At 42.0% G+C, this 115,343-nt stretch carries 109 protein-coding genes (2 of these 109 only partly in view); 68 read left to right on the top strand and 41 right to left on the bottom strand.

All coding sequences use genetic code 11. The features are described from left to right. The 19 genes from nth to A11Q_RS10450 all read left to right on the top strand — a co-directional run. On the top strand, nt 1-34 hold the end of the coding sequence (gene nth, locus A11Q_RS10545; protein ID WP_015470798.1) for an endonuclease III. It extends 650 nt beyond the left edge of the window; the window shows 34 of its 684 coding nt (coding positions 651-684); its start codon lies beyond the left edge, outside the window; the stop codon is at nt 32-34. 12 nt (nt 35-46) lie between these two features. After that, nucleotides 47-529, top strand: a complete 483-nt coding sequence (locus A11Q_RS10540) for a hypothetical protein (protein WP_015470797.1) — start codon at nt 47-49, stop codon at nt 527-529. A gap of 3 nt (nt 530-532) precedes the next feature. Further along, nucleotides 533-1,567, top strand: coding sequence for a thiamine ABC transporter substrate-binding protein (locus A11Q_RS10535; RefSeq protein ID WP_015470796.1), 1,035 nt, complete (start codon nt 533-535; stop codon nt 1,565-1,567). A gap of 70 nt (nt 1,568-1,637) precedes the next feature. After that, nucleotides 1,638-3,035 (top strand): ABC transporter permease family protein, encoded by a 1,398-nt coding sequence (locus tag A11Q_RS10530; protein WP_148284988.1) that lies wholly within the window; start codon nt 1,638-1,640, stop codon nt 3,033-3,035. Then, nucleotides 3,007-3,672, top strand: a complete 666-nt coding sequence (locus A11Q_RS10525) for an ATP-binding cassette domain-containing protein (protein ID WP_015470794.1) — start codon at nt 3,007-3,009, stop codon at nt 3,670-3,672. Before A11Q_RS10530 ends, A11Q_RS10525 begins: the two co-directional genes overlap by 29 nt. A gap of 400 nt (nt 3,673-4,072) precedes the next feature. Then, nucleotides 4,073-4,900 (top strand): flagellin N-terminal helical domain-containing protein, encoded by an 828-nt coding sequence (locus tag A11Q_RS10520; RefSeq protein ID WP_015470793.1) that lies wholly within the window; start codon nt 4,073-4,075, stop codon nt 4,898-4,900. A 263-nt stretch (nt 4,901-5,163) separates the two neighbouring features. Continuing rightward, nucleotides 5,164-5,559 (top strand): hypothetical protein, encoded by a 396-nt coding sequence (locus tag A11Q_RS10515; protein WP_015470792.1) that lies wholly within the window; start codon nt 5,164-5,166, stop codon nt 5,557-5,559. A gap of 242 nt (nt 5,560-5,801) precedes the next feature. Further along, nucleotides 5,802-6,194 carry a hypothetical protein gene (locus A11Q_RS10510; protein WP_015470791.1) on the top strand — a complete coding sequence of 131 codons (393 nt, stop codon included), beginning with the start codon at nt 5,802-5,804 and terminating at the stop codon, nt 6,192-6,194. A gap of 501 nt (nt 6,195-6,695) precedes the next feature. After that, nucleotides 6,696-7,529 (top strand): flagellin N-terminal helical domain-containing protein, encoded by an 834-nt coding sequence (locus tag A11Q_RS10500; protein ID WP_015470790.1) that lies wholly within the window; start codon nt 6,696-6,698, stop codon nt 7,527-7,529. Between the two features lie 182 nt (nt 7,530-7,711). Next, entirely contained in the window at nt 7,712-8,104 is a 393-nt protein-coding gene (locus A11Q_RS10495; protein ID WP_015470789.1) for a hypothetical protein, read from the top strand. A 192-nt stretch (nt 8,105-8,296) separates the two neighbouring features. After that, complete coding sequence (gene fliD, locus A11Q_RS10490) at nt 8,297-9,652, top strand: flagellar filament capping protein FliD (RefSeq protein ID WP_015470788.1); 1,356 nt, start codon at nt 8,297-8,299, stop codon at nt 9,650-9,652. A 4-nt stretch (nt 9,653-9,656) separates the two neighbouring features. After that, on the top strand, nt 9,657-10,058 hold the full coding sequence (gene fliS, locus A11Q_RS10485) for a flagellar export chaperone FliS (protein ID WP_015470787.1): 402 nt from the start codon (nt 9,657-9,659) through the stop codon (nt 10,056-10,058). Next, nucleotides 10,055-10,459 carry a hypothetical protein gene (locus A11Q_RS10480; RefSeq protein WP_015470786.1) on the top strand — a complete coding sequence of 135 codons (405 nt, stop codon included), beginning with the start codon at nt 10,055-10,057 and terminating at the stop codon, nt 10,457-10,459. The genes fliS and A11Q_RS10480 overlap by 4 nt, the downstream gene beginning before the upstream one ends. A 201-nt stretch (nt 10,460-10,660) precedes the next feature. Next, complete coding sequence (locus A11Q_RS10475) at nt 10,661-11,542, top strand: tetratricopeptide repeat protein (RefSeq protein WP_235044602.1); 882 nt, start codon at nt 10,661-10,663, stop codon at nt 11,540-11,542. Between the two features lie 13 nt (nt 11,543-11,555). Beyond that, nucleotides 11,556-13,427, top strand: a complete 1,872-nt coding sequence (locus tag A11Q_RS10470; protein ID WP_015470784.1) for a sensor histidine kinase — start codon at nt 11,556-11,558, stop codon at nt 13,425-13,427. After that, the gene (locus A11Q_RS10465; protein ID WP_015470783.1) at nt 13,424-13,774 is read left to right on the top strand and encodes a response regulator; all 351 of its coding nucleotides are present in this window, start codon (nt 13,424-13,426) and stop codon (nt 13,772-13,774) included. Before A11Q_RS10470 ends, A11Q_RS10465 begins: the two co-directional genes overlap by 4 nt. Next, nucleotides 13,771-14,328, top strand: a complete 558-nt coding sequence (rsmD, locus tag A11Q_RS10460) for a 16S rRNA (guanine(966)-N(2))-methyltransferase RsmD (RefSeq protein ID WP_015470782.1) — start codon at nt 13,771-13,773, stop codon at nt 14,326-14,328. The genes A11Q_RS10465 and rsmD overlap by 4 nt, the downstream gene beginning before the upstream one ends. Nucleotides 14,329-14,331: 3 nt before the next feature. Continuing rightward, a complete protein-coding gene (gene coaD / locus A11Q_RS10455; protein WP_015470781.1) occupies nt 14,332-14,814 on the top strand; it encodes a pantetheine-phosphate adenylyltransferase in 483 nt (160 codons plus the stop codon). A 3-nt stretch (nt 14,815-14,817) separates the two neighbouring features. Then, nucleotides 14,818-16,014 carry a pyridoxal phosphate-dependent aminotransferase gene (locus A11Q_RS10450; RefSeq protein WP_015470780.1) on the top strand — a complete coding sequence of 399 codons (1,197 nt, stop codon included), beginning with the start codon at nt 14,818-14,820 and terminating at the stop codon, nt 16,012-16,014. 47 nt (nt 16,015-16,061) lie between these two features. Here the strand turns inward: A11Q_RS10450 and A11Q_RS10445 are convergent, their stop codons facing one another. Continuing rightward, on the bottom strand, nt 16,062-16,958 hold the full coding sequence (locus tag A11Q_RS10445) for a DUF2802 domain-containing protein (protein ID WP_015470779.1): 897 nt from the start codon (nt 16,956-16,958) through the stop codon (nt 16,062-16,064). Between the two features lie 149 nt (nt 16,959-17,107). Between A11Q_RS10445 and A11Q_RS13615 the strand changes: the two genes are divergently transcribed. After that, nucleotides 17,108-19,423, top strand: a complete 2,316-nt coding sequence (locus A11Q_RS13615; protein WP_015470778.1) for a hypothetical protein — start codon at nt 17,108-17,110, stop codon at nt 19,421-19,423. 188 nt (nt 19,424-19,611) lie between these two features. Here A11Q_RS13615 and A11Q_RS10435 read toward each other — a convergent pair whose 3' ends face one another. Continuing rightward, on the bottom strand, nt 19,612-20,133 hold the full coding sequence (locus A11Q_RS10435) for a hypothetical protein (RefSeq protein ID WP_235044601.1): 522 nt from the start codon (nt 20,131-20,133) through the stop codon (nt 19,612-19,614). A 49-nt stretch (nt 20,134-20,182) separates the two neighbouring features. Further along, complete coding sequence (locus tag A11Q_RS10430; RefSeq protein WP_015470776.1) at nt 20,183-23,038, bottom strand: TolB family protein; 2,856 nt, start codon at nt 23,036-23,038, stop codon at nt 20,183-20,185. A 94-nt stretch (nt 23,039-23,132) separates the two neighbouring features. Here A11Q_RS10430 and A11Q_RS10425 point away from each other — a divergent pair, with 94 nt between their 5' ends. Genes A11Q_RS10425 through A11Q_RS10395 form a run of 7 tightly spaced genes read left to right on the top strand, consistent with a single transcriptional unit; the run spans nt 23,133 to nt 27,695 of the window. Then, nucleotides 23,133-23,636: an OmpA family protein gene (locus tag A11Q_RS10425; protein ID WP_015470775.1), complete on the top strand. Its 504-nt coding sequence runs from the start codon at nt 23,133-23,135 to the stop codon at nt 23,634-23,636. Nucleotides 23,637-23,652: 16 nt separating this feature from the next. Then, a complete protein-coding gene (locus A11Q_RS10420; protein ID WP_015470774.1) occupies nt 23,653-23,961 on the top strand; it encodes a DUF4398 domain-containing protein in 309 nt (102 codons plus the stop codon). Continuing rightward, a complete protein-coding gene (locus A11Q_RS10415; RefSeq protein WP_015470773.1) occupies nt 23,958-24,686 on the top strand; it encodes a tetratricopeptide repeat protein in 729 nt (242 codons plus the stop codon). The genes A11Q_RS10420 and A11Q_RS10415 overlap by 4 nt, the downstream gene beginning before the upstream one ends. Nucleotides 24,687-24,690: 4 nt before the next feature. Beyond that, complete coding sequence (tsaD, locus tag A11Q_RS10410) at nt 24,691-25,740, top strand: tRNA (adenosine(37)-N6)-threonylcarbamoyltransferase complex transferase subunit TsaD (RefSeq protein WP_015470772.1); 1,050 nt, start codon at nt 24,691-24,693, stop codon at nt 25,738-25,740. A 9-nt stretch (nt 25,741-25,749) separates the two neighbouring features. Continuing rightward, nucleotides 25,750-26,556: a 16S rRNA (adenine(1518)-N(6)/adenine(1519)-N(6))-dimethyltransferase RsmA gene (gene rsmA, locus A11Q_RS10405; RefSeq protein ID WP_015470771.1), complete on the top strand. Its 807-nt coding sequence runs from the start codon at nt 25,750-25,752 to the stop codon at nt 26,554-26,556. Between the two features lie 13 nt (nt 26,557-26,569). Beyond that, entirely contained in the window at nt 26,570-27,022 is a 453-nt protein-coding gene (gene smpB / locus A11Q_RS10400; protein ID WP_015470770.1) for an SsrA-binding protein SmpB, read from the top strand. Nucleotides 27,023-27,059: 37 nt separating this feature from the next. Further along, complete coding sequence (locus A11Q_RS10395) at nt 27,060-27,695, top strand: hypothetical protein (RefSeq protein ID WP_015470769.1); 636 nt, start codon at nt 27,060-27,062, stop codon at nt 27,693-27,695. 21 nt (nt 27,696-27,716) lie between these two features. Here A11Q_RS10395 and A11Q_RS10390 read toward each other — a convergent pair whose 3' ends face one another. The 4 genes from A11Q_RS10390 to A11Q_RS10375 all read right to left on the bottom strand — a co-directional run bounded on the left by A11Q_RS10390 (nt 27,717) and on the right by A11Q_RS10375 (nt 31,832). Further along, a complete protein-coding gene (locus A11Q_RS10390) occupies nt 27,717-28,394 on the bottom strand; it encodes a flagellar brake protein (RefSeq protein WP_015470768.1) in 678 nt (225 codons plus the stop codon). Next, nucleotides 28,391-29,251, bottom strand: a complete 861-nt coding sequence (locus A11Q_RS10385; protein WP_158320371.1) for an SAM-dependent methyltransferase — start codon at nt 29,249-29,251, stop codon at nt 28,391-28,393. The genes A11Q_RS10390 and A11Q_RS10385 overlap by 4 nt, the downstream gene beginning before the upstream one ends. A 58-nt stretch (nt 29,252-29,309) precedes the next feature. Further along, nucleotides 29,310-29,606 carry a hypothetical protein gene (locus tag A11Q_RS10380; protein ID WP_015470766.1) on the bottom strand — a complete coding sequence of 99 codons (297 nt, stop codon included), beginning with the start codon at nt 29,604-29,606 and terminating at the stop codon, nt 29,310-29,312. Between the two features lie 183 nt (nt 29,607-29,789). Next, the gene (locus A11Q_RS10375) at nt 29,790-31,832 is read right to left on the bottom strand and encodes a hypothetical protein (RefSeq protein WP_015470765.1); all 2,043 of its coding nucleotides are present in this window, start codon (nt 31,830-31,832) and stop codon (nt 29,790-29,792) included. A 180-nt stretch (nt 31,833-32,012) separates the two neighbouring features. On the opposite strand from A11Q_RS10375, the gene A11Q_RS10370 reads away from it, so the two are divergent. Both A11Q_RS10370 and A11Q_RS10365 read left to right on the top strand, forming a co-directional pair. Beyond that, nucleotides 32,013-32,390, top strand: a complete 378-nt coding sequence (locus tag A11Q_RS10370) for a YkgJ family cysteine cluster protein (protein WP_015470764.1) — start codon at nt 32,013-32,015, stop codon at nt 32,388-32,390. 144 nt (nt 32,391-32,534) lie between these two features. Beyond that, on the top strand, nt 32,535-33,680 hold the full coding sequence (locus A11Q_RS10365; RefSeq protein WP_015470763.1) for a hypothetical protein: 1,146 nt from the start codon (nt 32,535-32,537) through the stop codon (nt 33,678-33,680). Here the strand turns inward: A11Q_RS10365 and rfaE2 are convergent. The 5 genes from rfaE2 to A11Q_RS10340 all read right to left on the bottom strand — a co-directional run bounded on the left by rfaE2 (nt 33,677) and on the right by A11Q_RS10340 (nt 37,397). Then, the gene (gene rfaE2 / locus A11Q_RS10360; protein WP_015470762.1) at nt 33,677-34,153 is read right to left on the bottom strand and encodes a D-glycero-beta-D-manno-heptose 1-phosphate adenylyltransferase; all 477 of its coding nucleotides are present in this window, start codon (nt 34,151-34,153) and stop codon (nt 33,677-33,679) included. The two genes, A11Q_RS10365 and rfaE2, sit on opposite strands and share 4 nt — an antisense overlap. After that, nucleotides 34,146-34,973 (bottom strand): RDD family protein, encoded by an 828-nt coding sequence (locus A11Q_RS10355; protein WP_015470761.1) that lies wholly within the window; start codon nt 34,971-34,973, stop codon nt 34,146-34,148. Before A11Q_RS10355 ends, rfaE2 begins: the two co-directional genes overlap by 8 nt. A 51-nt stretch (nt 34,974-35,024) precedes the next feature. Next, nucleotides 35,025-35,798 (bottom strand): RsmE family RNA methyltransferase, encoded by a 774-nt coding sequence (locus tag A11Q_RS10350; RefSeq protein ID WP_015470760.1) that lies wholly within the window; start codon nt 35,796-35,798, stop codon nt 35,025-35,027. Next, a complete protein-coding gene (locus A11Q_RS10345; RefSeq protein WP_015470759.1) occupies nt 35,798-36,700 on the bottom strand; it encodes a 50S ribosomal protein L11 methyltransferase in 903 nt (300 codons plus the stop codon). Before A11Q_RS10345 ends, A11Q_RS10350 begins: the two co-directional genes overlap by 1 nt. Nucleotides 36,701-36,785: 85 nt before the next feature. Beyond that, complete coding sequence (locus A11Q_RS10340; RefSeq protein ID WP_015470758.1) at nt 36,786-37,397, bottom strand: hypothetical protein; 612 nt, start codon at nt 37,395-37,397, stop codon at nt 36,786-36,788. Nucleotides 37,398-37,560: 163 nt separating this feature from the next. Here A11Q_RS10340 and A11Q_RS10335 point away from each other — a divergent pair, with 163 nt between their 5' ends. Next, nucleotides 37,561-38,991 (top strand): hypothetical protein, encoded by a 1,431-nt coding sequence (locus tag A11Q_RS10335; protein ID WP_015470757.1) that lies wholly within the window; start codon nt 37,561-37,563, stop codon nt 38,989-38,991. Nucleotides 38,992-38,994: 3 nt separating this feature from the next. Beyond that, the gene (locus A11Q_RS10330) at nt 38,995-40,446 is read left to right on the top strand and encodes an adenylate/guanylate cyclase domain-containing protein (RefSeq protein WP_015470756.1); all 1,452 of its coding nucleotides are present in this window, start codon (nt 38,995-38,997) and stop codon (nt 40,444-40,446) included. Between the two features lie 6 nt (nt 40,447-40,452). Here A11Q_RS10330 and A11Q_RS10325 read toward each other — a convergent pair whose 3' ends face one another. From A11Q_RS10325 to A11Q_RS10315, 3 genes are all read right to left on the bottom strand, one after another. After that, nucleotides 40,453-41,517 carry a hypothetical protein gene (locus A11Q_RS10325; RefSeq protein ID WP_015470755.1) on the bottom strand — a complete coding sequence of 355 codons (1,065 nt, stop codon included), beginning with the start codon at nt 41,515-41,517 and terminating at the stop codon, nt 40,453-40,455. 124 nt (nt 41,518-41,641) lie between these two features. Then, complete coding sequence (locus tag A11Q_RS10320) at nt 41,642-42,541, bottom strand: pseudouridine synthase (protein ID WP_015470754.1); 900 nt, start codon at nt 42,539-42,541, stop codon at nt 41,642-41,644. Further along, nucleotides 42,538-44,295, bottom strand: coding sequence for a protein-disulfide reductase DsbD family protein (locus A11Q_RS10315; RefSeq protein ID WP_015470753.1), 1,758 nt, complete (start codon nt 44,293-44,295; stop codon nt 42,538-42,540). The genes A11Q_RS10320 and A11Q_RS10315 overlap by 4 nt, the downstream gene beginning before the upstream one ends. A 119-nt stretch (nt 44,296-44,414) precedes the next feature. Between A11Q_RS10315 and motA the strand changes: the two genes are divergently transcribed. Beyond that, a complete protein-coding gene (gene motA / locus A11Q_RS10310) occupies nt 44,415-45,284 on the top strand; it encodes a flagellar motor stator protein MotA (protein ID WP_015470752.1) in 870 nt (289 codons plus the stop codon). 32 nt (nt 45,285-45,316) lie between these two features. Next, nucleotides 45,317-46,294, top strand: coding sequence for a flagellar motor protein MotB (locus A11Q_RS10305; protein ID WP_015470751.1), 978 nt, complete (start codon nt 45,317-45,319; stop codon nt 46,292-46,294). 4 nt (nt 46,295-46,298) lie between these two features. Here A11Q_RS10305 and A11Q_RS10300 read toward each other — a convergent pair whose 3' ends face one another. Continuing rightward, nucleotides 46,299-46,994, bottom strand: coding sequence for a hypothetical protein (locus A11Q_RS10300; RefSeq protein WP_015470750.1), 696 nt, complete (start codon nt 46,992-46,994; stop codon nt 46,299-46,301). Between the two features lie 76 nt (nt 46,995-47,070). Between A11Q_RS10300 and A11Q_RS10295 the strand changes: the two genes are divergently transcribed. After that, nucleotides 47,071-47,898, top strand: a complete 828-nt coding sequence (locus A11Q_RS10295) for an exonuclease domain-containing protein (RefSeq protein WP_015470749.1) — start codon at nt 47,071-47,073, stop codon at nt 47,896-47,898. Here A11Q_RS10295 and A11Q_RS10290 read toward each other — a convergent pair. Continuing rightward, the gene (locus tag A11Q_RS10290; protein WP_015470748.1) at nt 47,895-48,839 is read right to left on the bottom strand and encodes a signal peptidase II; all 945 of its coding nucleotides are present in this window, start codon (nt 48,837-48,839) and stop codon (nt 47,895-47,897) included. The genes A11Q_RS10295 and A11Q_RS10290 overlap by 4 nt on opposite strands. Before the next feature lie 29 nt (nt 48,840-48,868). Here A11Q_RS10290 and dacB point away from each other — a divergent pair, with 29 nt between their 5' ends. Beyond that, complete coding sequence (gene dacB / locus A11Q_RS10285; protein ID WP_015470747.1) at nt 48,869-50,275, top strand: D-alanyl-D-alanine carboxypeptidase/D-alanyl-D-alanine endopeptidase; 1,407 nt, start codon at nt 48,869-48,871, stop codon at nt 50,273-50,275. Between the two features lie 4 nt (nt 50,276-50,279). Further along, nucleotides 50,280-51,350: a lytic transglycosylase domain-containing protein gene (locus A11Q_RS10280; RefSeq protein ID WP_148284986.1), complete on the top strand. Its 1,071-nt coding sequence runs from the start codon at nt 50,280-50,282 to the stop codon at nt 51,348-51,350. An 18-nt stretch (nt 51,351-51,368) separates the two neighbouring features. Here the strand turns inward: A11Q_RS10280 and A11Q_RS10275 are convergent, their stop codons facing one another. From A11Q_RS10275 to A11Q_RS10245, 7 genes are all read right to left on the bottom strand, one after another. Next, nucleotides 51,369-51,869, bottom strand: a complete 501-nt coding sequence (locus A11Q_RS10275) for a hypothetical protein (protein ID WP_041575233.1) — start codon at nt 51,867-51,869, stop codon at nt 51,369-51,371. A gap of 105 nt (nt 51,870-51,974) precedes the next feature. Then, nucleotides 51,975-53,243, bottom strand: a complete 1,269-nt coding sequence (locus A11Q_RS10270; protein ID WP_015470744.1) for a M14 family metallopeptidase — start codon at nt 53,241-53,243, stop codon at nt 51,975-51,977. Nucleotides 53,244-53,337: 94 nt separating this feature from the next. Beyond that, nucleotides 53,338-53,640, bottom strand: a complete 303-nt coding sequence (locus tag A11Q_RS10265; protein WP_015470743.1) for a PilZ domain-containing protein — start codon at nt 53,638-53,640, stop codon at nt 53,338-53,340. Nucleotides 53,641-53,682: 42 nt separating this feature from the next. Further along, nucleotides 53,683-54,192, bottom strand: a complete 510-nt coding sequence (locus A11Q_RS10260; protein ID WP_015470742.1) for a dihydrofolate reductase — start codon at nt 54,190-54,192, stop codon at nt 53,683-53,685. After that, nucleotides 54,189-54,983, bottom strand: coding sequence for a thymidylate synthase (locus tag A11Q_RS10255; RefSeq protein ID WP_015470741.1), 795 nt, complete (start codon nt 54,981-54,983; stop codon nt 54,189-54,191). The genes A11Q_RS10260 and A11Q_RS10255 overlap by 4 nt, the downstream gene beginning before the upstream one ends. 239 nt (nt 54,984-55,222) lie before the next feature. Then, the gene (gene hpt / locus A11Q_RS10250; protein ID WP_015470740.1) at nt 55,223-55,759 is read right to left on the bottom strand and encodes a hypoxanthine phosphoribosyltransferase; all 537 of its coding nucleotides are present in this window, start codon (nt 55,757-55,759) and stop codon (nt 55,223-55,225) included. Nucleotides 55,760-55,883: 124 nt separating this feature from the next. Next, on the bottom strand, nt 55,884-56,945 hold the full coding sequence (locus A11Q_RS10245; RefSeq protein WP_015470739.1) for a hypothetical protein: 1,062 nt from the start codon (nt 56,943-56,945) through the stop codon (nt 55,884-55,886). A 90-nt stretch (nt 56,946-57,035) separates the two neighbouring features. Here A11Q_RS10245 and rsmH point away from each other — a divergent pair, with 90 nt between their 5' ends. The 7 genes from rsmH to A11Q_RS10210 all read left to right on the top strand — a co-directional run bounded on the left by rsmH (nt 57,036) and on the right by A11Q_RS10210 (nt 64,376). Next, a complete protein-coding gene (gene rsmH, locus A11Q_RS10240; RefSeq protein ID WP_015470738.1) occupies nt 57,036-57,977 on the top strand; it encodes a 16S rRNA (cytosine(1402)-N(4))-methyltransferase RsmH in 942 nt (313 codons plus the stop codon). A gap of 38 nt (nt 57,978-58,015) precedes the next feature. Further along, nucleotides 58,016-58,339, top strand: coding sequence for a hypothetical protein (locus tag A11Q_RS10235; RefSeq protein ID WP_015470737.1), 324 nt, complete (start codon nt 58,016-58,018; stop codon nt 58,337-58,339). Next, on the top strand, nt 58,336-60,309 hold the full coding sequence (locus tag A11Q_RS10230) for a penicillin-binding transpeptidase domain-containing protein (RefSeq protein ID WP_015470736.1): 1,974 nt from the start codon (nt 58,336-58,338) through the stop codon (nt 60,307-60,309). Before A11Q_RS10235 ends, A11Q_RS10230 begins: the two co-directional genes overlap by 4 nt. A gap of 173 nt (nt 60,310-60,482) precedes the next feature. Beyond that, a complete protein-coding gene (locus A11Q_RS10225) occupies nt 60,483-62,093 on the top strand; it encodes a hypothetical protein (protein WP_015470735.1) in 1,611 nt (536 codons plus the stop codon). A gap of 8 nt (nt 62,094-62,101) precedes the next feature. After that, nucleotides 62,102-63,265 (top strand): hypothetical protein, encoded by a 1,164-nt coding sequence (locus A11Q_RS10220; RefSeq protein ID WP_015470734.1) that lies wholly within the window; start codon nt 62,102-62,104, stop codon nt 63,263-63,265. Further along, a complete protein-coding gene (locus A11Q_RS10215; RefSeq protein ID WP_015470733.1) occupies nt 63,262-64,092 on the top strand; it encodes a hypothetical protein in 831 nt (276 codons plus the stop codon). Before A11Q_RS10220 ends, A11Q_RS10215 begins: the two co-directional genes overlap by 4 nt. Then, complete coding sequence (locus tag A11Q_RS10210) at nt 64,089-64,376, top strand: hypothetical protein (protein WP_015470732.1); 288 nt, start codon at nt 64,089-64,091, stop codon at nt 64,374-64,376. The genes A11Q_RS10215 and A11Q_RS10210 overlap by 4 nt, the downstream gene beginning before the upstream one ends. On the opposite strand, the gene A11Q_RS10205 is transcribed toward A11Q_RS10210, so the two are convergent. Genes A11Q_RS10205 through A11Q_RS10190 form a run of 4 tightly spaced genes read right to left on the bottom strand, consistent with a single transcriptional unit; the run spans nt 64,373 to nt 67,554 of the window. Then, nucleotides 64,373-65,176 carry an ABC transporter permease gene (locus tag A11Q_RS10205; RefSeq protein WP_015470731.1) on the bottom strand — a complete coding sequence of 268 codons (804 nt, stop codon included), beginning with the start codon at nt 65,174-65,176 and terminating at the stop codon, nt 64,373-64,375. The two genes, A11Q_RS10210 and A11Q_RS10205, sit on opposite strands and share 4 nt — an antisense overlap. A 3-nt stretch (nt 65,177-65,179) precedes the next feature. Beyond that, nucleotides 65,180-65,995, bottom strand: a complete 816-nt coding sequence (locus A11Q_RS10200; RefSeq protein ID WP_015470730.1) for an ABC transporter permease — start codon at nt 65,993-65,995, stop codon at nt 65,180-65,182. Continuing rightward, nucleotides 65,952-66,893, bottom strand: a complete 942-nt coding sequence (locus tag A11Q_RS10195; protein WP_015470729.1) for an ABC transporter ATP-binding protein — start codon at nt 66,891-66,893, stop codon at nt 65,952-65,954. The genes A11Q_RS10200 and A11Q_RS10195 overlap by 44 nt, the downstream gene beginning before the upstream one ends. A 4-nt stretch (nt 66,894-66,897) precedes the next feature. Further along, a complete protein-coding gene (locus A11Q_RS10190; RefSeq protein ID WP_015470728.1) occupies nt 66,898-67,554 on the bottom strand; it encodes an alpha/beta hydrolase in 657 nt (218 codons plus the stop codon). A 70-nt stretch (nt 67,555-67,624) separates the two neighbouring features. Between A11Q_RS10190 and A11Q_RS10185 the strand changes: the two genes are divergently transcribed. The 3 genes from A11Q_RS10185 (at nt 67,625) to A11Q_RS10175 (ending at nt 71,441) form a co-directional block, all read left to right on the top strand. Beyond that, nucleotides 67,625-69,121, top strand: coding sequence for a UDP-N-acetylmuramoyl-L-alanyl-D-glutamate--2,6-diaminopimelate ligase (locus tag A11Q_RS10185; protein ID WP_015470727.1), 1,497 nt, complete (start codon nt 67,625-67,627; stop codon nt 69,119-69,121). 20 nt (nt 69,122-69,141) lie between these two features. Beyond that, nucleotides 69,142-70,560 carry a UDP-N-acetylmuramoyl-tripeptide--D-alanyl-D-alanine ligase gene (locus tag A11Q_RS10180; RefSeq protein ID WP_015470726.1) on the top strand — a complete coding sequence of 473 codons (1,419 nt, stop codon included), beginning with the start codon at nt 69,142-69,144 and terminating at the stop codon, nt 70,558-70,560. Nucleotides 70,561-70,640: 80 nt separating this feature from the next. Further along, nucleotides 70,641-71,441: an immune inhibitor A domain-containing protein gene (locus A11Q_RS10175; RefSeq protein WP_015470725.1), complete on the top strand. Its 801-nt coding sequence runs from the start codon at nt 70,641-70,643 to the stop codon at nt 71,439-71,441. A 7-nt stretch (nt 71,442-71,448) separates the two neighbouring features. Here A11Q_RS10175 and queF read toward each other — a convergent pair whose 3' ends face one another. After that, entirely contained in the window at nt 71,449-71,988 is a 540-nt protein-coding gene (gene queF / locus A11Q_RS10170; protein WP_015470724.1) for a preQ(1) synthase, read from the bottom strand. A gap of 113 nt (nt 71,989-72,101) precedes the next feature. Here queF and mraY point away from each other — a divergent pair, with 113 nt between their 5' ends. The 12 genes from mraY (at nt 72,102) to A11Q_RS10110 (ending at nt 84,999) form a co-directional block, all read left to right on the top strand. Further along, a complete protein-coding gene (gene mraY / locus A11Q_RS10165) occupies nt 72,102-73,172 on the top strand; it encodes a phospho-N-acetylmuramoyl-pentapeptide-transferase (protein WP_015470723.1) in 1,071 nt (356 codons plus the stop codon). 36 nt (nt 73,173-73,208) lie between these two features. After that, entirely contained in the window at nt 73,209-74,600 is a 1,392-nt protein-coding gene (gene murD / locus A11Q_RS10160) for a UDP-N-acetylmuramoyl-L-alanine--D-glutamate ligase (RefSeq protein ID WP_015470722.1), read from the top strand. Nucleotides 74,601-74,619: 19 nt separating this feature from the next. Further along, the gene (gene ftsW / locus A11Q_RS10155) at nt 74,620-75,744 is read left to right on the top strand and encodes a putative lipid II flippase FtsW (protein WP_015470721.1); all 1,125 of its coding nucleotides are present in this window, start codon (nt 74,620-74,622) and stop codon (nt 75,742-75,744) included. Between the two features lie 23 nt (nt 75,745-75,767). Beyond that, a complete protein-coding gene (locus A11Q_RS10150; RefSeq protein WP_015470720.1) occupies nt 75,768-76,865 on the top strand; it encodes a UDP-N-acetylglucosamine--N-acetylmuramyl-(pentapeptide) pyrophosphoryl-undecaprenol N-acetylglucosamine transferase in 1,098 nt (365 codons plus the stop codon). A gap of 222 nt (nt 76,866-77,087) precedes the next feature. Then, nucleotides 77,088-77,426 carry a hypothetical protein gene (locus tag A11Q_RS10145; RefSeq protein WP_015470719.1) on the top strand — a complete coding sequence of 113 codons (339 nt, stop codon included), beginning with the start codon at nt 77,088-77,090 and terminating at the stop codon, nt 77,424-77,426. 34 nt (nt 77,427-77,460) lie between these two features. Then, a complete protein-coding gene (gene murC, locus A11Q_RS10140; protein WP_015470718.1) occupies nt 77,461-78,834 on the top strand; it encodes a UDP-N-acetylmuramate--L-alanine ligase in 1,374 nt (457 codons plus the stop codon). Then, nucleotides 78,806-79,696, top strand: a complete 891-nt coding sequence (gene murB / locus A11Q_RS10135; RefSeq protein ID WP_015470717.1) for a UDP-N-acetylmuramate dehydrogenase — start codon at nt 78,806-78,808, stop codon at nt 79,694-79,696. The genes murC and murB overlap by 29 nt, the downstream gene beginning before the upstream one ends. 134 nt (nt 79,697-79,830) lie before the next feature. Then, entirely contained in the window at nt 79,831-80,364 is a 534-nt protein-coding gene (locus tag A11Q_RS10130; protein WP_015470716.1) for a hypothetical protein, read from the top strand. Nucleotides 80,365-80,461: 97 nt separating this feature from the next. After that, on the top strand, nt 80,462-81,220 hold the full coding sequence (locus A11Q_RS10125; protein WP_041575231.1) for a cell division protein FtsQ/DivIB: 759 nt from the start codon (nt 80,462-80,464) through the stop codon (nt 81,218-81,220). Between the two features lie 173 nt (nt 81,221-81,393). Continuing rightward, on the top strand, nt 81,394-82,701 hold the full coding sequence (ftsA, locus tag A11Q_RS10120) for a cell division protein FtsA (protein WP_015470714.1): 1,308 nt from the start codon (nt 81,394-81,396) through the stop codon (nt 82,699-82,701). A gap of 42 nt (nt 82,702-82,743) precedes the next feature. After that, nucleotides 82,744-84,246, top strand: a complete 1,503-nt coding sequence (gene ftsZ / locus A11Q_RS10115; protein WP_015470713.1) for a cell division protein FtsZ — start codon at nt 82,744-82,746, stop codon at nt 84,244-84,246. A 3-nt stretch (nt 84,247-84,249) separates the two neighbouring features. Beyond that, entirely contained in the window at nt 84,250-84,999 is a 750-nt protein-coding gene (locus A11Q_RS10110) for a UDP-2,3-diacylglucosamine diphosphatase (RefSeq protein ID WP_015470712.1), read from the top strand. On the opposite strand, the gene A11Q_RS10105 is transcribed toward A11Q_RS10110, so the two are convergent. Continuing rightward, on the bottom strand, nt 84,996-85,871 hold the full coding sequence (locus tag A11Q_RS10105; protein WP_015470711.1) for a LysR family transcriptional regulator: 876 nt from the start codon (nt 85,869-85,871) through the stop codon (nt 84,996-84,998). The two genes, A11Q_RS10110 and A11Q_RS10105, sit on opposite strands and share 4 nt — an antisense overlap. Nucleotides 85,872-86,024: 153 nt before the next feature. On the opposite strand from A11Q_RS10105, the gene A11Q_RS10100 reads away from it, so the two are divergent. Beyond that, nucleotides 86,025-86,999: a TerC/Alx family metal homeostasis membrane protein gene (locus A11Q_RS10100; RefSeq protein WP_015470710.1), complete on the top strand. Its 975-nt coding sequence runs from the start codon at nt 86,025-86,027 to the stop codon at nt 86,997-86,999. 52 nt (nt 87,000-87,051) lie between these two features. Here the strand turns inward: A11Q_RS10100 and recN are convergent, their stop codons facing one another. The 6 genes from recN to A11Q_RS10070 form a co-directional block, all read right to left on the bottom strand. Next, the gene (gene recN, locus A11Q_RS10095) at nt 87,052-88,746 is read right to left on the bottom strand and encodes a DNA repair protein RecN (RefSeq protein WP_015470709.1); all 1,695 of its coding nucleotides are present in this window, start codon (nt 88,744-88,746) and stop codon (nt 87,052-87,054) included. Beyond that, on the bottom strand, nt 88,730-89,626 hold the full coding sequence (locus tag A11Q_RS10090) for an NAD(+)/NADH kinase (RefSeq protein WP_015470708.1): 897 nt from the start codon (nt 89,624-89,626) through the stop codon (nt 88,730-88,732). The genes recN and A11Q_RS10090 overlap by 17 nt, the downstream gene beginning before the upstream one ends. 7 nt (nt 89,627-89,633) lie before the next feature. Then, nucleotides 89,634-91,673, bottom strand: coding sequence for a M3 family metallopeptidase (locus A11Q_RS10085; protein WP_015470707.1), 2,040 nt, complete (start codon nt 91,671-91,673; stop codon nt 89,634-89,636). Nucleotides 91,674-91,774: 101 nt separating this feature from the next. Beyond that, entirely contained in the window at nt 91,775-92,320 is a 546-nt protein-coding gene (locus tag A11Q_RS10080; protein WP_015470706.1) for a hypothetical protein, read from the bottom strand. A gap of 196 nt (nt 92,321-92,516) precedes the next feature. Beyond that, nucleotides 92,517-94,241 (bottom strand): AMP-dependent synthetase/ligase, encoded by a 1,725-nt coding sequence (locus A11Q_RS10075; RefSeq protein WP_015470705.1) that lies wholly within the window; start codon nt 94,239-94,241, stop codon nt 92,517-92,519. A gap of 3 nt (nt 94,242-94,244) precedes the next feature. Continuing rightward, entirely contained in the window at nt 94,245-96,191 is a 1,947-nt protein-coding gene (locus A11Q_RS10070; protein ID WP_015470704.1) for a serine/threonine protein kinase, read from the bottom strand. Between the two features lie 65 nt (nt 96,192-96,256). On the opposite strand from A11Q_RS10070, the gene coaE reads away from it, so the two are divergent. The 4 genes from coaE (at nt 96,257) to A11Q_RS10050 (ending at nt 99,643) form a co-directional block, all read left to right on the top strand. Further along, nucleotides 96,257-96,856, top strand: a complete 600-nt coding sequence (gene coaE / locus A11Q_RS10065) for a dephospho-CoA kinase (RefSeq protein ID WP_015470703.1) — start codon at nt 96,257-96,259, stop codon at nt 96,854-96,856. A 106-nt stretch (nt 96,857-96,962) separates the two neighbouring features. Then, a complete protein-coding gene (locus tag A11Q_RS10060; RefSeq protein ID WP_015470702.1) occupies nt 96,963-98,324 on the top strand; it encodes a PKD domain-containing protein in 1,362 nt (453 codons plus the stop codon). A gap of 8 nt (nt 98,325-98,332) precedes the next feature. Further along, nucleotides 98,333-98,977, top strand: coding sequence for a hypothetical protein (locus tag A11Q_RS10055; RefSeq protein WP_015470701.1), 645 nt, complete (start codon nt 98,333-98,335; stop codon nt 98,975-98,977). Nucleotides 98,978-99,010: 33 nt separating this feature from the next. Continuing rightward, nucleotides 99,011-99,643, top strand: coding sequence for a hypothetical protein (locus tag A11Q_RS10050; RefSeq protein ID WP_148284983.1), 633 nt, complete (start codon nt 99,011-99,013; stop codon nt 99,641-99,643). Between the two features lie 4 nt (nt 99,644-99,647). Here A11Q_RS10050 and A11Q_RS10045 read toward each other — a convergent pair whose 3' ends face one another. Next, a complete protein-coding gene (locus tag A11Q_RS10045) occupies nt 99,648-100,547 on the bottom strand; it encodes a hypothetical protein (RefSeq protein ID WP_015470699.1) in 900 nt (299 codons plus the stop codon). A 2-nt stretch (nt 100,548-100,549) separates the two neighbouring features. Next, complete coding sequence (locus A11Q_RS10040; RefSeq protein ID WP_015470698.1) at nt 100,550-101,371, bottom strand: hypothetical protein; 822 nt, start codon at nt 101,369-101,371, stop codon at nt 100,550-100,552. 223 nt (nt 101,372-101,594) lie between these two features. Between A11Q_RS10040 and A11Q_RS10035 the strand changes: the two genes are divergently transcribed. From A11Q_RS10035 to A11Q_RS10015, 5 genes are read left to right on the top strand one after another with little or no spacing between them, the layout of a single operon-like run. Further along, a complete protein-coding gene (locus A11Q_RS10035) occupies nt 101,595-102,692 on the top strand; it encodes a PorV/PorQ family protein (protein WP_235044600.1) in 1,098 nt (365 codons plus the stop codon). Between the two features lie 3 nt (nt 102,693-102,695). Continuing rightward, nucleotides 102,696-103,547, top strand: coding sequence for a hypothetical protein (locus A11Q_RS10030; RefSeq protein WP_015470696.1), 852 nt, complete (start codon nt 102,696-102,698; stop codon nt 103,545-103,547). After that, nucleotides 103,544-104,662 (top strand): hypothetical protein, encoded by a 1,119-nt coding sequence (locus A11Q_RS10025; protein ID WP_015470695.1) that lies wholly within the window; start codon nt 103,544-103,546, stop codon nt 104,660-104,662. Before A11Q_RS10030 ends, A11Q_RS10025 begins: the two co-directional genes overlap by 4 nt. Nucleotides 104,663-104,677: 15 nt before the next feature. Continuing rightward, entirely contained in the window at nt 104,678-107,416 is a 2,739-nt protein-coding gene (locus A11Q_RS10020) for a PD-(D/E)XK nuclease family protein (protein WP_015470694.1), read from the top strand. Beyond that, nucleotides 107,392-110,436: a UvrD-helicase domain-containing protein gene (locus A11Q_RS10015; RefSeq protein ID WP_015470693.1), complete on the top strand. Its 3,045-nt coding sequence runs from the start codon at nt 107,392-107,394 to the stop codon at nt 110,434-110,436. Before A11Q_RS10020 ends, A11Q_RS10015 begins: the two co-directional genes overlap by 25 nt. Here the strand turns inward: A11Q_RS10015 and A11Q_RS10010 are convergent. From A11Q_RS10010 to A11Q_RS10000, 3 genes are all read right to left on the bottom strand, one after another. Beyond that, the gene (locus tag A11Q_RS10010; protein ID WP_015470692.1) at nt 110,433-111,257 is read right to left on the bottom strand and encodes a hypothetical protein; all 825 of its coding nucleotides are present in this window, start codon (nt 111,255-111,257) and stop codon (nt 110,433-110,435) included. The genes A11Q_RS10015 and A11Q_RS10010 overlap by 4 nt on opposite strands. Beyond that, nucleotides 111,254-111,802 (bottom strand): ATP-binding cassette domain-containing protein, encoded by a 549-nt coding sequence (locus A11Q_RS13610; protein WP_015470691.1) that lies wholly within the window; start codon nt 111,800-111,802, stop codon nt 111,254-111,256. Before A11Q_RS13610 ends, A11Q_RS10010 begins: the two co-directional genes overlap by 4 nt. Before the next feature lie 91 nt (nt 111,803-111,893). Beyond that, nucleotides 111,894-115,343: the 3' portion of a zinc-dependent metalloprotease gene (locus A11Q_RS10000; RefSeq protein WP_015470690.1), read on the bottom strand. Its footprint extends 1,671 nt past the window's final position; the window shows 3,450 of its 5,121 coding nt (coding positions 1,672-5,121); its start codon lies off the right edge, out of view — the gene reads right to left on this strand; it ends in the stop codon at nt 111,894-111,896.

The raw sequence follows: 115,343 nt of genomic DNA, 5'->3' as shown, positions 1-115,343 counted from the left end.
TCTTCAGGAAGCTTGTCCTAAGCGTGGAGTTTAGGTAGGCTTAGTCATGCTTCAAGCCTACTTCGAGAGTATCAAATATGTCGGGCATTTACTGCCTATGTCTTTTCTTCGCATCTTCTTGGGATACTATTATCTCGATTTAGTTGTTCAAGATTGGCCTAAGTTTGTGATGAAAGTCGGCGGATACTCCGATGTCTTTGTGGCGGCGTTAAACAAAGCTCAAATTCCTGCATGGTATCGCTTACTTTTAAGCGAGCAAATTGTGCCGAACTGGCAGATTTATGCATTTATTATCATTGCTCTGCAACTTGTTGTGGGTGTGTCTTATATCATTGGCTATGTGGTTCGCCCAGTTTCTGCTTTAGCGATTCTGCTTTGCTTAAACTACATGACATTCTATTCCGTTGATCAGGAAATTTTCTTTAAGCTTTTAATCGCCTGCCACATTATGTTGGCATGGGTGGGTGCGGGACGCTGTCTTGGCGTCGATTACTATTTTTATAAACGTCGTCGTGGTCTTTGGTGGTAGTGAATGAAGCACTTTGTTGGTTTTATAGTTTTTGTTTTTGTCGCTTTATTGGGTATTTATTTTTATAGCGAAAATAGTGCTAATAAAAGTGAAGATAAAAAAATATACGTGTATGCGTCTTCTTCCTTTGTTGCGAAGTGGGGTGCGGGCCCAGCTCTGAAAGAAGCTTTCGAAAAACAAAATATTTTCAAAGTTGAGTTTATTGAAATTTCAGATTTGGCAATGGCTCTACAAAAAATCAGTTTTGAAAACGAGAGCTCTTTAGCTGATGTGGTTTTAGGGATTGATCAGTTTGATGCTATTCGTGCTGCAAGTAAAATACAGTGGCGGGACATTCCTCGTAATCAGAATATTAAGTTTGCCAGCAGTATTGCGGCTGTAGCCAACGATAAAAACTTCATTCCCTATGACTGGGCGCCGATGAGCTTTATCGCTCGCAAAGATTTTACTTACGAAGTTTCGAGCATATCGGATTTACTGCATTCCCAATTCAGCAGACGAATTGCTTTACAGGACCCTCGCACCAGTTCTCCGGGATTACAGTTTTTATCGTGGGTTTTCTTAAGTAAATCACCAGATGAGGCTTTGCAGTACCTAAAAGGAATGGCGAAGCAGGCTCATAGTTTTTCCCCAAGCTGGTCAGCTTCTTATGGACTGTTCACTAACAAACAAGTGGATTTAGTTTTTTCGTATGTGACGTCGCCGATTTACCATCAAGTAGAAGAGTCTGATGCGGGCTATTTTAGTATTGAAACGACAGAGCCTCTTCCACTGCAAGTGGAGTTCGCAGGAATTCCAGCTACATGTAAAAACTGTGAAGCGGCCGAGATGTTTGTGAATTTTTTATTATCGGCTGAGGCTCAAAAAATTATCATGAGCAAAAACTATATGTTGCCAGTTATCGAACACGCAAAAGAGGGAACCCTATTTGATGCGATTAAGATCTATAGAACTCTTCCTGCAAAGTTCTATGAACCGGCTGAAATAGAAAAGTGGGTAGCCACTTGGTCTGAGATTCGAAAGAATGAAGGGCTCTAAAAACTTTTTCGCGAATTTTTCATTTCTAAGTTTTGGGCTGTTTGTCTGCTTTTTGGCACCCTATTTTATTTTGTTTAAGTATTTTTCTCCGAAGTTTACGATTTCAACGGAAGAGATCTTTTTCGCGTTAAAGAATTCAACGTGGCAGGCGGGAACCGCCGCTTTTATTGTGACTGTCTTAAGTATTCCGATGAGCCAAGGCCTTATGGCTCTAGGTTCAAAGACACGGTCTTGGGTTGAAAAGCTCTTAATGCTGCCTCAAATTTTTCCGGCTCTTTATTCCATATTAATTATCTTTTCATTGGTGAATCCGTTTCCGATGGGCACCTATGGAATCATTCTTGTCTTTTGTGTGATTAACTTGGGGTTTGCAACCTTGCTGACATTGTGGTCGACAGAAAACAAAATGGGCCGCATGGCTTTGATCAGCGAAGTCTATGGCATAGGAAGATTGAGGTTTTTAAGCCGTATTTATTTTCCTGCATTGAAGGCAGATCTTTGGGTGAATTTCTTTATTATTTTTATTTTCTGTTTTTCGAGCTTTTCCGTGCCGTTGATGGTGGGTGGTGGTCGTGGTCTTAATTTGGAAGTGCTTATCTACGAAAAGATTTTTGTGGAGCATAACTGGAATATGGCCGTCACTTTAGGTTTCTTGCAGACATTACTTATTTTCTTTCTGAGTGTGCTGATTTTTCGCGAGCAGCGCCGCCCGAAAGAGGTCTTTGTTAAAGGTCGCTATTTAGTCTCTTTCACAGGTTTAGTTTTTGTTTTGGTTTACTTGCTTCTTTATATTGGTGGCTATTTACGAGGTGTTACGACTTCGTTAGCGCAAGTCCCATTTCTTTTTATGTACATATGGGATTTAGCTGCAGCCACATCGTTCACTTTAAAAACAGTGCTGCTATTTTTGCTGATGAATGGGGTGCTGCTGATCCTGTGGCTTTTGGATTTTATTCAGCGTGGTCGTTTTAACTCAGCTGTGCACATGATCTCGGTGTCCACTGTGGTGACAGGGTTTGCTTTCTATTTGATTTTTCCGGTCAGTGCTGACTTTGACCAGACAAAAATAATTTTTGGCATGAGCGTTTTGTTATTCCCAGCGCTCTTTAAATTATTTTTGCAAAAACCGATTGAAAACTTAAGCCACCAGATAAATATCGCTAAAGCTTTAGGGATTTCCAAACGAGTGATTATTTCTGAAATTATTTTTCGTCAGCTCAAAACACGTCTGCTGGCATGGGCCTCTTTTTTGGTTTTATGGCTAAGCAGTGATTATGCTATTGTGAAGTCTTTAGGAATACAGACGCAAACACTGGGAATGATTTCGGCGGGTTTTTTAAGTAGCTATCGCTTGGCTCTGTCTTACCTCATTAGCTTTTACATTTTAGTATTTTGGGTCTTAGTGATGGTTCTTGTTTACACTGCGGTGAAGGTGATCTATGTCGTCTATAAAAAATTTGCGTTATAAGACAGAGGATTTTGTTTTAGATATTCCCGAATTACAGCTTCCTGAATCCGGTGTGACAGCTATTGTCGGGCATTCCGGAGCTGGAAAAACCACATTGCTGAATATTCTGGTGGGACTGCTAAAGCCCGATACAGATTGGCAATGGACTTTTAAAGGTGAAGACTTGAATAAAATGCGTATGGAAGATCGCCGCATCGGAGTTGTTTTTCAGTCTTACGATTTATTTCCCCACTTGAGTGCAGAAGAAAATGTTTTATTGGTTTTGCGCTCACGTCACAGAGGGAATCACTATTCCGAAGCGATGCAAAAGTTAGAGGTATTGAAAAAAACTTTATCTGTCGAATCCTGTTGGCAAACTCGGGCACAAAATCTTTCTGGCGGAGAGAAACAAAGAATCGCTTTACTCAGAGCTTTGATGTCGAATCCGCGACTGTTGATTTTAGACGAGCCGTTTTCAGCATTAGATCCAGAGCTGCGCGCCGAGGCGCGCTCTCTCGTAAAAAATGTGATTTCACAGTTGGAAATTCCAGTCTATTTGATCACGCACGATCAAGACGACGTGCTTTCCATGTCGCAGCAGCGAGTGATTTTATCTGCGGGTAAAGTCAGTGCGATCGAGCCTTTAAAAACACGATAAAATCTGATTTTTCAGTAGATTCAACTGTCGCAAAAAAGATCTGAACTGGACCTAAGTCGCTTTAAAGCTAGACCTTGGGCTGGCTTTTTCAAAAATAAATCATCAATAAAATCATATACTTATTAAAATTCATAAAAAAAACTAGACCAAAGGCTAAAGTTACCTAGACCTAGGTCCGAAGAGATATCCGTACACGTTGGCGGAACTAATAAGTGACCTCGGATCTCTTTCCACGGCAGAAGATTTCTCTGAAGCTGTGATAAGACCCCAAATCCCTTCTTAGGCGTACCTACGAACTTCACAGGTCAGTCACCCTGAGTTTTTCGTAGGTCCTTCGCCAATAATTTTAAAGTTTTTAACAAAAGAAAGAGTAACAACAAATTATCCAAGGGGGACGTATATGGGTTTAAGGGTGACAACGAATATGGCTTCGATAGCCGCGCAAAGATCGTTAGCGGCGCAATCGAAAAAGCTAGAACATGCCTCGCAGGCACTATCCACAGGTTCGCGTATCGTAAGGGCTGCTGATGACTCGGCCGGTTTAGCGATCTCGGAAAATATGAAATCCGAGATTCGAGCGACAGCGCAAGCCAGAAGTAATGCCTTCAATGCGATCTCAGCGACTCAGGTCGGTGAGGGTGGATTGTCCGAGGTTTCTAACTTGATCACGCGTTTACGTGAATTAGGAGTGCAAGCGGCTTCCGATTCCGTGGGACAGAAAGAGCGCCAATACTTACAGTTAGAGGCGAAGAGTTTGTCCGACGAGATTGATCGTATTGCGAAAACAACAAAATTTGGCGAAAAGATGTTACTGGACGGATCAAATGCTGCATTTGACTTCCATGTGGGATCTGACTCTGGAAAAGAAAATATTATTACTTACAGGATTGAAGGGAATGCGACCTCTTCCGAATTGAATTTAGATTCTGTGGACATTACAAGTAAGTCCGGAGCTAGGGATTTATTAAGTAATGCCGAACAGGCCCTCGAAAAAGTTTCCACCATGCGTGCGAGTTTTGGTGCGATTCAGTCGCGCTTAGAATCGACCGTGAATGGGTTGGATGTGAAGTACGAAAACATGAGTGCGGCCCGCTCGCGTATCGCGGATGCGGATATTGCGAAAGAGTCTTCGGACTTGGCATCGGCGACGATGTTACAATCTGCGGGTCTATCAGTATTGGCTCAGGCCAACCAGCAGCCTTATGCTGTGATGAAGTTGCTGGGTTAATGTGCTTTGGTGATCCTTTGAGGTTGTCACCCTAATAAGATAACTTCAGAACCCCGCCCTGATGGTGACTGCCATCAGGGCTTTTTTATTCAGAGCACTTTAAAAGGCTCTGATCCTTCGTTGCCTTCGTCTGAGAGCCTTTTAAAGCGCTCGAATAGTAAGCAAAATTTCTAGAGTTTTCGCTCTATGTCAAGACTTAAGTCCCTTTACAGGCTTTTCAAAGTCAGTGTAGTAATAATGCCACATTACATAAAGGGGTACACATGAAGTCATTATTGATGTCTTTAGTTTTAGCCGCAGCTTTTCAAGCTAACGCAGCAACAGTTGAATTAGGAAAATACAGAGCAGTAGATGCAGATACGAAAAGTATCATCGCTGACTTTCAATTAAGAGCAAACGGAACTGTTCACTTCACAGTGAAATCTCCGGACTTCACAATGCCAGCTCCGGGTTGCGAAGGTAAATACAGTGTAAAAGGTAACACTTTCACTGCTAACGTAAACTGCCCAACTCCGCTTTTGCCTACAGCGAGCGTACAAATCGACATCACGAATGTGACTCCTGAAGGCTTAAGAAGCAAAGATGGCGTACGTGTAAACGTGGTTATCGATGCCTTAGGTGACGAAGCGACTCCGTTCTTGTTGAAAAAGAACGACTAAGCCTTCAAGGCTTGAAAGGCTTAAAAGGGCTTAAATCAATATAAAGCTTTTGAAGGGGTACCTAGGTGCCCCTTTCTTTTTGTTAATATGTAAACAAATTTTAGATTGTTTGGCGTAGAGTGTCTCAGCTTAGGAAAATTATACAGCGAAATGGTCACAGAAGCATTTTAGACACCTTTGGGGCTGGAATAGCATTGGCATATAGTTTACCGAAACCAAAAACCAAAAGGAGAGAGGGCCTTATGAAATCAATTTTAGTATCTTTATTATTAGTCGCTTCAGGATCTGCATTCGCAAGTAATGTGGAATTAGGAAAGTATAAAGCTGTAGATGCAGACACGGGTACGATTCAAGCTAGTTTTGAATTAAAAGCCGGTGGCGATGTGGATTTTAAAGTGAGCACATCTGAGTTACCACAGCCAATCGCATGTAAAGGTAAGTACAGTGTTGCGGGAAATAAGTTTTCTGCAGATATGAAATGTCAGTCTGATTTATTAAGTGAAGTGAAAGTAAATATTGATGTAACGACTGTGAATGCAGAGAGCTTAAGATCTGCAAAAGGTGCAGAAGTGAATGTTGTGATCGACGCTTTAGGTGATGAAGCAACAAAGTTCTTACTTAAAAAAGCTGACTAATACGTCGCTGTTGAAACTTAAGTTTCATTCGTAAAAGGGTTGCTCACGCAACCCTTTTTTATTTCTGAAAAATGTGAATTTTCCCTCTGAAAACACTCTGCTTACAGAGTGAAAAATCCAGAATCACGACTAGACATCTACTAAAGGTCGCAAAGACTGAGGTCTGACAGCGAAAGGTCCTATACAGACTGGTTGGGACCAAGGCCTTTTAGGCCCTAAATCGTGCAAAAACCCTATAAAATGGTCTATTTTTCAAAACTTTAGTCCAGTTTCCGTTGGACGAAGGTCTAGTTTTGCAGGACGAGACTAAAGCGCCATACAGACTAGCCGAAAGGTACATCAACAACAACGACCCAGACTCGACGGGCTTGGTACCGAGAAGGCTTAAAGGTGTGACTGCCAATAAGTTTTCGATTGTAGGAATCACGCATGACGAGAGCAAGTCACCAACGTGTACAAAGCACTTTGCAAAGACAAAGGCTTTAAAGAAAGAGGTCTAAAATGGGAATGAGAATTTCAACAAACGTAGCGTCGATTAATGCACAAAGAGTTATGAACACTAACTCTAAAGAGATGCAAAAAAGTATGGCGCAATTGTCAACTGGTTCAAGAATCACTAAAGCCGGTGACGATGCTGCAGGTTTGGCTATCAGTGAAGGATTAAAATCAACAATCCGTTCATTCGGTCAAGCATCTCGTAATGCTAACGACGGTATCTCAATGTTACAAACTGCTGAGCAAAGTATGGGTGAGGTTTCAAACCTTGTAACTCGTCTTCGCGAACTAGGTGTTCAAGCTGCTTCTGACTCTATCGGTGATAAAGAGCGTGGATTCATCCAAAAAGAAGTAGATGCTTTAAAATCGGAAATTCAACGTGTTGCTGAATCTACATCATTCGGTGATCGTAAATTGTTAAATGGTTCTGGTGGTGTATATGATATCCACGTAGGTACTGGTGCTAACGAAGCTACTGACTGGATTTCTTATGACTCTTCACAAACAGATGTAACTGTTGCTAAATTGGGTATCAATGACATCGACTTCTCTTCTAAAGAGGGTGCAAGAGCTGGTTTAACAGCTTTAGATTCTGCTCAATCAACAGTGAATGGTTCACGTGCTAACTTGGGTGCTTTACAAAACAGATTGTCATCAACTGTTGACGTATTAGGTACTATGTCTGAGAACTTGAGCGCAGCTAACTCTCGTATCCGTGATACTGACGTAGCTCAATCAACTTCTGACTTAGCTCGTAACAACATCTTGTTGCAAGGTACTTCAGCGACATTGGTTCAAGCTAACCAAATGCCATCAATGGCTCTGAAATTAATTGGATAATAATTTAGTAATCTAAGTTTTTTGGGCGGGGCGATGACCTCCGCCCTGTCCAAAATAATACTTGTCGAGGGTTTGGGTCACCAAACCTTCGTTTTTCCGTTTCTGGACTAGTCTTTCTGGCAGTCTTTTCTTTAGAAAAATCTCAGTTTAAGTCTTCTTTAAAATCTGCCGATAAATACAGTATGAATATCAAGAATCTTCTTGGAAATACTGCTACTTCTTCTGTGACAACGGCGACAGTTAAAAACGTTGCGCAAGTGGATAAGCCTATTCAAGCGGATAATACTCATGATCGTGATGCCAATGGACAGCAGTCCTATCAAAAAGAAAAACCAAAAGAAAGAATGTCACGCGAGCAATTTGAAAAAGCTTTGGCTCTGTTACGAGAGAAAAGTTTTATCAAAGATATGCAGTGGGTGGTATTAGCGGTTTACGAAAATGACGTGAAATACGCTTTGGTACAGGATTCTACAGGACAACTGATCCGCAAAATTGCGGAATATGATCTATGGGACATCTTTGAAGAGCCTGCTCAGGCGGGGACAAAGGGCCAGCTTTTAAAGCGTACAGCTTAAGAGTGTCGAAAGACAGATCTAAAGACTCTAAAAATCATCAAAACTTAAGACCAAGGGCTGAATTTCCTAGGGAAAACAGGTCGTTTTTGCCTACTCGTATTTCGTCTAAGCCAATCAATTGACTCACGGTTTTTCTATATTATCTGGAATAATAATAGAAGGTAATACTCTTCAATTCATGGAGGAACTGAAGTGTCTGTAAGAATTAATGGCTTAGCAAGCGGGTTACCACCCAATCTGGTCGATCAAGTGATCGAAGCAGAACGCATGCCTATTAAGCAGATGCAAGGTCAGAAAAATACAATTGAAGATAAAGTAAAATTAGTTACCGATCTTGAAACTAAAATTAACGACATCTCAAAAAATTTAACATCGATTGTCGGAGCCAGAGGTTTCGTCGACAGAAAGTTTGAATCAAGTTTCCCAGATATCATAACGGGAACTTTAGATCCTAACGTGGCCGAAAAAGGCGAGTGGACGTTAGAGGTTGTACAGTTGGCGGGAAAACCATCTGCTGTAACAAATGGCTTCCCTGATAAAGATAAAACCACTTTGGGAGTAGGATATATTAAATTCCAAACGGAAGAGGGCGAAAAAGAAGTTTACATCACTGAGGGCGACTCAACTCTTGAAAAGATAGCTGCGGCGATTAATCGTTCAGGTGCGGGAGTGCGAGCGATGGTCGTGAATGATCGCAGTGATAAAGAAGACAGTTTTAAATTAGAAATATCGGGCTTGAAAACGGGTGATGACAATGAAGTTAAATTCCCGACAGTCTATTTATTAGATGGTCGTCGCGATTTACAATTTGTAGCGACGAATAAAGCGCAAAATGCCAAATACAAAATTGATGGTCACGAGTTTGAAGCAACAGAAAATAAAATCACCGATTTGATCCCAGGGGTCGTATTAGATCTTAAAAAGGCTAAACCTAATGAAGTCGTGAATTTAAAAGTGACTGAGAACTACGAAGTCATCGCGGACAAACTCAAGACATTTGTGGATTCCTACAATGGAGCATTAGCTTTTATTCAAAATCAGAATAAGTTAACACCCGATCGTGATGGGAATCAGCGTTTGGGTCCTTTGGGTGGTGATAGCATGGTTCGTATGACGGAAAGCCGTCTGCGCAGCATGATTCAAGATCCTCAGCAGACGAATAGTAAATTTAAAAGAATACTAGAGCTGGGTGTCGAGTTTAATCGTAATGGTACATTGAATTTGAATCAGGATAAATTTAATAAAATCGTATCGGAAAACCCAGAAGATGTAGTGGAGTTTTTACGTGGCGATTTTGTGACCAACGGATTCGTTACGACAATGAAAAATAGACTTGGCAGCATTGTAGATGCGCAAAGTGGACCAGTGACAACACGTAAAAAATCTATGCAAGAGCGAATGTCACAAATTGATCGTCGTATCGATGCAAAAGAAAGAATGCTCAGCAAACGTGAAGAGCAGCTCAGAAGACAATTTGCGAAAATGGAAGAATCAATGTCGAAATTACAAACCCAAGGTGCTTCGGCAGCAATTGGCGGGGGGGGATAACTAAGTGGCGAATCCGTATCAAAAATACAAACAGACATCTGTACTGAGTGCAAGCCGTGAGCAGATATTGCTTATGCTTTACGAAGGAGCAATCAAGTTCACTAAACTTGCCATTCAAGGTGCAGAACAGAAAAAAGTAGCAGATCGTTCTCATAATTTAATGAGGGCTTTTGACATTATTGCCGAGCTGAATGCAACGCTGGACCACAAAGTTGGAGGCGAATTGGCTCAACAGTTAGAACAACTGTATGTGTATATGATGGAACGCTATACACAGGCGAACTTGAAGGGTGATCCGGAACCTCTCAGAGAAAATCTGAAGATTCTAGAGAACCTTTATGATGGCTGGAAACTGGCCGTCGAGAAGTTGAAAAAGGAAAGTGAACAAAAAGGGGGGGCAGCATGATTCGCTTAATACAATTTTTGAACGAGAAAAACCATTTTCTAGAGAAGTTTTTCTCTTTGAATGAGTCCGAGATCACTCGATTGCAAGCTGGAGGGTTTGATCAGCTTGAGACATTTTATCATCAACGGGAAGATCTACTTAAAATTATTAAGTACATTGATAATGAAATCCACAGATCGCACCAATTACATAAAGATGTAAGTGGGCAATACACGGAAGAGCAAAAAGCACAAATCCGTGATATGTTGCGCACGAAAGAAGCTTATGTAAAACGCATCTTAGAGCAAGATTTAGTTATCTTGGGATTGATTGACAGCGCGAAGTCGCAAATCATCCAAGAACTACAAGGTGTGAAAAAAGCGCGCAAAGCTTTAGGTGGATATAAGATCACAGCTGCTTAAGTCGCAAGCGTCAGCATGACCATTGGTCACGGCGCTATTTGATTTTAGTCTAGATTTGATGAAGAGCCAGTCAGAGTTTTGACTGGCTGTCAGAGATCTTGGTTGAAAAAAGAATCAAACTTCATAAATAAGTTTTGGGCATGGCACCATCATTGCTTTCGAAATATATGCGACATATGATGTGTCGCTTTTTCGGAGGGCATGATGCCGCAAACTCAAGTCTTTGGTCAGATCGAGGGTGATCTGCAATCTCAACGCTATTCTTCCGCTATGCGAAAGCTAGTCGAAGTTTCAAATGAATACAGTCACAATTTGTATTTCTTAGGTTTGTTAGCGCAGACGCAAACGGCGCTGGCTGACTATGCAGGGCTGGTAAAAACATTAACGGCCACTGCTAAAATTTCAGATTCTTCCGCAGCCTATTTGGATTTGATGTATGTGCTTTATACGCAAGGGCGTTTGAATGAAGCTTTGGATATAGGCTTATTTTTGCAAGAGCGTGATTTGACTCATGTACAGCAACGCTCATTAACACACTGTTTGGTGCGTGTTTATATTGAGTTTTCAGATCACGAGGGCATTCGCGAGTTGGCAGAACAAAGCAAAGGCCATGAAGAAGATGCGCTTCTTGTTTGGGCGATGGGACTCGTCGCTTTGGCCGAAGATGATAAAAATATGGCGTTAGATAAGTTTCGTCGCTCAGTTGAACTCAATGCACAAAATGATCGTGCATGGGTGAGCCTAGCTATTTTACATGACGAAATGGGTGACCGAGAATTAGCACTAGCAAATTTAGAGCGTGCTTTGGATGTTAACCCTGAAAATGCGACGGGATTGAAGTTATTGGCTCAGTGGTGCGGTCGCAGTGTGGAAAAAGTCGATGAGGTTATTGGTAAAATTCAGTACTACCTTGATCGCCATGACTTTGATGAAGAAATGAGCTCTTGTTACATACGAGTTTTAAGAGATCAGCGATTGTATGGTCCTGCTTTTTTTGAAGTGAACAAGTTGATTTTGGAAAATCCAACGCAAGGTCACTTTCAGCAGGTCAAAAAAAATTTAGAAGATCATGCTGGAATGTGATATCTTCTGAGGAGTGTTAGTTCAGGTTCAACCTCAGTATCAAAATCATGTTAAAACTATATTAAGTAATATAGCTGGATTGAATAGTTTTTTCGAACTGAACGCCTCTTCAACTGAAGGGGCGATTTTTATTGGAGATCTGGATTATTTAGAAGGATTTTCATTTGAGCCTTCGCAAATTCGAGTTTTAGTTTCTGCTGATAAAAATGTACAAGTAGATCGACTACAGAATATTGCCGAAGTATCCCGCCTCTATGTTATTGAACCGGAAGACGGGCAGTTAGAAGATATTTTACTGACAATTAAATCTAAGACTGAAAAGAAATCCCAGATCAGTCAAGTTAAGTCCGAGATTCAGAAAAAGCGAAAAGAGCTAGAGGAACTCAATAGCCAGCTTTCGAATGAAAACGAAAAAAAAATTCAAAGTCTTGAAAAATCCCATGTTGAAGAAAGTGAAAAGAACAGAAATGAAAAGAGTCTTTTACACTTTTTAGATTTTATTCAATCTGAATCTGTCAGTTACGATTTCCTAGAAAAACTCTTTAGGTTTATCTGGAAAGACCTGAAAAAAATGGGGCGAGTTCATCTGATTGGTTTAGGAATGACAACGCAATCAGGTAAATCGAAGATATTGTTTTTCGATGGATCTTCTGAGTCGACGACATTAGCTCCGTATTTGGACTTTAAATCCGAGAAAATATCGAATCAGTTAGCCAGTGTGTGGGGACGCCCCGTCGGCAAGGTGGCCGCATGGCAATTGCCTGAAATTTCACGCGAGTCCTTTGTTTTTATCGAAACAGTAGATCAACAGACGAACTGGCAAAGAATTAAAGATTATTTTGCTGAACGGTTGGCGATCACCAGCATGTACATTGATCGCTGGATGATTGAAAAAGAAACAGAAGTTGTTGTCGATCGTTGGAAGAATACATTTAAGTCTTTTCCTGGGTTTACGCATGTTGTGGATGAAGATTTCCGCATTTATCAAGCCAACTATCCATTTGAAGAAAAAAGCTACTGCTATAAATTATTAGCAGGCCGCGAAACTCCCTGTGAGAGCTGTCCGATCATTAAGAACAAAAACACCACGTTAGTTCTTAAAAATGAACTGACCATGAAGACCTACTTTTCCCAGTTCAGATTTCAACATAAGAAATTCTTCTTTGTTATTTACGAAGACATTACAAAAATGAACTTGCTGCATATGCAGATTATTCAAACAGAAAAAATGTCGACGCTAGGGCGTTTAGGGAATCATTTGGCCCATGAACTGAATAATCCTTTAACTGGGGTGAAGTCCTACGTGCAAACCTTGCTGGAAGACAAAGCTGTGGTGGAGTCGTTACCTAACACCGCCACATCGGACTTAAATGAAATTCTAAAAGCGACTGTGCGCTGTCAAAAAATCATTAAGAACTTTATCGATTTCAGTCAGAAGAAAGAACCTTCTTTAGAAGAAGTGAGCTTTGATGAAATTCTTCAGAACACAATAGTTTTATTAAAAACCGCATTGCGATCACATCGTCTATTTATTGATTTAAAGGATGATCGCGTTCGCGCCAATGCCCATGATTTACAGCAGGTACTTTTTAATTTGATTAAGAACTCATGTCAGGCCATGAAAGATGCCGGTACCATTAAAGTTTATAGTGAAGTTGAAGGGGATAAGATTTTATTCCACGTAGAAGACAGTGGTGATGGTTTTGACGAGGCGATCTTAAAAAACATCTTTCAGCCTTTTATGACGACAAAAGCTCAGGGTGAAGGAACTGGTTTAGGACTATATCTTTCTAAAAAACTAATGAATAATATGGGAGCCGATTTAAGAGTCTCTTCGGCAAAAGAAAAGGGCGCCAAGATTTCATTGGTGTTTGATAAGTTATGAAGTTTTTAATTGTAGATGATGAAGCGCTTATTCGAAAGTCCCTAGTTAGGGCATTTGCAGCCGCAGGCTTTCAGTGTGATGAAGCTGAAAATGGTAAACAAGCTCTAGAAAAAATTAATACCAATAATTACCGCGCTGTTTTATTAGATGTCATTATGCCAGAAAAAAATGGCTATGAAGTTTTGTTAGAGATGAAAAAGAACACTCCGGTTTTTGTGATCTCGGCTTTTACAGGTGATGATACCAATATCGGATTTATTCAAAAGGACCCAAGAGTTATTGAGTACCTAACCAAGCCATTCGAAGATATATTTGCTATAGTCAAATTGGTGGTAAGTAAAACATGAGGATCATATCCGGTCGTTTTAGAGGTAGAGTTCTGAGTTCATTTCAAGCGGATCACATCCGTCCAACAACGGATCGTGTGAAAGAGACATTATTTAATAAATGGATGTCTGACGTCGAAGGAGCACAGGTTTTAGATTTATTTTCTGGTACGGGTAATTTGGGATTTGAAGCCCTATCGCGTGGGGCCCTACATGTCGATTTTGTTGAAATGAATGTGAAATCAATCAACATCTTAAAGAAAAATGCAGAGCTGTTGAAGCTCGACGATGGCGAGTACAAAATTTACAAGCAAGATGTATTACAGTACTTAAAGCGCTATCAGGGAAAGCCATATAGTTTGATTCTGGCAGACCCTCCCTTTACAGAGAAAATGGCCCATGATGTGATGGTCGCTTTAGACCAGAGTTCATGTTTTGATAGTGAAACTTTAATAGCCATTGAGTCCCATAAAAAAGAGCGTATGGAAGAAAATTACGAGCATCTGTACCGCTATGACTTCAGGGATTATGGCGACAAAGTCCTTTCTTTCTTTACTAAAAAAGCGCAAGATTAGAGCATGTCAAAAATAGCAGTTTATCCGGGAAGTTTTGATCCGATTACAACGGGTCATTTAGATATCATTGATAGAATTTCACATATCTTCGATCATGTGATTGTCCTTGTGGCGGATTCAAACGAGAAAAACTATTTGTTTAGCGCTGAAGAAAGAGCCGCTTTTTTAAAAAATGCAACGGCAGGAAATTCTAAAATTGAAGTCGATGTTTTTCAGGGGCTCACTGTGGACTACATGAGAAAACGTAAAGCCCATGTGATTGTTAGAGGCTTGCGCGCGGTGGCTGATTTTGAATATGAGGGCACATTGGCCAGTATGAATCGCCGTTTGGCTCCGGAAGTGGAAACGTTTATGGTTTTCTCTCGCCCTGAATACTACTTTATTTCTTCGCGCGGAGTAAAAGAAGTGGCCCGCAACGGCGGGGCTTTGCATGGGTTAGTACCTGATTTTGTTATCGAAAGTTTACAGAAAAAAATAAGAGGTTAGTTTATGTTATCGCAGAAAGCTCAGAGTTTAAAAACATCTCCGACTTTATTCTTAGTTGCTAAAGCACGTGAGCTGCAATCGCAAGGTCACGATGTGATCTCTTTAACTGTGGGTGAGCCGGATTGGGCTACATACCCTGCAGCAAGTGAAGCGGGTATTGAAGCGATTCGTAAAGGCATGACAAAGTACACTCCTGCCAATGGAACTGTTGAGCTTAGAAAAGCGATTGTTGAGCGTATTAAGTCTGATTTGGGGCAGTCGTATGCCATCAATGAAGTCGCTGTGACCAGTGGAGCTAAGTTTGCCATTTTTGCTGCCTTACAAGTTTTGTGTGATCCACAGGATGAGGTGATTATTCACTCTCCGTATTGGGTGAGCTATCCCACAATGGTAGAACTGTCTGGAGGAAAACCTGTTCTGGTGACTTGTACGGAAGAGACGAACTTCAAAATCACTGCAGACTTATTAAGAAAACACATCACGCCGAAAACAAAAGCGTTTTTATTTTGCTCTCCATCGAATCCGACAGGATTTGTCTATAGCCGTGAAGAACTAGCCGCCCTAGCGGAAGTTTTAAAAGAGAATCCACGTGTAGCAGTGATCACAGATGATATGTATAACCGCCTGATGTTTGATGGTTCCCACTGTGCTCCTCATATCTTACAGGTGGCGCCAGAGCTGCGCGAGCGCACGATCATCATCAATGGCGGCTCAAAAGCCTACTCGATGACAGGGTGGAGAATCGGTTGGGCTTTAGGGCCACAAAAAGTGATTCAGGCTTTAGGAGACTATGCTTCGCAATCGACGGGTGCTCCCTCAAGTATTTCCCAGCATGCGGCGGTACAGGCGATCACCAACTGCGAAGCCAATATTCGCGAAACCAATCAGGTGCTAAAAGATCGTTTAGTGGCGGCAATGCACGAGTTTAAGACTTTGCCTCAGTTTAAAGTATTTGAGCCTCAAGGGGCTTTTTACCTATGGGTGGATGTGCGTGCAGCCTTAGGGCGGTCGTTTAATGGTCAAGCGGTACAGAGTTCTAAAGACTTTTGCCAAATCCTTTTGGAAAAGTTCTTTGTGGCTACAGTCCCTGGCGAAGAGTTTGGTAATCCGGGCTTTATGCGTCTGAGTTTTGCTATTGATTCTAAAAGAATGGCGGAAGCGATTAGGCGGATGCGTGACCTAGTAAATCAAATGGCCTAAGATCTTAGGCCATTTCTATAAAAGCTATTTGTTAATTAAAGAAAAAATTATTTCGTGATTTTACGAAACTCAAACGGACGCACAATCTTGCCAGACTCCGTGCGTGTTTCCAGCGCTGGCTTTTGCTCTTCTAAAAAGGTCTGAGGAATCTGTGTCGAGTTATGTGCCAATGTGTCGGTTAGGGCATTCGTTGTCGCATTCGCCATAACGTGTGACATAGAATTCGTCATAGAGTTCATAGAACCAGCAGCAGATACATTCAAGCTGTTTTTGAATTGTTGTTGAATCTGATTCATGCTGCTCATGTCTGGCTTAGCGATATCAAATGCGGTAGAGGAAACCATTTGATTCATTTTTTGCAGTTGAGATGCGAATTCATTTATTTCTTGAGAGCGCGTTTCAGATGAACCCGAAGCCGTATTCGCTGCAGCATCTACCCATGCTGGAAGACTTTCTTCAGCGAATTGCAGTTCTTCGCGATTCATTTTGCTGATCATTTCGATCTCAGCTTTTGAAAGATCGATTTTTTGACTGATTTGATCTGCAGTAAAGCCCTGATTTGCTAGCTTAGCTGCTTGTACGTACTTACCCGTTTTTTGCCTTTCTGCGATCTCGGCATGAGGGACTTGTTCGTAGAAAATTTTAGAAACATCTAAAGCCTTCGATAGAGCATTTTCAATCTGTGCTACTTTTTCATCGGACTTATTCAGTTGTGTTTGTACACTCAAAGACTTTTGTTCGATAAGATGAACCCACTTACGCACTTGCTCATCTGTCTTATCAGAGAGGTCTTGTAAGATCGAAATTTTGTTTTGTAAAAGTTGCAAGCCTTTGGTCAGGCGCTGATCTTCAGCCTTCGCCTTGTTCTGCGTAAGATGATTAAACGCAATATAAGCAATTAACAACACATTCAATAAAGATAGACTTAGTAACCAATAGTTCACGGGGACTCCTTATCAGTTTTTATTTTAGCGACTTATTCTGAGACATGAAAGGTGGTCTAGTGTCTCAATTTTAATAACCGGACTAAAGGCCTCTATGCTCAGAATGAGAATTGATTTATTCTGATACTAGGCAAATAGGGGAAGTTTTAATGATGATAACAAGAATGGCTTTGTTGGTTGCTGGGGTATTTCTATTTCTTTCGTCGTGTGCACCGGTCAAATTTACACGTTCAGATAATGTCTCTGTAGCAACTAATTGTAGTGGTGATGCCTGTATTGCTTCAACGGTTGCCTGTGATCCTAAGATCAATGGAGCTTTGACGACATTTACGTACACATCCTTAACGGCAAACTACCCTTCAATTCAATCTAACTGTGCCCCTACAGATGTAGATTACACATGGGTTGTTAAAAAAGCTGATGGCACTGTTATTACGAACTCTATCCCAGGCCTAGAAAATGCCAATCCTTCAGATGTGAATTTCACTGTTTTGGGTCAAGGTAACTACTACGTATATCTAACAGCAGGTAAAACGGGTAATGGGTTAAATCCTTACAATGCGACTACTCCTTTGGAATTTATCGTTCCTGGTTCTGGAGTCGGTAACAGCTTAACTTGTGATCCTAAATTAAATGGAACTCAGACAAGTGTGGTGGTACGTGCTAGCGATAGCAACCCTGCGATCACAGCAAATTGTACTCCTGCTGCTGCTACCTATATTTGGACGGCAACAAAAGATGGTTCTAACTTTACTATCGCAGGTTTGAGTGGAGCTTCTTCGACTCCAAATATTAAATCTTATGGACCAGGTGTTTATCGTATCTCTTTATATGCGGTAGCCACAGGTTCAACTCACTGGCAAAGCTCATCACCATTAGTGGTGACAGTGCAAGATGATCCAACACCGATTGCGGCTATTCAGTGTAATCCGCGTATCAATGGTTCATTGACAAATTTAACTGTGACTTCAAGTTCTCCGAATCCTTTAATTAGCGGTAACTGTGCTCCCTCTGCAGTTCAGTACACATGGACTGTTACTAAAAATGGAAGCAATGTAACAGTGCCAGGTTTAAGCGGAGCCAATTCAAATCCTAATTTCTTAGGACTTGGAACTGGTACTTATTTAATTTATCTAACAGCAAGTGCACCTAACCACAGCAACTGGAGTACAACAACTCCGTTGAGTATCACAGTAGATAACACGGGTCCGACTCAGACATTGAGTTGTGCTCCACGTTTAAATAATACATCTGTGGCGGTTACGATTACTCCGAGCGGTAACAATCCATTGGTAACTTCTGGATGTAACCCTTCAACAGTGACTCATACATGGAGTGTGTTCAAAGCGGGAAGTGCTGTGACTATCGGAGGCTTAAATGGAGCTTCTTCTACTGGTAACTTCATTGGTGCTGGTTTAGGAACTTACTTCATCTATTTGACAGCTTCAGCACCGGGATACAATGCGTATGTGAGTCCATCTCCGCTAGAAGTGACAGTGGCGACTGCAAATGATCCACTTCGTCCTGTGGTCTTCGAAAAATTAGTTCAAGTGACAGACAACAAAGTGGATATCTTGGTTGTTGTGGATGACTCGAACTCAATGGCTCCTGAAAATACAAAATTAGCTCAAAGACTACAGGGTTTCGTACAAGATTTAACGGCCTCTGGGGTCGACTGGCAAATGTGTGCGACGGTAACGCGCTCACAGGATGCCTACAATAACGGAACTTTCTATTGGGGAGCTTCTCGTAACTGGGTTGGCTACTTAGGTTCGCCAGCATGGTTAATGAAGGCCGGAGCTACAGATCCATACAGCATCTTTACAAGTACAATCGCGGCTATCGGGGCTGGTTGGGCGAATACAGATGATGAGCGTGGTATTAAAGCCGCATGGTGGAGTGTGGAATATGCTCCGTACAACGGCTGTTATCGTGACGATGCTTCTTTAGCTGTGATCGTGATTTCGGATGAGGACGTAAGATCTGTGGGTGGTAACTCGTCATTACAGTACTACCAAGGGGAGTACAAACCTCTTGAGGCCGACGATCAACCACAAAGCTTTGTTAATAAGATCAGACAGCAGTTTGGTGTGGATAAACGTGTGACTTTCAACTCTATTATCGTAAGACCGGGCGATTCACAGTGTATGGCAGCTCAGGATGCGGGCGCAGCAAAATCACACTATGGTTACAAGTATAATGAGTTGTCGCAGTTAACAGGTGGTGGTGTTGCAAGTATCTGTGCTAATGATTACTCGACAAACTTATACTACTTTAAAGATCGTATCGTAAACTCGTTGGCGTCGATTCCTCTAGAGTGTGCTCCTGTAGGTCAAATCAATGTGACGATTACTCCATCGATGTCTTCAGTAGCCACTCAGTTACAAAATAACAGTGTTGTGTTCAGCCCTGCAATTCCAGCAGGTAGAACAGTGAAAGTGGAATATAACTGCCCTCGCAGTTAATTCCCTTCTTCCGATACTAGAAAACAAAAAAGCCATAAAAAAAGCCAAAAAAAAGCCAAGTTCAGAGACTTGGCTTTTTTATATTTTAGCGGTTTTATGTTTTGGCTTTTTTATATTTTATAAATGATCAAATTTATCAGTGTGGTCTGCAAAGTGGTCTACAAAGCGGCCTACAGTGAGGCCATTAATTAGCGTGAGCTTTCTTTGATAAAGACAGTCATGTAGTGGCGCACAAGGTATTCCGGTTTGAATCCTTGGCCCTTGTAGGTCCATAGAACTTCTTCAAATGCGCCCCATTTAGCTTCGATCAGTTGCTCGTCCATTACGATCGTCACATTTTCTTTTTGTTGAGGTTGTGGGATAGCAAGGTTACCTACGTAGTGAAAACGGATGCTGATCAGGCCTGCATTTTTGATCGAAAAGATCATTTTGTAGCCGTTGCGGAATAACATGAAATCAGCATGAGTTTTAGCAATCCCATAGATTTTGATACGGCCTAAAGCGGTGGGCTTCAGTTCGTTAAAGCTGGCAGAGGCTTCCGCAAAGTCACCTTTTAGGCGTAAAAGGTAAGCGATAGTTTCGTTAACTAAAATACGTTGAGTATCCAATCCTAGGTTCATATCGATCATCACCGATTTTTCGATTTGCTCATCGGCTGAAACAAGTTCGCGAATCCACGTCTTATTTTCATATCTATTGGTTTCCATCATGGCACCTCACTCTTGTTCATTTTTCCGGACCAAGGTCCTTTTTGTCAAACTAAAAGCCACCTATCTGTAAAGACAGTCCAAGGTGTCCCGACGACGCGAAAACAGGAGAGTGGGGATGGTAGTAACCGAGTACAAAATTCATAGGTAAAATATATCCGATTGTTGTTTCCAATTTAATCTCGGCCCCAGTTCCCCAGATGCTTTCATTCAAAGATAAAGCTCGAGGAGTCACAAGGTCTTCTTCCATCCCAGCACCTTCGACTCCGAGTCCATCCACCACTACAGCTCCCGAAAGTCGTTTGAGGAAGTAAGGATCTGAACCTGAACCCGTGTTGATTTCTGTTAGCGGAAAACGATATTCAATATTGGCGGCCCACATACTGCGCCCATAAAACTGTGCCGGAGCATAAGCGCGATTGACGAATTGAGAGCCTACAAGAGCATCATGCATCAGGAATTGTGAAGCACTGCTAGCTCCATAGCGACCAGCGACTCCAGAAAAAGTCATTAGCCCACTTGCTGCCGCTTTGATGGCGTGATGTTCGGGGAGGCCATAGGAAGTGAAGCCAATCAGTGTGGCCGAAGCTTTTTCGTAGTCACGGGCTATGCCATTCAGGCTTTCATCTTTTAGTTTATAATTCTTTTCAAATTTTAAAATTCCGCCCCAGCCATTTTCCGGAGAGATTTGAAAAAGAGTCTGCTCATAATCTTGATACGAGGCTTGCAGGAATGGTCCCCAGTGTTCTGACTTAGTTGTATAGTCAACTTCCTGAAGTTGGACGCCGATTTCAGCCGATACATTTTTGTTGAACCAAAACATATCGGGTAAAAGCGACAGCGCATGTGTTGTTGTCTGTACGATATTACGAGTATTTCCCACCGCACGGCTGTAGACCAAAGAGCTAATTTGAAATGGGACCGAAGTAGTTGAGTTGCGATAGACGCCATTAAAGTCGGCGCGGTTCAGTTCAGTTTCATAGCCGACCGCTAATGAATAGACGTGGCGATTTAAAGGGTCGTGCCCAGAGGTTTGGGCCAATAAATAAATTCCTCTAGAGGACGTACTTGTCGAGACAAACGGAATCCAATAGCTCGGTAAAAGGTACGAAGAAGCTCCATAGTCTTTCAAAGAATATCGGATAGGTTCATACTGAGCTTCTTGGAAAGTATAGCGATCTGCGATAGTATTGCTGATTTTAGGAAGAGGGTGACTTAAGCCTTCTGGTTTTAAAGTAAGCTTTTGCACTTTAAAACCAGAGCTCGTCATAACGGAAACCCATGCCTGTGTTTCGGTAGGATCAATGTCGAAACTCCATGTCCCCGTCATCAAGTGGGAAATGGGCTGCGCTGTTTCTAGGTTTGTAGATTTATAAAGATTATTAACGCCATTTGCAGTTGAAGTGAAGTAAAGGCTGTTGTTGATCTTTTTCAAGAAACGGATCTGCGGCATTTGTAAGGTCGCTACAGACTCGGTATTATTTTGTAAATTCAAGCGAACTAATTTTCTGTCACCATCGCGTGAAATCTTCACCGCTAGCAGAGTGTTATTGTCCCAGAATATCGGTGATTCATAGCGACTGTGTACAGTCGAGTTAATGACAAAGCGAGAGGTATTGGTATCCAAGTTCAGTGTTCGGATTTGGGTCTGCCCGCCAAAGGTTGTCACATAAGTGATCTGCGAGCCATCGTCCGAGTAAGATGCCGCCCGTGCTCTTTGGGTGTTGTCGATTTTTTTAGATCTTTGCGTTTCCAGATCATAGACGTAGACATTGGAAAAATTATGGTAAGAGTCGACAAGATCAGTTTTCGTGTAGAGTAATTTTTTTTCGGTCGGGTGAAACTCAAGACTTTGGATACCTTCAGAGGGAAGACGTTTAAGATTCAGGCTATCACCATTAAGTGCCTGAACATGTATGCGGTCTTTGCCATCAGTACTTTGAATAAATGCTAAAAGTGAAAATGGATGCGAGTAGGTAGGGCGAAGAGAAGTTAAGTTGTTTTGCGGCACCTCTTGCAGTTCGCTTAACGGGGCCGCGTTCAACATTTGAATTTGCGCCTTGGCATTTGCTTTATTGTCTTCAAGTGCGGCGTTGTAAAGTTGTTCGTAAGAACCTTGGGTCAGCTCTTGCATTGGGGTTTCAACAAAATAGGGAACGCGCTCTCCTTGGCGGTTGGCAAGGTAGGCAGAAGACTTAATGTCTTTCGTTGTATAGTTTAACTGACTGAAGAAGAGCGATCCGAAAACATAGGGGCGTGAGCCATAGGGCCACGAGGGCAGAGCTTCATTCGCTTGGGGTAAGGTGAATTGCAACAGGCTATCATCTAAAGTCCAACTGCGGATCATCGCATCTTGGTAGGTCGAGCGCAGTCGGCCTCTTGGGGTCAACTGGGTTTCTAGCTCTACTGCCATTCCCTCTTTCCACCAAAGAGGCATCAAGAGATTCGGGGCAATGATGGTTCCGAACAGAGGTCGTAAGACAGAGTAAAATCCAGTGGCGGGTTCGAACTGAAGAATGTGGGTTAACTCATGTACGATAAGTTCGCGCGCCCATTCTCCGGACTCGGATAGAGAGTCATGATCATTTGCGGGTACAGTGAAAGCCATGATGTGAGGGTAGGGAATACGAGTCGCATATCCATTGGTAATATCAGTCGTATCGTTGACAATAAGGATGATACGTTCAGTGTTTTGCGTGAAGATTTGCGACAGTCTTTGATAGGCTTTTTCGGCTACTGATGCATAGTGTAGACCTAGGTCTTGCTGCTTAGCAGAAACAATGACGTCAAAGTGCGCAGTTTTAATGATTTTCCAGTTTTCGTTTGCGTGTCCTATCCGTTGGGCGAGGGAAATGCTGCCATTGAAAAATGCAAAGACAAGCGCACTAAGAAAAATAATAAGTTTCATTCGCCTACATTTTGGCTAGTAATGTGTGACTTGTCTATTAAAGTTTGTCAGGATAAGCAGTAAAGTTTAAGTTTAATTTACGAAGGAGTAAAACATGAAAAAGTTATTGTTATCATTAGCGATTGTCTCGATGGTTTCTGGTTGTGCGCTGTTCAGAAGCAGCAACACAGATTCAGGCGTGACTTCAGAAACAACAGCATCTGGTGGAACAGTTGCAGTAGATTCATCAATGGGATTTGCAGCTACAGGAAGTGACGCGGGTTTAATCCCAGGCGTTCAAACTGTAAGATTCAAATATGACAGTGATGTTCTATCTGATGGCGAACAACAAAAGTTAGAAGGCAACGCTCAATGGTTGAAAACAAATTCTTCAGCTCAATTGATTATCGAAGGTCACTGTGACCAAAGAGGCTCTACTGAGTACAATTTGGCTTTAGGTGAAAGACGCGCTAACAAAGTTAAGCAAATGCTAGTTGGTTTAGGTATCGCTGGTAACCGCTTATCTACTGTGAGCTATGGTAAAGAGAGACCTCTTACTCGTGGTGAATCTGAAAGCGATTTAGCTTTAAACCGTCGTGCTAACTTCGTAGCACAGTAATTGATTTAGGTATCTGATGAGTTGGTGGAGAGGAGTTATTTTAGTATTTGCAATCACACTGAGTGCTTGCGTGCATACCCCTCCACCTATTCTTGAATACACATTGGCCGACACGGCCATTAAGTCTGCCAGAGCCGTTCAGGCCGTTCGCTATGCCCCTTCTTTGTGGCATGAGGCAGAAGAAGCTTTCAGACAAGCGCGTATCCTTTACAGAGAACGGGAATATGATCAAGCGCTAGATCTATTTAATAAAGCCCGCTCAGCAGCCGAGAAAGCAGAAAACTCTGCACGATTGATTCGTCAACGCAACGGAGAGATTTTATGATCCGAAAAATTTTAGTGTTAGTGTCTTTAATTGCTTTGAGTTCGTGTTTAAAAACTCGCTCAGAGTTATCAGGACAGGATCAAGAATATCTTTATGGGCAAAAACACGCTGATAATCAGTTAGCTCAAATTCAGTCCACTAATATTCAACGAGAACAAGCTGTACAAACCACTGCGGTTCTTGATGATAAAGATGAACTCATCCGCACTTTAAATGGGCGTGTTGAAGTTTTAGAAAACCAATTAAGTACATTAATTCAAGAAAAAGAAAATGCAGCGCCATCTGAAGATGCGCAAAAGGTTACGCTTTTACAAGAAGCTGTGGCTAAAATGGAATTGCAAATACAAAAGTTAGAGCACGAGTTATCGAGCACGACTGTTATTGCAAAGCCAGAAGATAAAGCCTTAGATGATATTACAAAACCGAAAGCAGACGAATCTGCCGAAACTGTAGTGGAACCTAAGAAAAAAGATTCCTACGAAGTGGCAAAAGATCACTTTGCTCGTAAGGAATGGAAAAAGGCTATTTTAAATTTTCAAAAATATACTGATGAGTCTCCTAAAGGTAAGAATATCGCTGATGCTAAATACAGAATCGGTGTGAGTTTCCAAGAGTTAGGAATGAAAGAAGAAGCGATGGCTTTCTATGAAGAAGTCGTGGCTAATTACTCTAAAACCGAAGCGGGGAAGAGTGCTCGTTCCCGCCTTTCAAAATTGAAAAAGTAATTGTGTGAACCAGATCAGAAGAGTCTTATCCGTTGAAACCAGCTGTGATGACACTTCTGTTGCCATTGTGGATGATCAAGGCTACGTCATACGCCAAGTTTCTGCGAATCAAGATTTAGAACATGCTCCCTATGGAGGAATCGTTCCCGAGATTGCCAGTCGCAATCACTCGGTGGCTTTACTGCCTTTAATTCAACACGTATTAGACAAATCGGAACTCTCGTGGAAAGACATCGAGGGTTTGGTTGTGACCAATCGTCCCGGTTTAATTGGCTCGTTGATTGTGGGTATCATGACATTGAAGTCGATCTCGCAATCCTATGGTATTCCATTAATTGGAGTGAATCATCTTGAGGGACACCTATTAGCACCATTTCTAAAAGATGATTCTTATGCTCCACCAGCTGACTTTAATTATCCGTATATCGCTTTGGCTGTCAGCGGTGGTCACAGCAGTTTATATTGGGTGAAGTCATTTTCTGAATACACTGTCATCGGATCTACCAAAGATGATGCTGCCGGAGAAGCCTTTGATAAATTTGCTAAGATGATCGGTCTTGGATATCCGGGGGGAGTGCAAGTCGATAAGTGTGCGCAGCAAGGCGATCCTCAAAAGTATCAGTTTCCTCGTAGTTTGGTGAATGAAGATAATCTGATGATGAGTTTTAGTGGCCTGAAGTCATCCGCGCATCGCCTTTTGCAGACCATGACTCAGGAACAAATTGAACACGAGCGGGACCATCTTTGTGCGTCTTTTCAGGAAGCCATTGTGGATGTCTTGATCAGCAAGGCGACCAAGGCAGCCGCTCGCTACCAATGTAATCGTCTTGTGATTACGGGGGGAGTGAGTGCGAATAGCCGCTTAAGAGCACGGGCGCAAGCTTTAGAGCCTAAATATCAAGTGGTCATTCCTCCATTGCGTTACTGTACAGACAATGCAGCGATGATTGGATACACAGGTATTTTACGACTGAATCGTGGTGAAAGAAATGACCTCAGCATGGGGCCATCACCGCAGTTATATGAGAATGATTTTTCTTATGATTTGCAATAGGAGCGAAAGTTGACAGCATTAGAAAGACTTGAAAAACGCTTAGCCGAATTGCAGATTATCGCTAAAAAGTCATTGGGACAGAACTTCCTCGTTTCTGATGGTGTCATCAATAAAATTTTAGATGCCGTTGCAGATGAAAGCCCTCAGAAGGTTCTTGAAATTGGCCCTGGTTGTGGCGCTCTGACAGATCTTCTTGCCGAAAAATACAAGGATTTGACGTTAATCGAATTAGATCGACATCTGGCTGAATTTTGGCGTCAGCAGAATCTGAATGTGATCGAAGGCGATGCTTTACGCATGGACTGGAGTTTTGGTTCCAGTTACTTACTGGTCAGTAACCTGCCTTATCAGATTTCATCTTCTTTAGTGATTGAACGCAGCATGGATGACAGCCAATTACAGGCCATGGTGCTGATGTTTCAAAAAGAAGTGGCGCAAAGAATTCGAGCGATGCCGCAGACTGAACACTATGGTATGCTGTCGGTCATAGCTCAAGAGTTCTGGCAGATCAGCACCGTGTGTGATGCCGGCTCGCGTGAGTTTAAGCCGGCGCCGAAAGTGTCGAGCCGTGTATTAAAATTCCTACCGCGTACATCGGAAATTCAAAATAAGGCAGAGTATCTGGCCTTTGTAAAAGCGTGCTTTCAGCAGCGCCGACGTGTTTTAAGTACGAATTTAGCGGCTTTAAATCAGCAGTACGACAAATCAAAGTTTAAAGATTGGCTCGAGCAAAACAAAAAAAGTGATAAAGTCCGTGCAGAAGAGCTTTCTGTTAAGGAAATTGCAAATCTGTATCATTTTTTGAAGATGAAGTGATAGGATAGGGTATATGTCGATTCTAATTATACAAGAAAATCGCAGTGTTCGACATGACTACCATATTATTGAAACCTTTGAAGCGGGTTTAGTATTAACGGGTAGTGAAGTAAAATCTATTCGGGCACACAGTGTACAGCTAAAAGATTCCTATATTTCATTTAAAGGCCATGAGGCTTTTTTACAAAATGCCCATATCAGCGAATACAAAGCTAGCAGCTATAACAACCATCACCCAGAAAGACTTAGAAAAATTCTTTTACATAAGAGTGAACTAGATAAAATCTATGGCTCTTTACGGGAAAAAGGTCTGACCTGCGTAGCCACCAAAATTTATTTCAAAAAAGGTCGTGTTAAAGTAGAGATCGCCTTGGTTAAAGGTAAGAAGTTACACGATAAGCGCGAAGCTATCAAAAAGCGTGATGTGGATACTCATTTAAGACGAGTGAAACAAGTTTCTAAATAAAGTTGGTAATTTTGTCCGCACAGGTTAAAATGGGGACATGATTCAATATATCTTAGGCTTCATTATATTAGCGCTAGCAGTGGGCTGTCAGGTTTCGTCAACTCGTGAGGATGCTGGAAGTTCAACGCCCCAACAGTTGGTAGATCCCAAATACAGTATTGCACAAGATCGTAGTGAATTAGACAAGCTACGCAGTTCTGTTCCAGAAGAAACACGCAGACAGAATGATGAAAAAGCATTGATGGCAGAATTGATGGCTGACCTCAATACGCCGCCAGCGCGTGTTCGTGAAAAGTTTATGGATCTGGTTAGAAAAAAACGTGAGCTTTTTAATAAAGACATGACCCGAGCACGTGAAGAGTTTAATAAAAAAGAGCGCCGTGACCGCGAAGAGTTCACTAAGCAGCAAAAAGAAGTTCGTGAGAATTTTTTAAGCTCTAAAGTTTCCAGTGAAAAACGCACTGATTTTTTCAACGATCAAGATGAAAGAAGACGTACTTTTTCTGCCGATCAGCGCGACGCCCGCGATGAATTTGAAGCGGATGTTCGTGAAAAACGAAAAAACTTTGAAGATTATGCAAAAGAAAAAATAGACGAATTCAACGAGCTTCATAAAGACTACACTTTGCGTTGGAATGAAAAGAACAAAGCACAAAAATCGAGTGGGTATTAAAGAGGACCAGCAAAAAAAGAGCTAGCTATTACGTCCACGATGGAAGCGATCTAAAAACATTAATAGAGCTTGAACTTCCGATAGGACTTCTGCATTCACTTCTTCGAAACTGCAACCTACTAAAAAGCCATTATCTTCCAGTGGTTTAATATGGCGAGCTATCAACTGTAAAGCGGCAAATTCAAAGCGATCGAGTTTTAGATAAATTTCAAACTTATCATTTTGTTTGAGTAGGGATTCACCGCTGGCCGATTCAAAAAAGACTTGGCATCCACCCAAACTGATATCGCGAATTTCTAAGGTGGCTTCTTTTTTTAAAGGCTCTAAATTAATTTTTTTTAGGCGACAGGTGTATTTTACGCCAAGAGGCATGGATACGCGGTAATTATTACGTCTTTGTAATTGAAAAATATGTTCTGGTTTTTTTATCTGGCACTCAGCTTCTTCATTATTAATGGCAGAAACGAAAAAATAAAGTTCATCGTTTAGATGAAAACAGACAGTGACCTTTTCATCTAAAATTTGATTGGTGCCTAAAGAGGGAAGAATGAAACCACTGGATCTGACAGATTTTATTTCTGACTTGGCATATTGATCACGAACCTTAAGAATCAGCTCTGTTTGATGTTCAGAAATTGATTTTATAATCTCTGAAAAAGCTGATGAACTTATTTTGTTAAAAAAAGATTCTTGGCTCATTTTTTATTACCTTGTCTAATCCATGTTACTTCATTTTTATTCTGATACAAATGGATTATTCTTGAGTCCTGAATCTGTAGAAATTCTTTTAAGATATCAAAGTTACAATCACCCTTAAATTTAATCGTGCAGACAAAGTTTTGTACATTCGAGTTGTCTATCCAATTGTGAACAAGACCCAGAAGTCTTTCTGGCGTGCAGATAATATCTGAAAATAGCCAACTGCAATCAGCAAAATCAGTAGGCTTTATTTGGAAGGCATCCCCAGAGGTATAGAGGATATTTTTTTGTTGCTGTATTTTCTCAGACAGCGGTGCTTTGTCCACCGAGTACACTTTAGAAACAAATTGGCTTAGAACCCACGACCAGCCGCCGGGGCTTGAACCCAAATCAATTGCGATATCCGATTTGTCTAAATGGATGTATCCTAAAGACAAGACTTCCCAGAGCTTCAGGTAGGCTCGATTCGGTGGGATGGCCTTATCTTCTTTGAACTCGTGCCACCCCAGTGGAAATTGTGATGAAGGGGACTGGCATACAATCAAATGGGAGCTATCTAATAGTCCCCATGCAAAATACTTAAAATTAAATGGCGATGGGACTTTGAATTCAATACGTTTGAGGCTCAGTTCACGCAGATCTTTACGTATACTATCGGCCAACTTAGTATTGGCATCGGTAGGAAAATAAACCCCTAGAGTGTCGAAAGATTTTAAAACTTTAACAGCATGGGCTTTATTAGAAAACTCAATACACTGACAGTCGCTTAACAGCTCTTGTGCCCATATTGGTTTTTTATCTAAGGGCGCAACGATAAAGTACTTATTATTTTTAAATACAATCGTATGACCAGACAAAAGGAGCTCGTTTTCGAGCTCCTTTTCAAACCTTATAAAAGGAATTAGAACGCTAAAATTAGGCGGCAGCTTTTTGTGCAGGAGAAAGGAGTCCATGTTGATTTAACGTGTTGATACAGTTGCTCCAAAAAACTTCTTTTGAATTGATTTCATTAGCACTGAATTTCGCTTTTGGATAAGTGCTATTATAGAAATGATCGCAGAATTGGTCTTCATTTGAATGGCGTACGACTTTCATTAACATAGAAAAGTGAACATCATTAAAAGAAGGACCGACGAGCATTTTCTTCAAAGCCGATTCCGGTGTCTGAGTCAAAAACTGGTAAACTAAGTTTGCATCGTAATTTGTGTTCATTATATACGTACCTCCAGTACATTTAGTTTATCGGACTGGACTAGACCAAACCTTAATCTTTAATTTCATCTCATATTGAGTCGCTGTAGTAGCTCTAGTAGAGTCATAGCGTTAATTAAAAAAGAAAAAGCCGACTTTTTAGGTCGGCTTTTCTGTTAGGGGTTATTGTCTTGAGGCGGCTGGTTATTGTTGACCAGCCCCTGCTCTTAACATTCTTTGACGATCGGCGAAAGTCAAAGTGTTGTTCGACTGTTGTTGCCAAGTATCGATCAAGTTCGAGAACTCCATCACTTGACCAGCTTGAGCATTTGATAAACCGAATTCCAAACCATTTACTGTTCTTTCCATAGTTTCTGAAACTTGGTAACGAGTGTTGATGCTCACGGCGAAGTATTTCGCTAAGTCCGCTTTAGTTTCAGCACTTGCTTTTACATATGGGTTCGACGCATCACCAAAGATTGTCGGATTGTAAAGAGCGATCAACAGAGCCGGAATGTTGTTACGGATGTTAGTGTCTGAATCATGTGCTAGATCGTAGATGCTTGTATTACACTCGCCCCATAATCTTTCAGCGATACGTTTAAAGAATCCGCTTCTTTGTTCACGTGCGCTTATACCGATTAAGTTCGAGTAGCAACCATGCTCTAGAGCATCGTAAATCAAGTTTGATAAAGAGTTCGTACGTTCGTCTACGCGATCGACTACGAATTGAGTTACCAATGGACGGATCGTTTGCTTGATAGCCTCTTGTTTTTGATTTTGGCTAGACTGATCCCAGTTCATGCGCTCTTTAATCTTAACAAAAAGTCCTTTTGCGAAGAAGTAGTTCGAATAAACATTCGAGATATTATCTAACTGTCTTGCTTCTGCGCTGTCATCTGCAACAACTGTTGTTTGGATGTCACGGCCACATTGCAAGATTCCCGCATTACACAGTTTCGCGTAAGTTAATAACTCTTTTACGTTTTGGTGACGGCGAGCTTCTGTATGGTAAGAGATCCCGACAAGATCATCTAATCCACGGTAACCGCGCGCTTGGCTGTTATCTGTTAATAATACTGATGGTTGGTAAACGACGCTTGAAATAGACTGAATACGCGAACGATTTTGACGTTTTGTTTCAGATCTATAACCCACTAAGTACTGACCAGCTCTTAATTGGCTTGTCCCCATATTCATGTTCACCAAGTTCATACTTTGTAAGCTATCTGTATTACTTTGGATAAAGTTAGGAATAAGTCTGAAGCGTACACGTGTACGTTGACCACTCACGATATTGTTCGAAACATTTTGTGTTTTGATCACACCTGAATTAGCTGCGGTGCTGGCTTCATCTGAAGCGACAACATCGATAAGACCTTTTGCTAACTCATTGTCTAAGCTGATACCTTCGCGCAATAAGCGCTCATCTTGTAAGATCGAGATTTCATCGAATGATTGTAAAATCTTATCCAATGCAGCTGTCGCTGTTGGGTTTGAAAGATCATAAGTGAACGTAGCAAGATCGGCTGTACCACGAAGACGGGCGTTGTGTTCAATAGATAAAAGTTTTAAACGCAATAAACCTGGAACGATATTGATGCTCACGCTACCAGCTAACTGCACGGCATTTTCGTCGGCATTAGCAAAGTTCAATGTGATTTTACCATCAGCCTCTTTTAGGATTTTAACAGTGATTTTACCAGAGAAGATTTTACCGGCGCGGACACCACCACTAGCAGGTGTTGAACGTGTTCCATCATGTAAGTCTAATCCAAGGAATGTGGCTTTATTCAAAGTGATAGAAGCCATATCACCGGCACGCATACTGTTTTGTAAAACAGAAGAGTTTAAATTTTTTAAATTGTATGGGCTGAACATAATATTAGTTGCAGCAGTTTTCCAGTCCGTATGATAACGGCCGTATGTCAGTTGACGAGACACTTCGCGGTCCGCCACTAAACCAGCACCTACGCGTACACGCACTTTATCTTTCCAGCGATCTTGTCTAAGATAGCGACCAGAATCTGGATCTAATATATATTGATATTCTAAACCTGTAGACGCATGCAATACATCACCTAGATCAAAACCTAAGTCAAAGAAGTCGACTCCGGCTCTAATATCAGCTTCACGTAGTTTAGCTCCTACTGATTCACGGATGCGGCTGATAGTACCATCTTCTGACCAAGCGGTTTGCGCCAAGAGCAAGGTCGTTGTCATCAAGGCATTAATTGCACGTTTCATGTCTTCTCCTTAAGTGATGGGGGATCACTTTATAATAGTTTTAAAAGGGTTTTTGAAAACCAGTTGAAGACTACTAAGGCAAAAGGTATGCCGCGTGTTCAGATCAACTATAAATAATTTACGCGATCTGATTGTATAAAGTTTGGACGTTATGACGTTTAGGGCTTACACTCTAGCTTTATGAAACCGGATAAAGATCGGCCCAGCACGTGGAAAAAATATGATGCAGATAACTGTTCCCGTTGTCGGGCTAACTGCTGTGCGATGCCGGTAGAAGTGAAAGCTTCAGATTTGGTCCGATTAGGGGTTGCTTCTCAAGATGAAGTGGACAACTCGATTAAGAAGTTAGCGAAAAGATTGAAGAAAGAAAAAATCATCACGTCTTATCGCGAGGGCACAGAGTTCTTTATGATCACGCAGAAAGCAAATAGTGATTGCTACTTCTTGGACTCGAGGACCAGACTTTGCACTGTGTACGAACGTCGTCCCGATACCTGTCGTCAGTTCCCCGCACAGATAGGTGCACGTGTAGGATTTTGTCCTGTGGAATGGAAGTAAGTGTCTATTCTATTGACGGCTGTTAGCTGCAAAAAGGCCTTCTTACGACACTGTCTCATAAGGGACCGCTCAGCTCATCTATATTATAGTTAGTCATGCCAAGTTGGTCTTGAAAGTGCTCTTACATTACGTAAGGAGCATTATATGGAATCAGGTTTTACTAAAAACGAAAAGATAGTGGGTGCAGTTTCCTTAACTGCTTTGGCCGCATTTGCTGCGCTTTTCATGCACTTGAACCGTAAATCTTCAGCCTCAACTTCTTTTGATAACAGCATGGTTATTAACTACGAAATGGCCCGTGTTGAGGAATCTTATTCTGAATATAACTTAGATGGTCGCGAATTAGAGCAAATCTATGAAGCTTTAGCTAAAAAAGGAAATGGCAAAGTTAGCAAAGCTGAATTTGAAAAGAAAAAGAAAGAGCTTATTGCTAAGAAAAAAGAAGAGCTAAAAAAGAAAGACGAAGCTAAAAAGAAACAATTAGCTGCTAATCAAAGAAGACAACAGCAACTCACGACAGCCCAGAAGTCTGCACCCGTTGTAGCTCAGGCTCAGCAAGACATTTCTAAAAGAAATGCAGATGCGACTCAAGCGGCAAATACAACTGCACCAGTTGTGGATAGCAATGGCTACGCTGGGAATGCGAATCAAGTTCAAGCAGCTCAAGATCAAGTTAAGAATGAGCCAGAAGAAACTAAGAAAAAGTCTTTCGCTGAGTGGAGATCACTATTGCTGGCATCTCCGACTCCAGAGAACTTATCATTATTTGTAGCCGCTTATCGCCAAAATGAAGTGACTGCGGATGAGTACCAAGCGATGGCTCAGGATTTACTGACTCAACGTGATCAAAACTTTAAATCTTTGGGTTTGATGGCTTTAAGATCAGTGCCTTCATTGGCGAGTTTGTCTCAGTTAGCTCACTTAGATGTGAACAGCTTTGCTGGGTATCAATCTTATATTGAACAGTCATTCAAAGCTTACTTAGTTCAACCGAACTTGCAGTATTTAAGTCAGGCGTTACAGACCCAAGATAAGTCTTTAAAAACTCAGGTTTTGAATATGTTAAATGTGAATTTAACACTGTTAAGCCAAGGTGATGTCAGCGCGATTACGGATCCTCGTCAAAGACGTGATGATTCTGTGGTGATGTTTTCAATGAGCGATTACTTTGTGTTAATGCCAGCATTAAGCCAGATGGTTTCGTCAAGTGATCAAGAGTTAGCTGGGCTTGCAAGACAGGTCGCTGCGATCATTCAAGCTTCGGCTCCGAACAACGTGGCGCAGAACTAAGTTTTCGATTTCTCAATAATGGACGTGGTCGATTTTCCGTGAACGAAATTAAGCGACTGCACGCTGCCACCATAGGAAAGTACAAAGTCACTTCCGACGATCTGTTCAATTTTCCAGTCTCCACCTTTAACTAAAACATCAGGCTTAATGGTTTGGATAAGATTCAATGGAGTCTCTTCAGCAAATAGGATCGTATGATCCACGGATTTTAGAGCGGCTAAGATTTCACTGCGATCTTTTTCATTTTGAATGGGGCGAGTAGGACCTTTGAGCTTACTGACAGAGGCATCTGTATTAATCCCTACAATAAGAACATCACCTAGTTTTTTGGCTTCTTCTAAGTATGTTACGTGACCGATATGTAAAAGGTCGAAGCAACCATTCGTGAAGACGATTTTCTTTTTCTCAGATCGGTAAAGGTCTGTGCACTCAGTTACATTGGCGGTGGTTAAAACGCGTGGAAAGTTAGCCATTTGGTTTTCTGAACATTGGTGTTCCAGTCAGTTGTCCTGCGATATCTTTGTTGAAAAGATAAGAAAGAACAGGAAGCAAAATAAAACCCGTTGCCGTAACTAATAACGTTCTGGCCACAACACGTGGGATATAACTTAAACCTTTTTGGTGAGACTCATCGCCGACTTGTTGGTCAAAAGCCCATTCGCCCGGAGTAAATCCAGCGAAGGCACGAGTCGTGACCATGTAAATGAACATAATCGATAAGAATAAACCACCAGTAGCCGCAAAGACAGACATAGAGGTATTGGCATGTCCTAGATTCATCAAAAGATCTACTTTAGTGATGCTCAGCATAGCGATCATACTCAGTAAAAACATAGCCGTGATCAACATGGCATCCAATGTGGCCGCAAAGAAGAATGGCTTTGATTTCTTTAAAAGAGTTTTTTGTTTTTCAGTTTCATTTAAAAAATCTAAGTGGCGCTTTTGATTTAGATTTTTCAGAATCTCATTTACAGCTGTTTGTGCTTTAGCAATAGAGTCGTCTTCGATAGTCGGGATTTCAAAAGAAGGAACTTTTGGCGTTACCGGAGCTGTGTTCGGACGAGGCGTACTTGTGCGAGGAAGCGGAGCTGAAAAGCTAGGACTAGAACGGGGAGTGTTGCGTGTTGGATTAACTTCGAATCCAGAATCCACATTCGCACCCATACCCATAGTAGAGGCTGCTGAAGTCGAGCGCTGACGTTTTTGAAAGCCCAAACCTTCGTTAATAGGACGGAATTCAAATTCCTCGAAAGGATCATTGCCATTAGAGTTGATATTATTTGTTCCTGCCATTTTCAGCTCCTATTAAGCTTTCTGTTTTGGGCCATCCAGAATATGTTGCAGTTACGTGAGTAAGCCGAACTCATACTTTAGGACGGAGACTAAAGTCAGGCAAGCCGTTTCCACGCGCAAAACCTGCCGTCCAAGGGTCACTGGATGAAGGCCTAGTTGGCGCATTTCTTCGACTTCAGCCTCTGAAAAACCGCCCTCAGAACCCACAATAACCCAAAGATTTTGTGGAAGTGGTTGATTGCTTACTTTTGCGGCTTCTTTAGCTGCATTTAAGTGAGCTTTCACGCCCAGAACGCTATGACCCTCATATGCAAATAGACACCAATTATCCGTGTTTGGGTTAATTGTTTTGAGCATCTCAGACCACTCAACAGGATCTGATATTTTCATCAATTCACCACGTCCACATTGCTGAGTAGCCGACACGATAATTTTTTGCCAGCGGTCTAACTTTCCAGCAGGAAGGTTATTAGGTTTGCGAATAAAACTGAAATCAGAACAGAAAGGTAGAATTGAACTCACACCCATTTCGACCGCTTTTTCGACAATCGCATCCATCACTTGATAGCGCGATACAGACAAAGCGATGTGCACATGCGGACGAGGTAGTGGTTCAATCTCGCGTGTTTCTAAAATTCGCGCTTGCGCCTGCTTGCGATCTTTCTGGGTCACCTCAACAAGGTAAGCTTTTGCGTCTTCTGTTAAAACTTCGAAGTGATGTCCCACATCTTGCCTGCAGACATCGAAGATGTGATGGAAGAGGTCGCCCTTAAATGAGACCTGATCTTCGAAGATCATTTGTTTTTCGATCCAATAGCGACGCATTACTGCGTGCCTTTCTGAACCCAGTATCCCACCCATTCATCTTTTTGAATGCGTTTGATAACTTTCACAGGTTGAGCTTCGATGAATTTTTCAAAAAATAAATTGTCACGCTCTTGTAAAATTCCCGTCAAAAATAAATGACCGCCATCTTTCGTGGCGCGCATCAGATCTTTTTGTAATCGAATCAACACGCCATCAATAATATTCGCCACGACGACATCGTATTGATCGCGAATCTCATCTAATTGCTGGTCTGTGATGTCGACACTTTGAGTTTGGTTCAGTTCACAGTTTTCACGGGCTTTTCTGCGAGCTTCCGGATCAATTTCAATTCCGGTGATTAAAGCAAATCCCATTTTTTCGGCGAGCATCGCTAAGATAGCGGTTCCCGTGCCCACGTCTAACAGTGTCCAGTCTTTAACTTGGTCAGCGTGTTCTGTTGCAATTTTATGAACGAAGTAAGAGGCCATTTTAGTTGTGGCATGGGTTCCGGTTCCGAAAGCCATGCCGGGATCAATTTTAATCTCGTGTTGTGCTTCTTCCGGTTTTTCTAGCCATGAGGGAACGATCCACGTTTTGCCTACCAATTTGAAAGGGACAAAACCTTTTTTCCATTCTTCAAGCCAGTCTTTGCTTTCTTCTTCGTTTGTCGAGTAGGTGATTCCCGAAAATTTTGCTTTTAGTTCACGAAAGAAGTCTTCACTTGGTTTCGCTTCAAAAAATACATCCAAGTCTAAAATGCGTCGCGAGATCAAAGAGGGATCGTAGGTTAAGTCGGGCTGGCTGAAGCTTAACACTTCGCTAAGGCCCAAGGCTTTGTGGTCAAAACAAAAGGTGCTGACCTCTTGTTCTTGCGGGGTGTTTACATTGGATAATCGGATGCGAAAATAGGTGTCACTCATAGGGGGTTATATTTGCCATAACTTCCGAATGGTGACTAGAAGAAAGTGGCGCTAAAATACCGTGTTTTCAGTAAGATAGGCGCCGTTAGATCTGGGGCAGTTCCACTGCCGCTTTAGGGGCTTCTACGGGCGTTCCAGCACCCTGAGTTTGGGCTGCGGGTTCTCTTTTATCCGCCGGTGTTGTCGGAGTCAGTGGAGTCACCAACTGTGACTCTGTAACAATTACTTCATTTGCTTGCGCTTCAGTCGGGTTTACATCGGCCGTTTTGCGTTTATAAACAGGCTTCGAGGTGTCAATAAATGACCCTGCGGTATCGATGCGGTCTCCGGACATGATGCCGATTTGCTCGAGCATGGGCTCTTCATCACGTGAGATTAATTTGAATTCACGCGCAACAGAGACATTATTTCCTAAGTGAATAATTTTGAGTTGTCCGACTGGAGCTTCAAAGTCTCCGACAGATTTTGTAGAAGAGTCGCGCACATTGATTTTTCGTTTAACCGTGACAACCATATTTTTTTTCAAAGCGCTGCCTTCGCCTGCATTCAGATAGTAGTCCTTGTAGATGATATCATCGTCAGCCAAGGTGATGTTACGTCTGACATCAACGATCACGATATCTTGTGCAGATAGAGTAGCTCCTGTTAAGAGGAAACCGACTAATGTGACTAATGTGAAAGGGCGTATTGTTTTCATATATTTCGTATCGGCTTCCGCCTAGCTCAAGATAAGTCGAGTCTAGTCGAGAAATGCAGAGGTTTTGGAAGAGGGTAAAAGTATATAAATAAACTCGACTTTGGATATATGGAATAAGTACTCAAGTATGTCGAAAGGGGAAGGGCAATAATATGGAGGTCTAATGGCAGCTCGTAATGGCAACTTTGTGCACGAAGAACTAAACCCGAAACTTAAATCTGAATATTTAGTAAGACAAGATCGTGTCATTGTTGATTCTGAAAGAGTAAAGGTTCATTTCGAAGGAAATTTTTATCCAGTGTTAAACTTCAGCAGCTTTGGCATATCTGTCAAAAGTGATATCGAGTTCGTCAAAGAACAATCTTATGATTTTGATCTTTATGTAGACCATATTAAATTGATGAAGCTAACAGCCCACTTTGTACGAGCTGATGAAAATGATTTAGGAAAGTACAGTGCGTTTTCTATGGCGGAAACAATTATTGATATTGATACCATAGCACTTGTAAAAAATGTAAATAGCTTGTTGTCAGATACGATCACTCAACAGCAGAACCTATCTCAAATAGATGAGCAGTTTAAGTTGATGACCTACGAGTTAAGACACCTAGTAGATTCTTTAGAAGTTAAAATCAATGAATTACAACCGGATGCTGGGTCCGCAGATGCAAGAGCAGTTTTCGGCAAGGAAGAGGTGATTGCAAGCTTACTTTCTAATGCTCTTTCTGAAGGGTTTAATTCAGTTTATGCAAAAATGGAAAGTGTATTTAAAGGGAAATCGACAGATTTCAAAAAAACACATTTTGATTTTTTCCGCCAGATGTTAGGTGAAAAGTTATATAAAGCACCATATGCCCATCGTACTTTTTATAAACCAAAAGGATACGCAGGTGATTATGAAATGATGAATATCATGTATAGTAATCAAATTCGTGGTGAATCGCTTTTTGCAAAATGCCTTCACCGATATTTTATTGATGAGCCGGCTTCTATTGCTGTTAAAAACCGCGAACAATATCTTAGACGTAAAATTAAGGAAGAATATAAATCAGCTATTGCTAGAAATGGAAAATTTAAACTGATTTCAATAGCTAGTGGACCAGCGATGGAAATTCAAAACTTATTACAGGATGATTCTATTGACTTCAATAAGGTTGAAATTCATTTGTTGGATCAGGATTTAGATGCTTTAAAGCATGCTCAATTTAAAATTTTATCAATTTCGAAAAATTTGAATAAACATGTAAATCTAAAATTACATAATCTTGCAATTAAGAATGTGATAGCAAGAGGTTTGCCTACAAACGACTTTGATTTGATATATTCAGCTGGTTTATTTGACTATTTTACTGATCCTGTTGCGAGTTTTGCTGCAGATCAACTAGTTAAGTCTTTAGATGATGGTGGATTAGCAATTATCGGAAATTTCGGGATCGAGAATCCGAATAGATTCGGTATGGATATGGTATTGGATTGGAATCTTATTTATCGTTCGGAAGAAGATCTACACGGCCTTTTTGCCCAGCACTGTCGTACAATGACGGTTGAGTCGGAAGAAAAAGGAATTAATCTGTTTGCAAATTTAAGAAAGTAAAAAGTGGATAGAAGCGAATTTGACAAGAAAATTCAAGCGGAAGAAGTGCATGACTTTCAGGTCATGCATAAGCTGTTTCTTGTCTTCGCTTTAGTGTATCCGCTTTTCGGTATTCTGGACTTTATTTTTTATCCAGAGCACTTGAAAGAATTTTTAATATTGCGATTTGTATACATACCTATTCCTGTAGGTTGTTACTTGTTGTCTCGTAAGATACAGAATAATAAGGCTCTAGAGTTTCTATCATTTTTTCATGCTACCATTGCTGCCGCGATTATTACTTACATGTCGATTGCTACCAAAGATGGTATTAACTCTGCTTATTATGCGGGTCTAAACTTAGTAGGAATCTCGGCTCTATTGATGTTTTCATTTTCATGGAAAATGTTTTTTGTAACATCTGCCAGCGTCTATTTGCCATATTTACTCTATTCTTCTTATAAAGCTGGACAACAAAATGATTTTAGATACTTTTTTGCTCACGCTTTTTTTATAACATCGACATTTGTTATTGCTATATGTATGAATTCGTTAAAACAGCTTTTGAAAAAAAAGGTTTTAAGTTCACGACTGGCCTTGGAAGAAGAGTTGTTTTCGCGCGAACAAATCATTAAGCAGAAAACAGAAGAAGCGACAAAACTTCATCAATTGTCGGCACAGTTTTCTCCACAAGTTGTAAAAGCCATTCGCGAAGGACAGATATCAATTGATGAGTCTGTTCAACGTGTAAAAATATGTGCAATCTTTATTGATATAGTCCGATCAACAGATAAAGTAACTAAATTGCCAGAACAAAATATTCAACTGTGTTTAGCAAGATTTTTGGATACTTGTCTGACAATATTCCTGAAGTACGACCTGACAATAGATAAGTTTCATGGAGATGGACTATTGGCTTTTTCTAATATGCCAATTTCGCGTGAAGATTTTATTGAAAGAACTTGTATGGCTGCATTAGAAGCTGTTGATGGTATTAAAGCCGATCGAGAATTCTACATGAAGCACTGGATGTCGGAACTGCAGGTACGCGTCGGTATTTCTGTCGGATATGCGAATGTTGGATTCTATGGAAATAGAAAATACTTTAAGACATTTACAGCAATTGGCACTCCGTTGCCGTACGCCAGCCGGTTAACATCCATTGCTGAGCCAAATCAAATTTTAGTGAATCAAGAAATAGCTGAAAATTTGAATCAGCTGGGATATGTGTTAAAAAGCCAAGGACAAAAACAGCTCAAGGGATTTGAAGAAGATAAGAACCCTGTGTTCGAGCTAATAAGTGCGCCTCATATGTTGACTCATCGGGAAGAAGCAAAAACATGTCCGGATCATCCGCATTCAGTTCTATTCCTAGATACGAATAATGACGGACATTTTGTATTTAAATGCCGTGAATGTGATTACGAAGAGTCCCAAGTTGGCTTTTCAGATCGTAAAATCTCAAAAGCCTCTTAGGATTGTTCAAGATCCCCAAATCTGAATCAGAATCAATCGATCAGAAGGTAGCGGTGAAAATTCATTTACCTGAAAATGCATTTCCCATTTCTTCTGGCCGTCACGGCATATCCAGATATCAATACCTGTCTGTACGGGAAACTGGTTTGAAAGCTTGCACAGGATAAGATTTGCACCTTTTGCTACCGTATCTCCAAGAAATTGAACCTGATCTCCTTTGCCACAGCCTCCGCATAGTTTGTCATTCATTAAAATAGTGCAGAAGTCATCGGCGTCCCAAAGACCTATACGGATCACATCTCCCACACGCGCATATAAAGTGTTAGGAGCCATATCCACTGGTGTGCTACCGGTAAACCAATCTTTTAAAAAATCTTTTACGACCGGATAAAGAGCGGCAATACCACCGATGATGGTCGCTGGATCGCGGGTAAGATCATCTTCGCTGCGGATTTTCGGAACCGAAAATTTTTTCTGAGAAGTTAGGCTTTTTTGCCATTTTCCAAATGTTTGTTCAGCTTCGATCGCTTTACGTGGAGGTGACATACGTTTGCCGTTACGGGCCGTGGGTCGGTTTTTATCTGATATCAAACGGATGCTTTGTTTCGGCGTCCAATTAGCACTTAGACTGGTGACATATTCTTTGCTGCCGCTGCCTTCTGCAAGATTAATTATAAACTGTACAGAATGAGCTCCCGAGGCATCTGGAATAAAGAACACATGGGCATTGGTTCCATGTGTGCCGAAGGCCACAGAAGGACATACTTTTCCTTTTGCATACAGATAGTAATTACCTGGCCCATAATATTTCCAGGTTCCAGACTCGGTACTTTCAACATGCAGTTTTATTTGCTTGGGTGGTTTTACAGCATCCTTTGTTCGGTCCAAAGTTACCACTACTTTCAAAGCGCGGACTGACTTTCCATTGAAATCGACCCCATCTAGAAGCTGAGCCTGTTTATTTTGTATAACGGCAGGAGGATAATAACGAGTTGGACTAGCACTCTTTTTTGGTCTCAGTTTACTTGATCGGGTAGAGAGAGATTTTTTATTGCGACTTAGGGGTTTCATAGTAGCTCCTTGCTATAAACACCTTTTAATTAAGCCGCAGATTAAGCCATCAGGCACCCCCCAAATAGGGGATAGGAATTAGAAAAGAGTTGAAAGTAACGGAGCTGATAATGGAAGTCGGGGACTAAGCCTTATTCAACACCTTATTGAATTTTTTCTTCGTCAGTGGTTTTTCGCTGGTGGCCTTTTTCGATTTATGGCGCACATCACGTTTACCATGTGCTTCTTCAGGAAGATCCTGCAAGAACACGCGGCTAGCGGCCGCTTCATTCAAGAAAACCATTTCGCCGCGGCCAAGCTGACCGATGCGCAGTTTTCCGATAGCTACGCGATGAAGTTTTAAAACATCGTAGCCGATTTTTTTGAACATCTCGCGCACTTGATGGTTTTTACCCTCAGTGATGATGATTTTGTACCAGTCATGTTTTTCAGATGTTTTACGATCTTTAGACTTTGCCTGTTTCAGTTTTTCTACGTGTTTGGCTTTAACACGACCACCGGGGATAGAAACACCAGTTAATAATTTTTTGATTTGATAATCTAAAGGCTGACCATCTAATTTGACGTGATACGTTTTAGTGACTTCTGTTTTCGGGTGCATCACACGTTGAGCAAAGTCGCCGTCATTTGTCAGAAGCAATAAACCTTCACTATCCCAGTCAAGACGACCAATAGGGAAGACACGTACAGGAAGTTCAGCCATGAAGTCGGCAACAGTAGGACGCTCTAAAGGGTCACTCATTGAGGTGATCACGTTCTTAGGTTTATTGAACATGATGTACAGGCTTTCTGTTTTAGACTTGATGGGTTTGCCATCTACAGTGATGCGGTCTTTATTCGGATTTACTTTAACACCCAGCTCGTACACTTTTTTTCCGTTAACCATGACAAGGCCATCGGCAATCAGCTTGTCGGCTCCGCGACGGGAAGCTAAGCCGCGTTCAGCTAAGAGTTTATTTAAACGCACTGTTGGATCTGTGTTTTTATCAGCGCTAGTTTTTAATGGATTTTTTGTGCTGCTCATCTAAGAGCCTCCTGCATTCGTGGTTGAACCGCGCCTATATCCAGAAACTGTGTAAAGGTAAGTTCTTTAAGTAAGACGCCATTTCTATTGATAAACATGACAGTTGGCAAGCCTTTGATGTCGTATTTTCGCAGAACCTGCTGTACGGCCTCGCTATCTTCGGTTGCATCAAAGCGAACAAGGTAAAACTGCTCTGCCAGCTCTTGGAATTCGGGGGTCGAGAACGTCTTTTTATCCAATTCGTGGCAGGCCGCACACCATTCGGCGAAAAAGTCGATCATGACGGGTTTACCTTCTTTTTGAGCATTTAGCAGAGCCTCTTCCGAATAGTCGATCCAATTCAGTGAGTTTGCGGGTTGCTCGTCGACTTGAAGATAAAAAGTATTACTTAAATACTGAGGTTTAAAAAAGCTCAGTAAAAGCACTGTTGTTGAAAAAACAAAAACGGCTAATAAGAAGCTACGGCGTAAATAGTGTTTATTATGTAATTTGAAAGCGCCTTTCCAGATAGAAAAAGCAATAAAGCTAGCGGCAATCAACGCTGTCCACCAGCGGTCTGACATCAAGAATTGAGCGTAGTAGAGGGCGGCTCCCCACATCCCAGCGCCAAGTAGAAACTTCACACGATCCATCCATTTACCTGATCTTGGTAATAGACGTAGGGCATTGCTCGACAATCCAATCACAAGGAAAATCAATCCAAGCCCCATTGCAAATGTGAAAAGTAAGCTAAAGCCCAAGAAGACATTTTTAGTAGTGGAAACATAACTTAGAACTGAGACCAATACAGGGCCAACACATGGGCTCGCCACAACACCAGCGACAAGTCCCATCACCAAAGCGCCACCAATGCCTTGGCTCTTGCCTGTACCGAAGCGGTTGCGGATAAATGCCGGAGATTGCAATTCGTAAGCGCCCCACATACTCAACGCCATAGCAAAAAATAAAACAACTAAGACAGTGAGGACATATTTATTCGCTAAGGCCGCGCCAAAAAGATTTCCAGTCAAAGCGGCAGCAACACCTAATGAGGCGTAGGTTAAGCCAATACCTAAAACATAAGCCAAAGCGCGCGAAAAATTATGAAAGCGATTTCCCTTTGTGGCGTTGTGGCCCAAGATCGAAATGGTGATAGGAAGCATCGGGAAAATACATGGAGTAAAACTAGTTAAGATGCCGGCAATAAAAACAGACAAGAAAGAAAGTAATAAACTTGTCTGCATCGCTTCTTCAAAGGACTTTAATAAAGAGAAACTTTCTTTGACCGGAGCTAATAGGGCTTCACCGGGTGTACTGATAGCCGAAACGTGTGCTGTGACTGAAAGATCTTTTGGTAGGAAGCAGACGCTTTCACTGCAGATCTGATGACGTAAATTAAATTGAACAGTTTGATTCGGATCAAGGCCGACTTCTTCCGGCGCTTCAACAACTAAAGACAGAACGCCTTTTTCATAAAGACCTTTGCGATCTTTTTTGCTGAACTTATCGTAGAAAACTACCTCTGGTTTCACAGAGATTTGTCCTGCTTTAAATCCTTCAGGCTGGATATTGCGAATTTTGAATTGATCGACGTAAGCATGAAATCCATCGGGGAGCTGGATCTCTAATCTGAGCTCTTGGTTTTTAGAGGGCTCCCATGTCGACAGGCGGCTAATCGAGATGATTTTTAAATCCTCGGCTAAGCCATCAGAGGCGCCCAAAGTCAGAGCGGCAATAGGCAATATAAGGAGTAAAATTCGTTTGAGGGTTGCCATGTCTTAATATACGGCTTGTTGGAGCCGAGATCAAACTCGACTTTTTGCCAGTTTCTGTGTGGTCCAGTTAACTAGTGTCTCAAAATGTCCGATCAGCAGGAAGTAAGAAGAGGTCAGAAATGGGATATGTAGGTATCATTGTCGTCTTTATCATGGTTTTCGGTGGTTTCTTAATCGCCGGTGGTAATATGTCGGTTATTCTGAAGGCAGCTCCTCTAGAGCTGATGATCATCGGAGGAGCCGCATTAGGTGGTTACATCATTGCGAATCCGATGAAAGTAATCAAAGCTGGATTTAAATTGAGCTTTAAAGCGATGACATCGAAAGGTCCTCAAAAAAAGGATTATCTCGATTTGTTACAGATGCTCTTCCAACTTTTTCAAACTTTCAGAAAAGAAGGACCTCAAGGTGTTGAAAAACACATCGAGAATCCAGAGCAAAGTGATATCTTCAAAGCTTACCCATCCGTGATGAAAAACCATCACGCGATTCATTTTATTTGCGATACAATGAAAATGACTCTTTCGACAGATTTGTCTCCGTATGACGTAGATGATTTGATGGACGGGGATATTAAAGCGATCCATGCAGAAGAGCATATGGCTCAGCATGCGGTGCAAACAGTGGCTGATGGTTTCCCTGGTTTGGGTATCGTGGCTGCGGTTTTGGGTATCGTAAAAACGATGGCCCACTTAACTGATGGTGTTGAAAAAATCGGGGCCCTAGTTGCTTCCGCTCTAGTGGGAACGATGTTAGGGGTTTTCGGAGCTTATGGTCTTATTGGTCCTACAGCAACGAAGATGGCTGCGGATATCGCAGCAGAAGGCCGTTTCTTAGAATGTATTAAAGCTGCGATGGTAGCTCTACAGCGTGGAGCTCCTCCATTGGTGTGTGTTGAGTACGCGCGTCGTACGATCATGCCAGAAGAGCGTCCGACTTTTGAAGAATTAGATAAGTCGACAAAAGACATCAAAAAAGCAGCGGCATAAGAGTGAACGAGAGCAAGGAATAAGAGGCACACGTGGCACAGAAGAAGCAGACCATAGTAATTAAAAAGATAATCGTCCAAGGGGGCGGCCATCACGGCGGCTCTTGGAAGGTGGCTTTGGCTGACTTTATGACGGCGTTGATGGCGTTCTTCCTTGTGATGTGGTTGGTTGGTCAAAGTGAAGAGACCAAAAAAGCAGTATCAGATTATTTCTCGACTCCATCCGTAATTGAATACAACTATCAGAACTTCGGCGCTGAGGTGACTCTTGAAAAACTTTTCTTGGATCTTGTTAATGAACCATTAAGAGCTTTCCAGAGTTTCTTAGAGCCAGCAGATAAAACTCCGAATATCTTAGATATGGGATCTGCAAAAGTGGTATCAGCATTTATGGCTGACAAAATGAACGATGTTGCGAAAAACGTAACGATTGCTCAGAATGGTTTTGATTTTGATATTCCAGATACATATTTATTTGAACGTGGTACAGCTCAGCCGAATGCACAATTTATCGAAGTGATGAATCGTCTGACACAAATCACTTCAGGCTTACAAGATGCTGATGTGACGGTGACATCTATGCTGTTCACTCAGGCGGTTGCGGATAAAACGCAAGCAACAGCAGAAAAAGTGGCACGTGATCGTCTGAACACAGTGAGTAGTAAAATTCACGCGTCTTTCGAGCATGGCAATAATGGCTTGAAAGGTAGTATCTCGGTAAAAGATAAAAAAGGTGAAGTGGATGTGCAAAAGCTCATCGGTATCATCCGTATCTCGATCCGTCAGAAACCAAGTGAAAAGCTCGAGAACCGCAGAAAAATCCAAAGTATTTTCGGCGAAAAAGAATCGGCACAAAATAACTATGATGGCGAGTCAGTTCCAAGACGTGGGACTGCTTCGGCACGTGGTGGCCGTAGTGATGAAGAGATTTTTGTAAATCCTGTAGATATGGAAGTACAAAAAATTCAGAATGCGGCAGACCCTCTGTCGCGCCCGCAGTACGAAGAATAATAAATCAATATGAAAGTTTGAGGCCAATATAATAAGCCGGATCACCGCGCTTACCAAATTGGCTTCCGTTTGAATTATAAGTAATGCCGATTTCCGCATTAGAATTATCAGAAATAATATATTGTCCTAAAAGCTTCAGATCAAAAAAACTTTGGATGTTTCCATGGCTGCTGGTGTATCCGATGTGTCCGCCGTATTTCATACTTTTTCTGAAGTTATAAAGCCGACCGAGTAGAAAGTATTCCGCATTGCTATCAGAACCTTCTAAGTTACTCATCCACTCAAATCCGTAAAAATAGCTTTTGGTGTCGACGCGAACTCCGGCAATCTGGCCATTGCGTTGATTGGATTTATAAAAACGATTATCACTAAAAAAGAATTTAGCGTTTGTTGTTTTGCTAAAGTCGACTAAAACTTCCGCCAAAATTTTAAACCAGAAATTGTCATCTTGTGCATTTACGTTTGAAATATTACTACCCCAAAAACCAATGCGCGCCTGTGTTCCAAAATTATAAAGAAAAGACGCATTCATCGCGGGATTTCCATCACTGTACGAAATCCCTTTTTCTAAGAAGTGGGATAGAATTTGGGCCTCGCCGGAAATACCATAGGTCGGTGTAGTCGAGTTCTTAGACTTATCTTGGGCAAATGCCACCGCATTTAAAAAAGACACCAAGGTAATAAGAATAAACTTCGACATAGACTTATCTTAAATTAAAAGCTGAATCCTGCAATCGCATCTAGACCTTGGCCCTTTCTTCAGATATCTTGGTCGAATGACATTTGACCTCAAACGATCCATTTATGATTACCCCATCGTCGCTTTTGATACAGAAACAAGCGGAGCTTATCCAATTGAATCCGAAGTGATCGAATTGGGTGCAGTGAAGTGGTTGAATGGGGAAATCGTTGGTAAGTTTCAGACACTCTTAAAACCATCGAAGCTTTTGACTCCTGACAATATCCGAATTCATGGAATTACTAATGAAATGGTAGCTTCGGCTCCATTGATGAAAGATCAGATCATCGGTTTTTGTGACTTTATTGATCAATCCGTTCTGATCGCTCACCACGCCCCATTTGATTTGGGTTTTGTAATTGTCCCGATTGAAAAGGCGGGGTTGCGTTTGCCTCAGACTTTCAATCTCTGCAGCAGCTTGATCTCAAGGGCTTTGTTAACGACGACCAATCATAAATTACAAACACTGATCAAGGAACTCGGCCTAACTGGCGGAGCCGCACATAGAGCGTACGACGATGCCTATGCCTGTTTTCAAGTGTTACAAAAATGCTTAGAAAAAATTCCAGAAGATCAATCCTTACAAAGAATTTTAAATATTCAAAAAAAGGATTTGGCTTGGAATAACTATCGTGTTTATTCGTCACAGGATCAAAAAATTCTGTCATTAGTCAAAGCGATGGAGCAGGAAAAAACAATTCACATCGTCTATGAGGGGGGGCAAACAAAAGGTAAAGCGCGTCCGATAAAACCTTTTGGAATTGTCAGAAACCCAGACGGAGACTACATCCACGCGGAATGTGGTTTAGATTTTCAACGCAAAAGATTTTATATAGAAAAAATCAAAGAAGTGGAATTACTTTAATCTTCTTCTTTGTATTCGGTAACGTGCACAGTTTTTTCTGCATTCAATTTTGAAACCTGCTCTTTTACCTGCTCGGCTAATTTTTCTAGATGTTTAAAATCGTCATTAGTACGCAGCTTTAATGCGGCACCAGCTTTAGTGAGTCCTTTGCCTTCTAGAATATCTTTTAAAAATCGTTCAAAGGCATATAACGGACCGGCAATACGATGTGATATAAGGCGTCCTACAAGAAACAAAATTAAAGAAAACAACAGGGCTAAAACAACAAAAGTGGCTAAGAAAGGTTTGGTAAATTTAGCAATCAGGGCGGGGTTGTATCCGACGATTTCCTCTAAGGTTACACGTAAATACGTGTAAGAAAATACGGCGCTGATCAGAGTTAAAAACAATCCAATCACTGTAAAAAATAAAGAGTGTTTGATTTGGAATTTTTTATTAACCCAAAATGTTTTTCTTTCATTTTGGTCGGGCCACAGTTGCTCGCTGTATTTGAATAAAGCGAAGATCATCATAACATAGCCCACCCACTGAACCATGTCGGCCACATTCCAAACCGGAGAATGCCATTCGCCAACTTCAAAAGCGACGAAATCCACAACGTAGCCATAGAGGATGCGGTCTAGGACATTACCTAAAATTCCACCGACTAAAATTGACAGACTGATTCTTAATGGCATTAGACGGCGAGGAATTAAATACTGTACTAAAGCAAAGATCGACAGAATAAAAACGCCGCTGGTTGATAAAGTCACGATACGCAGAACTGCCGGTAAATCTGAAAATAAACCCAACATAGCGCCGTGGTTATGAATTAAAATAAATTTTAAATATCCATAGGATAGCTCGCTCGTCAGTCCTGAAGCCCAGCGTTTTGTAACCTGGTCGAACAGGATAGATAGAAATAAAAACACGACGACGAGTAACCAATCTCTTCTTTTCATAGAAACATTCTGCCGCTATACTCAGGCAAATGAAAACCTTTAATAAATTTTTTCTAAATGTCGTCTTAGTTTTAATCACTCTCTTGCACCTTGGTCCAGCCAATGCACAGACCGCTGCAGCAAAAAAGAAATCAGATGAAAGTTACAATCAAATTTTACGTAAATATAAAATTGATTCTGATCATGTCAGCTTGCAGATTTCGGATGCAGGTAAGGAAGTGTACGGATTAAATGCCAACGTAAAAAAAATTCCAGCATCGACAACAAAACTTCTAACAGCTTTTGCTGTTTTACGCCGAATGCCTCTTGGGCATCGTTTCTACACACGCTTGTATACAGAGGGCAATAACCTCTATTTACAAGGGGGCGGAGACCCATCATTTGTGTCGGAAAACATGTGGTTTTTAGTAAATGAATTTCATCGCGCAGGCATTGATACAATTAAAGGTAACATCGTTGTAGATGACAGTTTGTTTGATCAAATCAGATACGATTCGAGTCGTCAGGATAAGCGTGTAGATCGGGCTTACGATTCACCAGTAGGGGCGATGAGTTTTAATTGGAATGCCGTAAATGTTTTTGTCAGTCCGGATGAAGTCGGGGGCAAGGCGCGTGTGGTTGTAGACCCAGAAAATGATTTCTTCGTTTTGGTCAATAATACGCAGACAGTGGCAGGAACTGCGAAACGTGAGCTGGTCGTTTCAATATCGAATAAAGAGCGTATTATCACCGTAAGCGGAGACGTCGCCAAAGGAAGTCGTGAGCGTGCGATCTTTAAGAGTGTAGATGATCCGATGCTGTGGTCAGGATTCAACTTGATGTCTTTTCTTCGTCAAAGAGGAATTAAAGTCGAAGGTAAAGTCGTCGCGGGGCGAGTTCCTGAAAGTGCAGAACTGGTCGCCAGTTATGAAAGTAAAAATCTGTCTTACATATTGGCTGACATGAATAAATTTTCAAATAACTTTGTGGCAGAAATGCTCACTAAAGGATTAGTGGCACAGAGTGAAAAACGTGGAGCGAGCTTAAAACAAGGAATGGAAATCATTCGTGCAGAGCTATCGAAGATCAATATCGCTCCAACAGAGATGTCTGTAATCAATCCCTCTGGCTTAACACGTGATAACTTTTTTTCTGCGCAAGCTCTGAATAAAGTTCTACTCGATGTACAAAAAGATTTCTCGATTTACCCTACATTTTTGGATGGATTACCGATTGCGGGTATTGATGGAACGCTAAGAAGACGTATGAAAAACTCGCCAGCAGAGGGCTGGGTACGTGCCAAAACGGGATATCTGGACGGTGTCGTAAGTCTTGCTGGATATGTCGGACGTCGAGATGGAAAGGTTTTTAGCTTCACTTTTCTGTACAATGGTCCACGAGATGAATCAATTGTTCGAGAAGCTTTTGATCAATTGATACTGAATAGTTTAAAGTAATTATGTGAAGTATTTCTTACTTGTATTTCTTCTTAGTTTTCAAACTCACGCTCTGGTCAGCAGTTGGTCATCAACTTTGCCCCAGAACTCTCGATTTAAAGTTAGCAAAGAAATGCAAAAGCGAGTGGACTTCTGGGTTAAGATCTACTCGCACTATACAACCTCTCAAGGTGTATTTCATCTTGTCGACGATCCTTCAAAAATTTTGGGTGAAATTGATTTAACCTCTATTCATCAGAATAAAGTATTGAATGATACTCAGAAAAGAAAACTGATAGATGCTGAAATTAAAAAGAAAAGACAGCTCTATATCACTCGTCACAAAATCAAAAATCCTCGTCAAGTTCGCTTACAGATGGGATTAAAAGATCGTATGCGTAAAGCTTTCTATCTATCTGGTAAGTATTTACCGCAGATGGAAGAAATTTTTGAAAAAGAAAATCTTCCCATCGAGCTGACTCGCTTAGTTTTCGTTGAAAGCTCATTTAATGTGTATGCGCAATCTAAGGTCGGAGCCAGCGGTTTATGGCAGATCATGCCATTTGTGGCGCGCCCTAAGGGTTACATCACGAATCACTATGACAAACGAAATCATCCTGTCTATGCGACGAAGCTAGCGGCACAGATCCTCAAGCAAAATCATCGTAGTTTGAAATCGTGGCCCTTAGCAGTTACGGCCTACAATCATGGTTTAACGGGTGTTAAACGCATGATGCAAAGAAGTGAAGCGGTTTCGATTGAAGGATTGATTCGCAGTCAGAATCCAACGCGTACGTGGGGATTTGCTTCCAAGAATTTCTATGCGTGCTTCTTGGCTGTTTTAGAAGTGGAAAGACGTGCGACAGATCTATTCGGAGACAATTTATTAAAGGCCCATGCCTTGAGTTTCCGTGAATACAAATTACCAGAGGCAACCAATAAAGATGTGGTCTTAAAATGGTTTGGTGGCAGTATGACCAGATTCCGCCAAATGAATCCTCACTTAAATTGGGCTGTTATCCGTAACAGACAAAGTGTTCCAGCGGGTGTTCCACTGATGATACCTGAACAGAATTTCTATTTAGTTGCGAACTAAGTCACTGTATTTGTCACTTTATTTACTCAGACAATGTTGAGTCAGATAGTTTTCTTTTTGAGGAAAAATCAAAAGCTTTGCGGTTTTCAGACAGGTCTTCTGATCGATTTGATTCTGGAACTGTTGGTAGCAATAGAAGACAGCTTCATCATGGGCGCTCGCATTTTCAAAGCGCTTCGTTTCGCTTAGGCAAGCTTCAATTGTCGTTGGCAGAGGTAAGGCCTCGTAAAAGCAAAGTGTGCGTAGGTCGTTCGATAGACGGATAGAATCCAAAGGCTCGATGACTTTTCGTAGGTAATGGTAGCAGGCTTGTTTTGAAAGCTGCTCTTTATTGGCTTCAAAACACTGGCGGGCATTATCTTCTTTATCAAGGCGATGCTGGTTCCGACTGATATTCTGACTGAGGCAAGTCCCTAAAGAATCGTTCTGCGGGGAAACGGCAGAGGTGTTAACCACAGGTGAAGTGGCCATCAAAAACGTACTGAAATAAATAAGAGTAAAAAGTCGAAGGAAGTTCACGTGGTGCTGATATTCAAGAACTTCGCCAATTTTATAGAAGAATCAGGTGGTTTATAGGGATGTCGACCTGTCTAACTTTGAGACAGGTGACACCCTCAGCTGTTATTAGATATCAGAAGGGCCGATAGGACCGATACCCACGTTGATAGCACGGTATGGGTTATCTGAGTAATCAATTAAGTAAAGGAATGGCTCGATATTTTTTTGGAATACCGGTTGGATCACACCAGCACCTGGATAGAAGCCGCCGCCGCCAAAGCCGTTGTTAGCTGGATCAAGTTCAAATGTGAACGAGATAATTTTATGAACGCCGTATGACCAGTCTGTTGTGTCACCACTTGAAACGTAAAGCTCTGAACTTTGTTGAGGAGCATATCCATTCCATTCAGCCATTTTGCGCGCCATAGTTTGGTGAACTAATTTGTCTGCACCTGTTTCGATAGCTGAATAAGTGAAGCCCCATGGGTACAAGATCAACTTCGAGAAGCTGTGAACTGAAAGTAAAACAGTGATGTTTGTATTTGCTTCCACATAGTTACGAATAGCCTGTGTTTCGATTTCAGAGAACGGAGCTGTTCCGCGATACGTGTCGCTTGATGGGCTGCTAGAAGCACCCTGACCGCCCCATTGGTAACCGTAGTTACGATTAAGGTCGACACCATAAGTGCCATTCGCATTACGAGTTCTATTTTTTCTCCACATTTTATATGAACCATCTTTGATATCGAATTCTAATCCATCTGGATTCACAGCAGGGATGATGTGGATATCACGTGATTGAATCAAACTCACAACTCTTGGGTTGCCGTTTCTGTATTGAGTGACAAGGTATTGCGCTAACATCAAAGGCATTTCAACTGAAAGATGTTCGCGAGCATGGTGTCCACCCATAAAGATAGAACCAGGTTTGTTAGCTGCTGTTGCGCTATCTGACGTAATACGAATTGACCAGATATCACGGCCTTCTTGCGTACGCGCGATTGAAGACATTGTCACGATGTCAGAATTGTTTTGAGCTAGCTCGCGAAGTGCTGCTGTTAACTCATCATAGTTATGGTAAGCAGAATCTTTTTCTGGAAAGTCTAAAGGACGTACTTCGTGTGCTAAATTTGAAGACGCTAACAACCAACCTAATTTTTGGATTTTAGCTAATTCAGTGTCGTTACCATAAGCGATAACATAATCATCTTGTACGATTTCGATCGCAGCACCTGTGCTGGCAATAACTGAACGTTGAAACTTATCTTGAGCGGCAACCTTCATCCAATAGTATTGCGTGTCTGTTGACTGCGCTTGTTGTCCTGAAGAAATGGCGAACACTGCAAGTAGTGCAACAGCCCAAATAGACACTCGTGAGAGTTTTGAGTTTTTCATAATTTCCTGTCCTTAGAATTAATTTGTTACCCGTACCGAACTGGGGCGGGATATCGGTAACAGCTTAGGAAGAAACAGGACTTAGGTCAATTGGCTAGCCCGTCAATTTTTGTAGTAGGGCCTTATGGTTAATAAAAGCGACTCCCATGTTCTGGTTTTTGCGCCAGATCACTTCTCCGTTAAGGACATGGGTTTTATTGATATGACGCAAGCTAATGGTGACGCAGATCAGGTCTCCCACCTCAGGCATATTTTCAGAACTCAGAACTTCTAAAAGGGCTCCGCTGGTCGACAGGTTGCTCATTTTGCAAAGGAAGGCCTCGGTTTTACCATAAACCTCAACACGGGCTGGTTCCTGGGTTTGAAAGCGCTGGGCGACTAGAGATGGTTTGTTCATGCGCCTCTTATCGGATTTTTTAGGTAAAAACTAAATACTGTATTAGCTATCCTGCTGCGCCTTAGACCAAATTTCGTAGCGTAAACCCGGTGTAGCCTCGCTGAATTGGCTATAGGCAATCATAAATTCGGAAGGAATTTTTAAAGAGTAAAACGTATCCCCTTCATAGACTCCAGGGATGCGGGTGATATAGATAAAATCGACGTCGGGTAGGCTTTGCTTGTAGATTTCTCCGCCACCAATGATCATCACTTCTTCGGGCCACTCTTCTGTCAGAGTCAGTTTTTCTGCATAGGCATAAGCTTCTGATAAAGACGTGACGAATTTAACATTGGGAATATCAGATTCTTTGAACGATCTTGAAATAACAATATGAAATCGCTGAGGCAAAGGTTTCTTAAACGATTCATAGGTCTTACGGCCCATGATTAAAATCTTTCCCGTAGTTCTTTTCTTAAAGTAAGCCAGATCTTCTGAGATATGCCATAGCAAAGTATTATCTTTGCCAATCACCTCATTTTCACTGACTGCGACAATGTGGGATAAGATCAAACGGCAACCTCAGCTTTGATGGCAGGGTGTGGATCGTAGCCTACGATCTCAATATCTTCGTAATTGAAGGCGAAGATATCTTTGATCGCGGGGTTCAGTTTCAACTGAGGCAATGGACGCAAATCACGCGACAATAAAAGCTTCACTTGATCCATATGATTTAAGTAAATGTGAGCATCACCCATCGTATGCACAAATTCACCGACTTTTAGATCACACGCCTGAGCCACCATGTGAGTCAGTAAAGCATAGCTGGCGATATTAAAAGGAACTCCTAAAAAGATGTCAGCACTTCTTTGATAAAGCTGGCACGAGAGCTTTCCATTCGCCACATAAAACTGAAAGAAAGCATGGCAGGGCGGTAAAGCCATTTTATCAATTTCACCCGGATTAAATGCGATCACAAGGTGACGACGAGAATCAGGGTTCGATTTGATTTGTTGAATGACATTGGAAATTTGGTCTACTGTTTTTCCGTCGGCAGTTTCCCATGATCTCCATTGCTTTCCGTAGACAGGGCCTAAATTTCCTTGCTCATCCGCCCACTCATCCCAGATGGAAACTTTATTTTCCTTTAAATACTGAATGTTGGTTTCACCTTTAAGGAACCATAATAGCTCATGAAAAATAGAACGGGTGTGAAGCTTTTTAGTTGTTAGAAGAGGAAACCCCTCTTCTAAGTTGAAACGCATTTGATAGCCAAACACGCTCACAGTGCCGGTTCCTGTGCGGTCGGCTTTCTGTGTGCCATTAGCTAAAACATATTGAAGTAATTCGTGATACTGTTTCATGAGTGATCTTCCCTCTGTCTAAACGCCTCGTACTGTTTTCACACTCAGGGGCTCTTTTATTGTCGCTTAACAAAAGAGTTTGTCGAGGTCTTGTGCGGACTCTCTAAAAAAATTATTGATTGCATGCACAATAAATAAGCTAAAAAACGATACTGAGGAAAAAACAAAGGGGGCTATGGCCCCCTTATGTGAAATAAACCAGTCTATGAAACCGGTGAACTCAATCTATAAACTGCGATTTATTGAAAGTTTTGAACCTGAGCGATGTAAGGTAAGTTACGGAAGTATCCATCATAGTCTAAGCCGTAGCCCACAACAAATTCATTCGTGATTTGAAATCCAACGTGATCCAATTTGCATGGAACCTTAAGAGCATCTGGTTTTTCAAGTAAAGCGACAGTTGTTAGTGATGCTGGTTTACGTGATTCGATGGCATTTTTTAAGTAGTTCATCGTGATACCTGTATCTACGATATCTTCAACTAAAACAACATGCTGTCCTTCAATCGGAGTCGAAAGATCTAGAGTCACTTTTACTTCTCCAGAAGAAGTTGTTCCGCCGTGGTAGCTAGAAACACCGAAAAACTCACATGTGATGTCAGTGTCAATTTGACGAATTAAATCAGAGTAAAACATGAAAGAACCTTTAAGAACACAAACCGCCGTTACTTTTTTGCCTTTGAACTTTTCAGTTAGGGCTTTACCGATTTCAGCTACTTTTGCAGCTAATTTTTCTTCCGAGATATAAGTTTTTAATTCTAGATTTTTCGCGTTCATAGCATCTGCTCCTCATGCAAAGGGATATATATGGCAATAACTTACATCATCGCCTCGGTTGAGGCTAGAATTGTTTGCGTTTCAAGCCTTTTTGTCTGTTTGTTTTTTGTTAGGAGGCTAGTATTTATTGCGGTTCGACAATAATGACGAACTCAGTCTTTCCTGATGTAAATTCAGGCGATTTGAAAATCTGGAAAGGGGGCATATAAAGTGTACTTTTTTCATCAGCAAAGTCGGTAGGGCGTAAGGCTCCAATAATAAAAAAAGAGGCTCCCTTTGGCAGATGAAATTCTGCGGGGTAGTTTTCGTTCGTCTGTCCCATATTCTTGGTGACACTCAGGCTGCCTGACACAGTGTTGTTTTCGCTCGAGCGGAACTCAATGCTCGTGATGAGGCCAATCAGTTGTGCGCCATCATCTGTCATTGTTCCCGAGACATTCGAGCTGGCGCTGCCCGCCGCTAGGCGCAGGTCAAAACTATTCAGGCTCTGTTTGAGTTCGGCTTTTTTACTCTGAAAGTTTGTCAAAATTCCTGCCGAGTACTGAGGTAAGCTTTGATAAAAACCCAGAGCCGAGCTATTCGCTATCCAACGGGTTAGAACTTCGTGGGTCACTTCAGCATAGGTCACTTGGAAGACGCGTAGACCAGTGGGTGTCGTGGTCTCTTCAGGTGTCGCTGCAGAATTGTCTACGGAGCCAGTAACGGAAGTTCCTGTTGCGCTATTGGCGGCACCATTGGTAGTTCCATTGGCTCCGTTAGCTCCACTGGCTGCAGCTCCAGTATTGGGATTCAGAGCTTCAAAACGTCTTAAGCGAATTTCTTGGTTTTGTAAGTTGTTCAACTGTTGGGCCTGAGATGACGAACTGAACTCTTGTGTGTCCTCTGATGCATCGGCAGAAGCGTTAGCACCTGTTCCCTGTGATTCGTCAGCCAAAGAACTGCGGCTGTCGCTTGCAGAAGGTGACGACGAGGAGGTCCAGTTTTTTGGCTCTTGTTTTTTGATAATCGAATTGCCAATAACAAGGGCGGCGACAATGAGGGCTCCGATTTGAACGCCTGCATTTCCGATGAGTCTTTGATACAGGGGCGGAGTTTTTGGTTTATAGGATTGCATATCAACGCCACATTGAGCGCAATATTGATCTTTCGGTTGTGAAAATCCACAGCGAGGACAGTTGATAAGCATCTTAATGTTTTCCTGTACTTAGAATAGTTTATTCTATCTTGACGCACAAATTAACGAAAATTATTATGGGACATTGGTCGGGGTATAATTTTGAGTCAATTGCATAAGCCTGTTTTATTAAATGAAGTTGTCGACTCATATTCGATATTCGAAGAGCGTACGGATCTTATTTATTTTGATGGGACCTTCGGGCGCGGTGGCCATTTTCGAGCGATTCAGCAAAAATTTTCACCTGAGCTTTCGTACATTACAGATCAAGATTTAGCCGCGATTGCACAGGCTAATACGGAATGGAAAAACGAAATTGAATCTGGAAAAGTTCGTGTATTTCATCAAAATTTCTATGAGTTCACTCAGCACAGCGATGCGAGCATTCAATTTGATATGGTGCTGTTGGATTTAGGTGTGAGTTCGCCTCAATTAGATGAAGCCGATCGCGGATTTAGTTTTAACAAAGATGGTCCATTGGATATGCGTATGAATCAGCAGGACACATTGAATGCTGCTGAAATTGTGAATACTTATGAACCTGAAGATCTGATTCAGATTTTTCACAAATACGGAGAAATCCAAAACCCCGCGCGAGTAGTACGTGCCATTGTGAATGATCGTGTGGAAAAACCATTTACGACAACTTTGCAGTTGGCGGGTTTAATCGAACGAGTAGATGGCTGGAAAAAGAAAGGTTTTCATCCGGCGACTCAATATTTTATGGCTCTACGTCTAGTTGTAAATCGTGAACTTGAGGTGATCGAGAATGTTTTGCCTTTATTGATGCAAAAAATGCGCGACAAAGGTCGTATATCCGTGATCACATTTCACTCGCTTGAAGATCGCATCGTAAAAAACATTTTCAAAGATTCAGAAGAGGGTTTTCTAGTAAATAAAAAAGTTATTGTTCCTACGGAAGAAGAATGTAGAATGAACGTAAGAGCGCGCAGTGCGAAATTGCGAATTTTTCAGAAGGGAAAACCTCCAGAAAAACCAGACAAGTTTGCATTACGACGGGCGCAACTGAATAAGCCCAACTGACAGAGTCAGGATGACTCTGGATGACGAAAGAGGTCAGGATGAACTCCAGCGAGATACGACAGCTAAAACCTTTTTTAAGTATGTTATTTATTACGACCACCTTGCTAGGATTGGTCTTTGTTAAGATGGAAGAGCGACGCCTATCTTATGCCGTTCTAAAACTCACTCAAGAACATAAAAAAGCGACAGAAAGCCAAAAGCAGAAAGAAATTCTGTTGGCAAAAATGACTCGCCCGCAGTTGTTAGAAAATGTAGCGACTCACAAGCTGACGCTTAAACGTGTGACGGCGTCTCAGATCATTCACTTAACATCAGCAGAGACAGTGAAAGCTTCAACTAGTACGGCAAGGAATTCGAATTGAAAGCTAAAATTATAACAGTTTTTATTTTCATCTGCTTCTTGTGGAGTTTGTTGATATTCCGTGCGGCTTACTTACAATTCCTACCGCACGATAAATTAAACTCATTACAGAATCGTCAGTTTCAAACTGTGGTCACTTTGCCGGCTCGTAGAGGAACTGTTTACGATACGAATGGTAAAGAGTTGGCCATGTCGTCTCCGGCCTATTCGCTCTATGCTGATCCGCATATCATCAAAAACAAAAAAGATGTTTCTCAGAAGTTGTCCAAGTTACTAGGTCAGAATCCACGCGAGATTATGACAAAGATCAAAGACAGTAAAAAACGTTTTGTTTGGTTAGATCGCGTGATCAGTGCTGAAGCTGCCGAAGAAATTCGCGAGCTGAAAATCAAAGGTTTAGGATTAGTTGAAGATTGGAAGCGTGTTTATCCCAATGACAGCTTATTAGGTTCGACATTGGGCTTCTTAGGTAAAGAAGGACAAGCCCTTGAGGGCTTAGAACTTCATTATGATAAAGAACTTCGTGGTGAAAAGAAAAAAGTAAACACTCGACGTGATGCTCGTGGACGTCCACTTGTACAAGATGGATTACTTTTTACAGAGCATCCACAGGGTAAAGAGGTTAAGCTGACAATTGATTCGGATTTGCAGTATTTCGTTGAAGCCGAGATGGCTCAAACGATTCGTAAACATGAAGCCGCTGGTGGATGGGTTGTTGTCTTGGATGCTAAAACATCGGCTATTCGCGCTTTAGCTAGCTTGCCGTCCTATGATCCAAATAATCCAAGAAGTGCCTCTTCGTTTACACGCCGTAATCGTGCGATCACAGATACCTTTGAACCAGGTAGTACATTAAAAACTCTAGTGATTGCGGATGCTATCGAAAAGCAATTTGTAAAACCGAATACGAAAATTTTCTGTGAAAATGGTCACTTCAAAATCGGTAAGCGTGTGATCCGTGAAGCGGACAGCAGTCACGCCCGTGGAACTATAACAGTGAATGAAATTCTGGCGTACTCATCGAATGTGGGAACAGCTAAAATTGCACTGAAAATGGGTGATGATAAATTGATGTCTGGTTTAAAGTCCTTCGGTTTTGCTGAGCGTATGGGAGTTGATTTACCTGGCGAAGCAAAAGGAATCACAGTGAAATTGCCATGGAATGATCACTTGATTGCCAATGTCTCTTTTGGTCAAGGGATCACGGTGACACCATTACAGATGGCCAATGCCTACGCGGTTATTGCGAATGGTGGAGTTTTAAATCGCCCGTATATCGTAGAAAGCATGACAGATGCGGAAACAGGCGAAGTGGTTAAAACATCTCCGCAAGAAATTCGTCGTGTGCTTTCACCTGAAACAGCCGCGCAAATGCGATTGATGTTAGCGGGTGTAACCTCTGCAAATGGAACAGGAACCGCGGCACGTGTTCCGGGCTATATTGTCGGCGGCAAAACAGGAACTGCGCAAAAAGTAAAACCGACTGGGCGTGGTTACATGCAAGGCGGATATATCGGTAGCTTCACAGGCTTTATCCCTGCGAATGATCCGAAGTATGTGATCTTTGTTGGTATCGATCATCCGAAGAAAAATGGTTATTATGGTTCTATGAATGCAGCTCCGCTGTTTTCAAAAATCGCATCGTATGCAGTACGTAAAAGTGGTGTGAATCCTGAAATTTTAAGTGAAGCGACAATTACAAAAGCTACATTAAGCCATAACTCTAAGAATAAAGAGCAAGAAGACAAACAGCTCAGCTTGGGTGGAGAACGTGTGGACGAGATTTTAAATAATTCAGTAACAAAAGTAGCTCCTTATATGCGAGCCCTGACGGTGCGTGAAGTTTTAGGTATTGCCTCTTCAGAGAATATCAAAGTGAAGTTTGTCGGTTCGGGCCGTGTCGACAGTACGCAGCCAGAGCAAGGTCAGCTTTTAGATGATTCTCGTCAAATGACGATTATCTTGAAATAGTGCTTAAAATAGCTCGTTGAAAGCCGTTGTCTTAAAATAAAGACAGTTTGTCCAAAAAGCTGGACAGAAAAAAACCAAATACAATTAAACCTTAAAAGAGCCCATCATTTTGGGCTTTAAATCTGCATTGGGGCTTCTGTGCGTGCCGACTTAGACCGGCACAAGGAGCTTCTATGCGACAAACTGCCATTTTAATCATCACTGTGGGCTTAGTCTTTATCTATTCTTTTCGAAGCTATGCCGTGCCGACACTTTATCCTGATAGGTTAAGCCGGAAGATTATCAACCCCACGAACTCTAACTATATAGTCGATACCCGCGATCCCTGGCGCATCTATGTATTACCTCCAACAACAGCCGAAGTGCGACCGCGTGGTCTGCATACTGTCACCGCCAACGTAGGTTTTTGTAAAGAGATCTCCGAGCTGCAAAAATTCAATTTAGATACGCTTGAATTGATTAACAGTATGAAAACTAAAGACACGCAGACACGGGCGCAGGTAGAGGTTGAAAAACAAGCCCTGCTAGAAGCCAATAAAAAAATGTCTGAATTTGCATCGTCGATGGGGCTACAAGAATTAATGGCCTTAGATGTGAGGTTACAGCAAGTAGAGCTGCGACTGGATACTTTATATGAACGCTACAAATCCTGCCTGCGTGATTGTGATGTGGTCGCACGTGATATTCAAGATTCACAAAAAATCAGAACGGACTTATCGGCCCGTCGCCTTTCTTTAGGCTCAAGTAATGCCAATGTCATGTATGAATATGAACGCAATAAAAACCGCGTACAAGCGCATGAAAAAAATCTTCTAACACTGGAAACTAATTGGAAAAAACTACAACTGGATCTTTTAGATCTGTATCAACAATTCAATCGTATGTTTGATGCTCATGCCCGCAGAGAAGGGGGGCGAGTCGCCGTTACTTATGATAGCGGTTGGAGTCGCAATGTAGAAACTCTAAAAAGGCAAAATCCGCAATACAACTTTGAAAAGATTCCGACTAAGAACGCACAAATTCGTTCGGGTCTATTAAGTAAATCTCAGTTGCCACTAGAAGGCTCGATTATTTCTTTTGATGTGGGGGGAGTCAGTGCAGAAGGAGTGTTAGCATTAGGATCTTATCCTGAAGCGTTTGCAGGGAATGCCGTGCTGAATTTATTGGGAGTGTGTCCACTTTTACACCCTGAATGGTTTGGGCTTAAAAATGCTCCGTCGATTGAACAGATGATTTACGGCATGACTGTGGGGTACGAGTATCCTGCCGCTATGAAATATGAAGTTAAGGTGAGCTACAATATGTATCGCATGTATGAGCTGATCAAGTCCCAAGGGAAAAGCTCGGGTTTTTTTACCAGCAAAGTGTGGTCTTATCAGGATGAAGCTCTATTTTTTCAAGATACATTTCGTGTCGAGTGGAAAAATCAAAACGACCAAAATAAATTAAGTCTTGAGCAGCGCCGTGCCATCGAATCAGATTTGCGTCGTCAAATACTCAGCCGGCTGGCATCGAATCTGGTGATGTCAGACCCTTCCATCCGTCTGGCTTTGAGCAATCAACCACAGAATACGGGGGCCGTGGTCTTAGCGGAATCTCTGATAAAAGTGTGTCCATTGAATATCTACTGTCAGGGCGCTTCGGTGGTATTGAATGTCTTGCAGGCGGTTTTCGGTGGAAGCGAGTTGAAACAGAGTGTGAAGCAAAAGTTAGATGTAAATTTAGTTGAGCATCATTCCAATGAAGAAATCGTGATGCAGCCAATGCTGACAACTTATAAATAGAGGAAAACATGAAAGCGAAACAAGTTTTTAAATTGGGTTTAGTCGGTATAGGGATTCTAACATCAGGTGTTTGGGCCCGCGCTGAGAATCATGTTCTGAAAACATTTCTATGGTCAGCTGAGTACAGCGATAGCCAGCCACTTTCAGTGTCACTTTTGACGAAAGCAGCGAGCTTGGATTGCCAGCAATATGAAAGTTACAGATCACAGCATCCAGAAGCTTCGGCTGAAGATGTGGATTTTGCACGGCGGTTGCCACTGTCTGGGCAGATGAAATCTGAATACGAAGTGAATTTTAGTGCAGAGTTCAATCACGCGTCCTCTACAAGCCAGCGGTCCCTCCAGCAGGAGTCCCAGAAAGACTTTCAGACTCTATTTGAAATTCCCTTTCGTCTGCAGCATCCTGCAATCGCTATTAAAGTGTCGGATTTTAAAAATCTTAAAGTCTTACAAACAGAATTTGAAAGTTTAAGTTATCGTTCACAGATGCTGGGACTGAACGCTGATAAAGTAACACTTCACTCTCCCTCTGATGGAATAGAGTCTGATTATGTCGTTCGTATCTATGAACGCGACACGGCCTGCGATTTATTAGCAGGAAGAATTACTTTAAAAGGTGAAGCTTTTTATCAGATCAGTCCGCGCCAAGCCGATATTTTAAAAATGAACAGTTGGACCCAGGATGTACTCACTCAGTTGAAGCAAGTGATTTCATTGGAATTAGATCAGCGTCAGCAAGCGGCTTTATTGGGCCTAAGATTTACGGCCAGAGTGCCTCAGATCGTCGAGCCAGAAAAGATGGACGGCTATTTAGAATCTATTTTTAGAGTTCTATTTATTGAGGGTAGTTTTCAACTGCAAGATCATATTCAGTCTTTTTCTGGCGACGGGTTTATCAATTATCCAAAATCGGTGACGACTGCGTCCCCACACTCTGTCGTGTTCAAGGCAAAAAAAGAGGGGGTGATGCGAGTGTCATCCAGTCAGACAGCAGAACTGGTAAGATCAGATGATGAACGCTTATACGCGATAGAAAATGAAATCAATTCTTTGTCCAATTTAAACTATGAGGAAATGACGGACGAGCAAATTAAAAGATTCAATACTTTAAATCGCCAGCGTATAGAAATTATAAAACAAAAGATATGGTCCCAATACGGCAGGTATTTATGAAGCCTCGATCTATTAGCCTCATCAGTTTTCTTATCATTAAATTATTTCTGCTGACATTAAATGCGGCCGACTATCAGTATCAACTCACGCCCAACGACAGTGGTCTGAGTCAGTACAGGCAAAGATTAGCCCCTATCTGTCAACAGATGCGGTCTGATGTTTTACCACAAGTACAATATCTACAAGATCTACGCCAAAGTTTACAAAAAATTTGGCGGTATTCGGGTAATCCTATTTATGCTGATCAGATCGACTATTTACTGGCACAAATTAAAAAAGTGTCGGCAGAAATCGAAAGCCTGTCGCGCCCAGATTGGAATGCCGAAGTATGGGATTTGAATTTACAGTGGAGCATTCCTCGAGAGCAAATTTTTCCTTATGAACAAAATTTTTATTCAATAGCTTCTGAGCTTCGTAAAAACTTTTTTGCAGATAATTTTGAGTCTGAGCAAGGATTGGATGGTCGTATTCGTATTTTTCCCAAAGCGGGGGCTAAAGCAATACCTAGTCAGAGCGAGTCAAAGATCATGAGACATATAGCTCCATATCAATTTATAAAATTCAGCATGGACGAGCTCTACTTTATGGGAATGAAAAATGAATCGGTCAGGCAGTATTTTAAATATTATTTGCCGTCTAATTACGATGAAAATGTGAAGATCACTTATAAAAAGAAAGCGACTGCTTTAGAAATTTGCCAGTTACTTACAACATTACAATTGGCTATCACTATCAATCACACTCAGCTTGGCCCTGACTTTTCACAGGACACATGGATTGAAACAATGCGACTTTATCTAGTGGTGGCAGAAAAGGATATTTTATGAAACTTAAAGCAATACAATTTATCTTGTTGGTGAGTGGACTTTTCTTAAGTTCGTGTTTGAGTTCTTGTTCGTGGGGGAAGGAAGTGCCAACAGCGACTCATTCCAATAAAGGGCCTCAAGGTGTGCTTCCTATAAGCCCTCAGGCTCAGGATTGTAAATGGCAATTTACTGCAGAAATGACACCTCTTCAGGTCGCGCAGACGGCCTATCGTATGCAGCAAGAGTGTCAGCTCAGTGAACAAGAAATTTTACAGCTAGCAAAGCTAACCACCGCAGATGATTAAGAGCTCGCGCTTGAGTAGTATTTTAGGCAGTATACCCAATACTTTTTTAAAAGATAAAATAAGATAAATGGCAGAATAAATCCCCAAACCAGCATCCACGGTTGGACAGGCTCTAAAAGCACGCGTGCGGGGATTGAGGCCACCATGGCAAATGGCACGACGAAAATTAAAATGATACGCAAGAAGCCAGAGTAGATGGCATCCGGTCTAAGTCCCAATCGGAACAAAGAGTACCAAATGTACTGCAAGAAATCAGCACGAGTAAAAATAATAGAGGTGCTATTTAAAGCAAAACGTCCGCAAAAAATAACGGACAGCCCGGAGGGAATCAGCAGGATTAGCCACAGAAGTTTCAGCCAGTTGAAATCAGGTAACTGAGCTAGCGCCCAGATCAGACCACCAAAAGTAACAAAGAGGCATGGAATATGGGAAACGGAAATCCGCTGGGAACTGAGCATGAACATAGCGTTGACGGGTTTCATCAAAAGCAAATCCAAAGTGCCTTTGCGAACATTGTCGGTAAAGGTTGAAAAGTTTGGGTCCCAAAGAATCATGTAAATCGAATCCACAAATAACACTAAGAAAATAAAAACACGCATTTGATGTACATTCCAGTCGCCGATAATCTCGGTGTGGCGGTACAGAACTTCAAATGAAATTAATTGCGATGAATACCAAATGAATTCACCGATAACGAGGATGACAAAGTTGAGGCGATATTCTAAATCGGCAACAAAGCTGGCTTTGAAGAAAGCTTTGTAAATCGTTAAGTATTTTTTGAGCTTTTGCATCAGTTCCATGCTTTAAGCTCCTGTTCCTGTGTACTCGCGCACGCCGCGCTTCCAAAGAACGTAGGCCATTAAGCCCATCAGAGCTATGCCCCATGTGATATTAAAAAAGCCTTGGGCTAATAACTCATAGCCTCCGCGTCCTGTGATGAACGCCAGTGGAACATAAACTCCGGCCGAAAAGGGCAAGCTCAAAAGAATTTCAGCTAGAGGCTTGGGCATTAAATCCAAAGGAATCAGCTCTCCACCCAGTAGCATCAACGCCAAATTTTTCAAAAGAGTAAAGGAACGCACGCGAGTTAAATAAAAACCTAAAGTTGAAACTAAAAAACTCATCGTGTGCACAAGTAAAAGATAGTACAGGACGATCAGAAGCGCTAAAGGCAGACGCTCATAGTGGACGGGAAGATCAAAAATCAAACTGGTCGCCAGTGGAAAACTGATAGAGAAAACCAAAGTGATAAATTTGTAGCCCAGTGTTTGGCTGAGGTAGTACTCATAAAAGCTGAGGGGACGAGTCAGGATTGTGTTGATCGAGCCCGAAACGACCTCTTCCACCATCATGGCTTCGTACATCCAACTGATCGCGATACGACCTAAGAAAGGAGCCCATACCGCATAGGCCAGATAAGCCTCTTTGCCAAAGCCACCAATAAGACCTGAAGCATCAGCTGTTTTGAAGATCGCGAGCCATAGCAGCACCTCAATCCCAACACTGAGTATGGGCTGAATAAAGGCATCGATAATAAAGTTAAATCTGTACTCGAGGTTAGTGACGATACCTAACTTAGCGAGCGCCAGATTCCGCTTCCAAAAAGCGGTGAATGGCATCTTCAAAATCTACTTCCTCTACTTTTAAATCGACAACTTCGCCTTGGCTGGCCAATTCTTTTAAAACTTCAGGTAATTGCTGTGCATGGAAAACAATTTCATTTTCTTCATTTGAGTGTTTTAAACGATAGATCAGTTTCTTTTTCATATCTGTCGTTTGCATGAAGTGATCCACGTTTCCGTCATAGACGATTTCGCCTTGTGAAATCAGTAATAGCTGATCGGCTAACTGAGCGATATCGTCCATATAGTGTGATGTCAGAATAATCGCGGGTTGTTGTTCTTTGACGTACAACTCTAAGAAATCACGGATAGTCGTTTGTGCCACAATATCAAGTCCAATAGTCGGCTCATCTAAAAATAAAACTTTCGGAGAGTGCAATAAGGCTCCGATAATTTCCATTTTCATTCGTTCGCCTAAGCTCAGACGACGCAGTTGAGTATCTAAAACATCTTGGCATTGTAAAAGGTGTGCCAGTTCGTTCACTCGCGCTTTCGCTTGAGTTTCGTTAAGATCGTAAATTTTTGTTAATAAAGAGTAACTATCACGTGGAGTGATATCCCACCAAAGTTGATTTTTTTGTCCTAGCAGGATGCTGACTTTTTTTAGAAATTCACTTTCACGCTTCCATGGTTCGTAACCTAAAACAGTGGCGGTTCCTGTTGAGGGGTAAATCAACCCAGAAAGCATTTTTAATAAAGTCGTTTTACCGGCGCCATTAGAGCCGACAAGTCCGACGATTTTTCCCGCTTCAATTTTTAGATTGGCATTTTTTAAAGCGACTTTTTCAGTGTATTGGCGATTATAAAACCCTTTAAGCGAGTTGATAATGCCCTCTTTTTTTGAGTAGGTTTTGTAAACCCGCCCAAGATTTTTCGCCTCAATAACATAGTTCATGATTCTATAGTCTCTCTGAGATGTAGGTTTTCATCTTTTCGATGACTTGAAAAGGAATTTCGTGTCCACCACGGAAAGAAACGAATTGGGTTTTAATCCCATTTTCTTCGAAAAATTTTTGCAGCAAAACAGAGCCTTTATGAGGCAAAACGGGGTCCATTTCCCCGTGGGACATCAGAACGGAAGCCCCTTTGCGGGCAGCAACAAGCTCGGTCCATACAGGTTGACTGAGCAGAGTCCCAGACATGCAGATCAGACCTGCAGGTGTCACCGGAGCTTTAAGAAAAACTTCAGTGGCCAACATGGCCCCTTGGGAAAATCCACCGATGATGACATCTTTCCAGTCGAATTTCATAGAGGCCATCATCTTCATGACTTTGTCCACCGCTGGGTCCATATCTGGTGGACGTAGTTGTGTCCAATCACCAGGAAGTTCTGTCATGCGAATATTCCACCATGCACGACCAGTCCAACCCGGTCCGATGGGTACACTTAAGGGAGCATCAGGAAAAAGCCAGTTACAATCTTTATTCAGAGGGATAGCACTTTGAAGACTTGCTAGATCGCTAGCATCGGCTCCGTAGCCATGTAACAGAATGACCCATTTGGCTTCAGGATCCTGATAAATTTCAATCGCTTTTAGTGGACCAGCCTGTCGCATGTGTTCAAGACCTCATTAACTCAAGTGTTAGTTGTAAACTCGGGCCGCTAATAATAAGCTGTATTTCTCTATGAAATTGCAGCAATTGTTTTCTTATTTCGGTAGCCTCGAATCTAATACGACCACAGAGGGTATTTTACAGCAAGAAATAGAGTCGATTTGCTTCGATGCGCGTCAAGTAAAACCGAATTCGGTTTTTGTAGCCCTTAAAGGCGGTGCTCACGATGGGCACGACTACCTTGAACAAGCTATTACAGCCGGAGCTGTAGCCTTAGTTGTTGAAAATAAAAGCAAGATTCCCGAGGGCTATCCCTATTTTGTCTTTGAAGTGCCAGATACAAGGCAGGCATTGGATTTATTGGCCGCGCGATTCTATGGTTTTCCCTCTCAAGACCTCTTTTGTTTTGGCGTTACGGGCACTAATGGCAAGACTTCGATTACCTATATTCTAGAGCATATACTCAATCATCAGAATCGTCTGACAGGTGTGATGGGAACGGTCAATCATCGAATTGGGGAACAAGTGTGGGAATCGCAAATGACCACTCCCGATGCGGTCACGTTACAGTCGCGCTTGAAGGATTTTTTGGATGCTGGGGGAAAAGCGGCTGCGCTAGAGGTTTCTTCGCATGCTCTTGAGCAACGACGTGCCCACAGCGTGCATTTCAATACTGTGATTTTTACGAATTTAACTTTGGATCACTTGGACTATCACAAGGATATGGCGAATTATTTTTCAGCCAAACAAAAACTATTCACAGATTTAATGTGGATGAGTGTGAAAATCCCTAAGTTCGCGGTGATCAATACAGATGACCCGTATGGACGCCGCCTGCGCGTTGCCGAAGAAGTGATCGCATGGACTTACGGAAAAGACGAAGCAGATTTTCAATTTAGAATTTTAAATATGAGTTTTACTGAAACTGAGTTTCAAGTGCGTACCGCAGTTGAAACAATTAAGGCTGTATTGCCGGTTTCAGGTGAACACACGATTTATAATATCGTCGCCAGCGCGGTGGCGGCGCTTTCTTGTGGGATCAGCTTAGAAAAAAGTTTTGAAGCTCTTAAATCATTTCATGGAGTTCCGGGGCGTTTGCAGCGGGTGGACTCTTTATCCAGTAAAACAGTTTTTGTCGACTATGCCCACACGCCGGATGCCTTAGAGAATGTCTTAAAAGCTCTGCAAAGCGTGCGTAAAAATTCTAAATTGAATAATAAAATCATCACTGTATTTGGCTGTGGCGGAGATCGCGATCGCTCGAAACGCCCCTTGATGGCGGCCATTGCAGCGAAGATGAGTGATTTTGTTGTGGTGACTTCAGATAATCCGCGAACAGAAGATCCGCAAGCTATTGTGGATGAAGTGGTGAAAGGACTACCACCGAATTTTTCGCATGTGATTGTAGAAGTGGATCGTGATCTGGCAATTAAAAAAGCAATCGAGCAAGCGGCAGATGATGATGTGATTTTGATTGCGGGTAAAGGTCATGAAGACTATCAGATTATCGGTACCGAAAAGCGACACTTCAGCGATTTTGAAGTGGCACGGAACCACTTGAATAATTAAATACGAAGTAAGGAATCAAAATGGCAAAGTGGAGTTTAGACCAAATTGCAGAATGGACTCAGGGGCAAGTATTATCGCGCCAGCAAACCACATTTTCTGAAGTGGGGACAGACACCCGTCAGAATTTAACAGGTCAAGTCTTTGTCGCCTTGAAGGGCGATGTCTATGATGCCCATGCTTATCTGGATCAAGCCTGCGCTCAAGGAGCAACGGCGTTATTAGTGCATGAGTTGCCAGAAAAATTTCAAAGCTTAAAAGAAAAAGTCAGCATCATTCAAGTGCCCGATACTTTAAAGGCGTTACAGAATTTTGCGAATGGTTATCGCCGTTCTTTAAAAGCAAAAATTATTGGGATTACGGGTTCTAATGGTAAGACGACAACGAAAGAATTCACCGCCCAGATTTTAGGGACGTATCGCAAAACCCATTACAGCCAAGGAAGCTTTAACAATCACTGGGGGGTTCCGCTCACTTTGTTGAGCGCTCCAGTAGATTCTGATTTTGTTGTGGTTGAAATGGGAATGAACCATGCGGGTGAAATCACACAGCTAGTTCACATTGCCGAGCCCGATATCGTAGTCTGCACGATGGTGGGAACAGCCCATTTAGAATTTTTCGGTACACAACAGAATATTGCAAAAGCCAAAAGCGAAATTTATCTAGAATCGAAACCCGAGTGCATTCGTATTTTCAATCAAGATCAAGATCTGACTTTTGATATGATGTATCCAGTGGCTAGAAAGTATCCAGAATCTCGTATGTTGAGTTTTTCAGAACTCAATCCTGAAGCGGATGTATTCTTTAAAATCGAAACTTTGAAAGTAAAAGAGCTGCATATCAGCGGTTTGATTGCCACGGAACATGGCGAGGCGATTATTCCGATTTTTGGTAAGCAAAATTTAGTGAATCTGATGGCTGCGGCGACCATTGCCTATGCTTGTAAGTTGTCTCCAGAGCAAATTTGGAAGGCTCTACCGAATTGCAAAACAGCATGGGGACGTAATCAATTTATTCAAACTGAAGTGGGCGCCGAAATACTGTTCGATGGTTACAATGCCAATCCTGACAGTATGCGAGCGTTACTCGATAACGTACCTCGTCTATTAAGTCAGGGTAAAAAAATCGGCGTGTTTGGGCAGATGAAAGAGCTCGGCACACAGTCGCGCGCGGCTCATATCGACATAGCGGATGTGGCGGGATCTTCTGGCTTTCAACAGATTTACTTTATCGGTGAAGATCATGAAGCTTTTGCTGAAGGTCTTAAAAAGTCAGGATTTCAGGGGCAGAGCTTTGTGCAAGCCGAGTTTTCAGAGGCCTTAGGGCAGCAATTGCAACAGGATTTAGCTTCAGGTGACATTGTGGTGGTTAAGGGCTCCCGTGGAGCTAAAACCGAAAGATTTGTTCCCTTCTGTAAGCCACTAAATTGGGCAGTAAAATAGAGTTGTTTTCCTAGTTATATTTGACTAGTTTAAACTCAAATTTACGATCTGCTGAATATAGGGATTTAAAGGGGGCCTCGATGAAACGTCTTTTAGTTGTTTTATTAGCCATGATGGGAACGTTATCTGTACAAGCGCAAATGCTTTATGAATCAGATGAGTTGCCTGAATTGGGTTTATCATCTGATGCTCCCGTCGAAACTCAATTGATTCCACCTTTATCGGCTGAAGCTCATCGTTGGCTGTATGAAATTTTATTTACTGAAGCCGATCGTCGTCAGCAACCTAAAGAGTCATTCAAGTCATTCTATGTACATCTTGAAGATACCTATAAGCGCTTTCCACATCCTGAACAGTTGAAAGCTAGCAACTTACGCCTTGTGAATCGTGTCGAGGGTAAGATCAAATACGTGAGTATCGTTCAAAAAAAATATGTCTATGATGTTTTGAAAGCTCAAGATGGCACTTTGGTTTTGAACGTACGTGTTCATCTGAAAAACCCACAGGGCACAGATGTGCAAGACTTCAGAAATAAAATGACTGAGGCCGCTCGTATTTGGAATCAACGTCGTGTCGCAGCCGATTTTAACTATGTGTTTAAATTCGATATCGTAGAGCGCGTACAGGATTCACACTTTTCAGTAAATGTGATGAATGAAACACGTGGCCCTTACGATACCAATTGGGCGCGCAATTGGACAAATGTGGTAATCGCCCATGAAGTCGGGCACATGTTGGGCCTAGGTGATGAGTACCAAACCCTATCTGGAAAAGTGGATTGTATGCGTACATCGTTGATGTGCTCGTCGTGGACGGGCAGCTTACAACCTCACCATTATTATTTTGTTTTACGTCGTCTGATGAACTCAGTCGTGTATTAGTTTTTAACTAATACACTCTTTTTAACTCAGTTGTGTATTTCCCCGGAGCGTAGGATTTCAAACGCTCTTTATAAATTTCTTGGAATTCTTTTGCTGGAGCCGCATAGGATGCGAACGGAAAGATAGCGATTCCGCCGCGTGGAGTGAATTCTCCGATCACTTCGATATATTTAGGTTTCATGAGTTTCACAAGGTCATTACAGATCGTTTGGATGCAGTCTTCATGGAAGTCACCATGATTGCGGAAGCTGTGCAGGTAGAGCTTTAAAGACTTACTTTCGACCATCTTGTCGGCGGCGATGTAGTTGATAAAAACTTTAGCAAAATCCGGTTGGTTCGTCTTTGGACATAGCGAGGTGAACTCGGTGCAGATAAAAGTTGTCCATGCGATGTTCTTAGGATTCTTATTATCGAAAGCCTCTAGTAACTTAGGATTGTAGCTTTCAGAGTACTCAGTATTAGACTGACCCAACGAAAAGTTTTGCAGTTCTTTTTTACTTCTTCCTTGGCTACGAGCTATAGACTTTGTTTGGCGTGGATTTTTCATGCCTCAGAAAGTAAGTCAGAGCGGAAGTGAAGGCAATCAATATTTTTCAATGATTTCATGTATTTAGTAAAATTTTCTTGAATCGTGCTGGCTTTTCGTGGTAGACCATTCGAATGGTATATCAATGGCTTTACTCGTTAGCCGAGCAGTACTCGGTTATGAATGTGTTTCGTTACATCACGGTTCGTACTTTTATCTCTTTCTTTACAGGTTTTTTTCTTTGTCTTATCTGGGGTCCACACCTCATTGATAAGTTAAAAAACTTTGGCCAGTCTATTCGTGACGATGGGCCTCAGACCCACAAGAAAAAAGCAGGAACTCCGACAATGGGGGGATGGCTCATTCTTTTGAGTACGATCATTCCGATGATTCTGTGGATCGATGTGCGTAATCCTTTGGTGATTGGGACTATTCTGATCACATGGGGTTTTGGTATCATCGGCTACATTGATGATTACTTAAAAGTTTCAAAGAAAAACACAAAAGGCCTTTCTGGTAAAATTCGCCTATTCGGTGAATTCGCTATTTCAGCAGCGGTCATTCTTGTTCTGATTCAGTACTACCAACTGAGCACGGTGGTGAGCTTTCCATTCTTCAAAACCCTGACATTTGATCTGGGTTACTTCTATGTGGCCTTTGGTTCTTTGGTCATCGTGGGAACTGCGAATGCTGTGAATCTGACAGATGGTTTAGATGGATTAGCTATCGTTCCTGTGATCGTAGCGACAAGTACATTGGCCTTATTTTCTTATATCGTAGGTCATGCGAGCATTGCTAACTACTTGCAAATTTCACACGTGGCCGGAGCCGGAGAGCTGGCTCCACTAGCGGCAGCGATGGTGGCTGGAGGCTTAGGCTTCTTGTGGTTTAATACTTTTCCGGCTCAGGTTTTCATGGGCGATGTGGGCAGTTTGAGCTTAGGTGGCTTCTTGGGCTCTATGGCAGTCTTTACTAAGAATGAAATTTTGATGTTGGTTCTAGGTGGTATTTTTGTTGTTGAAGCCTTATCTGTTATTGCGCAAGTGATGTCATTTAAGCTGACAGGTAAGCGTGTTTTGAAAATGGCACCTTTGCATCATCACTATGAATTGGGTGGCATGACCGAAACAAAAATCATCGTGCGGTTCTGGATTATTTCGATCCTGTTGGCCGTATTGAGCCTAGCAACTTTAAAATTAAGATAAATAAAAGATATACGAGTAAGAGAGAGGCGTACGATTATGTGGAAAGACGTTGCAGAGTTAAAAGATAAAAAGATTTTGATTGTGGGCTTAGGTCGTACGGGTGTGGCTCTTGCGAAGTTTCTGACAAAACACGAAGCGCAAGTGACAGTAACAGATCACAAATCTAAACCAGAGCTTTCGGCTCAGTTAGAACAACTAGAAGGCTACACAAATATCAAGTTTGAATTGGGGTCACATTCACCGAAGACATTTTTGTCTCAGGATTTAGTGATTTTATCTCCGGGCGTGGCTCCGCATTTGAAAATTTTCGAATACGCTCGTCAGCAGGGAATCAAAATCACAGGCGAGTTCGAGTTTGTTTCGGCTTTCATTAAAGAGCCTGTTGTGGCGATTACAGGTACAAACGGAAAAACCACTGTAGCTCGCTTAGCTGAGTCGATGTTAAAAGAAAGCGGCGTAACCTGCTGGGTGGGGGGATCTACAGAAACTCCACTGACAAACTATCTTTTACAAGAAGAGCGTGCGCGAGTTGTTCTAGTTGAGGTTTCTAGCTTTATGTTGGAACACGTAAATGATTTCTCGGCAGTGAATGTTGTTTTCACGAATTTAGCCGAAAACCATTTAGAGCGTTACCGTTCAATGGAAGATTACGTGAACGCAAAACGCAAAATCTTTAAAAACACAAACCAAGCTACTACTTCTATTTTGAATGCGGATGACAATGCTGTTGTTGAGTTAGCACGTGATCCAGCAGTTCAGCGTGGACGTATTTTCTATTTCTCTCGCAAACCGGCATTAGAGCCACAGATCATGAATATCGGTGGAGCTGTCAATGTAGGTGATGAATTGCGTGTTCGTACGGGCCCTGAGATCGAGTCATTCTCGATCAAAAACATTAAGATGAAGGGTAAACATGCGATTGAAAATGTCATGGCGGCTTTATTGCTGGCACGTGAGCATGGCGCGACCCACGAGGCCGTTCAGAAAGTCATCGATGCATTCGGTGGTCTTCGTCATCGTCTTGAGTATGTTCGTAAAGTGGGCGGAGTTTTATTCTACAATGATTCTAAGGCGACTAACGTTCATGCGGTTTCGCGTGCATTGGATTGCTTTGACGAAAACGTAATCCTGATTGCTGGTGGTAAAGATACGAATCTGAACTACGGCCCGTTACAAAACATGATCAAACGTAAAGTGAAGACACTGATTCTTGTGGGTGAAGCGAAAGAGCGTATCAACCGCGATTTAGGTGATTTTTCAGAGACCTATCTGATCGGTACATTCGAAGAAGCTGTCTTGATTGCTTACCAAAAGTCGAGAATTGGCGACATTGTTCTATTGTCACCGGGATGTTCTAGCTTTGATATGTTTGACAGTTACGAAGAGAGAGGAGACTATTTTAAAGAGATCGTTAAAAAATTCAAATGAGACAAGTTCTCGGGATTGAATGAATACACGTTTTTTTAATTCTAGTCTTTTTTTAGCTTTAGTGGCCTTATTCGGAATCGGTTTAATGCAGGTGTATAGCTCTAGCTATATATTTGCGACCGAGTCTTACAACGATGGCCTTTACTTTTTCAAACGACAATTAATTTTCACTGGGATTGCGGGCTTTGCCTTGCTGGTCAGCACTCAGTTACCTTTGGGCTTTATGCGTAAGTGGTCATGGGTTCTATGGCCGATAGCTTTCGTTTTACTCTGCGCTACATTTATTCCAGGTGTGGGGGTTCGCGTGGGTGGAGCTCTACGTTGGATTCAGCTTCCTTTGGGATTTCGTTTCGAGCCCTCTGAATTATTGAAAATTGCCTTCAGCTTCCTATTTGCCACTTTAGTTTGTCGTCACGAAAATATTTTGGGGCGCATGAAGTGGGGTTGGACTTTCTTGTTTATCGTAGCTCCTTTGGCGGTGCTCTTGAAACAGCCGGATTTTGGTAGTTTCGTCATCATCATGTTGGTGGCGGCAACCTTGTTATTCACTTTTGGATTGAGTTTCAAATGGTTGATGATGGCCGGTGTGGCCGCTATTCCTGTTTTATACTTTGCGGTTTGGAATGTGGGATATCGTCGTGCCCGTGTTCAGGCTTTCTTAGATCCATGGTCAGATCCGGCTTCTAAGGGATTCCAAGTGATTCAAAGTATGCTGTCTGTTCATTCCGGAGGTCTAACAGGCGCTGGTTTAGGCCAAGGCCAAGGCAAATTGTTCTTTTTACCTGAAGCCCATACAGATTTCACCATGGCGGTTTTCTTTGAAGAGATGGGATTCATTGGCGTTCTGGCAATTTTAGCGCTTTATGGTTTTGTCATCTTTAAAGGATTTCAAATTGCAGTCAAAGCGCAGGACATGTTTAAGAAGACCTTAGCGCTAGGGCTTATCACGACATTTGCTTTCTCGGTTTTTATCAACCTTGGTGTGGTGCTAGGACTAGTTCCAACTAAGGGGTTAACGATGCCCTTTATGAGCTATGGTGGTAGTTCGTTGTTGGTTCTTAGTGTGCTGTTCGGTATTCTGCTGAATATCGAAATGTCATTAGGCGATGAACGCCAGCGCCCAGCGACGTCGAGATCATTTTGAGCTCCGCTGTTTTGAACTCCGCTATGAATAAAGCGCAAAAAACCCAATTGATTATGATAGCAGGAGGCGGCACAGGTGGGCACATCTATCCAGCCATTGCTATTGGGCGTGCGATTCAAAAACTAAATCCGAAAGCACAATTGCGTTTTGTAGGAACGGCTGCTGGTTTAGAAAGTAAAATCATGCAGCGTGAAAACTTACCCTTAGATTTAATCCAAAGTGGTAAGCTCAATTTTTCTGGGAATCCTCTGCAAAAATTAAAAACTCTTTTTAAAATTCCAATGGGAATCTTTCAATCAGCCGTGTTGATTCGAAAATATAAGCCAGATTTCGTCTTGGGCGTCGGTGGTTACGCTTCAGCGCCGTTTGTATTGACGGCCGCCCTGATGGGAAAGAAAACGGCCTTCTGGGAGCCCAATGCACATCCGGGAATGGCCAATCGCCTCTTATCACGCTTCGTACAAAAGTCTTACTTAGTTTTTGCGGGTTCAGAAAAATATCTTCGCTCGCGTGATAATCGTGTTTTCGGTATGCCGTTGCGTGAAGAAATCGAACTGGCACAAACAGAAGAGCGTTCCAAAATATCGGACACGATGACCATTTTGTGTTTTGGTGGTAGCCAAGGTTCGCTATTCCTGAATGAAAAGATCTCGGATTTTATTCTTCAACATCCAGAGTTACACGACAGGATTCACTTAATTCATCAAACGGGCTCTTTAGGATATGCAGATATGGTGAAGAAGTATGGAAATCTATCGTGTGTTGAGGTGCATGAGTTTATTTATGATATGCCCAATCAGTACAGAAGAGCGGATATCCAATTCTGCCGTGGCGGAGCCAGTACTATCGCGGAAGCTTCAGCTTTCGGCGTGGTTCCGTTAATTGTGCCTTTACCTGCCGCTGACGATCACCAGCTTCGCAATGCTGAAGCTGTGGTGGGAAGAAAAGCAGGCTTTTTATTTATTCAAGAAAGCTTTAATGTGCAGGAGTTCTCTCGGGTTATTCAGCTTCTGTTGAATGATGTACAACTGCGCAAAGAGATGTCACAGAATCTTAGAACCATGGCCCCTCAAAAAGCCGCCTCAGCTATCGCCACGGACATACTGACACAATTATCTTAATCGACCTCCTCGGGGCCTCCATAATCCCTGCCTTCGCAGCCAGAAGCCGTAGTACTTAGTGGTGGGCTGGAGACATGTGCATGTGTTTTGTGCCTGAAGTTGGGTGTCGGTTGGGTGCAGCATTCGTTTTGCGGAAAGTTCGTTCTGTATTCGGACTTTAGAGCGCTGAAGAAAAAATAAAATAAATTTTTATTGAGAGTCAAATTTGCACAAAGCTTTTTGATGACTCGATCACGATTATATCATCTTTCACCTAAAGTGGTTCGCGATACAATTCAGAAGGCTGTGGATCAAGCCGATGAACTGCATCGTCTTGAAAAAGAGCTGGTGGAATTATTATGGGAAGTTGATCAGCATCGCTATTATGTGCGTGTTGGATATAACTCTTTGCGGGGATTTTGTGTTGGAGCCTTACTTTTTTCGGACACCCAAGCACAAAGAATTGTCACCTCTGTTCGACGCTACGAACCGACACCCAACTTCGGGCAGAAGAGCGACACACTCAAATGTGAGGCGGTCAAGAGTGAGGATGGGTCTGTAGATAAAGAAAATAGGCCATGACATTTGCTGGCAAATTTGTTCAAACTAATTGGGTATGAAGTTAAAGAACGCAAAGTTCCATTTTATAGGTATCGGTGGCATCGGGATGTGCGGTCTGGCCGAGCTGCTACACAATATCGGCGCGACAGTTACGGGCTCAGATGCCAGTGATAATGCCAATACAGAGCGATTAAAAGCTTTAGGTATCCGTGTTTTCAAAGGGCATACGGCAGAAAATGTCGGCTCAGCTAATGTGGTTGTTTATTCCAGCGCGATTGCTTTTTCTAACCCCGAGATGGTGCAGGCGCGCGCGCAAGATATTCCGATGATTCCTCGCGCAGAAGCGCTGGCCGAGATCATGCGTCTACGTCGTGGAATTGCGGTTGCGGGAACGCACGGAAAAACGACGACAACCAGTTTGATTTCTTCGATCTTTCTAGAAGCAGGGCAAAATCCCACAATCGTTATTGGTGGCCGATTTGAAAGAATTAAGTCGACAGCCATTCTCGGTAACGGTGACTGGCTGATTGCTGAAGCAGATGAAAGTGATGGAAGCTTTAATAAACTTTCACCCGAGATCGCCGTGATCACGAATATAGATTCAGATCACATGGATCATTTCAAAAGCTTTGAAAATTTGAAGAAAGCTTTTTTAGATTTTGCTTATAGAATTCCTTTCTATGGTTTAGTTGTCGTCTGCGGTGATGATCCTGATGTGCGCGAACTGTTTTCCAACTTTTCTAAACGTATTGTGTTCTATGGATTTGATCCGAAGAATGACTATGTGATCGAAGGAGAAAAAGGCACGTACACTGTCTATAAAAATAATCATGCAGCAGGAACGAAAGAGCGCTTGGGTCAATTCAGCCTTCCGCATGCGCCCGGTCGTCACAATGCTTTGAACGCCACAGCGAGCTTGGTGGCTTCTATGGCGGCAGGCGTGAGCTTTGATATGTGCGCTCAAGGTCTACAAAACTTTGAAGGTGTGGATCGCCGTTTCCACTTTAAAGGAGAAGCGAATCAAATCAAAGTTTATGATGATTATGGTCACCATCCAACCGAAGTACGTGCTGCACTACAGGCCTTCCGTGAAAAATTTGAAGATCATCGCTTAGTTGTTTACTTTCAACCGCATCGCTACTCGCGCACAGAACATTGCTGGCAGGATTTTAAAACCTGTTTTTCTCAGGCAGATGTTTTATTGATGGGTGATATCTATGCTGCGGGTGAAGCCCCTATCCCAGGTATTAGCTCGGAAAAACTTTTGGTTGAAGTGAAGCACGATCATGGTTTTTTAAGTCCTAAAGGTCCCGAACAAGTCGCTGAGATATTAAAACAGTTAAAAGCTGGAGATATTTTCTTAACCTTAGGAGCCGGAGACGGTTGGAAGTTGGGGTTAGATGTCCTTGAGCATCTTAAACAACGTTAATCTGGCACAGTACACATCGTGGATGATCGGTGGTGATGCCGATCATTTTTGTCTGCCAACAACTGTCGATGAATTAAAAGAAGCTCTAGCTTTTGCAAAACAGAATCAATTGCCCATCACTATTTTAGGTGGGGGCTCTAATGTGTTGATATCGGATAAAGGGATTCGTGGATTGACGATTGGTCTTCGTCGTTTTTCTGAAATCAGCACGGAAATTCGCGATGGTCGTCTTCACATTAACTGTCTTTCGGGTACAGCTAAGTCAGAACTTCTAAAAGTCTTTTTGAAAAACCAAATGGGGCCAGCCTTGTTTTTGGCGGGACTTCCTGGTGATGTGGGGGGCGGCGTTGTTATGAACGCGGGCGTAGCCGAGATGTTTACACCTCGCGAGTTTATGGAAATGGTCGACAGCATTGACGTGATGACGATTGATGGCGAAATCAAAGAGTTACAAAAAAGCGATTTGAAAATCAGTTATCGACACACAGATGGGTGGCAGCCTCATATCGTGATGCGTGTAAGGCTGAGTTGGCCCTATGAACGCAAACCCGAGATCCTCACACAGGTTCGTGAAGCCAATAAAATTCGTCTTTCTAAGCAGCCATTGGATATGCCCAGTTGTGGATCGGTATTCAAAAATCCAGAGGGGTATAAGGTCGCGCAGTTAATAGATCAGTGTGGTCTTAAAGGATATCGCATTGGGGGAGCTCAGGTGTCGACTAAGCACGCGAACTTTATCGTCAATGTCGAAGAGGCCAAAGCTGCGGATGCTTGGAATCTGATTCTACATGTGCAGAAAACTGTTAAAGAGCAAAAAGGCGTGGATATCGTGACCGAAGTGATTCGTCTTGGGGACTGGTAACGATTTAAACGCAGTTCGACCTTAGTCTTGTTTAATAAAAAATAAAAAATCTCAAAATAATACGACAACTAGTCTCATGTTGTTGCCAATATGCACCGAAAATAAAGAAGAGCCACTTATTTCAAGGAGTTAAGGTGCGTTTCTTCAAGATTTGTTTATTGCTAGCGACCTGCATGTCATTGTTGGTGCTCAGCAGTTGCACAAACCGATATAAGTTAGAATCTGTTGTCGATAAAGAAGTCGGCAAAGCGCAGATTTTAGCGAAGACGCGTCTTGAGTTGGATAAGTTTCTAGGCCGAACTGATTCTCGTTTAAAAAGCAGTATTCTAAATCATGTTTCAAAGCACATCAAAATCAGCTACGACACTATCGTGGACGGAAAAAAGGCGCGCGTAAATGTACGAGCGGTGATTCCGAAGATGGACGAGCTAGGTACGTTGATGTTACTGGCGAGCTTTATGCCGAAAGATGAAATGTTAAACATGAACCTTCAGACACTTTTGACTGAAGTTGCAAAAAACTCTCGTCGTCCCGCGAGCTTAGAGAGCATCAAAATAGAAGTCTATGAATTCAGCGTGGACTTCGAACGCGTCCGCTATGATTGGGTTGTGAACACCGATCACCTTAAAAGAGCCTACAGTAAGAAACACGTCATCGGCCGTAACTAACATAAAAAGTTGAAAACGAGAGCAGCCACACCTTGGTCTGGGAATCTGTTCTAGACTCGAATTTAAAGGCCTTTCGCACTACAGTAAAAGTGTGAAATTGTTTAAGAAAATCTTCAAATTGATGGCTGCTTTTGTACTGTTTCCTGCAGTTATCGCCTTTTCACTTTACTCACTAGATCAACAGGGTTTCTTTCAAATTGATAACGTCGAAATCAAAGTGCAGACGACTGAGTCGCAGAAGAACTTTGTGGCTCCACGCTTACAGAAACTTCAAGCGAAATTAGATTCAGTGAAGGGGATCTCGCTGTGGAAGGCTCCACTCAGTCAGATTTCAAAGTCTTTGCGCGAAGAAAAATGGATTAAGAATTTTCAGCTTTCTCGCTCGTGGCCTTCAACGATTAAATTAGTGATCGAACCAGATACGGTGACTCTTTTAGTGTTATCTTCAGCTTCAGGTAGCGAAACATCCGCTTTATTGCCTATCACAAAAAGTGGACGCGTTTTAGAAAGAATTTCTTCAGATGATGCTCCAAACGCCATCGTCTCTTATGATGAGTCTTTGGTAAAAAATGAACGTGTGCGTGAAGGGGCGATCAACGTTATCAAAGCCTTGCCAGAAAAGGGTCGCATGAGTTCGACTCAGATTTCAGAAATTGGTTATGATAAAAAAGAAGGATACTGGATCAAGTTACTTCAATCCGAAACCAAGGTGAACTTGGGTGAAGAGCAGTTTGAAATTAAGTCCGTTCGAATCGCTCAGGTCATGGAATACCTCGAAAGCCGTAATCTTAAGGCTCGCGTCATAGACGCAAATCTGTCGAAAAAAGTTCTTGTCAGGTTGCAGCAGAATCCCTAAGCTAAAATTATATAGACATCAGTCCGGATGACTTTTGTCCATATTGATTGCATTAAAATGCATCAAGTAGTTGATATTTTTGGCAACGTGATAAGCAACTTAGAGAATACAAAGGAATCGACCGCTTGAGTTCGAACCATTTTAAAGACTTTAATAGTCTAAAGGACTTAAGGATGAGTACTTCAAATAATGGGCCTGTCTTGGCCTCCTTGGATATAGGATCTTCTTTAGTTAAACTCGTTTACAGTGTAGTTGGAGCACCTCCTCGTCACGACTCTCACAACATGATGAAACATCAAGAAACTCCAATTGATGTTGTCGGTGTGGGGTTAGCGCCTAACACGGGAACTCGTCATGGTGTTGTGGTGAATATCGAAGCCACGACAGAATCTATTCGTAAAGCAAAAGAAGAAGCCGAGTTGATGTCTGGATACAGCACGAATGAAGTGTGGGTATCAGTCAGCGGAACACACATTCAGTCTTTTGATTCAAAGGGCATGGTTGCGATCAAGAACAAAGAAGTCACTCAGCATGATGTTGAGCGTGTGATCGAGGCTGCCAAAGCTATCATGGTTCCAGCAGATCGCATGGTTCTACATGTGATTCCTCGTGAATACAAAATAGACTCACAAGATGGAATTTCTGATCCGATCGGCATGAGCGGCATCCGCTTAGAGGCAAGTGTTCATATCGTAACAGCAAGCCAATCTGCTATTTCAAATTTAACTAAATGTATTGAAAAAGCTGGTTTCAAAGTGATGGGTATTGTTTTAGATCACTTGGCAGCAAGTAAAGCCGTTCTTAGCGAAGATGAAAAAAATCTTGGCGTGTGCACTGTGGATATCGGCGGTGGCTCCAGCAAAATCGTTTACTTTGTAAATGGTAGCGTAGCTCACACAGCGGTAATTCCTGTAGGTGGTTCGCATTTTACAAATGATATTTCTGTTGGTTTAAGAACTCCTCAGTATGCAGCTGAAGAATTAAAGAAAAAATATGGTTCAGCGTTGGCTTCTTTAGTTTCTGATGAAGACAGCGTTGAAGTGGAAGGTGTAGGTGGCCGCAAGTCACGTACTATTCCTCGTAAAGAGTTAGCTCATATTATCGAAGCGCGCGCAGAAGAGTGCTTAGGTATGATCGCTAACAATATCCGCCAAAGTGGATTGCAGCCGGTTTTAGGTTCTGGAATCGTAGTTACAGGTGGAACAAGTAGTTTGGATGGTATTATCGAAATGGGTGAATTCATTTTCGATATTCCTGTTCGTCGTGGGTTTCCACGCCAAGTTGGTGGTTTAAAAGATGTGGTTAAGGGTGGTGAGTTCGCTACTTCAATCGGTCTTTTGATGCATGGTCTAGAGCAAAAAAGAGAGTACTATGCTCGTGCCCGCAAAGAATCGGGAGCTATGTTTTCAGGTGGCAACACCAATGGCAGCCTAGATGGATTTTCATCTAAGCTTAAAAAGTTTTTTAACGACTTATTTTAATTAAGACCGAGTACGGCAAAAATTATTTTCTACGGAGGGAACATGTTTGAACTTGAGGAGAACGTAAACATAGGTGCCAACATTAAAGTTGTTGGTGTAGGTGGTGGCGGTAGTAACGCAGTAACAACAATGATCGAGACTGGTATGACTGGTGTTGAGTTTGTTGTGGCGAATACTGACATCCAAGCATTGAACTCAAGCAAAGCTGGTCATAAAATTCAACTAGGTGCTGACTTAACAAAAGGTCTTGGAGCTGGTGCTAATCCTGATGTAGGTCGCAGAAGTGCGATCGAGTCTTACAACGATATCGTTGATCAATTAAAAGGTGCCGACATGGTTTTTGTCACTGCTGGTATGGGCGGTGGTACAGGAACTGGCGGAGCTCCGGTTGTAGCAAAAATCGCACGTGAATTGGGTGCTTTAACTATCGGTGTAGTAACTAAGCCATTCATGTTTGAAGGGAAAAAACGTGGCAAACATGCTGAATGCGGTTTAGCTGAACTTAAAGAAAACGTAGATGCTTTAGTTGTTATCCCAAATCAAAAATTGTTAGCTGTTGCAGGTGAAAAAACTCCTCTATTAGAAACTTTTAAAAAAGCTGACGAAGTATTACATCAAGCTGTAAAAGGTATTTCTGATTTGATCAACATTCGTGGTTTGATCAATTTGGACTTCGCCGATATCCGCACTGTTATGGCTAACAAAGGTTTAGCTTTGATGGGTACAGGATCTGCAACTGGTGAAAACCGTGCAATCGAAGCAGCAACTCAAGCGATTTCTTCTCCGTTACTAGAAAATGTAAAAATCGATGGCGCTACTGGTATCATCATCAATGTTACGGGTGGATCTGACTTGTCATTATATGAAGTGAATGAAGCGTCTCAATTAATCACTGAAGCAGCTAGTGAAGATGCTGAAGTTATCTTTGGTGCGGTTATCGATCCGAATCTTGGCGACGAAGTTCGTGTTACTGTTATCGCGACTGGTTTCCACCGCGAAGATAAAATTGCAGGTATCAACAACTTCAATACAATGCAAAACTTCTTGCAACCATCAGCTCCGGCTCAACAGCCGATGATGGCTGCTCCACAAGCGCCAGCCCAAACAATGGCTCCAGCTATGCCGCAAATGATGCCTCCGACTCCAGCGCAAACGTTGCCTTCAATCAACAATGTGCAAGAGTCGATCAAGTCTTTCACGAATGAAGCTCCACAAGAGCAAATGACTGAAATGATGATGGCGACAGATGCAGAAGTAGCTGAAATGGCTGCTGAAGCTGGGTTGTCTACAGAAGTGTCTCCGTTGACTTCAAATACTGCGGGCAGCATGGCGACAACTGCACGTGATATGTTGTTAGCGAAAGCGAAAGCTTTCCGTGAAACACAAGTGACTCAACAGATGACAAATGAAAAAACAATGAACCCTGAGCAACTTTCAATGATGGATGGGGACAAGCAATTTGAAGACGCACGTAAAATGGCGCGCGATATTCTTGAAGTTCCAGCTTTCATCAGAAAGAAGCAAGGAATCGACTTACAGAACTAGATTGTGAAGTCTTGGTTTCTGTCTGATCTTCATCTTAAAGATGTCAATGAACGCAACGGGAATACCCTGTTGCGTTTTTTGTTTTATTTGAATCAGAACCCTAAACAGCATCGCCTATTCCTTTTAGGGGATATCTTTGATTTTTGGCTATCTGACGGGCGAGCCTTTGTTCGTCATTACCAGCAACTCGTAGATGAAATTGCAAAGTTCAAAAAAAATGGTGGGGATGTCTATTACTTTGAAGGTAATCACGATTTTCACATCGATGTTTTTTGGACAAAGCGCTTAGGTATTCCGGTGATCGAAGAAATGCAGTACTTCGATATCGGTGGCTATCGCGTGCGCCTAGAACATGGTGATTTTATTAATCCTGATGATACGGCTTACTTGCAGTATCGTGCACGTATTCGTCATCCGTGGATAGAGCCAATCGGGCATATTGTACCAGGGTTTTTCTGGAAGTGGTTTGGTGAAAAGAAAAGCCAGCAAAGTCGAAAGCAAACGGCGCGCTACACTCTAGAAAATACAGATGGACTTCGTCAGATGATTCGCAGCTATGCACAGAAGGTCTATACTGAAGAGCCTTTTGATATCATCGTTACAGGTCACATGCATGTCTATGATGATTATGAGTTCGAGTCAGAAGGTAAGAAAATCCGCTCGATCAATTTAGGTACGTGGCTAGAAAAACCACGTGTACTGATGATTGAAGGTCGTCATGTGGAAACTATAGACCTGACTGATTTTCTTTAGTTTTTTAAAAGTTTGGCTGCAATCGGATTCGTAATTTTTCTTTGGGCGGATATCAAAAATACTTCTTCATACACTTCTGTCAATGCGCCGATTTTATAAAGGGTTTTGTTCTTCACAAGACTTTCCACACTTTTTAATGTTGTGGGGATAAGGCCAAGTCCTTCTGAGGCCATTAGCTTTTGTAAGCTCACATCCTGAGTTTCTGCTAACGAGTCGACAGTTAAACCATTCAGACGAACCCAGTGTTCAAAGTCTCTTCTGAGCTTGCTGTCATGGGTAGGCAAGATAAATGGCTTGTTGGAAACAGACTGAGGAAAGCGGGTAGAAAGACCTTTGAATTCTTTTGCTCCGTAAATAGAGACAGGGTTTTTCATTATCGACTTATAAAAGAAATGTTTTGTATCTAGAGTGCTGGGGATGAAGTTTGTGACGAACAGATCAATGCGATGGGCTGCAAGTTCGCGTAGCATTTCTTCTGGCTTACCCTCGATCAACGAGATCGAGCAAGGGCCTATCTTGTAGGCGGCTTTTGAAAGCTCTAGAAGAATTTCTTTGGTCAGGCTGTCTAAGGCTCCAATTTGCAAGTGAATACGATTAGGGCTCATGCGGTCGTGCAAGGCCTCATACATCTCGTTACCCATTTTAAAGATGTTCTGGGCGTATTCTAAGGCCACCTTGCCCTGTTCGGTGAGTGTGAGCTTTTTATGTTGGCGGTCGAAAAGTTTGATTCCGATGGTGTCTTCAAATTGCTTCAACTGTGCACTGAGTGTTGGCTGTCCTAAGCGCAGCTTTTCAGCGGCTTTGGAAACACTGCCTTCTTCGGCAATGGTTTTGAAGTAGTATAAGTGGTGGTAGTTGATCCAAGTGTCCATTCGCGTCCTTTGGGCTAGATTTGCTTAAATAGATACTATCTTATTATTTTATCTATTTAAACAAATTAAGAAAAAGTGTCATTATGGGTGCCAGGCCCTATTTACGGACACAGCGCGTCCGTAAATAGGGCCTGGCACCGAAAAGAGGTTTCTATGCATTTTCCATTTTTTGAGTATCTTCATGTCTATGGTATTTTTACGGCCTTTGTTCTTTTGCTCGTATTTTTCGATATGGGCTTTATTTCAAAAGGTAAACAGAACTTAACGGCCAAGCAGGCGTTGGGTTGGAGTGCTGTTTGGATCTCTATCGGTTTGCTAGTGGGAGTTGTCTTTTGGCAATACGCCTCTTACAAGTTTGGAGCTGAAATCGGTAAAAAGCTGGGCCTAGAGTATTTCAGCGGTTTCCTGATTGAAAAAGCATTAGCTGTCGATAATATTTTCGTCTTTGTATTGGTTTTTGCCTCTGTCGGTATTCCGAAAAGTATGCAGCGACGTGTTTTGGGATATGGTATCTTAGGAGCCTTATTCTTCCGCGCTATTTTTATTTCTTTAGGTGCGGTGCTGATGCAGTACACGTTCATGCTTTACATCTTCGGTGCTTTTTTAATTTTCACAGGTGTGAAGATGTTAATTCCCACGGACAGCGAGCAAAATATCGAAAACTCGAAAATGTATCGTTTTCTGGTGCGCTATTTACCATTAACAACAAACTTATCTGATGGAAAATTCTGGATCCGCGATAATGCCGGCAAATTACTATTCACGCCGCTATTTTTAGCTCTAATTTTGATTGAACTTTCCGATATCATCTTTGCGATTGATTCAGTACCGGCGATCTTTGCCATCACGAAAGAACCGCTTATCGTGTTCACATCAAACATGATGGCGATTTTAGGATTACGTTCTTTATATTTGGTATTGGCCGATGCGGTTCATCGCTTTGAGTACCTAAAGTATGGCTTGTCCTTCATTTTGATCTTCGTTGGTTTGAAGATGGTATGGCTAAATAAGCTATATGGCGGACACTTTCCGATTGGGATCTCGTTAGGGATTATCGGCGGTGTTTTATTGATCTCGATTTTAGTATCACTTTATAAGTCACGTAACGAGCCTCCGATTATTCAGTAATCGGAAGCTGAAGAGCCCTCTAATTGGGCTACAGATTGAACTGTCGCTTGAATTAATGGCTTTCGCTTAAAAGCTGTTCGGCGTGGGCCAAAGATGTCTTGGTGATCTTTTCACCTGAAATCAGACGGGCAATTTCTTCTATACGCGCCTTGGATTTCAATTCTTCCACCATCATGTTTACTGATTCTGGTGTGGCTGATTTGCTAATAGAAAAATGCACGTCTCCGCATGCCGCTACCTGTGGTAAGTGAGTCACACAGATAACCTGTTGTCCTTTAGCGATAGACTTTAATTTCTTACCCACTTTTTCTGCGGTATTGCCGGAAACACCCGTATCGACTTCATCGAATAAATACGTGCGTGGAGTTTCGGACTGGCCCAATGATTTTTTCAAAGCCAACAGAATACGGGAAAGCTCTCCGCCAGAGGCGACTTTCGAGATCGGGCGTTTCGGGTCTTTGCTTGAGGTTTGGCAAAGATATTCGATATCGCTGATGCCTGTAGATGTCAGTTGCTCCGATTTTTGCACCTGAATAAAGAAAGAAACACCTTTCATATTCAAATCTAGAAGTTCGGTGTTAACAGCTTTTTCTAACTGTCCCGCCACTTTATTACGAGTCTTGTGTAAGTCTTCAGCCAGTTGTTTCAGCTCAAGCTCGAGCAGGCTAGCTTGCTTACGGATTTTATCTAGATGGGCATCAGAGTTTTCAAGCTCATAGACTTCGGTTTTCATTTTAGTGAAAGCCTCTGCGATTTCATTTAAGTCAGGACCATATTTTTTCTGTAGTTTACGGATCTGGCTTAGACGAGACTCTTTTTCTTCTAGGACTTCAGGGTCCAATTGAATTTTGTTCAAATCTTTTCTTAAAAGATAAAATGTATCTTCAATTTGTACGCGGGCTTGTTCTAAAGCCGAAACGCGCTCGTCAATCTCAGGGGATACAGAAGAAATTTCGTTGGATTTCTTTTCGATTGTTTTAAGGCGGGACACAACAGAGTCATGATCACCGAAAAGAATATCTTCACACTCATCGACAAAGCGTAAAACTTTGTGGGAACTCTTCATTGAACGGATTTCATCTTCTAAAGAGGCATCTTTAATCGGATCAATGTTGAGTTTTTCTAGTTCTGTCAGTTGAAACTTTAAAAAGTCTAAGCGTTGTGATTTCTCTTGTGCTTGTTTTTCAAAATCAGAAATTTGAGTTTTGAGCGTATTGAGCTGAGCGAATTTTTGCTCGAAAGCAGTTCGTTTGTCGTAGTGACCAGCATATTGATCTAATAGATCCAGATGGTAGGCTTTTGATAACAAGTTACGGTTATCATGTTGTCCGGTCATTTCAATTAAAGGAGCATTGTGACCAGTTAATTCGATCATTGGGGAAACGATTTCACGCAACTGACTGAGGGTACAGATACTGCCATTCAGATAAATTTTTGAACGATCAGACGTGGCGATAATGCGTTTCACGATCAGAGTATTATCGGGTGTTTCAATGCCAAACTGATTTAAGGCAGATTGGATGTCATGGCGATGGCGCAGATCAAAGGCACCTTCGACAACGGCCTGTTGGGCTCCGGAACGGATAATATCAGAGGAAGCTTTTTCACCCATAAGAAGAGCTAAGCTTTTCAGTAAGACTGATTTCCCTGAGCCTGTTTCCCCAGAAAGAATATTAAGACCAGCTTGGAATTCAATATGTAGATTGTCGATAATCGCAAACTGAGAAACTTTAAGTTCCTGTAACATAGCGGTCTCCGAATTTTAATTTTTCTTTCAATAAATCAAAAAAGTTATGACCTTCGCGGCGGATCATGTAGTGATCCACTTTGTCGCGGGTGATAGTCACTTCATCTTCACTTGATAACTCTAGAACTTTTTGTCCATCGACGATCAAGTAAGCTTGTGATGCATTTTTATCAAGGCTTAGAACAAGGCGTTTGTTGTCTGGGAAGATCAATGGCCGAGTCGTTAATGAATGGGGAGCAACCGGAGTCACGACAATTGCGTGAACCTCAGGATGCAAGATCGGCCCGCCCGCTGCTAAGTTATAAGCCGTTGAACCTGTCGGAGACGAAATAATAATTCCATCAGCTTTGATATGATTCACTAAAGACTTGTCGAAGTACAGCGCGGTGCTAATAAGCTGCGAAAATGATCCACGCTCAATCACCACATCGTTCAGAGCGTTGTAGGAAACGCGTTTGCCCGATTTGAATTTTACAGTCAGATGCAGACGGCTGCGGGTGCGCAGGATCATCTTGCCTTTGATCGTGTCGTCGACAATTTCAAAAACGCTATCGATAGAATGAGCTGTTAAGAAACCTAAGAAGCCCATGTTAAACCCTAAGATAGGGACCGAGTGACCTTTCAAGAGGCGCACGGCGCGCAGATAAGTTCCATCACCGCCGAGGACAATAACCAAAGACATCTCTTTTAGATCATTCGAGCTAACTAGTAATTCCGTTCCCGCTATTTGTTTTTGCTCAGGGGCTGTGAAGACCTTGAAACGTTTTGATTTTAAACGGGCAGCGAGCTTCTTTGACATTTTCACCGCAGCAGGTGAGTGAAGTCGATAGACGATCGCCACTTTTTTGTTGGATTTCAGAGTTAGCTTTTTTTCTTTCATAGTCGTCTTACAGTAATCCGCTACGTCTTAGTAATGACTTAGGATCTGGTTCGCGTCCGCGGAACTCTTTATAAAGATCCATCGGATGAGCTGTACCACCTCTGCTTAAGATGCTGTCTTTAAATTTTGCCGCCACTTCAGAGTTGTAAAGACCTTTTTCCTTGAAGTACTCAAATGCATCCGCATCTAAGACCTCAGCCCATTTGTACGAGTAGTATCCAGCTGCGTAGCCGCCGCCGAAGATGTGGCTGAAGCTACAAGACATATTTGTGCCAGCTTCTTTAGGAAGAAGACGTGCCACCTCGGTCGCTGTTGTTTCAAACTCATCTACGTTCGTGATTTTTGCTGGATCATTTGTGTACCACTGCATATCTAACCATGCGAACGATACTTGGCGTAAGCTCATCCAACCAGATTGGAATAAAGACGCTTTTTTAATTTTAGCGACGAGCTCAGCAGGAATGGTTTCATTTGTTTGATAATGACGAGCAAATAGATCAAGCCCTTCTTTTTCCTCTGTCCAGTTTTCCATGATTTGTGATGGAAGCTCTACGAAGTCCCAGTAGACATTCGTACCCGAAAGACTGCGGTATTTACATTGAGACAATAGACCATGTAAAGCATGACCGAATTCATGGAACAAAGTACGAACCTCATCGTAAGATAACAATGATGGTTTAGTTGGTGTTGGTTTTGTGAAGTTACAAACAATGCTCACGTGAGGGCGTTGAACTTTATCACTCCAAAGACCTTGTTCACGGTAGTTCGTCATCCACGCGCCGCCTTTTTTAGTTTCACGTGGGAAGAAGTCCATATAGAACAAACCGATGTAGTCATTGGTTTTCTCGTTATACACTTCGAATGTTTTTACATCTTGGTGATAAACAGGAATGTCAGTTACTTGTTTGAAAGTTAGACCAAATAACTTGCGAGCATGCTCAAAGACACCTTCGATAACATTTTCTAGTTTGAAGTAAGGGCGTAGCTCTTCTTCGTTGAAGGCGTATTTTTGCTCTTTCAATTTTTCTGAATAGTAAGCGAAATCCCAAGGTTTAATTTCGGAAGAGCCTTCTAGCTTTTGACGGAACTCTTGCACTTCTTGTAGATCTTTTTCAGCTGCTTTTTTAGATGGCTCTAAAAGATTTTTCAAAAAGGCGAAAACAGTTTCAGAGTTTTTCGCCATACGCTCTTCAAGAACGTATTCAGCGTAAGTGTTGAAACCAAGTAGGCTCGCGCGTTTAGCTTTTAGCGTAACGATTTTTTTGATGATCTCTTGATTGTCGAATTCTCCGCCGAAAGCTTTTGAAGAAGAGGCTCTCCATAGTTTTTCACGTAAGTCGCGGCGGGCAGAGTAAGTCATAAATGGAATAAGTGAAGGGGCTTGTAGATTGAAAAGCCATTGTCCTTTACGGCCTTTTTGTTCTGCGGCCATCGCCGCCGCTTCACGCACGCCTTCTGGAAGGCCTTCAAGCTCTTCTTCTTTTTCAATCCAAAGTTCAAAAGCATTAGTGGCTTTTAAAACATTTTCCGAAAATTGTGGACTCAGGACAGAAAGCTGTTGGTCTAACTGACGTAGTTCTTCTTTTTTAGCTGCATCCAACAAAGCTCCATTACGAGAAAAATCTTTGTAGGCTTTTTCAGTTAGGCGTAGTTCTTCTCCGGCCAATTTTAAATCGGAACGATGATCGTAGACGAATTTGATTTTTTGAAAAAGAGCATCGTCTAAAGAAATATCAGACGAGAAAGCTGAAAGGATCGGTGAGATCTGTTGAGCTAAAGCTTGGTGAGCTTCGTTAGCTTCTGCTGAAAATAAATTGAAGTAGATACCCGAGATACGATCTACTTTTTCAGAAGCTTGTTCTAAAGCTAAAATTGTATTTTCGAAAGAGGCTTCTTTTTGAGCCTTAATGGCTTCGATATTTTTTTTCGCTTCAACTACAGCTTCTTGTAATGCTGGAAGATAGTGTTCAACTTTGATTTCGTTGAAAGGAATTGCCTGATCTTTTAGTGTCAGTGGATTCAGTAGGGGATTGTTTTGAGTACTCACGGGGACCTCCTTGGTCTTCAGTTCTTTGGCAGTAATATGAGGATCATAAAGCCTATGAAACTCATATCACGCAAGGAGGTCGGGCGTCTATCTGTAGGTGCTTATCTATAAGCGGCGGTGCAGAGCCCTAAAGTGTTGCCAGCAGAGGTAGCACGGCAAGTGTAGCCAGCAGGACACATATTGTTCGTGCTGTTGACAAGGCAAGATTGAACCACACCATTATAACAGGTGCTTTGGTTGTAAGAATAAGTGCTCAAATAAGGAGTCGTGTACCATTGGTTCGTATTCCAGCCCATATAGTAATAGAAGTAACCATAAGCCGCTTGAGTGCTAGCAGAACGCACACAACCTAAGCCAGAGTAAGAATTGTACGTCGGCATTGTTCCGTTCGGGCAGTTGCACAGATAAGCTGTATTGTTGATATAGTTAAATGGCTGATTATAATTGTAGTTATAGCCGTAATTATAGCTGTTGTTGTAGTTGTAGGGAACATAGCCCTGATTTTGATTGTAGGCCGACGTGTTACAAGAGGAAGGATTGTTGATGCAAGCATTCATTCCCGCTACAGAGGCCTGTCCGCTGCCTTTTTGACAACCAGAAAAAGAGATAATCATTAATGCAAAATAAACAAACAATACTGTTTTCATACCTAACCCCACACTAAAACTTCGTTGCCCGCGCTAAAGCCGACAATTGGCTACGTTTTAACTTCGCTGATTTTATGATCACTTCTTACTGAGGTCGCAGGGCACAGGCAACCAAAAACCTATGGGGGCATCTATAGCGCACTGAGTGTATGAAATTTTTCTAAAATGGGGCCCAATTCGGCCCCATTAAGGGTATTTAGTCATAGATTTCGCTGATTAAATCAGCGTATTTTGTTTCAAGGAACTTACGCTTGGCTTTCAGTGAGGGGGTGAGTTCTCCGCCCTCAACGGTCCAAGTATCTAAGATAACCTCGAATTTTTTGATGCTCTCGTAGCTGGCAAGCTTCGAGTTGATATTCTGAATATGCTTTTGTAGACGGGCGCGCAGTATGGGGTGATGGTACAAGTCGGCAAGGGTTTCGTACTGAATGCCTTGGCCAGTGGCCCATTGTTTGACTTGAGCTTCCTCTAAAGTGATCAATGCTGAAATAAATTTTCTTTGATCGCCGTGAATCAGAACTTGTGAAACCAGCGGATCTTGTTTTAACAGCCCTTCGAGCTTTTGTGGTGCTACGTATTTTCCACCTGAAGTTTTGATGAGGTCTTTTTTTCGATCGGTAATTTTCAAGTAACCCTGCGAAGTTAATTCTCCGACATCGCCTGTGGCGAAGTAGCCGTCTTGTATCGCCTTGGCGGTCTCTTCCGGATTTTTATAATATTCTTTTAAGCACTTTTTGCTTTTGACTAAGATCTCTCCGTCTTCGGCAAATTTAATTTTGACGTCACCGATAGGCTTACCTACAGTTCCGACTTGATGATTATTCAGAGTATTGACTGTGATCGCAGCGCTGGTTTCGGTCAGGCCATAGCCTTCAAGAAGGGGAATACCACAGTTCCAAAAAAATTCGCTGAGTTCAGAATCTAAAGGCGCACCACCACTGACGACGAACTTCAGACGTCCACCAAAAGCATCTAACACTGGAGTAAAAGCCAACTGGTGTAAGCCCTGATATTTCAAAAGCAGCAGCCAAGGGATCGTCTGTTTGGTGCGGCGGTACTTTTGAACTTCTTTGGCAGTTTCAATAGCCATCTGAAAGATTTTTTGTTTGGCTTTTTGGGTTTCGACTTGCGCCATGATTCCTGAATAAACTTTTTCAAAAATGCGAGGTACAGCAATCAGAAAATCAGGTTTTACTTCTTTTAGATTCGACTTAATTCTTTCAATAGATTCCGCATAGGCCAGAGCATGACCTTTGTAGCAACTTCCCCAGTGCTCAATTCGTCCCAAGACATGGGCGTAAGGTAAGAAGGTCAGGGCTTTGTCTGTCGGTTTCACTCCGAATAGATCAAAACTTTCTGATACTTCAGACACAATCGCTTCATGTAAAAGAACAGCACCTTTGGGTCTGCCAGTTGTTCCGGATGTGTAAACGATCGTGGCGACATCAGAGGATTTAAGATTGCGGCACAAGTCCCAGAACTTTTGCTTTGTCTCTTCACTGGCAGGAGTCTGGAAATCAATGTTTTGTAACGGCACACATTCCACTGGGCGCTCAAGATTTTGTTGGATGCGCTCAAACTGTTTTTGATGAGCTTCTGTTTCGGCGATCAAGATGGAAATGTCAGAGTGGTTCACAATGAATGTGAGTTCCTCATCGCTGAGGTTGGGATATAGAGGTATAACAACAGAGTTCGATCCCAATAGTGCTAAGTCAATGGCGGACCATTCCCAGCGAGTTGAAGACAGTAAGCCTACGTGTTGGCGCGGTTGGACTCCCAGTTGAAGTAGGGCTTGATAGGCAGAGGTTACTTTTTCTAGATAGTCTGTCCATGAAAGTTGTTGCCAATGTGAACCGACTTTATATTCGACCGCGACAGAGTCGCGCTGACCGGCATTGATGATCCAGTTTCCAATAGTCATAAATTATTTTTTGCTAGCTGGCTGACGGCGTCCCAGAATCAGTTGAATATCAACAGACTCACCCGGTTTTGCATTGATGCGGACTTCGTCAGATAACTTGGTGATCGGGTTAAAAGCTGAAATGACAGTCTCTTTTTGTGCGACAATCGGGTATTTCAATATCGGTGGCTTTTCTAAAAGCTCTTTGCCGTTAATAGAAATTTTTGTAAACGAATTTCCATCAGAGACTTTAATATTAAGATAAGCTGTGGCCACTGCCACTTGCATCGTTGCTGACACCTGAGCTGTTGCATCAGAAAAACTACGGCTGATTGTATAATCGATATAGCCTTCTTTTCGTAAGACGATATCAGCTTTTTCTTTCGCAGTGACTGTGATCAAAGCTGGAGTCGTCAAACCTGTCGGTTGGCCGTTTAAGAAAACTTCGGCACCATCTGGACTGCTATTCAGAGATACTTTTGATTCTGTAATAGCTGCCGCGGGAATTTTTTGAGTTGGCTTTTCAGCTACGCGACTGATATCGCGTGTGATTGGCGCGGGCTTCATGTATTTTTGGTAACCCCACCAGCCACCGAAGGCAAGAACGGCTACCAGAGCCACTTTCATGATAACTTCTGTGTAGTCGGTTTTAGCTACGGCTTGAGTTTTACGTAAATTGGTCGCCTGTGTGACCTGAGTCACACGTGTTTGATGAGGCGAAGATTGCGTCATGGATGTGTTCGGCGTTAAATTCGTAGCGGCCGCTTTAGCAGCAGTGCTGAATTTGTTTTTTGCCGGAGACGTCGACGAGCGCAGACCATCTAAACTGATTTTAAGATTGGGCTCAACCGCGAATCCATTTGGCATTTGCGGAGCTTCATCTTCGTTATTAAGAACGGGAGCTTTTTTCTCGGGGTTGGCCGGAGTCGGGGACACGGCAACAACACGTGGAGCCGGAGTTGCTTTCGGTATCAAAATAGACTCAGGTTGCTGCACAACGATTTTCGAGTAACTGACAAGTTTGTCGCGCCCATCTTGGAAAGCATTCTTAAAGCTTTCTTTTAAGAAGTGACTGAAATCTTGCGGAGAGAAATCTGGATATTGAGTATTTAAGAAACGATTCAAATCACGATGAAGATTAGCAGCTGTTTGATAGCGAACATTACGATCTTTCGCTAAGGCTTTCATCACGATACGTTCAAGTTCTTGCGGAACTGTTGGGTTAATCTTACGAATAGGTGGAACTTGGCAATCGCGCACTTTACGTAAGATAGCCGCTTCGTTGCTTCCTGTGAAAAGACGATCATTGGCCAGTAATTCCCAAAGGACGATACCCAGTGCAAAGACGTCTGTGCGGGGATCAATCGGTTGACCTTCTGCTTGCTCGGGACTCATGTAGCTGAATTTACCTTTTAAAGTTCCAGCCTTTGTATCCTCAGCTTCTGTTTCTGCTTTCGCGATACCAAAATCGATAACTTTTACTTCAGCCTCGAAAGACACCATGATGTTTTGCGGACTCATATCACGGTGAGTGATATTAAGTGGTCTACCAGAAGTCGCATCTGTACAGCGGTGAGCATGATCTAAACCTGCTGCCGCCTCTTTTATTAAATAAAGAGCTTGGTCAATCGAGAAACTTTTGTTTGTTTTTTTCAGTTCATTGATGATTTGGCGAAGATTGCGGCCTTCAACATAATCCATTACAAGGAAGAACTGTCCAGATTCAATACCGAAATCAAAAATAGAAACGACGTTGCTGTGATTGAGGTTGATCGCAACTTTCGCTTCCTCTTTAAACATAGAAACGAATTCTTCATTATTTGAAAATTGCGGTAAGATGCGTTTAATAGCAAAGAACTTATTTAAACCATTCGCGGCACCAGATCGAGCCAAATAGATTTCGGCCATCCCTCCCGCGGCTACCTTTTCCAACAATAGATATTTTCCGAACTGTTCGTAGCTCTGTGACATTACAAATAAGACTCCTACTTGAAAACTATCGGCTTTTCGCTGAAGATTCTTGAAGGAGAAATGCAATGAAATGGATTGGCCTGACCGGAGGTATAGCAACCGGTAAATCCACAGCGAAAAAACTGATCGAAAGTCTAGGGTCACCTGTGATTGATGCTGACGAGATCTCGCACCAGCTGTCTGCAGTGGATCAGGCGGGCTACAAAGCGATAGTGTCTCATTTTGGTCAAGAGGTCCTGAATACGGATTTGACACTGGATCGTAAAAAACTTGGTCAGATGATTTTTGCGGATGAATCTTTGAAGTTGCAACTGGAAGGCATTTTGCATCCACTGATTCGCGCCGAAGTTCTGCGACAAAAAGAACACCATCGCACGAGCGGAGCTGAATTGTGTTTTTATGATGTACCTCTATTATTTGAAAAAAAATTGTGGAGTGATTTTGATGCGACAGTGTTGATTTGGTGTGATGCCTACACCCAGCTTCAACGTTTAATGGCGCGCAATGGTTATACTGAAGAAGAAGCGCTATTACGCATCAGCAATCAGATCGACTTAATAGATAAAGTAAAAATGTCCACATACTGTGTGGACAACTCAGGGGATACTGAGGATTTGCAAAAGCAGTTGGTGAAGTTGTTGGAGAGCTTGAAAAGGAAAAGGTAGGCCGTACCTTATCCGGTAATAGGTTTGAGATGGCAGCTATAATTCTTGATTTTAAGCTGCGATAAAACAAATTTACATTTATATTTTTGTATCCGAATATATAAGGATGCAAAGTAATACGATTTTTAATTTGGCTGTAGGTTTTATAGCTTTCATCGCAATAGGCACTCTTCTATTTTATTCCAATCTAGTTCCTAAAAAACATTCTGTCACTGAGCTGACAAAAATGCCCGTTGTGGAAACTCAGGAAGCAGTAAAAGAAGCTCAGGGACTTGTGAGTAAGGAAGATAAAATTTCAATATCTGAAACAGTACCTGTGCCCTCAAACGGAGTCGTGTCTTACATTGTGTCTCCGGATACGCTCAGTGTAGATCAAGTTGCCTATTTTTTTACGGATAACCAAACCATCAAAATCCCTCTGTCGAGTATTCAAGATTATAAGTGGAACTTCGGGGATGGCACTACAGCTGTAGGGGCCAGAGCGCAGTACATCTACAAAAATGCCGGACAGTTCACAGTCACGCTTATAGTGACAGATCTTGAGGGTAAATCCTACAGCAGTGTGCAAGAGGTGCGGATTGAGAATAAGGAAGCTCCGACAGTGGTCATTACAGCCAAAGACATGCAGCCGATTTATGAAGTTTCTGGTAAGCAGAAGTTCAATTGGAATACGTTCCCTATCGAAATCCAATTTGATCTGCATAGATCTAAAGTACAGGGTATGGGATTGAAAGATGCTCATTGGGACTTTGGAGATGGCGGTGAAGGTTTTGGATTAAGTCCGACATATATTTACCATAAACCTGGGCAGTACATGGTGAAAGTTACAGCGAGGGATGAGCTTGGTTTGCAGGGTCATAGCAGTATGGAAGTGAATATAGGCAAGGATAATTGCTCAGATACGGATGGAGTAGAAGGCTGTTTAAAACTAGAGAATGCTATAGGTAACACATTACCTATGAGTGCGGGGTCGTGGTTTGTAGGACATGATTTTGGTCATCAGCAATGGAAACTTAAACGTGACGAGAAAAATTTCGCTTTTTTGAAGGTTACGGATGACACCTCGAACTTGGATTATGACATTAGTTCGGCGATAGCCGCCAATGGTAACCAACTGGAAATTAGAAAATCAGATTTAGAAGCATTAGGTGTGAACTTTAAGCAAGAATACTCTTTAAATATTGCAGCTTCTTTAGATGATGACTCTGAATATAATGGCATGTTCCCCAATTTAAGATTTGGGATAGGAACTGTCGACCTGACTACGAATGAGTCCGATATCAAGTTAGAAGTTGTGGGCTCCAGATCTTACAAGAAGTATCTTTATATGACGAATGCCACAACTGCGCAGTTGCGGGACTTACCTGTGGGAGTTTATAGCCTCATCGCAACTAAAGGTTCAAAAATAAAAACTTTTACTTTTGAAATTAAAGATTCGACTCCGCAAAGACTGATGGTTGAGTTGTAAGGAGGCAAATGACAAATGTATACTTTAACTTCTTGGATATTGGACGATTAATTCTAATCAAGCTATTTTTCATTTCTTTTAGTTTAATCAGCTATGCTCAAGCTACCGCCGCAAAAAAGGAATACAATACGATAATTCTTAAAGAGAAAGAACGGAACGCTTTAGAAGAGTTGTTTAAAAAGTTAAGTATTTCCTCTAAAAAAATGAAAATAGTAGAAGTTAGCGGCGGAGATTATAACAATGATCCAAGAAACTATACTGATGTTGAAATTGGTGTAAGAAACACGGAACCTATAGTTTTTATGGGGAATAAGGTGTCAGAAAATACAATCTTCAGTGTTGTAGATGGAAAAATAAGAGGATTTGATTTGAAAAATGATGAAACTTTCAAAATAGGAAAGTGGAGTTGTGTAGAATTTATAGAATTTGACCCGCAAGGTAACCTCTGCTTTTGTAGAATCAATCAATCTGTAAAAGTTAGAGGCTATGCTATTCCCACCCCAGCAAGCATTTATTTAAAAAGTGGCCGATTAAGTCATTTTGCTAGTAACTATATGGCTCCGAAATTATCGTCGGGATATTATAAAATTGATGCTAAAGGTAAACCTATTTCGGCTGAAGAGATGGATGGCGTTGATTACTGCCAAAGATAAAAAATATAGAGTTTATTAGTAGAGAGGTCCTCAGTGATGGAGTCAGTTGAAAAAATAAATTTAAACGAAGAGCTCTTACTTTTTTTTAGATTCTTTGCTCCGCAGATAGAACATGCCTTCTGGGCTTGGGCAACCGCACTGTTGTTTGTGGCGACAGCGGTTATTATTGCCAGCTCTGTAAAAAACAATTTTTTTTCATGGTCTGTTGTTTTATACGGACTTTTTTTGTTTGCTGACGAGTTAGGGCAGGCACATGAGTGCTTTGCTGAAAATACAGGATTAAGTCCTTTGTATTATATTTATATACAGGCCTCAGTTGCATTAGTGTTATCCTACTTTTGGTTTCGGGAATATCCATTTAAACGACAAGACTTTTTATATATTGGTAGTGTAGGGTTCTTGATCGTAGTGGCGCTATTCTTGAGGTCGAATCTCTATCCGAATCCGACAAGGGTAATAGAAGAATTAGCAGAGTTTTCTGTCGCCGCTATTTGTTGTCTATATGTTATTCGACGTTCTTGTGTGGGATTGAAAAAAAGCACTTTAATCGTAAGTTTAATAGGTATAATTTTAATTATTTCAGTCGGTCCACTATTAAGAAGAGATCTGTGCCCACGTGTTGAGTATTGGGTACAGAAGTCTCCGTATTCAATTAAAGGGTTTTGAAAAATCAGTCCCATTGATAAGCGTATGGAATACTTTCAACAGTCCCGTCATCCAAAAGTCGGTAAAAAGATCCGTTTATTTTGATTAAACCTACAGACGATTTTTTATCTAAGACATAAAAATCAGTCTGCACGTGCGAAGCATCATGGTCATTGTAAACGACAGGATAATCAGGAATGTATTCTATATAGGAATGTTTTAAAAAGTACAAATTAGAACCGGATTCTAAGACGATAATTAAAACATCCAAATCACCGCTGGAGTGTGTAGATTGGGTGTTTTTATCGGGTTGAACTTTTAAAACATGTAAAAAAATATCTCTATGTTTATCAATGGGCCAAGTTTTTTCTAATTCTATTTTACGTGTAGCCCAGTTTTCAGCTGGGCGGGCGTATATAAAGTTTACTTTTTCAAGTGAAGGGATAGTTTTGATTTTAGCAACTAATTTTTTTTGTTCTTGCGCGCTTAGAGTATAACTTTCTTCAATATCAACAGAATCTTTGTCCGAAAGAAAAAACATTTGGCCTTTTTCGTATAGAACCTCATGCGGAGATGTAGTGTTTTTTATATCTAAGCAGTTATCAATTCGCCAAAGGCAATCATAGCGGGAATACAAAACTTTATCTGCATCGAAGTCAGGTACTAGTTTATGAGTTTTAGCTATGCACGACTTGTTTTCATGGTAATGTCGTATTTCGCTTTGTTGTGAAAAGATACGATTGAATTTTTCTGTACAGTGAAGCGTAAAATGCTTTTGCAGACGACCTGGGCCCAATATTAACCTGTCTGCATCAGTTGTGATGTGCTTTTCTGCGTTATTAAAAAGAATTACTCGAGGATCAATGTCAGGTCCGGCAAGAGTAGTCAATGATACTGATAGTGTGAAAAGTAAAATCAGCTTCATTTCTACGTTCCACAGTCTGCTGATGGATCAAAGTTTATATTCATCCGAATACCGCTTTCTTGAGAGTTGTTTGTAAGTTGTGATTCCTCTCCACTGCCGCTGCCATGACATAATCCACCATCTGATATATACCATATTCCAGGTGGACTTTTTTCTAAAGTAGCCCCTAACGATGTCAACAAATGTTCTTGTTGGCCATCCCACAGAGACCAAGCTGTCGTGATGGCTCTTTTATCAATCCATGCAGCGGTGTTAGCGATAGTATCCACTTCTTGATGTTGTTTTTTTATTTCATCTTCGTCAGCACCAACCCACATAATGCTGACCACTCCAGTTTGACCCTCTGGAATTTCGTTAACTTCGATAGTAAATTTTTTTAACTCAGACTCGTTATGTTCTGGATCTGCTAAACCTTTCATTTTTATTTTTAGCTTTCCTTCTTTCTCTTCTAAAACTTCGAACAAAATGAGGTTGTTACTTTCTAAGTTGACACGAATTTGATAACAGGAGGGGATAGAATAAAGTTTTTCTTTCATATCAGAATTTCTAAAAGCTGGTTGAACATCGTATCTTCCACACAAGGGGTAGGCTTGACCGACGTGACTTTCTTTAGGAACAATTTCGCCAGACCAATCATCTTTTTTAAAGATTGTTTCGCTTTCGGGTAATGTTTCAGTTGATACGTTTGGTTTGTTGGACGTAATAACTTTTTCAGATTTGTATTCTGTTGGTATTTTGTTTGGGTTGAGTTGGATATAAGTCCCGATAGTCGTCAGAGTAATAATTGCTCCTACTATGAGGCCAATAATAATTTTTTTCTTCATAAACTCATATTAGTTTTTCTTGCCTCTCTACACAAACACAAAAGTTTCGCGTCTCATCACGTCCTTCGTCTATCAGACCAAAGTCGTTCTGGTTTTTACTAAGCGCAGTCTAAATACGACTGATAAGTTTTGATCTTCCTACACAGACAAAGGCCGTATAGACAAAGCGATTACTGTCTCATTCTGACTCAAGTTTATGTTAGAATGGACCGATAATCTTATTATGAGACGGATTTTAAAAAACACAGGACGTGTACCTTTTCTAGCCTCGATTTCAGTGACGACATCACTTTTGATTTCGTTATGGAGTTCACAGGCTTTCGCTATTAACGAATGGTACGAGTTGTATAATAATACGCGTTCGCTCGGTATGGGTGGTGCTTCTGTTGCGATTACCAGTGATGATACCTCTCTGTATCGTAATCCGGCGAATCTGGGAAGTTTGCGCGATGTCTATGGAACACTTTTAGATCCAGAGGTCGAAGGTTCTACAAATCTAACACCCGAGCAGATTGATATCCGTCAGGTGATGGAAAAACTAAATACGAAACAAGATACATTTTATCGCTCGAAAACACAGATCACTCCAGCGGTGGTGATGCGTAATATCGGGTTAGGCTTAATTTATAAAAATGAAATCAGTGCAGAAATCAAATCCAGTGATCCGACTGTGATGGATACGAAATATGTAAATGATTTCGGAGCAGTCTTTGGTGTGAATCTGCGTCTTTTTGATGGACGTATCAAAATCGGTGGCAGCGCGAAACTGATTAATCGTATTGAAGTGGATAATCCTGCATTAGCTGTCGGTGGACCGACGGACATGCAGACCATTGGCTCTGAAGGAACTGCTGTGGCCTTTGATGGTGGTTTACTTTTACAAGCTCCGTGGACGTATTTGCCAACTTTAGGAGTCGTCGTGCGTGATATCGGCGACACCGTTTTTGATAAACGCGATGGCTGGCGTATGCGCACAAATACGCGCCCCAACACAGTGAAACAAAGTGTTGATGTGGCCGCGGCATTATTCCCGATTCACTCGAATGAAGTGCGCAGTGTTTGGACTGTAGAGTATTCAGATGTTACGAACTCCCGTGAAGATGATGACAATGCGAAGCGAGTTCACGTGGGGATTGAATTAAATGCCCGCGATATTTTCTTTTTCCGCGTGGGCTATAATCAGCGTTATGCCACAGCCGGAATCGAAATCGCCGGAGAGTATTTATCATGGCAGATTGCCACTTATGGTGAAGAGATCGGAACGCGCGATAATCCCCGTGAAGACAGACGTGTGAACACGAAACTTTCTTTGAGGTTCTAGACGATGCGATGGTTGGTGGTTTGTTTTTTAATGACAACCGTGGGACTCAGCTCCTGCACAAATGTGCTAGGGGAATTGGGCGATGCCAACTCAGACGAAGCGTTGTTGTACGAAGCCAAAGCGGCTGTAGATAATAAAAAATACCAAGAGGCTATTGATATCATCACCCAACGAGTCAGTTGGGAAGCCCAGCAATCCGTACAAGCCAAAGAGATTTTAGCCAGTGGTTACGCCGGACGATGCGGTTTGCATTTTGTAAATTACACACAAAAACTGATAGCGGTGACTTCGCCAACGCCAAGTGTTTTCAAAATGCTGGCCAGTCCTTTCGTGTACGATCCACAACCAGTTCCACCGGACGAAAGCGTCAAACATATCTCTCCAGAATCCTGTGTGTTGGCTTTACAGACATTGTCTGCCATAGACACAAGAACGGCGAAACATAATACGTTTGCGGCGGTATTAGGAATGGTACTCGTAGGAACAGCGACTCGCTTATATACTGATAATGTACCTGTTGGTGGGGATGGAATAACGGATTTTTTAAGCCCAAGTGGCAGTATACCCACAAGCACAGCCTGCGAATTGGATAACACGCAAGTGGATCATGTCATCTTAGGATATGGTCACATGGTTGAAAACTTTCAATATCTTTCTGTAGATCAGATTGGGCAAGGCTCATCGTCGACGATTCAAGATGCTATCAATGTCTGCGGTGGCTCGTGTGCGACTACAGATCCGGCGCAGATTACTGGAACTATGAGATTTGCAATGCGTTCTTTAATGAATACGGCTGACTACGGTGTCGGGACAGCGAATGCTCAAGCCAATCCACCGGAGGTTTGCCCGCCATGAAGTCTTTTTTGAGTTTTATATTTATTTTTATCCTGACAATTCCTTCTGCTTTTGCAGAGCTCTATCAAGCTGGTTTGAAATCCCGTTGTTGGGCGATGGGTGGAACTTGTATGTCCCATGTGCGTGGCTCTGATGCGGTGTTTTTTAATCCAGCCGCCTTGGCAAGGATGGACGGATTCGCACTGACATTGGCGCAAGCTCAAGTGGGAGCATCAAAAACTGTCGCCGATGTGGCGAAGCAGTTCGAGGGGCGCAGTGATTTTACGGCAAGTGATTTAGATAAGCTGTATGGCAAAAGCTTCATGGCAGATGTGACAGGGCGAGCGAGCTTTGCTATGCCTTATATCGGCTTTGGAGTTTTCAGTAATAACTACACTCATATGAAATTCAGTGATCCGACATTTCCGACTTTTAATATGGATTTCGTCAGCGACTATGGATATGTGGTGGCGGGGGCTTTGCCTTTAGGAAAAAATGTCTCTTTAGGCTTAGCCGCTAAGCACATTAAGCGCTGGGGTGGAAATGAAGAGATCAACGTATCTAGCTTGATCGGTTCTAATGCGAACTCAATTGCTGACCAAAACTTTAAAGATCGTGGAGTGGGGCATTCGTTAGATTTGGGCTTTATGGCGACTTTGGAACATCCTCTTAAGCCGACATTCTCTTTTACGTGGCAAGATCTAGGGGTGACAACGTTCAGCCATGCTTCTGGAAATAAGGCTCCGCCAAGTCAGTATGATAATTTGAGTTTTGGTGTTTCTTTAGAACATGAGTTGATGTTGGTGGATTTTACCCATGCCTTTGAATATAAATTTATTCGTACAGACAGTGGGGATGATCTGAGCCGTAAGTTGCATTTGGGAACAGAGGCTTCCTTTGGCCTTATCAATTTACGAGCAGGTCTTAATCAAGGCTATGTTACCTATGGCGCGGGTATTGATCTGTGGTTCCTTCAGGTAGATGCCGCAGCTTACGCTAATGAGTTAGGCACTTATGCAGGGCAGGCACGCAGCGATAACTACCATGTCAGTGTCACTCTGAGCTTGGATTTTGATCAAAGCTTCAAATTACAGGATTCTGCAGGGAAAAAAAGAAGACTTAAGCAGCGAAGATAGTCTATTATTGGGCGTATGCTCGAGTTTTTAAAAGTTCAAAATCCAGAACAAATCAAATCGCTTTTAAAAACATATAATCCTTTAACGGATACGTGGATTGTTTCGGATCTAAAATCTAAACAAGAAATTCAAAATGAGTGTGTGAAACAACAGGGTTATTTCACTGATGATGCTATCATGCGCGTCAGTGACTTCTGGCGTCTTTGGATTCGTCGCATTGAACCGACGCTGCAAGTGGTAGGCAGTGACTTTATTCGCTCTTTAATTCAAAACTTTGTCGATCTGTATGGCGAAAAGTTAGGTGTTTTAGAAAGTGAAACCTCAACTTTAGATAAAGCGGTACAAGAGTTCGCACCTATTCTGTTGCATCCTGCCAGTGATGAAATTTTAACAGAGTGGCTATCTTCACAGTCGCAACCCAAAAAGTGGCACCGCTGGTATAAACTGTCTAAGATCTGTTTGAAATATATTGTCGAAGAAAAAAAAGCATTAGATTCCAAGTGGAGTGCTGCCTATTTACAGACAGTAGATCTGGCTATTTTTTCTTGGCCACGTAAGATGATCGTAGATCTGGGAAGCGAACTCACCACAGTCGAAATGGGGCTCTTTAAGCATCTGTCCCAGCAGCAACAGGTGACATTAGTGACACCTGAGCCGATTTGGAAGGAAAAATTTCCCTATTTACTGAATACCTATAAAGAAAACTTTGGCTTCGGAAAAGTTCAGGAACTCAGTGCGGTTGATGTGAAGGCTTATCCCTCTCATCAACTGTCGTCTGAGCAGTTCGTGCGTCTTTCAACTCAATTAGCCGAAATTAAATTTGCTGTGGCGACAGTTAGAAAATGGGCTGAAGCTGGGGTGGATCTTAATCAGATCGCCATTGTTTCAACTGAAATCGAAAGCTACTGGCCTGTACTTCGTCATTATTTGTTCGAAGAGGGGTTACCAGCTCGTAAAGGAATTGTGGCCCGCTTGAACAGTCTGGGTGATGTACAAAGTCTTTTAGCTGCACTTAAAAGCTATTCCAGCGATGTGGCATGGGACAGTCTTGAGCGCTCTTACTTTGCAGATAATGAAAAAGCTAATTTGAATTTTGATAAATTCAAATCGCTCTTCTATCAACTTTATGATCAAGACGACTTGGGACGTGATCAAAAGATTAAAGATCTTTTCTATCGTCAGTTGGATTTCAACAGCGAAATTGATCGCGATGGATTTTTAGCAGCCATGGTGAAAGTGTGGATGCTACTGCCTACAAGTAAAAATAAAAATGAATTGTTTGAATTGATTTTTAAGGATTTTTTAGGGCAGAGTCTTAATATTCGTATGCGTTTTTCGCGTTGGACACAGTTTCTAAAAAACCGCCTCAGCAGCAAAGAAATCACGATTGAACGTGATACCCAAGAGGGAGTTTATGTCTTACCACTGATGTCAGCGCAGATGATCGAGGTCTCGCACCGAATCTATTTGGGCCTCAACGATGAGTTCTATCATAAGAAACAGACCTCTTTGATGTCCTTGCAGGATTCGATGACTTTGCGTTCGCAGTTTGATTTGGCGGTGGATTTTTCTGAAGAAAGTTATGCGGATTTCAACCTGCGTTGGCAGGGGCTTTCTTGCGATCAAAATACATTATTTACAACGTCCCACATGAGCTTTAAAGCCGAGCCATTGAATTCTTCCCTGTTTTTTATTGAGAACTCTCCGGTATCAGCGGTTTTAAATCCCGAGCCGACACGCCTAGATGAATTACAAAAAAACATGGGGGCCCAAAGCCAATGGGATGTGGAGGCTTCTGTTTTTAGCCAAAAACGCCTGTTAGAGGATTTACACGGCTATGAAGGTAAAGTGGTTTCACCTGTCTTTAAAGAATTATCTGTCAGTGACGTGGAAAACTATGCACAGTGTGGATTCAAATTGTTAGCCGCTAAGGGCTTTCGTCTTCGAGATTTGCCACAGATCTCTTTAGATTTAGATCCAAGACAGCGGGGTTCCTTAGTCCATGCTCTTTTTGAGTACTGCCTGCAGCAAATGGAAAATGGCAATTACACCATCGCTGGTGTACAAAATTTCTTGGATGAAAAAAGGGAAGAGTTTGGATTATACCGCCAGCAGGATTCTCACTGGCAGATTCAACGGGCTAAGTTAGTACTTTTAGCCGAGCGATTTTATAACTTTGAGTTAGATCGATTAAAATTTTTCAAAACTCAGACTGAAAAAGTCGTGCAGGTACATTTTGATTTGCAGCAGTTGAAGTTTGCCGCGTCTAAACCAGAGGTCGGTTTTCAATTTAACTTCCGTATTGATCGTATAGATACACACAAGCAGAAAAACTACACAGTGGTTTATGACTATAAATCGTCATCCTATCAGGTTTCGAACTATGGTTCATGGCTGACCAAGCTGCAATTTCAGATGATGTTGTACATGTTATCTTTAGAGCTGTTGTCGCAGGATGCCACGGATGACATTGCTCCAGTTAAAGCTGCTTTATATTATCAATATAAAACTTTTGATTTGAGCAAAGGGATTATTGAGCAAGAACTGGCTTTAACTGATTTTGGCATGACGAAACGAAATAAATCCTTAATTGCAGATGAAGTCTTACAAGAATTTAAGAATGAATTTTCTGCTAAAGTGGCAGAGGTGCTGACAAAGTTAAATGAATCTATTTTCAGTACGGTGCCTGCGGACTTTGAAACCTGTAAAGAATGTGATTGGAGGAAGCTATGTCGAGCCCCACATCTGATGTAGTTCTGGGATCGCAGTTTATTCGAGCGGGAGCCGGTGCTGGTAAAACCACGAAACTGATCGGTACATTCTTAAACTTTGTACGCGAATTTCGTCAGCAGCAGGGGCGATTCCCCCGTGTTGTGATGACAACGTTTACTCGCAAGGCGACTCAAGAAGTTAAAGAGCGGTTGTTAGTCAGCGCTTTAAAAGAAAATGAAAAAGAAATATTCGAATACATCAATAAAAAATCTTACGTTCATATTTCAACAATTCATGGGCTATTGAGTATTTATTTATCGCAATATGCTGAGCAAATGAAGTTTCCTCAGGATATTCGTATCGTGGATTCACAACAATATGTCCGCCATTTAAAACGCCAAATCAATGAGCTTTTAAAGAAACATCCTGAATATCTAGAGCTATTAGAGCAGTACTCTTTCACGGCGTTGACTGAAATTTCAATTGAAGCCTTAGAACTTAAATCACAATATCCCAAACTTTCCTATGCCAACGCCAAGGCATTGCAGCGAATTTCCGAAGGACAAAAAAAAGCTATCGTTGACGAGATCGAAAAAATTTTAGGACTTATCACGGCGGTACCAGACAAGTGGCAAATCTATCTGGATCACTTGCGCGGTTTAGCTGTGAGTTTACAACAGGGACGAGAGCTAGATTTCTTACAGCAGTTGGATAACATGCCCTCGAAACCAGTCTTTTCGAAAACAAAGCCGCCTTTTGATGTGGATGCCCATAATATTTTAGAGGACCTGCGAGCTAAAAAACTAAAGAATTTATTCGATACAGAAAACTATATCCAAAAGCACGAGGCCTTGAACGCTTTATTTATTCGCTACCTCAATGAGCTCTATTCACGTATGCAAGAGCATAGACAAAACACGGGTGAGCTGACGATTGCGGATCTCGAAACGATGTCGTTACAGCTCAGTGAACTTCATCCCGAAACAGCGACAGAGTTTTCACAGTCTTGGGATTATTTCATGGTGGATGAGTATCAGGATACGTCCCCATTACAGGTGAAGATTTTAAATCGCCTGATCGGGGACAGACCTTGTTTTGTCGTGGGCGATCCTCAACAGAGTATTTATCTTTTTCGCGGAGCCCGTTCGGAAGTCTTTGAACAAAAAATGCAAGAGATGCAGGCGCAAAAAGCGCAGATTCAGTTCTTAGAAACAAACTACAGGTCTGAAGCGTCGCTTATGCTATTTATGAATGATTTCTTTGCGGATTTCAGTAATCAATTTCGACCGATGCTGACCAAACCAGAGTCCTCGCCGAAAAGGAACCTTCCCTATGATGCCTATTTCTTAAAGTCTCCAGAGCAGGTGGAAACGGTGCTTGTGCATATTCGGCGTCTTTTGGATCAGGGAGTTTTGCCACAGGATATATGCGTCCTTTCTAGAAATAACTCTAAGTTAAACGAGATTGCGGTCCGTGCAGCGCAGGTGCAAATTCCCGTGCAGCTACAGGCGGCAGCAGGATTTGAAGAAAAACGTGAAATCTTGGATTTGATTGCGCTGAATCGCTTCTTTAATAATCCACACGACAATGAAAATTTTGTGACCCTAGCACGTAGCCCGTGGTTTTTTATTGAAGACAGTGAGCTGTTAAGTTTGGCACACAACCCGATTGCAAGGCAGCAGTCTCTATGGGCGAGTTTGCAATATTCTAATTCTGCGCAGAAAGAAAAATTTAAGAAATATCTAGATTTTTTTAACACTCGTGGTGCCTCACAAACAACGCAGGAGTTTATTAAAGAAAGTCGTTTTATGGCCTTATCCGCCGCTTACGACAAAACCGGAAAGCGCGAAGCGAATATCTTTAAGTTTTTAACCACGCTAGCACAGGCCGAGCGAGCCTCAGGGTTTTCTTTAGGTCTTTTCCTCGATGAACAATTTTTATCACTGCAGTCAGATCTGGGCTCATCTTCTGGTGAGGCACAGCCTGTAGAACAGCCGGATTGTGTTTCTTTGATGACTGTTCATGCTTCAAAAGGTTTGCAGTTCAAACACGTCATCGTTATTGGCTTTGCAGATACCCCACAGCTCTCACGCACGCCTAAGCTCAGTTTTGATGAACAATCAGAATTGATCAGCTTGGCAGTTTATGATGAGGAAAATTCGAAACATCAAGCGTCCCGCTGGGCAGCTGTGATCACAGAACAATTTAAAGAGCGTGAATTGAAGGAACACGAGCGCGTGCTCTATGTGGCTATGACCCGTGCGATCGAGAGCTTAACTTTAGTGGCAGAAACCGAGCGCCACATGACCTCTGAAAGCAGTTGGCTGAAGCGTTCAAATTGGCCAGAAGATGGTGAGCATATTGGTGGAAAATATCGCGTGCTCTCACTCACTATGGATGAAAAACTAGAAAATGCTAAATTAGATAAGTTGTCATCAGCGGCGGTGCGCCCGCTGTTTTTGACTCCACAGGGGACTGTCGAAGACTCACAGTCGGTGACCGAACTGATCTCGAACCCTTCTATTACAGCATCTGCGACCGCAGAGGCTGCATCACAGTTCAATGAAGAGCGAACCATTTTAAATCTTAAAAAGGCGCAAAAAGGGTCTGATCTGCATCGTGTTTTCGAAGCGTTGAAATACGTTGATGAAGAGCAGTTGCAATCCAGTCTGGCGGATGAAGACAAAGAGAGTCTGACGTACTTGTTGCAGCTAAAAGAAATAGATCTGAAAAAGATTTTGCAAGCGGGACATAACGAGTGGGGTTTTGGTTTAAAAACGCCGTCACGATTTATTCAGGGTCAGATAGATTTATGGGCTGAATTAGAGGATGAAATCCATGTCTTAGATTATAAAACAGGAAGTTCATTTTATTCAGAGCAAGCGTTCAGGCAGTTGTCTATTTACACGCAGGCACTTTTGCAGATGAAAATAGCTTCACCTCAAAAAAAGATCATTCAGTCTGTTGTGTACCCTGTGGAAAAAGTGGTGAAGCAAAAAGTCTTTGCCAATGCTCAGGAATTTCAAAAGCAAATGCCTGAAGAGTTAAAGCAGCTTTTCTAATAGACAGAAAGCCAAAGCAGCAAAAGAGCTGTCGCATAGATAATCAGTGCCGGTAAAATAACAGGTAGCACGATTTGCTGTGGTTTAAAGTTCCAGCGGCTTAAGACACCAGAAATTTCACTCCAAAGTGGACGTAGTGAAATCACCATGGAAACCGTAATGGCCACAAAGACAGCAGCAAAGATAAACCAATTCACAATCAATGAAGATGGCGTCCATCCCATTAGTTTCATAATTTGCACGACTTTATCTTCTGTCGACACATACTCAGCTACAGTCTTCTTTTGTACGAGGCTTTTTAATTCGTTTCGAACCGATGGTGAACCTTTGACTAAGATGACGTTAACAATGGCCTGTCCCCAAAGCTGATCTAACTTGTAGCTTTGCTCTAGAGGAATAGTTTTAATTTGCGCTCCGTGCTGGCTTAAGAAACGAAGGCGGTTATTAAACTCAGCCTCCGTTAGATCTGTGGCGATGGTCACGGTATTTCCCTGAGTCTCTTGTTTAAGAAGCGGCGTTAGTTGAAGCTCTGGATTTTCTTTTAGCGTGTTGTACAGATTAGAAGGAATATAATCTGTTAAGTTATTGTCGCGAATATTTTCAACAAATAATAAGGACTCTAAAGCATTTCCTTTGGGTACAATGAGATCGTAAGGAAACTCAGAAAAAAAACGAATCATGCGGTATTGCTGAGTGGAATCGACTAATAGTTTCCCAAAGCCAAAGCTCATCACGGCAAAAGCAACAGAAACCACAATGTAACTTAGGAAATAGCGTTTGAGGTAGATTCCACTGGATTTAAGTAGTTTTATCGACATCATTTGAGATTCCCGATTTCGACTATTTTAGAGAAGTGACTTTTAAAATGGTGATCATGGGATACAAGAATCAACGATTTACTGTGCTTTAAAATAATCTCTAAAGTCTTTAAGGCCATCTCGGGATCTAAATGGGATGTGGGCTCATCTGCTAAAAGAAGATCGGGCTGATGAGCTAAGGCAATCGCAACAGAAACGCGTTGACGTTCCCCCATAGACATCGTTTTGACAGGACGATGAAGCTGTAGAATTCCTAAACTGGTCACGAGTTGTTGGAAGACTGCTAGCTGAGGCGTAGATAAAACTAAAAAGGCATTTTCATGGGCACTCAGATGGGAAATAAGATTAAGATCCTGATAGATCATTCCTGTCTGTGAAAATTTATTTAAAACATTTCCAGCTGAAACAGGAAGATGGCCTTGGATCACTTGCAATAAAGTTGATTTACCACTACCACTGGCTCCGAGCACAAGAGTTTGCGTATTTTGAGGATGTGAATAGCTGAAGTTTTCTAAACTTCGGATGCTGATATTCTGAACTTCCAACATGCTGTGCTCCTATAATTCTATAAAAGCACAGGATGATGGTTGAGGGAAGCCCGCAGTGCATAACAAGCACTGCAAGAGCGAGTTTTGCGAGTTATGGGCTAACAAGGTCCGGATCAACAGCACTTGAAAACAAAGATAACTTTTCAATTACATCCTGTTGATGCGAAAGCTCATTTTCAATGCGGTTTACAGGAGCTAACCATGACACAATTGTACTGGCTGTAATAGCTCGAGACCCCGGTACTTTAACTTCGACTTCTTCCGTAGCATTGTACAAAAAGTCGTAGGCTGTGCTGACTAATTGCAGTTGCGCTAGGGATTCGTTCCGTGTTTTCAACTCAGCAAAGCTAGAGCGAATCATAGAAGCCACCATGGCTGCGTTAGCAGGGCTTTGCGCTTCAATCGTAGTCTTTGCTCGCATCACTTGATCAGCTAAAGTCAGAGCCGAACGTACCATCTCGACTTGCTTTTCTAAATTCACTTCAGATTCGGCCGTATCAAGACGTTTACTTAGCAGGAGTCCATCAGCATTTAGTTCTCGTAATTGAGCGACAAAAGCGTTGGCTTTCGCGTCAGCTTCAGATTTTGCTGCAGCAATCGCCGGATTTTCTTGTAGATACTGATCTAAACTTTTTTGACGAGCCGCTTTGCACGCATCACTATTCATGTCGGCATTACAAGCGGCTGCGATCAGTGCATTGATCGGCTGTCGGTATTTAGAGTCTGCCTCTAGAAGTTGCGCCATGCCAGTCCACAGAACTTCACGTTGAGTCATGTAAAACTCATTACGAGCGGCCGCATTTACTAATACAGATGAACCCCATGCATTTTGAGGAGCATAGTACACACGTGTATCAGATAAAGAGCGATCTTGTCCCGGCTTAACTGAGTTGAAGCGATCTTTCGGTGCATTCGCTAAAGAAGAGCGTGCTATTTTGAACATATCTGAAAAAGGATCATGTGCTGACCATTTAGATTCAGCTAGTCCAATCACAGTGGCAAGGGCTGTTTGATTCGATAGATCACGACTGATTTGTACTGGAATAGACGTGTTTAACAGTCCCCCTGATGGAGAGAAAAATCCAGCTTTAAGATTATTCATCAAGACACCTAAAACTGTATTTAATGTCAAAGAGTCTGTTGGGTCTGACATACCCAAGAACCACTGTTCAAAATTGATGTACGAGATATTACTGCTTTGAGCATCCAGAGCGTTCGGAGCTGCTGTTGACTGCATCAAGAACAACATAGAAAAGATTCTGTCATAAGCAATACCGATCGTATCTATTTTATCACGAGACATTAAAACATCGCGTGTAGATCGACTTTCTAGAACTTTAACATCGCGAACCTCTTTGCCTTCTGGATTTTTGTAAGTATATGGAATAGCAATCAGGCGTGGGTTAGGTCCGATTTCACCAGTCGCAAGTCTTTCTGGCATTAACGAGACATTATTGGCTTCAGGAGTACGTAGTAATTCATGGAAGAATTGATAGCCTTTAAGGGCTGCCAACAACTGATCATTTACTACAAGTGAACTTTGCTCCTCTGATAAACCGGTTCCATTGATGAGGTTGATAATAGCTTCATCCAAGAACGAACGGATATTTTGGAATAAAGAAATATTACGGGTGATCACTTGTACTTTTTGCGAACCACCGAAGATAATCTTGTCGTACACGTAATTGCGATTGATATAACCACGATGATAATCTTGTATTAAATTATCTACGATTTCTTGTGCGCCTCCACCTGTATCGAAGCGGGTACAAAGTGCACTTGAAGAAACTCCTGTGTCATCACATTGAGCGTAGTATTTTGTAAGACCAAGAGTATTCAACGTATCTTTAGTCATGTGGACGTAAGAGGCTGCAGAAGCCGGTTGATTCTTTTTAAGCGCAACCACTTTTGCTAAATCTTCTATGCTCACTAGATTTTGCGAACTAACTTTAGGACCTAATTGCTGGAACTGTTCATCACTGGCTGTCACAGTCGGATTGATTTCAACTAAACCCGTATAAGCTGCGCGTACAGCATGGGCATCATAAGGCCCCGGTCCTGCGTAGTGCATATCAATATCTGCTATGTAGTCCATGATAGACGAGTAGTTACGTCCTGTTGGGCGGTCTTTGTCTTCAGGAAATTCGTAATTCGCCTTATCTGTAGAGGCTTTGAAGTTATGCATCAATCCAAATGCATGCCCTAACTCATGTGACAATGTGCTCATGATGTTTTTCTTGAAATTCAACATCAAGTTCTTATGTGGGTCTTTGTCTAAAACTAAAGCCGCATCATTGATATCATTTCTAGAGTATAAGAAACATCCCGGTCTATGTTTTGAGTTATTATCAAACTGAATAGCCGCATCTAACATTTCTGAGCGTCGGCTTAAAAGCTGTTTTGTATTTTCGTCTAAACCACCATATTGAATGAAGGCTTTGTTGACTTCTAGCTCTAATTCGTAGGGATGAGCTGATTTTTTGCTTGCGGAAATTTCAACTAACTTTTTCAGGAAAGTTTGATTGTTAAGTGCGTATTCAATTTTCTGAGGTTTAACAGCATTCTGCAAAATATCGCGGGATACGATACGGCTGAAGTTCATCTGCGCTTTTGGAGTTTTAATTCCATCTAATGCAAGTTTTAAGGCGTCACTTGTCAGTGAGCTGTTCATTAGGGGTGATAAAATCTGTCGCTGACTTGCAGAAGAAGTAACGGCATTATTTGAAGTCGTGTTAGCCCCGTTGGCTGATGCTTCTGTTAAGGAGTCTATAAGATCAGCCGAGAATATAACTTCTTGCTGAGCTAAGGCTAAAGATTTCAGTCTGCCTTTTTCTGACTCGAGCTGTTTTTCATAAGCGCGTGAGATCTCGTTAATTTTTAACAGAGTTTCCGTTTGGTTAAATGTATTTCCAGAGTAGACAATAACATTCGCCGCTTGAATAGTTCCAGAACGTGGGTTGGCCGCAGGTTGAGCCACACCTAAAAGACCATTTTCTGCGATCAGCTCTTGGAACCAGATATAGTTGCGATCAAGATCACCTAAATGACCTGTATTGTCTCCTTCATCAATGACGATCTCAACATAGTCTCCGCGTCTTTCTAGTGGTGTGCCACGGAAGGCATAGCGAAGAGTTTTGTTCCACTCATCAATGACTTGGCGAGTAGCTGAAATGATCAACTCACGTCGTTCAGGGTTGGTTACTTCGGAGTTATTTAATCCACCGACGTAGTATTTTAATTTTTTTCCATTACGGAAGTCGTGAAGAATCGGCATGTACTTTTCGCTACCATCACGATTCATCAGCGAACCATTTCCAGTTACGCGATCAGCTAATGTAAAGACTCCGTAGTTAAAGGCAGCCTGCGCCATGTGTGAAATATTGGCCGTGAACTGCGTATCAGATTCAGGTTTTGTGTGTTTTAAGAACGAGATACGTTCTACCACATTAAAGTTGAACTGATAGGAACCGCCCCAATAAGCCGAGTTCACATCTTTTACAGGAACGCAGGAAAGATCAGGACGTACAGTGTAAGAACCACT

It is taken from the genome of Pseudobdellovibrio exovorus JSS, from assembly GCF_000348725.1.
GTDB classification, from domain to species: Bacteria; Bdellovibrionota; Bdellovibrionia; order Bdellovibrionales; family Bdellovibrionaceae; genus Pseudobdellovibrio; species Pseudobdellovibrio exovorus.
This window is presented reverse-complemented; position numbering and strand designations above follow the sequence as displayed.

Excerpts from the sequence above, each read along its gene's own strand:
- A11Q_RS10535 (WP_015470796.1), top strand. The coding sequence starts at position 533 with ATGAAGCACTTTGTTGGTTTTATAGTTTTTGTTTTTGTCGCTTTATTG.
- A11Q_RS10185 (WP_015470727.1), top strand. The coding sequence starts at position 67,625 with ATGAAATTGCAGCAATTGTTTTCTTATTTCGGTAGCCTCGAATCTAAT.
- recN (WP_015470709.1), bottom strand. The coding sequence starts at position 88,746 with ATGTTACAGGAACTTAAAGTTTCTCAGTTTGCGATTATCGACAATCTA.
- A11Q_RS10190 (WP_015470728.1), bottom strand. The coding sequence starts at position 67,554 with ATGCGACAGGCTGGTCCACTAAAAGCGATTGAAATTTATCAGGATCCT.
- motA (WP_015470752.1), top strand. The coding sequence starts at position 44,415 with ATGGGATATGTAGGTATCATTGTCGTCTTTATCATGGTTTTCGGTGGT.
- A11Q_RS10015 (WP_015470693.1), top strand. The coding sequence starts at position 107,392 with ATGTCGAGCCCCACATCTGATGTAGTTCTGGGATCGCAGTTTATTCGA.
- A11Q_RS10300 (WP_015470750.1), bottom strand. The coding sequence starts at position 46,994 with ATGTCGAAGTTTATTCTTATTACCTTGGTGTCTTTTTTAAATGCGGTG.
- A11Q_RS10035 (WP_235044600.1), top strand. The coding sequence starts at position 101,595 with ATGAGACGGATTTTAAAAAACACAGGACGTGTACCTTTTCTAGCCTCG.
- A11Q_RS10325 (WP_015470755.1), bottom strand. The coding sequence starts at position 41,517 with ATGAAACCCCTAAGTCGCAATAAAAAATCTCTCTCTACCCGATCAAGT.
- A11Q_RS10060 (WP_015470702.1), top strand. The coding sequence starts at position 96,963 with ATGCAAAGTAATACGATTTTTAATTTGGCTGTAGGTTTTATAGCTTTC.
- A11Q_RS10475 (WP_235044602.1), top strand. The coding sequence starts at position 10,661 with ATGATGCCGCAAACTCAAGTCTTTGGTCAGATCGAGGGTGATCTGCAA.
- A11Q_RS10090 (WP_015470708.1), bottom strand. The coding sequence starts at position 89,626 with ATGAAAGAAAAAAAGCTAACTCTGAAATCCAACAAAAAAGTGGCGATC.
- A11Q_RS10320 (WP_015470754.1), bottom strand. The coding sequence starts at position 42,541 with ATGAGCAGCACAAAAAATCCATTAAAAACTAGCGCTGATAAAAACACA.
- coaD (WP_015470781.1), top strand. The coding sequence starts at position 14,332 with ATGTCAAAAATAGCAGTTTATCCGGGAAGTTTTGATCCGATTACAACG.
- A11Q_RS10270 (WP_015470744.1), bottom strand. The coding sequence starts at position 53,243 with ATGAAAAACTCAAAACTCTCACGAGTGTCTATTTGGGCTGTTGCACTA.
- A11Q_RS10295 (WP_015470749.1), top strand. The coding sequence starts at position 47,071 with ATGACATTTGACCTCAAACGATCCATTTATGATTACCCCATCGTCGCT.
- murC (WP_015470718.1), top strand. The coding sequence starts at position 77,461 with ATGAAGTTAAAGAACGCAAAGTTCCATTTTATAGGTATCGGTGGCATC.
- A11Q_RS10390 (WP_015470768.1), bottom strand. The coding sequence starts at position 28,394 with ATGAGCCAAGAATCTTTTTTTAACAAAATAAGTTCATCAGCTTTTTCA.
- A11Q_RS10245 (WP_015470739.1), bottom strand. The coding sequence starts at position 56,945 with ATGCTTATCAACTGTCCTCGCTGTGGATTTTCACAACCGAAAGATCAA.
- A11Q_RS10435 (WP_235044601.1), bottom strand. The coding sequence starts at position 20,133 with ATGATGGAAACCAATAGATATGAAAATAAGACGTGGATTCGCGAACTT.
- A11Q_RS13610 (WP_015470691.1), bottom strand. The coding sequence starts at position 111,802 with ATGTTGGAAGTTCAGAATATCAGCATCCGAAGTTTAGAAAACTTCAGC.
- A11Q_RS10415 (WP_015470773.1), top strand. The coding sequence starts at position 23,958 with ATGATCCGAAAAATTTTAGTGTTAGTGTCTTTAATTGCTTTGAGTTCG.
- A11Q_RS10265 (WP_015470743.1), bottom strand. The coding sequence starts at position 53,640 with ATGAACAAACCATCTCTAGTCGCCCAGCGCTTTCAAACCCAGGAACCA.
- murB (WP_015470717.1), top strand. The coding sequence starts at position 78,806 with ATGTCCTTGAGCATCTTAAACAACGTTAATCTGGCACAGTACACATCG.
- A11Q_RS10150 (WP_015470720.1), top strand. The coding sequence starts at position 75,768 with ATGAATAAAGCGCAAAAAACCCAATTGATTATGATAGCAGGAGGCGGC.
- ftsA (WP_015470714.1), top strand. The coding sequence starts at position 81,394 with ATGAGTACTTCAAATAATGGGCCTGTCTTGGCCTCCTTGGATATAGGA.
- A11Q_RS10515 (WP_015470792.1), top strand. The coding sequence starts at position 5,164 with ATGAAGTCATTATTGATGTCTTTAGTTTTAGCCGCAGCTTTTCAAGCT.
- A11Q_RS10375 (WP_015470765.1), bottom strand. The coding sequence starts at position 31,832 with ATGAAACGTGCAATTAATGCCTTGATGACAACGACCTTGCTCTTGGCG.
- A11Q_RS10075 (WP_015470705.1), bottom strand. The coding sequence starts at position 94,241 with ATGACTATTGGAAACTGGATCATCAATGCCGGTCAGCGCGACTCTGTC.
- A11Q_RS10215 (WP_015470733.1), top strand. The coding sequence starts at position 63,262 with ATGAAGCCTCGATCTATTAGCCTCATCAGTTTTCTTATCATTAAATTA.
- mraY (WP_015470723.1), top strand. The coding sequence starts at position 72,102 with ATGGTATATCAATGGCTTTACTCGTTAGCCGAGCAGTACTCGGTTATG.
- A11Q_RS10465 (WP_015470783.1), top strand. The coding sequence starts at position 13,424 with ATGAAGTTTTTAATTGTAGATGATGAAGCGCTTATTCGAAAGTCCCTA.
- A11Q_RS10540 (WP_015470797.1), top strand. The coding sequence starts at position 47 with ATGCTTCAAGCCTACTTCGAGAGTATCAAATATGTCGGGCATTTACTG.
- A11Q_RS10510 (WP_015470791.1), top strand. The coding sequence starts at position 5,802 with ATGAAATCAATTTTAGTATCTTTATTATTAGTCGCTTCAGGATCTGCA.
- A11Q_RS10080 (WP_015470706.1), bottom strand. The coding sequence starts at position 92,320 with ATGAAAACAGTATTGTTTGTTTATTTTGCATTAATGATTATCTCTTTT.
- murD (WP_015470722.1), top strand. The coding sequence starts at position 73,209 with ATGTGGAAAGACGTTGCAGAGTTAAAAGATAAAAAGATTTTGATTGTG.
- A11Q_RS10010 (WP_015470692.1), bottom strand. The coding sequence starts at position 111,257 with ATGATGTCGATAAAACTACTTAAATCCAGTGGAATCTACCTCAAACGC.
- A11Q_RS10100 (WP_015470710.1), top strand. The coding sequence starts at position 86,025 with ATGCATTTTCCATTTTTTGAGTATCTTCATGTCTATGGTATTTTTACG.
- A11Q_RS10290 (WP_015470748.1), bottom strand. The coding sequence starts at position 48,839 with ATGAAAAGAAGAGATTGGTTACTCGTCGTCGTGTTTTTATTTCTATCT.
- A11Q_RS10040 (WP_015470698.1), bottom strand. The coding sequence starts at position 101,371 with ATGAAGAAAAAAATTATTATTGGCCTCATAGTAGGAGCAATTATTACT.
- A11Q_RS13615 (WP_015470778.1), top strand. The coding sequence starts at position 17,108 with ATGATGATAACAAGAATGGCTTTGTTGGTTGCTGGGGTATTTCTATTT.
- A11Q_RS10340 (WP_015470758.1), bottom strand. The coding sequence starts at position 37,397 with ATGAAAACAATACGCCCTTTCACATTAGTCACATTAGTCGGTTTCCTC.
- A11Q_RS10425 (WP_015470775.1), top strand. The coding sequence starts at position 23,133 with ATGAAAAAGTTATTGTTATCATTAGCGATTGTCTCGATGGTTTCTGGT.
- A11Q_RS10450 (WP_015470780.1), top strand. The coding sequence starts at position 14,818 with ATGTTATCGCAGAAAGCTCAGAGTTTAAAAACATCTCCGACTTTATTC.
- A11Q_RS10395 (WP_015470769.1), top strand. The coding sequence starts at position 27,060 with ATGATTCAATATATCTTAGGCTTCATTATATTAGCGCTAGCAGTGGGC.
- A11Q_RS10145 (WP_015470719.1), top strand. The coding sequence starts at position 77,088 with ATGACTCGATCACGATTATATCATCTTTCACCTAAAGTGGTTCGCGAT.
- A11Q_RS10220 (WP_015470734.1), top strand. The coding sequence starts at position 62,102 with ATGAAAGCGAAACAAGTTTTTAAATTGGGTTTAGTCGGTATAGGGATT.
- A11Q_RS10420 (WP_015470774.1), top strand. The coding sequence starts at position 23,653 with ATGAGTTGGTGGAGAGGAGTTATTTTAGTATTTGCAATCACACTGAGT.
- queF (WP_015470724.1), bottom strand. The coding sequence starts at position 71,988 with ATGAAAAATCCACGCCAAACAAAGTCTATAGCTCGTAGCCAAGGAAGA.
- A11Q_RS10195 (WP_015470729.1), bottom strand. The coding sequence starts at position 66,893 with ATGAACTATGTTATTGAGGCGAAAAATCTTGGGCGGGTTTACAAAACC.
- A11Q_RS10105 (WP_015470711.1), bottom strand. The coding sequence starts at position 85,871 with ATGGACACTTGGATCAACTACCACCACTTATACTACTTCAAAACCATT.
- coaE (WP_015470703.1), top strand. The coding sequence starts at position 96,257 with ATGAAATGGATTGGCCTGACCGGAGGTATAGCAACCGGTAAATCCACA.
- A11Q_RS10480 (WP_015470786.1), top strand. The coding sequence starts at position 10,055 with ATGATTCGCTTAATACAATTTTTGAACGAGAAAAACCATTTTCTAGAG.
- A11Q_RS10255 (WP_015470741.1), bottom strand. The coding sequence starts at position 54,983 with ATGAAACAGTATCACGAATTACTTCAATATGTTTTAGCTAATGGCACA.
- A11Q_RS10225 (WP_015470735.1), top strand. The coding sequence starts at position 60,483 with ATGCGACAAACTGCCATTTTAATCATCACTGTGGGCTTAGTCTTTATC.
- ftsW (WP_015470721.1), top strand. The coding sequence starts at position 74,620 with ATGAATACACGTTTTTTTAATTCTAGTCTTTTTTTAGCTTTAGTGGCC.
- A11Q_RS10380 (WP_015470766.1), bottom strand. The coding sequence starts at position 29,606 with ATGAACACAAATTACGATGCAAACTTAGTTTACCAGTTTTTGACTCAG.
- A11Q_RS10365 (WP_015470763.1), top strand. The coding sequence starts at position 32,535 with ATGGAATCAGGTTTTACTAAAAACGAAAAGATAGTGGGTGCAGTTTCC.
- A11Q_RS10030 (WP_015470696.1), top strand. The coding sequence starts at position 102,696 with ATGCGATGGTTGGTGGTTTGTTTTTTAATGACAACCGTGGGACTCAGC.
- rfaE2 (WP_015470762.1), bottom strand. The coding sequence starts at position 34,153 with ATGGCTAACTTTCCACGCGTTTTAACCACCGCCAATGTAACTGAGTGC.
- rsmD (WP_015470782.1), top strand. The coding sequence starts at position 13,771 with ATGAGGATCATATCCGGTCGTTTTAGAGGTAGAGTTCTGAGTTCATTT.
- A11Q_RS10525 (WP_015470794.1), top strand. The coding sequence starts at position 3,007 with ATGTCGTCTATAAAAAATTTGCGTTATAAGACAGAGGATTTTGTTTTA.
- A11Q_RS10070 (WP_015470704.1), bottom strand. The coding sequence starts at position 96,191 with ATGTCACAGAGCTACGAACAGTTCGGAAAATATCTATTGTTGGAAAAG.
- A11Q_RS10055 (WP_015470701.1), top strand. The coding sequence starts at position 98,333 with ATGACAAATGTATACTTTAACTTCTTGGATATTGGACGATTAATTCTA.
- A11Q_RS10355 (WP_015470761.1), bottom strand. The coding sequence starts at position 34,973 with ATGGCAGGAACAAATAATATCAACTCTAATGGCAATGATCCTTTCGAG.
- A11Q_RS10180 (WP_015470726.1), top strand. The coding sequence starts at position 69,142 with ATGGCAAAGTGGAGTTTAGACCAAATTGCAGAATGGACTCAGGGGCAA.
- A11Q_RS10200 (WP_015470730.1), bottom strand. The coding sequence starts at position 65,995 with ATGCCATTCACCGCTTTTTGGAAGCGGAATCTGGCGCTCGCTAAGTTA.
- A11Q_RS10520 (WP_015470793.1), top strand. The coding sequence starts at position 4,073 with ATGGGTTTAAGGGTGACAACGAATATGGCTTCGATAGCCGCGCAAAGA.
- A11Q_RS10235 (WP_015470737.1), top strand. The coding sequence starts at position 58,016 with ATGAACTCCAGCGAGATACGACAGCTAAAACCTTTTTTAAGTATGTTA.
- A11Q_RS10350 (WP_015470760.1), bottom strand. The coding sequence starts at position 35,798 with ATGCGTCGCTATTGGATCGAAAAACAAATGATCTTCGAAGATCAGGTC.
- A11Q_RS10175 (WP_015470725.1), top strand. The coding sequence starts at position 70,641 with ATGAAACGTCTTTTAGTTGTTTTATTAGCCATGATGGGAACGTTATCT.
- A11Q_RS10315 (WP_015470753.1), bottom strand. The coding sequence starts at position 44,295 with ATGGCAACCCTCAAACGAATTTTACTCCTTATATTGCCTATTGCCGCT.
- hpt (WP_015470740.1), bottom strand. The coding sequence starts at position 55,759 with ATGAACGCGAAAAATCTAGAATTAAAAACTTATATCTCGGAAGAAAAA.
- A11Q_RS10335 (WP_015470757.1), top strand. The coding sequence starts at position 37,561 with ATGGCAGCTCGTAATGGCAACTTTGTGCACGAAGAACTAAACCCGAAA.
- A11Q_RS10205 (WP_015470731.1), bottom strand. The coding sequence starts at position 65,176 with ATGGAACTGATGCAAAAGCTCAAAAAATACTTAACGATTTACAAAGCT.
- A11Q_RS10370 (WP_015470764.1), top strand. The coding sequence starts at position 32,013 with ATGAAACCGGATAAAGATCGGCCCAGCACGTGGAAAAAATATGATGCA.
- smpB (WP_015470770.1), top strand. The coding sequence starts at position 26,570 with ATGTCGATTCTAATTATACAAGAAAATCGCAGTGTTCGACATGACTAC.
- A11Q_RS10430 (WP_015470776.1), bottom strand. The coding sequence starts at position 23,038 with ATGAAACTTATTATTTTTCTTAGTGCGCTTGTCTTTGCATTTTTCAAT.
- A11Q_RS10345 (WP_015470759.1), bottom strand. The coding sequence starts at position 36,700 with ATGAGTGACACCTATTTTCGCATCCGATTATCCAATGTAAACACCCCG.
- A11Q_RS10495 (WP_015470789.1), top strand. The coding sequence starts at position 7,712 with ATGAATATCAAGAATCTTCTTGGAAATACTGCTACTTCTTCTGTGACA.
- A11Q_RS10020 (WP_015470694.1), top strand. The coding sequence starts at position 104,678 with ATGCTCGAGTTTTTAAAAGTTCAAAATCCAGAACAAATCAAATCGCTT.
- A11Q_RS10210 (WP_015470732.1), top strand. The coding sequence starts at position 64,089 with ATGAAACTTAAAGCAATACAATTTATCTTGTTGGTGAGTGGACTTTTC.
- A11Q_RS10045 (WP_015470699.1), bottom strand. The coding sequence starts at position 100,547 with ATGAAGCTGATTTTACTTTTCACACTATCAGTATCATTGACTACTCTT.
- A11Q_RS10025 (WP_015470695.1), top strand. The coding sequence starts at position 103,544 with ATGAAGTCTTTTTTGAGTTTTATATTTATTTTTATCCTGACAATTCCT.
- A11Q_RS10500 (WP_015470790.1), top strand. The coding sequence starts at position 6,696 with ATGGGAATGAGAATTTCAACAAACGTAGCGTCGATTAATGCACAAAGA.
- dacB (WP_015470747.1), top strand. The coding sequence starts at position 48,869 with ATGAAAACCTTTAATAAATTTTTTCTAAATGTCGTCTTAGTTTTAATC.
- ftsZ (WP_015470713.1), top strand. The coding sequence starts at position 82,744 with ATGTTTGAACTTGAGGAGAACGTAAACATAGGTGCCAACATTAAAGTT.